The sequence below is a fragment of the Methanosarcina horonobensis HB-1 = JCM 15518 genome (assembly GCF_000970285.1).
GTDB lineage: Archaea > Halobacteriota > Methanosarcinia > Methanosarcinales > Methanosarcinaceae > Methanosarcina > Methanosarcina horonobensis.
Map to the genome: position 1 here is coordinate 4,090,630 of NZ_CP009516.1, position 115,343 is coordinate 4,205,972.

Consider the following 115,343-nt stretch of genomic DNA (forward strand, 5'->3'; position numbering starts at 1 on the left):
AAGCTTGGAAGAAAAGTTCAATATAGCGAGAATAAGGATATAGGTCAGAAGAATCGGAGCTCTTCTTTGATTCCGAAGCTGAGTTAGGGAAGCATAGCCCGGGTTCAAAAGTCGAATAGAGAACGCTGTTCTACACGCCCGATCTCCGAGCACTGGACTTTCTCTTCCTGAACCGTTCCTTTGCTTTTCTGTTGAGCGGAGACTTTTTCTTTTTCCTGCTTTTTCACTTCAGGCTTCTTAGCTTCAAAATCAAAAAGACCCTTTTGTTTTGAGTCAAAGTCAAGAGACGAAACATTGACCCCGAATACCTCCAGTATGCGCTCTACAGGAGGCAGGATCTGTTTCTTAACATAATAATCTACATCTATAGGCACGTTATGTTCCCTGACATAATCAGGGTCCTCGGCACGGTCTACAAAGAGACCTTTTCCTGCAACAATAACAAAAGGAATTCTTGTTCCTATAGAAGGCATGACACCTGTCCGTTTTTTCAGGTTTTCCGCAACTGTCAGATGAGGCTGCTTGTTTTTGTAGCTTTCCGTTTTCCGGGTAAGGGTCCGGGTAAGGACAAGTTTTTCAATAATGTCGGTATCTTTTCTCGGATCCAGGTTTCTGACATCGCTAACCACCTTCCGGACATGTTCTACAGCCCTGTCAACGTCACCCTCCTTAAGTACAAGTTCAAGAACACTATTAAGGGTGATCGAGGTCAGCTCGCACCAGTCCCTGCGTACGGTTTCCATGCCTTTGACCTTGATTTTATCTTCCCAGCCCGAGTTTCTGGGCTCAAAGAGCCAGAGAGCATACCGCTTCTTTGCAATGAGCACTGCACGTTTTGCAATAGCCTCAAACTCAAGTTCCATGGGGTCCGGAAGAGAAGCCGAAACAATTTTTGAAATCCGGTTCCCTATAAGGCTGACCTCTTCAAGGGAGAGGTCTCCTTGCGACCTGCAGTGTACAAAAACACTGTCCGTATCCCCGTAAGCAACTGAAAGTTCAACGATTCTGTACTGAGAGGAGAGCTCTCCTGCTTCATCAAGAAGTAAAGCTGCTGAGTCTCTGAGGACGATTTTTCCTATATCGCTGTTAATAAGATCCCGCGTATTAAGGATATTGCTTCTCCCAAAGCTTGTTACAGCGTTTGCAAGCGTCAGGCTGTAGAGTCTTGCCCTGGCATACCCCGAATAGCCATAAAAGCTATTCAGCAGAATTTTTATGGCGAGCTGGGTTGCATCAAGGACACGGTACTCGTTTTCATCCGAAGTCCGCCTCATTCTTTTCTTTGTCTCTCCCCTCTGGTTAAGAAGGTCTTCGAGAATGGAAGGCACAATTCCCCTGTAGACTTCAGGAGGCACGAATTCTCCTCCTGAAGGAGGCTTGATAGTTTCCCCACCAGGCCGGTCCCGTGTCACAACAGTTGTGTAACAGAGGTTATGAGCCATCATAATGGTCGGATAAAGGGACTTGTAGTCAAGGATCAGCACATTTTCAAGAAGCCCTTTCTTCGGCTCCAGAACCTCTCCGCCTTTCAGGTCCGAACTCATATCATACCTTTCTGCCGAAAGTTCGTCCCCTGGTTTTGGAAGAATTACCCTGTCTCTAAGCCCGAACTCCCTGAGGAGAAGGGTCTCGACCATGGAAGTCTGGCCACCATCAACGATTTCCTGGAGCAGGCTCCCGCTTACCTGGGCAAGGGCGATATATTTGTCAAGAAGCCTCAGATCAAGGATAAGCTCAAGTGCAAGCTCAGCATCCCTGCGCGCATAATCAACGAATTTAAGGAATTTCTTCCCTGAATCATTCCAGTGCTCTTCCATTTCCAACGGAGGAACATCAAGTTTCTCACGGTTCAGAAGCTCTTTTGAAACGGCTCTCAAGGTATATTGCTTCAGGCTGAAAGCTCTCCTTACAAGGGGGAGAGCATCAACAACTACCCTTCCTTTAACCTCCGTCCGCGTGATGAGGCCGAACCTCCTATAACCTATATGGCTGCCGTCCCTGCCAACAACGGGATTGATCACTTCCCCTTTTGCAGTCAGAGCTTTGACTCTGTCCGTAATATAAGGAATATCGAAGTCCTGGTGGTTATACCCTGCAACAATGTCAGGGTCATATTCGCAAAAAATCTCGAAAAAGCGGTTCAACATCTCAGTTTCATCTTTGCAGGGAAGGACATCACCGTTCATACCGTCAGCAGGTTTTGCCAGCAGAATAAGGGTCTTGTGACCTTTATACTCAGGCTCGAAAGAGAAACTGATCATGACTATAGGTGAGACATCCGGAGAAGGCATCCCCCCGTCAAGGGGAAGACACTCAATATCAAAAGAGAAGTATTTAAGAGGAGCAATGGTCAGGTTTTCGATCCTTTTTAGTTCAGAGCCCAGAATTGAAGCGTCACATGCAAACTTCTCACAGCGAGAGCTGCCCCCGGAACCTGCCTTTAAGTATCTTACAGGATCTACGGACTTTCCGTCTGCAGAAATCCAGACCATCCCTCCAAGGTCCCTGTCAATTAAAAAGCGGTTCCTGAAAAGAATATCACTTTCATAAACCTGCCAGTCACCTTCGGCCCTCAAAACATTCTGGATCTTCAGAACTTCGTCCCTTATCTCAGGCACATCCCTTGGCAGGCCGGTAGTAATCCTGAGCATCTCTATCTTTGTTTTCTGGTATCCTACAGGCTCGAACTTCTCGACGATTTCGACCTTTTTGACCTGCTCGAAGGTATCTTTTATAAGCCTGGCTACGGCGTGCAGGTCTCCTGAGGCCTTAAGATAAAAGTAAGGCTCAAAATCCGGGACAAAGCAGCATACACTTTTTCCGTCCGCTCCCCTGCCAAAGAGGCGGATGACAGGGCTACTGTCAACGATTTCGTAATCTGCATCCAAGATCTGAAAATCCATAGGCATGGTTTAAAGCTCAAGGTAGACATATAGCTTTTGTTGTATTTTTGAAAAATGGAGCCTTATTTTGAAAAAGCCAGCCAGACCTGAAAAACAGGTATCCTCAAGAAATTCAGACTGAAAAACCGCCTGAAGGCGGCATGATATCAAATGGGGCTGAAGCCCGAACGGCATTAACTATAGAATCTGCTTTTAAATTTTCAAGAGTCAGATAAGTGGCTCCAAGGGCTGCAGAGATTTGCCGTGCAAGCCCGAATTTTATCATACTGCTTTCCGTATCGATTACGGCAGATTGTATGCCTTCCTCCCTTAACCTGGAGGCAACTGTTTTTATTTCCTGAAGAGGAGATTCTCCGTTCATACTTACATTCGCCCTTCCGTCAGAGATCAGAACCATAAAAGGGCAGGTATCAGGATCACGCTGGAGTTCGGTTCTTATAACCTCATACCCTTTTACAAGGCCCCGGGAAAGAGGCGTTTTCCCTCCTGTGGGCATCTCCTGCAAATACTTCTGGGCCAGCTCGATACTGGATGTAGGAGGCAGCAACAGTTCCGCACTTTCTCCTTTAAAAGCGATAAGTCCGACTTTATCTCTTTTTTGGTAAGCGTCCATGAGCATTGAAAGGACCGCTCCTTTGGACGCAACCATACGCTGCCTAGCTCCCATGGAACCGCTTGCATCCACCACAAAGAGAACAAGGTTACCGATCTTTTTCTCCCTGATCTTTTTTCTGAAATCGGATTCGTGAATTATTATGGAATTTCCGTTCTTTTCCCGTGTAATCTGGTAGGGAGCAGCTGCCCTCAGGGTAGCATCAAAAGCCAGATCCGAGGTTTTTTCATGGGGAATTGTACTCTTTATATACCTGCCCTGTTTGGAGCTGGTAAAAGTTTTACTGCGCCTGCCTGAACCTTTTCGATCAGCTCTGAGAAACTCAGGTGTCAATTGTTTTATCTGATAGCTCTCTCCCGTAGCAAAAATAGTCTCCGAAGAGGAGTCCGGACGCTCATCTGTCTGGTTTTGTGAGCGCTCCGACTTCTGTTCTTCGGGTCTTTTATGCTGCTTCTCCTTATCTTCCTCGTGTTCCTTTTTCTGCTGTTCATGTTTATTTTTCTCTTTCTCTTTTTCTTTCTGTTTTTCCCTGTGATTTTCAATGCTTTCGTCCAGCTTATCCTGTTTATCGGAATGGGAATCAAACGGCTTCCTGCGCATGCGGTGAGAAAGCACCAGTTCTGCAGCTTCTTTTACATCCTCTTCAAAGACATCGGTCCTCCCGTTAAAAGCCGCAAGAGTGATTGAGGTTTTCATCATTGTGATGTCTGCCCTGTGCCCGTCAACTCCCAGATCAACACAGATCTGGCTGATTAGCTCAAGCATACTATCCGAAATCCTGACCTCAGGAAGTAACTGCTTTGCATTAAGGATCTGCCCGCAAAGCTCAGTCTCAGCAGCCTGCCAGTTTGCTACAAAAGTTTCAGGATTTGCCTCATAACTGAGCCTGTATTTTATAAGCTCCACCCTCCTGGATACATCACTGATTCCCTTTACATCTACACATAAACCGAAGCGGTCCAGTAATTGAGGTCTCAGTTCCCCTTCTTCAGGATTCATTGTGCCTACGAGTACAAAGTTCGCAGGATGGGAGTAAGAGATTCCCTCGCGTTCAATGGTATTTACTCCCATCGCCGCAGAATCAAGGAGCACGTCTACAAGATGGTCATCCAGAAGGTTGATTTCGTCCACATACAGGATGCCCCTGTGTGCCATTGCAAGCACACCCGGCTCAAAACGTTTTTCCCCTTTCTTGATGGCATGCTCGATATCAAGAGTCCCTACAACTCTATCTTCAGTAGCACTTACGGGCAGATCAACAACCCTCATTTTTACCCGGGAAACTCTCAGGTTTCCGGCTTTTAGATTATCAAGGCATTCCTCGCACAGTTCATTTCGGTTATCAGGATTGCACCTGAATTTGCAGCCTTCAACCACTTCGATTTCAGGCAGGAGATTGGCAAGAGCCCTGACTGCAGTTGATTTGGCAGTGCCTTTTTCGCCCCTGATAAGGACTCCTCCCAGTTTCGGGTTGATGAGATTTAAGACCAGGGCTTTTTTCATTCTCTCCTGCCCGACTATAGCAGTAAAAGGGTAGACAGCAGTGTTGTGGTTCCTCATGGTTTTGCCTCAGCGAGTTCAAACTCCTACCAGGTATTCTTCAACACTTATGGCAGGTATGGACCAGCTTGAAACGGATGGAAGGATGGACTCCACGTTTTCTACCTTATTCATGTAAGGATAGAAGGTCACGTAGAGATTCCCCGAAGTCTTCTTTTCAAACCGTCCAATCCAGATTTCTTCAGTTACATTGATGTCCGAACCGGACCAGACCTCATGCTTATTTTCAAGCCTGAGTTTTGGATAAGTCTCAACAACAGTGAGCTGTCCAAGTTTTTTTCCATAACCCAATTCAAGCGGGCTGTCAGAGAAATGCAGAAGATATTTCAGACTAACAGCAGAAAGCTCCCCTCCCTGCATGACGCTGTCGACATACACGGAAAAGAGGGGCACTTCAATACCATTTAATTCTTTTTTGTAGAGGAAAGTGTGAGTTCCCAGATCAGCCGATTTACCGGGAGAGATAATGCTTGAATAAACCGGAAGGTTGTTCCTGGAAAGAGTAAGGCAGGCATTATCCGAATCCAGATCGGTAACTTCCAGAGTATATCCTTCTTTCAGGTTATATTCTTCATCAGGATAGAGTATTTTATCATCCTCTTCCAGAAGGATATTCACAATTCCCTGATCAGTGCCAAAATACGCGTATTTTTTACCATCCCAACCTAACATGGAATATCCCTGATTGAACCATTCTTCTTGATAATCCATCATCTCCGGGTTTTTATATGCAATTTTAACAGGTAGGGATTCATAAACCAGGCCTCCTTCAGGGATCCAGTCGTTTCCGGCATCAAGGGACATCTCAAGGCTTTCGGTACTGAGGTCGTATTCAGGGTCATAGAAGAGCATACCAAAAGAATCAGCTGTCCAGTTGCAGGAATCAGGAGAGGAGTCAGAACGGTTTACAGTCAGGGAAGTTCCCCTGATTTTATACGATGTTATAGTATCCTTGGTCATGTTGTAAGAACACGCTCGATATACAGTATCAGCAACCCTTAAATCAATCAGGTCGTCAAGGATGGTGACATAATCTGCGAGATGCATCCTTACAGGTGCGCTATTTTTCAACTCGATACTCTTGTTTGTAACGGCAGTGACTTCGAACTTGCCGTACTCATCTCCTTTTTCGATCTTACGAGGTACATCCGAGTAATGGTTTACGCTTTTAAGGCGCACAATGGGATCCTTGCTGTCAAGAACCTTTTCCAGAGTTCCTTCCAGGATCACATATTCTGTACCGTCGACCTCTGTCGTGAAGTTAAACTTCGATCCTTCTTCTACGGTTTTCGTAGTAACGGATGTGGAATTTTTCTGGAGCTCAAGCAGGGCGTAGTTTCCGTTTATACCCTGAAGCACCAGTTTACAGCCGTTTCCGAGATCAAAATCATTCCCCCGTTGAAGATCACGGCTTCCGGAACTGATAAGGCTTTCACTGAGCATCCCGTCCTCAAGAACCTTGTATTTCTTCCCGAAAAAAGCAGTTGAACCGGAAGTGATTTTTGAAGTATAAATTGCGTCCCCCGTGTCAATAAAACCGTCTTCCGAAAAAGTAAGTTCAAGAGACTCATAGTATGTCCCGGAGGTGGTTGAATAATAAAATCCCGAACAGTTTTCTGCATTGAGAATATGATGATCTCCTTTTGCAATGCTTATAAGCTGACCTCGCTGTTCAATAGCACCTTCTACAGGAATGATAATACATAAAACTACAAGTAGGAAAAAAACTACATGCTTGATTTGTAAAATAACATGATTATCATCAATAGTACCCATAATAATTGCAACTTTAGTATTACTAATTAACTTTTTCGATTTTATATTCTGAAAATAAAAGTTGTCCATGAAAAAAATAAATTAAAGTTAAATCCAGATTAAACTTTTCATTTCTTTTCCGTTTGAAACATGGAAATTCATTGTAACCCATAGATAGTGAAAATCAGGAAGAACAGACTAGAAAAGTAATGTGAGACAAAAGTCAGGAGAATCTGGAATTCATTTTTTAGTAAATATAATTTTTAGAATTAGCCCTAATTAGTAATCATATATTTAAAAAAAGTATGACTATATTTGTAAAATTAAAGTTTATTTCGAAATATTTATTAACTCCAAGACATGGATATATTTTTTATGCCTTCAGGAAAAAGTGCTGTGATAGGATTTACATTTCTGCTCTTTGCAGTTCTGGCAATATTCTATTTTCAAACAGCATCAACTGAAAAGATAGTTTATGAGGAAAATTTTGAAGATAGTTCAGGGCTTGAAGGAGACTTCCTCAGATGCGAAGACAGCACACTTTACCTTGACACTCAAAATTCTGCACAGACTGCAGAAGGAGTATGGGATAAAAACGTAAGCCTGTCTCCAGGAAGGATTTCCTGGAACTGGAACGGGCAGGATACGGATAACTTCAGCCTCTGGTTAAAGGTCACATTCAGCGACCATAAGTCCATTTATTATGTTGCAGCAGGGAGCAGAAATCCACAGTCTGAAGGTGAGTTTTACCGGGACAGTGAAAGCCGGCGGCGATTTTCTCCTTCTATTGTAATAGCCGGGATTCCGATGGGTCTGGTTGAAAGAGATCTTACTGAAGACTATACCAGGTACTGCGGCCCCGTTGAAAATGTAAGGGTTGTAAAGTTGAGCGCAGGTTTTGGAGACAACAGTGTCCTGCAAAGGAACATTTTGAGAATATCAGACCTGAAGATTTACAGCCAAGCATGAATTAATCGAAAAAGCCTGAAAGCCAGAGGAACCCGAATATGAAAAAGAGCAATGTAGCATTGATACCTGTATTTACACTTATTACACTTATTTTTTTAGTATGTTCCGGATGTGTATCTTCCGATATAATATCTTCCGAGAGCGTATCTTCAGATAATGCTTCTTCTGATGAAGACGACGGAAGTGCAGGAGAGAGCTCAGGCAGTGAGCCGAATCAGGGAAACACGGCATCTTATGAAAAGTCTTCACCTTACCTTTATTGGGAGTATGAACTTGGAGATGTAGCTCCTGAAAACATAAGTGAAGGCAGGTCAAACGTTCAGGACTGCATAAAGTATACTGCTGACGGAAAATATGTAGCAGTAGGGACAGGAAAAAACCTGACTGTTCTTGACGTTACAGGTAAAAATGTGCTCTGGAAAAAAACTCTCAAAGGAAATATCTCAGACCTTTCTTTTTCAAAAGACGGGAAGTACCTTCTTGCAGGAGAGAGGAGCACTGACGGCTACATATATTCCATGGATGCCATCACGGGGGAAGAAATCAGCAGCTACAGGACAGCAGATGACCTGGGAACCGGCACGAACCCAAGAAATCAGCCCTGCATATACAGAATAACAACTGCTGATGACGCTGTATACATTGCAGCAGGAAGATACTGGAAAGATCCAGGGTATGGGCTGGCTTCGAGAGTTTACAGGTTCAGCCCTGACGGTACTCTATCCTGGAAACTCCCTGCGGCAGGAAATTATGACCTGAGTGTAAACTGGATTGATTCAAGCCAGGATGGAAAAAACGTGGTTTTTTCAACAGGGGACTGGACGAATTCCCTTGAAACCGGTGCAGTTATCTACTCCATTGACAAAAACGGAAATCTGCGCTGGAAATATGAAATCCCGCCTCTGAGACCTTATTTTGTATCTACAGCCATCTGGCACGGACTTGATATTTCAGACGACGGATCCATGATAACTGCCTATACAGGAGACGGAAGAAATTACCTGTTTTATGACTCCGAGATGAGAGGACCCGGAGACGGCAAATCCGAGTGGCACTTTGAGAAATATCAGTCCAACGTGACAGCTCCGGAAGAGCTTGAAGGGAGTGTCATCTATACTTACGGTGAAAACGCAAAAATCGCGACTGAAAGTGAAATATTCTATCTGACAGGAGCTACTCTTCCTGCATATTATCCCGGAAATGTCCCTATGGCCCATCCCCTTGAAAATTCTCTCGTATCGTGCGATGTGGAGACAGGAGAAACTTCCTGGACCTATAGCCTGGGAGGGCGCTGCACAGGGATTTTCTTCTCTCCGGATATGAGGTTCCTTGTCCTGCCGGTCGGAAAAGATACGTCATCAGGCAATACTCAGTTCCACGGAATCCATGCATTTGATTCCCGGAAGTCCGGGAACGGGAATTCAAAGCTGCTCTGGAAATTCAATACCGAAGGAGTTGTTGTGAATGCTGCGATTTCTTCAGACTGTACCGTAGCTGCAGTTGAAGTCCCTCTGAAGCTCAAAAGTGGAGATGTAACCGGAAAACACAGGTTAATAATTGTCAGGTGAGAGAATGAAATGGAAACCTTTGATAGTCCTGCTTATTGTAATTATAATGGCTTCCGGATGTGCTGAAAAAACCCAGGAGTCCGATAGCAATGCATCATTTCAGGATTCGGAATCCGGGATAGAGAGTTCGCAGAATACGCAGGAGACAGGTAACTCCGAAGGCAATTCCGGAGCAGGGAAGCTTATAGACTCGGTAGTCTTCTCAAGAACCGGAGCTCTGCTTACCCTGAAAAGTGAGGCAGAGATCTCGGAAATCAGGGTTTACTCAGACAATGAGCAGATAGCTTCTATGGAGATTGGAAAAACCGAAGACCAGGCCTTTGCATCTTTTGACTGGAGTCCTGAAACCCGGTACAGGTTTGAGGTAATAACAGGCTCAGGGATATCAAGCGAGATTGAAGTATATGCTCCGGGAAAACCTGCTCTGAAAGAGGAATATACCATAAAACTTGAGGACGTAACTCCAGGAGATATCGAAAAAACCTCAACAAATATAAAAGGAACAGCGAAATTTTCTCCGGATAGCAAATACCTTGCCGTCGGGACTCATGGAGGCTCTCTGAAACTTATAAAGCTTGCAACAGGAGAAAAGGTCTGGGAAAAGCAGCTCGTTAAAGGGATAGCCGATGCAAGAATCGCGGACATAGAGTTTTCGGAGGATGGAAAATACCTTATTGTGGGAGAAGAGAGCCCGGATGCTTTTCTCTATTGTTTTGACGTTAACGGCACTGAAATCTGGAAATCTGGAGCAGGGGAAGAGCTTGGTTCGGACCTGAAGTACATGCCTGCTATGAAAAAGATAAAACTTGATTCGGAAGGGAATATTTATGTCGCTGCCAGCAGGGCCTGCGGCTATATTGGTGAGAAATACAAGTACCTGGGACGGGTTTATTCCTTTGACTCCGAAGGCAATCTGCGCTGGAAATTCCCGGAATCCGAACTCATGGACTCGGGAGTTACATGGATTGATGCCACCCCTGATGGGAAATACGCTGTCTTTGGCACCACCTGTTTTACAGAGACAGATAAATGGAGAGAAGGCACTGTTCATGTCCTGAACGGAAATACGGGAGAAGAACACTGGAGATACCAGATCCAGCCGGTTAAACCGTTTTTTGACTACTCTGCAATATGGTACAGCACACAGATTACTCCTGACGGGGAAAAGCTAATAACAATGACAAGCGATGGCAGGGCATTTTTATTCAATAATTCCGAGATCATCGAAACCGGAACCCCGGAAATAGCATGGGAGCAGAACATCTCAACCCCGATAGTCGTAAGTGGAGTCCCTATTTACGGCAGTGCGAATTATGCTTACATTGTCAATGATACCCTGATCTTTTCGATAGGCAGTACCTTCTCCAAAGACAAGAATAAGGATGCTCCGTTTGAACACCCCAGTGGAAACAGCCTTTTTGCCTATGATTATGAAGGCAACCTACTCTGGAAATGGAAAATTGACGGCTATGCAGGAGAGTGTGCAAGAAACGACCGCTATCTTGTGATCCCGCTTGCTCAGAACCTGGTAACGGAGGACAGAAGCGTACACGGAGTATATGTCTTTGACGTATCAAAAAGCGGAGGTGCAAGTTCGAGGCTCATCCAGACTTACAATACGGAAGGGATCACAGTTTCTGCCGATATCTCGCCTGACGGCAGGTATATTGCAGCCCTCGAAGCTCCTGGAAGGCTTGAGGACGGGACCGTGCTCGGAGAATATAAAGTGCATGTTCTTACCTGAGGGGAAAGTATGAAAATTGTTTCAGTAACCTGGAATTCCTACATTCCCACCCTTCTCAGGGCAGCAGAGGAGCTTGGAATTGAGCTTGAGGCTTACTACTCAAAAATCCTGGAAGAAAGACCCGAAGAAGCTGAAAGCGTGCTCTCCGCGTGCGAGCATGCTGATGCTATTTTTCTCTACCATATAGCCAATCCTTTCTGGGAAGATTTTTATAAAAGGCTTGAACCTCTAAAAACAAGGATACCTGTAATCTGTGTAGGGAGCAACCCCTCAAGTTTCACTCTTTCTTCGGTAAAACTCGAGATCGCAGCCACCTGTTTTTCATACATGATCTATGGAGGGGAAGAAAACTTTGGCAGCATGCTCAGATACCTCTTAAAAGAGGTATTCGGGGCTGAAATAGAAGCAAAACCTCCGAAAAAAATACCCTGGGACGGGATCTATCACCCGGGTGCAGGAGAAATGTTCTCAAACCTTCAGGAGTACCTTAACTGGTACGGACCTCTGAAGGATAAAACCGTAGGGATGCTCATCTCAAGGACTTCCTGGGTAAACAATGAACTTGAGATTGAGAAAACTCTCATAAAACAATTTGAAAACTCAGGACTTTCTGTTATTCCTGTTTTTGCGTACTCTCTGAAAGATGAAGAGCTGGGAAGCAGGAGCATGGAGGAGGTCATGGAATCTTATTTTATAAAAGACGGCAGACCAGTTATAGACTGCCTTGTGAAACTCTCTCCTTTCTTTATTGCCAGCAGCAAGGCGAAAGAAAGAGATACTTCATGCGCAGCAAAGGGCATAGAAATATTGAAAAAACTTGATGTTCCTGTGTTCCAGCCCGTAATTTCACACTACATGACCGTTGAGCAGTGGCAGGAATCTAACGGGTTAAGCACTGAGATCGGCTGGAGTGTGGCTTTGCCCGAGTTTGAGGGCGGGATCGAGCCTATAATAATAGGTGCGGGCAAAGTGGAAGGAGACTACATGAGTCGTTTTCCTATCCAGGACCGCTGCTCAAAACTTGCATCAAGAGTTTTGAAATGGATAGAACTCAGGAAAAAACCGGTTAACCGGAGAAAAGTTGCATTTATCCTTCATAACAGGCCCTGTACAGGGGTTGAAGGTTCGGTAGGTGATGCTGCAAACCTTGATTCCCTTGAAAGTATGGCCAGAATCCTGAACCGAATGCATAAGGCAGGCTATGATGTCAATCCGCCCCTGAACGGAAAAGATCTTATTGAGACCATCCTTAGCAGAAAAGCAATTTCCGAATTCAGATGGACTCCCATAAACGAGATAGTAAAGAACGGGGGAGCTCTCGCTTTTGTGGAAAAAGAAGAATATGAGAAGTTTTTCAACACCCTGAGTCCGGGTGTAAGGCAGAGGATAATTGATAGCTGGGGTAACCCTCCCGGAGAAGAAGTCAATGGCATCCCTGCTGCAATGGTTTACGAAAACAGGATAGTTGTCACAGGGGTTCAGTATGAAAATGCTGTGGTCTGCGTACAGCCAAAGCGCGGATGTGCAGGTGCCAGGTGTGACGGAAAGGTCTGCAAGATCCTTCACGACCCTGATGTCCCTCCAACTCACCAGTACCTTGCGACCTACAGGTACCTTGAGAACACCTTTGGAGCCGACGTGCTCGTGCATGTAGGGACACACGGCAACCTTGAGTTCCTGCCCGGAAAAGGAGTGGGGCTTTCGGAGGACTGTTATCCTGACATAGGAATTGGAACGATTCCTCACCTTTATATTTACAATTCCGATAACCCTCCCGAAGGCACGATTGCCAAACGCCGGAGCCTTGCCTGCCTGATCGACCATATGCAGACAGTTATGACCGCAGGGGGGCTTTATGAAAATCTTGCAGAACTTGACAGGCTGCTCGGAGAATACGAGCAGGTAAAACACGATAAAGGCAGGACGCATGCTTTAAAGCACCTGATCCTTGATGAGATTAAAAAATCGAATCTTGACTCCGAGATTAAAGCCGACCACGAAACTCCTTTTGATGAAATTATAAAAAAAGCGCATGAAGCCCTTGGAATGATAAGGAACAGCCAGATCCATCACGGAATGCACATCTTCGGACAGCTTCCTGAAGGCGAGAAAAAAGTTGAGTTCATAAACTCCATTTTAAGGTATGATGACCGGGAAAGTGTGGGAAACAGGGTTTCCATCCGAAGGCTGATCGCAGAGCTTCTGGGGCTTGATCTTGACGAACTGCTCTCTGACCAGAGCCGTATTTCAGAGAATGGGAAATCTAACGGGCAGAGGCTTGAAGAAATTGATTCTCTTTCAAAAGACTTTATCAGGACATTCATAAATAATCAGGAAAAAGAGCCGCCCTCGATAATCAGAGAAATCTTTACAGGGCAGAACTTTACAGAACAAAATGTTACAGGACAGGGCATAAATCCTGTCATTTCTCAGGAAGCTGCTGCAATCTGTAAAAGAATTATCGACCTTGAGTCAAGAATTGATGCCTCTCTTGAGATTGAAGCTCTTTTGCATGGCTTTGAAGGAGGATACATCCCTGCCGGCCCTTCCGGGCTTATAATGCGCGGAAGAGAGGACGTACTGCCTACAGGCAGGAACTTTTATTCGCTTGACCCGAGGAGGGTTCCGACAAAAGCTGCATGGAGAGTTGGACAGCAACTTTCGGGGGTTTTGATTAACAAGCACCTTAGAGACGAGAACCGCTACCCTGAAAATGTTGGCTTTTACTGGATGGCAAATGATGTTATGTGGGCTGACGGAGAAGGCATGGCACAGATGATGAGCCTGCTCGGGGTCGAACCGGTCTGGCTCAGCAACGGGCATCTTAAAGGGTTCTCAATTATTCCGCTTAAAGAGTTGGGTAGGCCCAGAATTGATGTTACGGTCAGGGTTTCAGGAATCCTCAGGGACAATTTCCCTAACTGTCTGGAGGTTATAGACGAGGCTATCCAGGCTGTAGCCTCTCTTGACGAACCTGAGGAGATGAACTACCCGAAAAAGCACAGCCTTCGGATGATTGGAGAAGGAGCGAATTCGAGAGAATCTACTTTAAGGATTTTCTCAAGCAAACCCGGTACTTATTCGGCAGGAGTACAGCTTGCAGTTTATGCAAGTGCCTGGAAGGACGAAAAGGACCTGGCAGATATATTCCTTTACTGGAACGGTTATGCGTACGGAAAAGATGTAAAAGGCAAGGTAGCTCATACCCAGCTTGCTTCAAGCCTTAAAACAGTTGATGCTACTTTTAACAAAGTGGTCAGTGATGAGTACGACCTTCTGGGCTGCTGCTGTTACTTTGGGGTCCACGGAGGGCTTACCGCTGCTGCAAAGCAGGCTTCCGGAAAAGATGTAAGGGTTTATTTCGGAGACACAAGGGAACCCCAGCACGTTGAAGTCCGGGACATGGCTGACGAATTGCGCAGGGTAGTAAGGACCAGGCTCTTAAACCCGAAGTGGATCGAAGGTATGAAACAGCATGGGTATAAAGGTGCACAGGACATTTCGAAGAGAGTCGGAAGAGTCTACGGCTGGGAAGCTTCTACGCAGGAAGTGGACGACTGGATCTTTGATGATATAACAAAGACATTCGTGCTCGATGAAGAAATGCGCAGGTTCTTTGAAGAAAACAACCCCTATGCCCTTGAAGAGATGGCACGCCGGCTCCTTGAAGCGCAGTCAAGAGGCCTCTGGGACCCGGACCCTGAACTTCTGGAAGAACTGAAAAACTCCTACCTTGAAATAGAGAGCTGGATTGAGGAGCTGGCAGGAGAAGGAGAGTTTCAGGGAGGGGCTGTGGACATCGTGAGCTTTGAAGATGTCCCTGACTGGGATAAGAAGATGCAGGAAATCCGAAAAATCCTCAAGTGAGAAAGGTTGCGGAATGAAAAACACAGATTTGCTCCTTAAAGCTTTTCTCCTCCTTTTACTGGTACTTGCTTTACAGCCTGGAGCAGCCCGGGCACAGGAGGATTTTGAACCTGAAGAGATGACCGCATTCATGCTTCAGGTCCCACATGGCGTAGAAGGGAGCGGGCTTGCAGTCGGAGGCAGCAACCTTTCAGCATATGTTTTTTTTGAGAGCTATTATAACGGAAACATGAATGTAACACTGGAACTCGATTTACCTGAAGGCTTTATACCCCAGGATGCCTCTGTCCATTCATTTTCACTTCAGACCGAATATGAGGACTGGTACAGGCTGGTGGATATTTATATTCCCCAGAATCTGCCTTCCGGAACCTACAACATAACTGCAACTGCAGTTATTGATGTTGATGGAAGTAAGCATGCTATTGTGCGCAGAACCCATTTCAGGGTTGCTTCAAAAGAGGAAATCACAAACGAGATTACAATTTCCGGACTGATGATACCGTCAGATGAGGACGGATATGGTGACCCCAGTCATCCTTCCAATACTCTGATTATCAGGGAAACGTCGCCTGCTCTCAAAAAGCTGCTAAAGATCACGGATCTCAAGATCGATAGAGAAGAATTCACTTCAACCTTTATGGGAGTGGAAGTCACCAATAAAGGAGACAGTACAGTCCCTGTTGTAGTTACCTATAACATCCTTGATATCAAGACCGGAGAACCCGTAAAAGCCTTCAAGCCCACCATCATGGGAATGAACTCAGATACCTTCTGCTATGCCGCATTAACACTTCCTCCGGGCTCAAGTTCACTGGTAAGCCTTCCCCTCTATATATCCGATAATGCGATGGGAGGAGACTACCTGCTGAGGGTTGAGGTAAAACTCACGGGCAGTGACTGGGTTGCAGTAACAAGGGACCAGAAAATAACCGCGGTCTCGAGGAAATGGGGACCTATAATGATTACATTCGCTTCCACTTTACTCGGACTGACCGCAGTAAGCCTCTTTTTCTCAAGGTCAAAGGAGATAATGGACAGGTTTAAGACCCGCAACCTTGTGTTAATATCCCTTTTTGGCACCGTTTCTTTTGCAGCCATAAACCTGCCAATGACAATCCTGTGGGAGCTTTCCCATGCTATATTCGGACCTTTCAGCTTCCTGTTTACAGGGCTCTTTTATGAGATCCTTCTTTACATGCTCATTGCATCTCTTGTTGTCCTGATCCCAAAACCCGGAGTTGTAAGCCTTTTTATGATGGTCAGGTTCCTTCTTGGAGGTTTTATAACAGGAAGCTTTACTCCGATCACTTTTATAACATTGTCTCTTAGCGCTGTGGTTCTGGAGGTAATGATGTATGTTGCAGGCATAACCGGCAAAAGTCCAGATCCGGAAAACAGGTTCAAGGTGGGTATGGTCTGCGGAATTGCCGATATGATTGGCGGATACGTTTCTTTCAGTGTATGGATGGTGCTTTACAGGCTGTTTTACAGCAACTGGTACATAATGGCGAATATCCTGATCGACGGATTCCTCTACACTTTCATAGGCGCATGGTTTGGAATAAGCCTCGGAAACAGGCTGAAAAAGGTGGCAGAATAAAAGTGGATAACAGATTAAGGTTGGTGCAACGAGGCCGGGTAAGATGGTACAAGGAAGCAGAATAAGACGATACAATGAGGCGGAATAAGGTGGTACAATGAGGCAGAGTAAAGGCGGTACTGTGATAGAAATCAAAGACCTGTGGTACACCTATCCAGGGAGATCGGAACCGACCTTAAAAGGGGTCAACCTGAAAATAGAAGAGGGAGAATTTGTTCTCCTGACCGGACCTACGGGCTGCGGGAAGAGCACCTTACTGAAAACACTGAACGGCATAATTCCCCATGAGTCCGGAGGGATATTTTCAGGCAAAATAAAGATAGCAGGGATAGAGACCGGAGATTCAAACCAGACGGAGATTTCAAGGAGAGTCGGCCTTGTTTTTCAGAATCCTGATGACCAGATCTTTTCTACGACCGTTGAAGACGAGGTAGCCTTTGGGCCTGAAAACCTCTGTTTTGAGAGGCCAGAGATTGATAAAAAGGTAGAAGAAGCCCTCAAAATGGTAGGGATGTCCGGACACAGATTTGATTCCACAAATTCACTTTCAGGGGGACAGAAACAGAGAATCTGCATTGCAAGTATGCTTGCGATGATGCCCGAAGTCCTTGCCATGGACGAACCCGTAAGCCAGATGGATCCCGCAGGCACCAGGGAGATCCTGAACACTGTTAGAGAACTTAACAGGAAGCTGAAGATAACCATTCTGCTGGTTGAGCACAGGCTACATGAGCTTATGCCCTTTGCAGATAGGGTAGTCATAATGGACAGCGGAAAGATAATCTTTGACCAGCCCGCCTCAAAAGCTTTTGACCAGCTTGACGTCTTTCACAGGCTGGGTCTTCGGGTTCCCGAACCCATTGAACTCTGCCATACCCTGGGAATAAAGGCGAGTCCCTTCAGTGCAGAGGAAACATTTGCCGTGCTGAATACCGAAAACTTTAAAGAAAATACGAAAAGTTATCGAAAGTTTCCTGGCACGGAAGAAAAAGTCAATTCCTCAGGCTGCTCTATAGAAAATTCCGAACCTTTGATTTCGATCCGGAATTTATGGTCCGGCTATGATAAAAATAAGATGGTGCTTAGAGGCATAAATCTGGAAATCCGCAGGGGTGAAAGAGTTGCAGTTATGGGCACAAACGGGTCAGGCAAATCAACCCTGCTTCTGAACCTTGCAGCCATGTTTAAACCATACAAAGGAAGTGTGAAAATCTTTGGAGAGGACGTCAGGTCAAAAAACCCATACTCTTTTGCTGGCAGGATTGGGTTCGTATTCCAGAACCCTGACCTTATGCTTTTCTGCGATTCAGCTGAGGAGGAGGCAAGTTTTGGGCCTGTTCAGTTAAAATTTGAGGATATAGAAAAAAGAGTAAGAATTTCTCTTGAAGCCATGTCAATTTTCCATCTCAGGCAGGATCTTCCCCAGTCACTGAGCAGAGGGCAGAGATTAAGGACAGCTGTCGCTTCGGTACTCTCCATAGACCCTGAACTTATACTCCTTGATGAACCCACAACAGGACAGGATAGGGTGAATATAGAACAGATGATGGATTATTTTAAAAACAAAGGTTCAACGCTCGTATTCTGTACTCATGATATCGAAATTGCAATGCTCTATGCAACACGAATTCTTGTGATGAACGAAGGCCAGATTATAGCGGATGGAAAGGGAAGAGATGTGATAAAGAATATAGATATCCTCAGGAAAGCATCCCTCACCCAGCCTCCAGTTGTTGAAATTGCCAACTACCTTGGAGTTGATGCCTATTCGATTACGGAACTTGTAGAGACGCTGGCTCATAGAAGTCCTGAAGTAATAAAATGTTAAGCGGTAAAAAGCTAAAAAGTTGAGTGTGAAGCGATAATTGTTGAAGTGATGAACGCTGACCCGTAGAAACGCTGAAGTGATAGTATAATGTGGTACAGACGGCTGAAGTGATATTATGATAGGTGCCAGATCAATTGCAGAACCAACAATTAAAGACACGATCATTCACAGGATAGATCCCAGAGCAAAGATCCTGATCCTGATCTCGACTGCTTTTATAGCAGTTACCCTGGACAATCCTGAGACTATGTTTTTATTATTTCTGATCGTACTCTCCGGGTTTGCACTCGCAAGGATGCCTGCAATAAAGCTCAAAACCCTTGCTATTTTGCTCATACTTTTGATCTGGGGAACTATCTATTCTCAGGCTCTTTTTTACTCCCAGCTACCGAGGACCGTAATTTTTACCATAATCAGTCCTGATTTTCCGGTCCTTGGCTGGCTGACAAACGGAGGGTTATTCGTATATGAAGAAGGGCTCCGGCACGGTGCTATTCAGGGCTTGAGGTCGGCTTCGATTCTTTCCCTGGGACTTTTGATGTGCTGGACCACGGATTCAAGGGATATATTAAACGGCCTTGTAGGGCTCAGGGTCCCTTATAGCGTGGCTTTTATGGTGGTCACAGCAGTCAGGTTCCTTCCGATAATAATTACCGAAGTAGCTACTGTGATAACAGTCCAGAGGCTCAGGGGGTTTAACCCGAAAAGGTTTGGGTCAGGGATCATCAAAACCTCACTTAATATACTGACTCCGACCCTTTCAAATTGTGTAAGAAGGACCGGCACCCTTGCGGTTTCCATCCAGAGCCGGGCTTTTCGGGCAAATACTGAAAGGACATACCTAAAAAAACTGAAGTTTTCGGAATTTGATAAGGCAGTGGTTACGATCTGTGTTTTTGCTGCCATAAGTATTGTGATCATAAAGCTTCTTTACAACCTGTATACAAGTGGAATTTATTATACTTCAGGTTTAAGACCTGTTTATGCAATCGCCAGGGGATACCTGTGATAGAAATCAAAAAATTATCCAGATCTTTCGGGAACCTGCGTGCTGTTGACAACCTGGACCTTGATGTGGGAAACGAGATCTTTGGGCTTCTTGGTCCCAACGGGGCAGGCAAAAGTACAACTGTAATGATGCTTACGACCCTGCTAAGACCGAACAGCGGCACCGCAAAAGTCTGCGGATACGATATAGTAAAGGACTCAAAAAAGGTAAGGTCAAAGATAAGTTATGTCCCGCAGGACATGGCAGTGGACCGGAAGCTGACAGGCAGGGAAAATGTGCTGCTTTATGCAAAACTCTACGGGATCCCGAACAGAGATTCAAAGGTGGATGAAGTGATCGAGATGATGGGGCTTTCGGACCGTGAAGGCGATCTTGTAGCAAAGTACTCGGGAGGAATGAGAAGGCGCCTTGAACTTGCTCAGGCACTTGTACATGAGCCTGAGGTCCTTTTCCTTGACGAACCTACCCTTGGCCTGGATGTTAGCGGCAGAAAGAAGATCTGGGAACATATCAGGATGCTGAAAGCCGAAGGAATGACTATCTTCATGACCACCCATTACCTTGAAGAGGCAGAAAAGTACTGCAACAGAGTTGCCATTATTGATAAAGGCAGAATAGCAGCTGTCGGCTCTCCTGAAAACCTTGTAAGCTCAATCGGAGAAAATGCTTCCCTCAATGATGTTTTCCTTGAGAAAGTCAAAACCCCTGAAGAGCAGGCAGGGTTTAATTCAACTCAGTTTAGAAACCTTCTGAGGCGGAGATAATGAGAGCAGTATTCTATTATTTTGAAAGGGACCTTGTAAAATGGCTCAGAGGTAGAGTAACCGTTATCTCTTCGCTTGTAATGCCTGCAGCCTGGCTGGTATTTGTCGGGCTTGCCCTGCCCACAAAGTTTACAGATAATTATCTTGAGTTTATCACTCCAGGCATCCTTGTCATGACAACTCTCTTTTCCTCCTTGCAGGGCGGATCTCTTATGATTTTCGATAAAATACTGGGCTTTTTGAATAAGTTCCTCGCCATGCCCTCCCCGCGAGAAAGCATGCTGTACGGAAAAATCCTCTTTATCAGCGTAAGGGGCCTGCTGCAGGCAACCGTGATCCTCCTGATAGCCACGCTCCTTGGAGTAAGGGTATTGAACCCGATAAACATAATTCTGATATATTTTACATTGTTCCTGTTTTCAGTATTTTTCTCTGCCCTCTCAACTATGATAGGACTATACTTGAGTGACCACGATAGTTATTCGGCTGTAAACAGCATGATCAGCATGCCTCTGTTTTTCACGAGCAGTGCTCTTATGCCCTATGATGTTATGCCTTCCTGGTTGAGGATACTTGCAAGGCTCAACCCGGTCAGTTACGCAATAGACAGTGCAAGAATGCTGTTCGAAGGGGGGATACCTGTTAATGGGATCATCGGCCTCGCCATAGGAGCCGGAATTATGGTACTTCTCGGGACATATCAGTTCCGAAAGGCGGTTGTGTGAAAAAAGATTCGGACTCTCCAGAGTTATGATTCGAGACCACAGGAAACCGAAGGTTTTCTGGAAGTTGCACTGCAAGTGCAACAGCACGAAGTCATTTTGACAAAAGAGATGTCCGCAAAAAAGAGATATGAGAAATATTTGAGAAATATTTACTTAGAATAAATATAAGAAAAATAATCTAATTTTCATATATAAAAAGATTTAATTATATTAACAAAATGGTTTTAATTTTTACGCGCAGGTATTCAGAAAAATTCTTATTTGACTACGTATAGTAAAGATTATATTCACATACGTGGATTTTATAGATAGAAAGCACTGCGAACCAAATCTTCAATTTACCGGGTATGTTTAGGCTTTAAACACCGTTTTTGGGTAAAAGAATATTAAATTTTTCATATGTTTGCCCAATAGTTACAGGACAATACCCAGATATGAGATTTGAGGAAGGTACTAATATGAAGAAGTTGCTGGCTTTGATGCTACTCGTTTCAGTGATTTTTATATCTGGCTGTGCATCGACGATAAAGACAAGCTCACCAGTCAGTCCGGAAGATCTGGCCGTGAGCATAGAACCCCTAGTAATCAAGGAGTTTAATGAGCAGGATATTTCCGTAAATGTCTTGAATAACAACAGCACCCGGGCAATTGACTCGGTGTCTGTAAGTTCTTTTGATCCATTTACAATTGTGGGGCCAAGTTCACAGGTTAACATTCCTGCAGAAAGTAAGGCTGCTTTAAGTTTCAGGGTTATGGCTCCTTCGTTTGATAAGGTTGAAAATCCTTTGATGCTAACACTGTCATATGCTTCGGGTATCGATGAAGAAGAAAAACCCATAATCAGGACGAAGGTCGTGCCTGTACAGACAGTTATCCTGCCTGATGCAAAACTTCAGTTTGTCGGCTTTGCCGAAGGCATGGACAAGCTGCGTGCATCTCCCCCTGTTTCTACCTGGGAAGCTAAGAAAGGTGAGAATGTCACAGTGAAATTCTCTGTAAAGAATCATGGACAAACAACTATAGCCGGAGAGTCCATGTATGTGGTAGTAGATATGGAAAACAAGCTGATTGGGAACAACTCTACTGTTAATATCACCGAAGCGATGGCAAAAGGAGGAACTTCCTATACAAGAGGTACAGAGCTCCCTATTATGAAAGATGCTCCCAATGGAGAAACTAATGTGTATGTAAATCTGATGAAGGGAGATTACCTACTTGACTCGCAGACACTTGTACTTAAAGTAAAGCTATAATCCGGATCTGGTTCCCATGAGATTCAGGTTATGTATAAAACCTAAGAAATCTCCTCTTTTATTATTTAGTGGATTTTTAATCAGCATTTTGCTGGTTTTAATCCTCTCTTCCGGTTGTTTTGGAAGTTCAGAAGACATTTTCAGGGAATACGATGAGGTTTTCATTCAAAATATAGATGTAATGTCCACTCCTCAAGGAGAGAGCACCCTTCTGACAGTCACCCCTTATATCCGCAATGACCAGGACACTGACAGTTCTATGCTTTCTGTCAAAGTCAAAATTATTGAGGAGGAGACCCACCTGATAGCGGCAGAAAAAGATGTGGATATGGGTTATATCAAAGCTCAATCTCTTGCTTACAATACCGTGCCGTTGAGAGTTGTAAACCCCGGTAATTATGAAGTGGAGGTCCAACTTTTTCAGGAAGGCAAGCTTCTTGGTTCAATGAGCTCATTTGTTATCGTAAAGGTTAATTCGTCCGTTAATCAGCCGGCTGACATCCTGCTTACTGATATGAATCTTGTAATTACCCAGTTCACGGATAGAGATGCTAAAGCTGTGGTGGATATTTCTCCCGGAATTTATAATCAGGGGGGAGATTCCAAAGCTCTGACCATGGTAGTTACCGCAAAAACAGATGCGTACACCTCATATACCGAAAGCGATGAACTCGGGATTGTCAAAGGTCCAAGCCAGCTTAGAGGGCATGTGCGCTTTGTGCTCCCAAGAAGGGCAGAATATACAATTTCGGTTACTGTGGAAGAAAATGGTCGGGAAATTATCACTTCCGAAGTCACCGAGCCAATAAAAATGGACAAGATAGAGCGGAATGTTACCAAAAATTATCCACTTGTGGAAGAAGGCACACCTGTTGAATCTCCCATAGAAGAAAAAGCTTCCAGTTCCAAAGATTCAACTCCCGGTTTTAAGGGTCTGGTCACGTGTGTGGTTCTTTTGCTAGCTGCAGGTATTATAATAAACAGGGGCCTTGAAAGTAAAAAGGAAGGGAACGAGGAATTGCATGGTTGGAAAAGAAGATAATCCTTATATTGAGGAAAGAGACACAGATCGTCACTCTGTGGAAGTTCAAATGCCCGGAAAAGATAATAAACCGGAAAATAACGATGCGTCGGTCAAAAAACTCGTAAATGCAGTTGTGCTAATTGTTCTGTTAGCCCTTATTTTCATCGCCCTGTTTTCTTTTTTCTTCAATATGCAGGAGGCAATAATTGCTATCTTCCATCCGAAGTACCAGGCACTTATGCAGGCTCTCTTTAGCTTGCTAGTCCTGATTATAGGGATTTATATGATCAGGCTTCTCCTTCCAAATAAACATTAACTGTAACCCTTTAGAGGAGCTAAATCTCCCCTTTTTAGAGGGATCAGTAAAAATCCCTTTTTTAGATGAACCAATAACAATGCTTAGTGGAAGACAATGCTTAGTGGAAGACAATGCTTAGTGGAAGATCTTCCGAGATTACACCTGCATGAATCTTTATTCCTTTTCTCTTTTTCTTCTACTTCTTCCTTCTACATCTTTTCTTTCGACTAACCGTCAGACAAGCTGGCGGAGGTACTTTTATATTTATCTGTGGATTGAAACTCGGTTTCCCGGATCAGAAAACATTAAAAAATAGAAAAAAACCGGGTAAATATAGAATATAAAAGAAATAAAAAGGGACAGGACAGAAACCTTTAGGTTCAGACCTGTTTTATATTCATATTAATGGAAACTTCTGCAATATCAGCGCTGTATTCGGCTACTCTCCGCAGGCTCTCAAGAACCATGCTGAGTTCGATACTGCCTGCACCTTCAATATCCCTTGACTCAAGGGAAACGCCAAACTGAGAAACTTTTTTGGCTTCGACAACGATTTTGTTTATAGCCTGAAGGTCCTCTTCCTGCATGGAATCTATGGAGCTCTCAAATACTTTCCTGGAGAGATCAGCCATCTTGAAAATCGGGTCATCATTGCTGATTCCTGACTCCATTTTGAGGACATTCCTGGCGATCCTTACTGCATGGTCTCCTACGCGCTCGATGCTCTTGGTAATGAGCCTGTATCCAAGACATTCCCGCGGATGCCTGATTCCTATTTTTTCCGAGAGTTCGATGTCCTCGATTGAGGCTTTAAGCTGACGGACAGCTAAAAGATAGAAGCGGTCAACGTCGTCGTCTCTCTGAATGACATCTTCGGCGATTTCCACGTTATGATCCCGAAGGGAAGTCATGGAATCTTCAAGCATTGAGAGAACGAGTCCGTACATATTTTTAATCACACGGCCAAGAGGCAGGTCATTGTAATTCAGGAGACACTGGAAAACAAGCTCATTCCTGGATTCCTCCACAAGCTCAAGACCTATGAGTTTCTGGCGCACAGAATCTTTTATAAACTTTCGATCATAGGCGCTGAAACCTTTTTTTGTCGTAAGCCTGATTACGTCATAACCTACAAGGTAATGAGAAATAAGGATCCTTAAGTTGTTTTCCGCACTGTCGGAATGAAGATAATCTATAGTTGCCTTCAGGACAGAATGCTCTTTCGAAACCGCACTGGAGGAAACAAGCAGCGTTTTGTTAGGCATGGGTGTAAGAGTAAGTGTGTCCCCGGCCTCAAGCCCTATATCCCTGACCCATTTTATGGGGAGAGACACGATATAAGTAGAATTTCCTGTAAACTGGACTTTTCTTTTATCCTTGGTAATAAGTAAGCCCCCTGAAGAGAGAGTAATGAATATTACAAAATCTATATAGACGATATTGATATATAAAGGTATCCTGAAAGTAGCGGATCAAAAAAAATAACCTATAATTTTGTCGTCTAAGTATAGTCTATATGGTTGAAAAGAATCAGAGAAAAACATAGAATTGCTTAAAAAAGCAAAAAACAAAAATATATAAAAATATGCTTTTGTGGATTTTACCCGTAGTTATTTTTATATATTTTTATGAAATTGAAGTTTTCAGGAAGCCCCGAAGAGCCCCCTATTTTCTGTTGGCAGTATTGACCATATAAGAACCTGTAAACCTATTGCATCAAAGTAAAGAGTTTTTACAAAGCCCTTATTTATTTCCGATCTTCCGGTCTTCTTTTGTATAGAAACACAATAACCAGACAGGCTATAAACAGACAAACCGTCCAGAAAATTTTTCCGAGCTTAGAAATACTTTCAACTGCAGTTTCCTCACTTGCGGTCTGTGGTTTTACGGTATAATTTCCAGTGTTTTCTTCAACATATTCAGTCTCTTCTTCAAATTTAATCCTGGTTCCATTCCCTTTTACCGGAGTTTCGTTCACTTCATCGTTTTTAGCAGTGCCAGAAACGACGCGGGCTCTTCCAGTTCCACTTCCATGGCTGCTGTCACCAGGAACAATGAGCTGCACTTCTACACTGCTGGTCTTGTTTGAAAGCTCATTACAGCTTATAATTGCGGTATTATCGATATCTCCATCACCGCCTCCATTGCTGTCCATATCTTCATGGGTTACAGTATAATTTCCTGTGTAAGTCCAGTTTTCTCCGACTTCAAGAACCCCGTCACCAGTTTTTGACTCGGAAGGTCCTACCAAGGAAATCATAGGATCATTTACTGAAACTCCCGTAAGTTCGACGTTGCCTTCATTTATTACCAGGACCCCGTACCGAATGATATCTCCTGCATCGTTTACTGCATCATTTTCACCATTAACAACTTCAAGGACGGACTTGTAGATAGAACAGTTCGGATTCCGTTCGATATAGATTCCAGGACTAATATTGCCGCTTTCATTACCACTGTCATTAATGTACTGGATAGTACTGGAGTTCATCGGCTCCGTTTCATCGGAAATAAAAGTTACAGTGCTATTGAGGAAACCGTCACCTCCACCGTTATTGTTCAGGTCCTCCTGAGTCACAGTGTAGTTTCCAATGTAATACCAGGTTTCTCCGACAGAAAGAACCCCGTCACCATTCTGCACGCTCCGGAATATTTCTGCAGGTTGGAAAAGCAGGAAATTAGCCACGTCACCGTATGGCCCGGTAAAGTTGACCAGAGAATCACTGACGCTTATATTGGTAAGGTCAATGTTTCCGCTATTTGTCACATTAACCTGGAAACCGATAATGTCTCCTGCAGAACTTATATTGCCTGCAGGGCCGTTTCCAGCAATATCAACAACAATTTTCTTAATAGTACAAACAGGGTTCTTTTCTATAGGAACTGCAACACTGTCGTTTTCCGGATCAAGTTCAGTACAGTCAACTGTTGCTGTATTGTTGATGAAACCGTCCCCTCCGCCATTACTGTTCAGGTCGGCCTGAGTAACAGTATAATTACCGGTGTAAATCCAGCTCTCGCTTACTTCAAGAACCTCATCGGTATTCAGAGATTCTATAGGCCCTGTAAGATTGATAAGAGAATCACCTACGCTTACATTGGTAAGGTCAAGATTTCCGTCGTTTGTTACGTTAATCTGGAAGCTGATGACATCCCCGGCTTTTGTTACATTTGCCAAAGATCCATTACCTGAAACATCAGTAACGGTTTTATCAATCATGTAAGCAGAAGTCTGTACTATCGAAACCGCAACACTATCGTTTTGTGAACCCAGTTCATCACAATCAACAGTTGCCGTGTTGTTGATGAAACCGTCCCCTCCGCCATTACTATTCAGGTCGGCCTGAGTAACAGTGTAAGTTCCGGTGTAAGTCCAGTTCTCACCTACATTCAAAACGCCGACTTGAGAATTGTCACCGGAAGGACCTGTAAGGTTGACAAGAAGAGGATCACTGACACTTACATTTGTCAGGTCGATGTTTCCTGTATTGTTAACATCAATCCTGTAGCTGATGATATCTCCGGACTTGGTTATATTTGCCGAAGACCCTTTTCCGGCAACGTCCGTTACGGTTTTGTCAATAATGTAAGCTGGGCTTTGTTCTATAGGGACTGCAACACTATCGTTTTGTGAATCCAGTTCATCACAGTCAACAGCTGCCATATTATTGATATAGCCGTTTCCTCCATAATTGCTGTTCAGGTCAGACTGTGTAACAGTGTAATTACCGGTGTAAATCCAGTATTCTCCGACTTTTAAAATTCCATCAGTGGTCAGAGACTCTACAGGCCCTGTTAGGCTTATAAGAGGATCATCAACACTTAAGTTTGTAAGGTCAATGTTTCCATAATTTGTCACGTTAATCTGATAGCTGATTATATCTCCTGCAGATGTTGTATTTGCTTCAGGACCCCTGCCAGCAACATCTATAACAATCTTACTGACTCCGTAGGCAGGATTCTGTTCAATAAGCACTTCAGCACTGTCACTTTCCTGATCAAGTTCATTACAATCTACAATTGCTGTGTTGTTAATGAACCCGTCTCCTCCACCATTATCGTTCAGATCGGCCTGAGTAACAGTGTAAGTTCCGGTGTAAGTCCAGTTCTCGCCTACGTTTAAAATGCCAGTTTGAGAATTGTCACCAAAAGGACCTGTAAGGTTGACAAGAAGAGGATCACTGACACTTACATTTGTCAGGTCGATGTTTCCTGTATTGTTAACATCAATCTTGTAGCTGATGATATCTCCGGACTTTGTTACATTTGCCGAAGATCCGTTTCCGGCAACGTCCGTTACGGTTTTGTCAATAATGTAAGCTGGGCTTTGTTCTATATGGACTGCAACACTATCGTTTTGTGAATCCAGTTCATCACAGTTAACAGTTGCCGTATTGTTGATATAGCCGTTTCCTCCATAATTGCTGTTCAGGTCAGACTGTGTAACAGTGTAATTACCGGTGTAAATCCAGTATTCTCCGACTTTTAAAATTCCATCAGTGGCCAGAGACTCTACAGGCCCTGTAAGGCTTATAAGAGGATCATCAACACTTAAGTTTGTAAGGTCAATATTTCCATCATTTGTAACGTTAATCTGATAGCTGATTATATCTCCTGCAGATGTTGCATTTGCTTCAGGACCTCTGCCAGCAACATCTATAACAGTCTTACTGATTCCGTAGGCAGGATTCTGTTCAACAGGCACTTCAGCACTGTCACTTTCCTGATCAAGTTCATCACAGTCAACGGTTACTGTGTTGTTAATGAATCCGTCTCCTCCACCGTTACTGTTCAGATCAGACTGAGTAACAGTATAATTGCCAGTATAGGTCCAGTTCTCACCTACGTTTAAAATTCCGGTTTGAGAATTGTCACCGGATGGACCTGTAAGGCTGCCAAGCAGAGGATCACTAACGTTTATATTTGTCAGGTCAGTGTTTCCGGTGTTATTAACTTCAATCTGATAGCTGATAACATCTCCTGCGACAGTTACGTTGGCTGAAGATCCTTTTCCGGAAACATCTGTAACAGTTTTGTCAATGGTGTAAGCAGGATTATATTCTAAAACAATTATGTTGGCAAAAGTAGAGTTAGTACCGTTCCCATTGCCGGCTGTCAGATTTATAGTGTAGTTCCCAGCTATAGAATAAGTGTGCACCGGATTCTGATCGATTGAAGTATTTCCATCTCCAAAGTCCCAATTCCATTCGTCTGTGGTTTCAGAACTATCGTTGAACTGGACTGAGAGAGGGGCATAACCGCTTGTTACGTTGGTACTGAAATTAGCTACTGGAAACACCAGTTCTGGACCAATGAACTGCCCAAAGGCAATAGGAGAATTCCCTACGTTCACAGTAGCTGTAACAGTATTATTTGCTATGTCAATTACAGATACAGTGCCACTACCCATGTTGGCCACATATGCTTTTGTCCCATCCAGAGTGACTGAAACTCCAAAAGGAGAATTTCCTGCACCCACAGAAGCTACAACATTATTGCTTGCTGTGTCAATTACAGATACATTGCCGCTGCCCATGTTAGCCACATATACCTTTGTTCCGTCCGGACTGACTGCAACTCCTGCAGGACCCAGTTCTACATCCACAATGGCTGTAATAATGTTTGTTGCGGTATCGATTACAGAGACGGTGTTGCTGCTTTGGCTCGTTACATATGCCTTCCTTCCTGTTGGGCTAACTGTAATTCCAGTGGGTATGCCTCCTACAGACACATTAGCTATAACAGTATTATTTGCTGTGTCAATTACAGAGACATTTCCGTTTTCTTGCGTCACATATACCTTTGTTCCCGCAGGATTGACTGCAACTCCGGCAGGTATGCTTTCCAAATCCACACTTGCTGTAACAGTATCTGTAGCTGTATCAATCACAGAAACATTATTGCTACCCTGATTCGTCACATATACCTTTGTTCCATTCAAATTGGCTGCAACTCCAAAAGGAATGTTTCCTACAGGTACTGTGGCTACTACAGTGTTTGTTGCAATGCCAATTACAGACAGAGTGTGGCTTTGATCATTCACCACATATACCTTTCCATCCAGTGTGGCTGCAACTCCCCATGGATTGTTTTCTACATTCACAGTAGCTTTCACAGTATTATCCGTAGTGTCAATTATAGAAACAGTGTTACTGGCGGAATTCGAAATATACGCAACCGATTGATAAGCGACTGGTTGCTCTAAAACAGTTACGTCCGTAAACGCCGAACTCGTACCGTTTCCATTGCTTACTGTAAGATTTACGGCGTAACTACCTACTGAAGAGTAAATATGAGTCGGATTCTGTTCTGTTGAAGTGTTTCCATCTCCAAAATTCCAGTTCCATCCGGTTGTATTTCCAGAACTATCTGTAAACTGGACGGAGAGAGGAGCAAAACCACTGATCACATCACTGCTGAAGCTGGCAGCGGGATACACTGGCGGTTCTGAAACAGTTATTGTAGCAAACTTTGTATCCGTACCGTTTGCATTGCTTGCTGTAAGGTTAACAGTATAATTTCCTGCTGTAGAGAAGATGTGAGTTGGATTCTGATCTGTAGAATTGGAACTGTCGCCAAAGTTCCAGCCCCATTCAGTTGCATTCTCAGAACTGTCGTTGAACTGAACAGTCAGAGGAGCATAACCACTGCTCACGTTGCTGCTGAAGTTAGAGACAGGAAACACTTTAGTCGAAAACTTCTGGATGCGACAATTATTTTTATCAGCAACATAAACACTGCCAGAAGAGTCAACGGCAACGCCGGTCGGATATATAAAACTTCCGGTTGCGGTTCCAGAAGAACCCCAGGTAGTCAGGAAGGTGCCGTTACCATCAAACTTCTGAATACGATGATTATACAAATCGGTAACGTAAACATTACCAGAAGAGTCAACGGCAATACCGCGAGGATAATTAAAACTTCCGTTGACAGCTCCAGAAGAACCCCAGGTGGTCAGGAAAGCACCGTTACTATCAAACTTCTGAATGCGATGATTAAACGTATCAGCAACGTAAACATTGCTAGGAGAGTCAACGGCAATACTGTAGGGAGATATAAAACTTCCATAATCGGATCCAACAGAACCCCACGCGGTCAGGAAGATGCCGTTACTATCAAACTTCTGAATGCGATTATTTCCTGTATCAGCAACATAAACATTGCCAGAAGAGTCAACAGCAATACCCCTCGGATAATTAATATTTCCGTTGGCGGTTCCAGAAGAACCCCAGGTAATTATGAAGTTGCCACTGCTGTCAAACTTCTGAATGCGATTATTATCGGTATCGGCAACATAAACATTGCCAGAAGAGTCAACGGCAATATCGTGGGGAGAACTAAAACTTCCGTTGGCGGTTCCAGATGAACCCCAGGTAATTATGAAGTTACCACTGCTATCAAATTTCTGAATGCGATTATTATCGGTATCGGCAACATAAACATTGCCAGAAGAGTCGACGAAAACACCGGCAGGAAAATTAAATTGACCGTTACCGGTTCCAAAAGAACCCCATTTTTTCACGAAATGATAAGGAAGTACTGGTACTGAAACACTTATGTTGGCAAAGGTAGAGTTTGTACCATTTAGGTTGCTCGCAGTAAGGTTAACAGTGTAGTTTCCTGCAGCAGAATAAACATGCATTGGATTCTGCTCGGTTGAAGTATTTCCATCTCCAAAATCCCAGTTACAGCCAGTTGCATGTTCCGATAAATCCGTAAATTGAACTAATAGAGGAGCATATCCACTGGTCACGTTGCTACTGAAATTTGCAACAGGAAATACCGGGTCTATTTTAGCAAATTTCTGAACGCAATCATTATCCGAATCAGCAACATAAACACTACCTGAAGAGTCGACTGCAATACCTTGCGGATTCGAAAATTGTCCGTCGTCGCTTCCATAATAACCCCATGTTGTTATGAACATACCGCTACTGTCAAATTTCTGAATGCGGGTATTAGAGGTATCAACAACATAGACATTATTTAATGAGTCAAAGGCAATGCCCGTAGGAACATTAAATTCTCCTTCGCCGTTTCCAGAAGAACCCCATGTGTATAGAAATATACCATTACTGCCAAACATTTGAATGCGATTATTGCCCGTATCGGCAACATAAGCAGTACCTAAAGAGTCGATTGCAATACCCTGTGGATTAGAAAATTCTCCATTACCGGTTCCAGAAGAACCCCATGTAGATATGAATCCACCACTACTGTCAAACCTCTGAATGCGATTATTTCCTGTATCAGCAACATAAATATCGCCTAAAAAAGGGTCGACTGCAATACCTTGAGGATTAGAAAATTCCCCATCGCCTGTCCCGGAAGAACCCCACTGGGTTACAAAATTGCCATAATCATCAAACTTCTGGATCCGATTATTTTGTGTATCAACAACGTATATATTACCTGAAGAGTCAACCGCAACACCATCTGGATAACTAAATTGTCCGTCGTCGCTTCCTTCGGAACCCCATGAGACCAGGTATCCGCCATCGCTGTCGAATTTTTGAATGCGATGGTTTTCTGTATCAGCAACATAAACATTACCTGAAAAGTCTACAGCAACACCTCGTGGAGAATTAAATAGAGTTATGTCGCTTCCAGGAAAACCCCACTTAGTCACAAGTTGATAATCTTCTGCATGTGTAACAGAAGCGCTCATCAATACAAGAAAAAATATAATCGAACATAAAAACAATTTACTGGAGATGTTAACACGCTGGTATTTCATATTTAAACACTCCTTGTTTGTTTGAATACATTATTGTTTTTCATTCCAAACCCTCTACATAATTTGAAAATTATTCTTGCTATTTTCGTCAGAATTAAGATTTTTTAAAATTTTGCCTTAAATATTCATTTAATTACAATTGTTTCTGTGTTAAAAATTAGTAACTATTAGTAACTATTATATGGATTTTGACAAATACCCGAATTTAGATATTTATGAAAATTCGAGAGTGTGCTAACTGATTAACTGAAGTACTTTTTGTATTTAATGAGAACCGACTTTAACAATATAATACATAAGAAATAAAACAATAAATACTTTACTATATTAAAATATTAAATAAGAAAGAATAGATAGTAATTTGATACGTTTACTCGCCACTAATTTTAGATTCAAGATTTATAATTCTCATAATTAACCACGAGCCTGCGATTTTAATTTAAAGCGTTATCAAGGATGAGACAAAAACGAGGATCACCTTTATGATCGTGTCTCAGGAAGTTCAGGTGAAAAGTAATTTGAGAATTTTATGAATTCGAATAAAAACGAAAAAAACAAAAGAAATGCAAAGAGAAGCTAGTAAAGAATAAATAAAAAAATAAAAAAAATAAAAAAATAAATAAGCTAGTATTCACATTTTATTCTGGAGAATTCAATTTTTTGAACACATGTATTTTCTGAGCCTTCAAGAGAAAAGTCTCAGGACATCAGCATAAAAATAAAAAAATAGACTTTAGTATTTTTGCAGGCATGGCCCTTCCTCAATATTATAGTAGCTCAAAACCAGTCGTTTATGTAGAAATTTATCCCCTGTACCCTGAACATAAAGATAGTTTATAGCCTTTATTCACGGAGACAGGCAATCCACGAAATAAAAATAAAGGGATTGGATCGATGAGAAAGTTCAATATAAATCTGGAATCGCTTATAAACAGCAGCCCCATAGTCATTTTTTTGTGCAAGTCAACTGAGAACTGGCCTGTTGAACTTATCACGGAAAATATCCAGCAGTTCGGGTATACAGTTAAAGATTTAATCTCCGGAAAGATCCGTTATCTTGATATTGTTCATCCTGATGATATCGAAAGGATAAGATCGGAGGTTGCCGGATGTCTGGAGAAAGAGTGCACCGAACTGACACAGGAGTACAGAATTTATACAGCCTCAGGAGAAACACGCTGGGTTGAGGTAAAGATCCGAATCCGGAAAGATGAAGACGGAAAAGTTAGCCACTATCAGGGTACTCTCTATGATGCTACCCAGCGTAAAAAAGCCGAAGAATCGATGCAAAAAGCTCTGAAAAAGAAGAATGAATTAAAAAATGTAATTAACAGCAGTCCTGTATTCGTATTTTTGTGCAGGCCGGAAGAAGGCTGGCCTGTCGAATTTGTTTCCGAAAACATTACAAAGCTTGGTTACACCCCGGAAGATTTTACTTCAAGGGAAATGCTGTACACAGATCTTATCCATCCCGGAGATAGGGAGAGAATTCGCTCTGAGGTCGAAAAGTTTTCCAGAGAAGGCTATACCGAATGTACCTAGGAATATCGGGTCCTTACGAAATCAGGGAAGATAAGATATATCGATGACAGGACCCTTATCAGAAGGAACAAAGAAGGAAAAATCACTTACTACCAGGGCATAATTGTTGACATAACCGAGCGCAAGCTGGCAGAAGAAATGGTTAAGGGGCAGAATATGGTGCTCGGTAAGCTGGCCTCTGGAGCCCCACTCGAAGAAGTGCTCCTCCCTCTTATTCGGAGTATGGAAAAGATCAGACCTGAATCCATATGCTCGGTAATGCTTCTTGACCGTGAAAAAAAGCATCTCTTTTACTGCGTTGCTCCGGAACTTCCTGAATTTTACAGACAGAAAACTGACAGGATCAAGGTCGGTTTTGGAGCAGCTTCTTTCGGGACCGCAGCCTGCTTGAAAAAAAGGGTAACTGTAGACAATGTAATGGAACATCCTTACTGGACAGAATACAGGGAACTTGCAGCTGAGGCCGGGCTGAAAGCCTGCTGGTCAGAACCCATAATCTCGTCCTCCGGAGAGGTCCTTGGAGTAATTTCCATGCACTACAGCGAGACACGCAGGCCGGATAAAGAGGATCTTGACTTTATGAAAACAAATGCCCAGCTGGCAGCTATTGCAATAGAACATAAACTGGCAGAAGAGACCCTCCGGGAATCCGAACATAAGTTCAGGACCATTTTCAATAACATCAATGACCAGCTGTACATCCGCGAGCCTGAAGGACAGAGTTACATGGACGTAAACCAGGCAGTGGTAAAAAGGCTCGGGTATGATAAGGAAGAGATCCTGAAAATGGAAGCAGAGGAGATTATTCCTGCCGAGTACTGGGCATCGGTCCGGGAAAACCTCAAGAAAATCCAGAGAGAAGGGTCAAGGGTTTACGAAGCCGGAGCGGTATGCAAGGATGGCACTGTTGTCCCTCTCGAAGTAAGCGCCAGGATAATCGATTATGAAGGCAAGAAAACGATCCTCTCGGTTGCCAGGGACATAACGGAACGCAAAAAGGCAGAAGCTGCCCAGAAACTTAACGAAGCCCGGCTCGAAGCCCTGGTAAAACTTAACCAGATGACAGGAGCCTCACTAAAAGAAATAACGGACTTTGCACGGGAAGAGGCAGTCAGGCTTACGGGCAGCAAGCTAGGATATCTTGCTTTCATGGACGCTTACGAAACCTCCCTGATCATGCACTCCTGGTCAAAGAGTGCGATGGAAGAATGTGCAATTGAAGACAAACGCTTCATTTATCCCGTAAAAACTACAGGGCTCTGGGGAGAAGCAGTCCGACAGCGTAAGCCCATAATTACAAACGATTACACAGTCCCTAGCTCCCTGAAAAAAGGATACCCGAAAAACCATGTGCACCTTACCCGCCATATGAACGTGCCTGTATTTGACGGAGACAGGATAGTTGCTGTTGCAGGCGTGGGAAACAAGGATGAGCCCTATGATGAATCGGACTTGCGCCAGCTGACCCTTCTAATGCAGGGCATGTGGCAGCTTATCCAGAGAAAGCAACTTGAAGATGCGCTTAAAGCTTACTCTGAAGACCTTTCTAAAGCCAACGATGAACTCAGGTCCCTGAACAGGATAAAAGCGGAATTTATGGCTGAAAGCCTGCCCCAGATAAAAGTAGATTATAGCGACCTCATGGACTTCGACACCTTTGAGACTATAGAAGACCAGCAGCAGAAAGCTATAGATTCCGTAATCAATAGTTCGGAGCGACTGAGGCAGATGGTGGATTCCCTGCTCTACCTGAGCCTTGAACAGGCAGGGAAGATCGAATACTCTTTTACCGAAGTGGAGATAAAAAAGATACTTTCGGACGTTTACCTTAACCTGGTCCTCCTGATCGATGAAAAAGAACTGAAGGTCGAAAAAGAACTGCCTGCAAACCTGCCTCCCATCCGTGGCGACAAGCAGAAGTTGACAGACCTGTTCACAACTCTCATGGGCAATGCTATCAAGTTCACGCCCCATGGTGGTAAGCTGGAAGTAAAAGCTTCGGAGGAAGAAGATAACATCCATATAACCGTAAAAGACAGCGGAACAGGTATCCATAAAAGGCTGGTTCCTCACCTTTTCCACAGGATCTATCAGGTTGACGATTCTTTGACCCGCAGGTACCAGGGGCTTGAATCAGGATTTTACATATGTAAAAACATTGTCAATGCCCATGAAGGGGAGATCTGGGTAGAGAGTGAGGAAGGTTCGGGAACTATCATGCATGTAAGGCTTCAGAAAAAGAAGTCTGAAACCCGAAGAGAGAATTGAACAGAGTCTTGTACAGAGTCTTGACAGAACCTTAACTAAAAAATTGGAGCGGCTGGAGATTTACGATGAAACTGGAAATGCTGGGCACTCTTTTCCTCTCGGACAAAAGGAAAGACCTTCTTTTGCTACTGATGGAAGAGCCCCGAAATATTGACGATATAAAAAATATACTTAATGTAACATCAAGTGCAATCATGACCCAGATCAAGATCCTAATAAGCCAGGGGCTTATTATCCATGAAGATGACCTTTACAAGCTCTCAGATATCGGGAAGGTGGTTGTTAAGAAAATGGTACCTCTTCTGAACACCCTTGGAGTGTTTTCGGATAATATGGACTACTGGGAAAACCATAATATCAGTGCAATCCCTGCTCATCTCCTGGACCGGATAGATGATCTCGGGCAATGCGAATTCATCGAACCCGACCTTGACAGGATGTATGAAATCCCCCAGAGAATTGAAGAAAAACTGGTACAGTCAACCCGTGTTATGGAAGTTTCTTCTTATTTTAATCCTGCTTATCCCTCTACCTATGTAGAGCTTGTGAAGAAAGGAACTGAAATATCTTTGATAATTACAAAGCCGGTCTTTGAAAGGCTGAAAAGAGAGTACAGCACATCCCTCAGGGAGTATCTGGAAAGAGACAACGCAAAAATCTGTGTCTGCGACTGCCCTGTAAAGGTAGCGTCAAGCGTAGTAACAGACCGTTTTCTGGCTCTTTCCCTCTTCTATAGAAACGGGATATACCACAACCATGCAATGATGAGTATGGAGAAAACAGCCCTGAAATGGGGAGAAGACCTTTTTTTGCATTACATGAAAAACTCAAAGGAAATAAAGGAAATCGAATGAGGAAGAACTGAAATCTGAGGAAATTAAACTCTGCAGGTCTCAGGAAATACAGCATTCCATAACTTAACCAAACGGGTCGACAGAGAGAATCTCCAGCCTTTTCTTTTTTCAATCCACTATTTTCGAGAGAGTTTAATCAGAAATCTTCTGACCTGTGTGACAATATTAGCTATACCGAACCTTTCTTGTCACGCTCGACGAAGGAGAGCGGTCTCGCAAATAAATAAAAAGAAGAAAAAGAAAATACGCAAATAAAAACTTGCGTTTGCTTTTAACATTATTACAATATATTCAAGCTTCTCCTTTTGACTTCTTTCTTCCTTTTCGGAAGGGCCGCCAGATAAGCTGGCGGAGGTACCCTATGAACAGGAATTAACTGCGGTTTCCAGGGTAAGAAAAAGTGTTCTTCGGAAAAGGAAGATAGTTCTGTATTCAATTTTTCCTAGTGCTTCGATTTCAAAATATGTCCATAAACCCTAGCTATAAATTCACTATCGATCAATTAATTCTTACTACAAATATGGATCAATTTTTGAATCAATGCACTCGATCAATATCCTACTTCTCTCCAACAAGCGCAGTGATCTGAACGCCGCCCTCACTTTTGAGGTAACGATTCAGCGTATACCCGTGCGTCAATCGCTTCCAGCACTGCCACTTCTGCTTCGTCAATTGCCATCATGGCAAAATCGATGGAAGCCACGGCATATGCCTCCGCATCATCCGCCCGTCTTGTTGCTTGTTTTGCTTCCATAGCCTCTTTTTCGGTTTCAATTTTGTTCTTGATTTGCTGAACCCTCTGATGAAAATCTTCCTGGAGTTCTTGCCAATTCATAGCCGTCGCTTCCTGGCGCTTTTTGACGTCAGCTTTGAACGATTCCTGCCTTGCTTTAGCATCTGCTTTTGATTTCTGGATTGAGACTTCTACCTTTTCCTTGGATGCTTGTTCGGCGGCCGCGACTTTCTTTTCTACATCCGCCACATGGTCCACGAGCTCTTGCAAATCATCGGATAGCTTTTTCATGATTCACTCCTCTATTCTTTGTTCTTTGCATGCAACTTATTTTCAATAATAGACGAACTACGTGTATTAACTTAGCATTCTTTTATAAAAACGATATTATAAAAATTCTAGGGAAACATAGTTAAGAAGAGGAATTAGGTTGTTTGAGTTGTGAAATATGAAAAAAATTGTAGACGGGTTTCAAGGCGTAATTATTCCAGGATCAAATATCCTTTGATTATGGATCAATTTTTTGAATCGATGCACTAGTAATAACATGAGTTCACCTGCTGCTATTTTTCTTGCATGACAGAAAAGCCGGCTTCATCCCTGTATTGCAAGGAGGAAAAAACAAAAGATAAAGAAACCCTTCAGCTTCTTTTTCATTCATAGCATACATGATTTTGAGTTTTTTGACCACCCATTCTCTCTCGGGGAGATCTTCTGGCCTGTACTTTGCAAGGGAATCTTCGTTCCAGAACGAAAAGGTTGAATCTCCGTTATTAGAAAAAGAGATCGAAAACCAGGAGGAGTTTGAATAGTAAAGGTACATGGAGTTTACCCGATAATCAGAACCAAGTCTCGGGTCAAGCCCTTCGATAACTCCGAGTTGCACTCCTCCTGGCCCGTCGTTTATACTATAATCATATCCAGCTCCTTTTGCAGTGGAAATAGCACGAGTGTAATATTCAGAGGAACCTAGGTTAACCCCGTTTGAATAGTAAAATGCTTGGTCGTAACAGGTTAGCATAAAAATGAAGCCACCAAACAATATTAGTGGAGTTAGCACAAGAAAGGTAAGAATTAGCAGTTTTTTCCTGTTTTTAGTCATTGACTCACTCCGGCTCAGAACGTCCCAACTTCCCCTTCTTCTCCAACGAAAAACACCATACCAAGACCTGGAGAAGAGGATTTTCCTTCTTCGGAAACGAAGACTTCAATGTCGTATGTTCCAGGACCGGGAACGGCCATCTGTACTGACTGATAAAGCATAGACCTTCCTTTTATGCAGTCAAGTTCTACATTTTTTGTTGCTACCTCACGAGAGGAGGTCGGCTCAATGGAGTCACTCTCTTCTAACTTAAATCGGATCAGAAGGACCGAACTATCCTCCTTGCCTGCATTTATAATACAGGCGGTTACATTCAGGACATTTTCCGTTACTCCGCTAACAGGTGTCGAATTTCCTTCAGATAAAGGCCTTACCTTAATATTTTCAACAGAGACAGAGGAGAATTCCCCCTCTTCGGAAGCCACACAGCCGCTAAAAGCGCTTAAACCCCAGCACATGAAGATTAGAAACAAGGACACTTTCATGTATTTATTCAAAAAAGTTCCTCCTTAAAAAGTAGATTTGACTCTTAATAAAAAGAAGTTCCTTTACTTTTACTTTCCTAATTTTGCAATTACTTTAGAGAAGTTGAGAGAGAAGCTCATATTTTAAAGGAAAGCTCAAAATTCAAGAGAGTTCACTATTTTTCAATAACTGTTTTTCATATATCCTGGCTGATCGGGTTCCATTCTTTATTTGTAAGACCCACTATTCAATCAAAGGCTTTGATCAGATGAAAGCCCCTGATCAAATGAGAGCAACAAACAAGATTATGAAGGTTAACAAAATCGAGAAATACTGCTGAATCAGGGGAATTTATAAAATCAGGAGAATTAGCAAAATTAAGCATCAGGAGAGATGTTAACTGCGTTAATCAAATCTCTGCGTTTATGTTATATGTTTTGCAGATAATGTAGGATTGGAAGTTAACAGTCACACAAGGTTTACCGAGCAATAAGCCTTAATTGAGCTACTTACTGTTAACCAGGAAATACCTGTAAAAATGGAGGAGCGTTTTTTATGGCAGCAGACATTTTTAACCAATTAGCGGAAGCTGTCGTCGACGGAGACGACGACCTTGCAGAAGAACTGGCACAAAAAGCACTTGACGAAGGCGTTGACCCCTACGACGCAATCGTTAACGGGCTGGCAAGAGGAATGGCAATTGTCAGTGACCAGTATGAAAAAGGAGAAGCTTTTGTACCTCACCTGCTCCTGGCTTCAGGTGCAATGTATGCAGGCATGGACATTCTTTCCCCTGAAATGATAAAAGAAGGGGAATCCATGCAGGCTGTGGGCGTTATAGGAACAATCGAAGGAGACGTTCACGACATCGGAAAAAACCTTGTAAAGACTATGCTCAGTGCAAACGGGTTCGAAATGATCGATCTTGGTGCTGATGTACCTATCGAAAAATTTGTCGAAACCGCAAAAGAGCACAGAGCCGACCTTATTTCCATGAGTGCACTGATGACAACAACCATGACCAATATGGAAAAGGTCGTTGAGATCCTTCAGGAAGAAGGCGTCCGTGACTCCATGAAAATTATGATTGGAGGAGCTCCTGTTTCCGAAGAATATGCCGCAGGAATCGGGGCAGACTCAACCCATCCTGATGCGATGCACGCAAGCGCATGGGCATCCGAAGCTGTAAAGGAACTTGAACCCAAAGCTACAAGGTGGAGTGAAGAGAGAATCAACCTTGGAAAAATCAAGTACAGGGAGATCCTTGCAAAGAAGACTGTTTCCGGTAAAGTGGACATCGGGCTTGAAACTGCTAACAAGATTAAGGAAGAGTTCGAAAGCATTGGCGTAAAGAGCAAGGAGGAAATGACCCACTTCGACAGGACAGTATCTGCCATGTCCGATAAAAAAGTCGACCGTCTGCCTGTCTATCCTCTTGCATGCGGTGTCCTCAGGAAATTTGCCGGGGTCAACTACAGGGATTATGCCACAAAAGCAGGAGCATTCACAGAGAGCGCTTTCCTTGGCTGCAAGTATCTGGATCTTGACATGTTTGTAGGGCTTGCCGACCTTTCAGCTACGTCCGCAGACTTCGGATGCAAGATCAAATATCCCGAAGATGATACACCGTCCTCTGAAGGACATATCAAGGACTATGAGAAGATCGAGGTCCCTGAGCTTAAGGAAGGCACCCGCGGCTATGAACTGGTCATGGCTTCAAAGATGGCAAAGGAGAAAATCAACAAGGAACTTAACACTCCTTTTGTAGGCTTCCATGAAGGGCCATTGTTAACCCTCACCCAGCTCATGGGTGCAGACCGCGTGCTCATGGATATGAAGACCCAGCCTGATGTTGTCCTTGAAGCTGTCCAGAAGTGTACCGATTACATCTGCCAGCTTTCCGAGCTCTTCTTCAATGAAGGTGCCTGTGATGCACTCTGTATTGATAACCTCTGGTCCAACAACGTTATCATGAGCGAGCAGGACTACTGGAAGTTCGACGGAAAGTTCGTGTACGACCAGCAGATTCCCATATTTAAGCAATATAACCAGCCGTATATCATCCACAACTGTGCTGATGCCGTACACTTTGAGACCCAGATCAGGAAGTTCGGCACCTCCCTCTACAGTTACGCCTACTATGAGAAGTCCAGAGACAAGGGATCCCAGAACTACGCAGACCTCATCCCCAAGTATGGAGACATATGCTGCATGATGGGAGAAGTTAACCCTGTTGAGTTCATGGACGGATCAGCAGCCGGTGTGCAGAAGGTAAAGGACGACACAAGGAACCTGCTCGAAAATGTGCTGCCTGTGCTCAAGGAGAACGGTCTCCAGTCCAAGTATGTCCTGTCTTCTGGCTGTGAAATCCCGCCAGGCGGCCCGCTGACAACCGTGCAGGCAATGGTGAACACCGTAAAGGAACTTGGTCCGGAACTCCAGAAGAAAATAATGGGGTAAACTCCCCCTGAGGAGAGATTAACTCTCCCCATTTCGATTTAAGAAAGACCTCCGTTTAAAACGAAGAATACTAAACAATATTATAAAAATAAAAGAAGGAGTAAAAAGGTTGGATCAACCATAGAGGCACCAAAAAACTGAAAAGGCGGATTTAAGACCTTCTGTCCTTTCCGTCCTTTTTTATTATAGACATAAAGTAAAACTGCAAATCCTTTTTTAAAAAAGGTTTTTACCTTTTAAATAGAGGCTGCAGAGGAGGAACTTAATGTATCTTGGACTGGGAGTTGATACGGGAGGGACATATACCGATGCTGCTATCATGGATATGTCAAATGGAGAAGTAATCGAGTCAAATAAAGCACTTACAACTTATCCTGACCTTATTAGAGGAATAAAGAATTCGATTGAAGGACTGGACCCTGGATGCCTGAAAAAGATAAAATTCGTCTCTGTCTCTACAACCCTTGCTACCAATACCACTCTTGAGGGCAAGGGCTACCCTGCAGGGCTGATCCTTATAGGACATACGATTCCCAAAAAACTTGCCAGCCGCTATGTGATATCAATCGGAGGAGGGCATGATTCTGACGGGAACGAAACTGCTCCTCTTGAAGGCCTGGAAACGGTAAGAGAGTTTGTCAGGCAGGTAAAGAATAAGGTAGCTGCATTTGCAGTTTCCGGATACTTCGGAGTCAGAAACCCTGAACATGAACTCAGGGTCAAGGAAGTAGTTCAAGAAATGACGGACATGCCGGTTGTCTGCGGGCATGAACTTTCCATGAGTCTTGGGGCTTACGAAAGGGCTGTGACAGCTCTCCTGAACGCCGAACTGATCCCGGTAAGCAAGCAGTTTATCAAATCCGTCCAGGCAGTAATGGAAGAAAAGGAAATAAAAGCAACCCTGATGATGATGAAGTGCGACGGATCTCTTGTTCGCATAGAAGAGGCCCTGCAAAAACCCGTAGAATCAATCTTTTCCGGACCTGCAGCAAGCCTTGTGGGGGCTGCACATCTTACCGGGCTTGACACCTGTGCAACCGTGGATGTAGGAGGCACAAGTACCGATATTGCCATGGTTTCCGGAGGTGTTCCGGAGATAAGTGATTCCGGAGCAAGAGTGGGGGGCTGGAAAACAATGGTAAAAGCGATCAGGATGGAGACTTCAGCCCTCGGTGGAGACAGCCTGGTCTGGATCAGAAGAAAGCCATTTCTGGGTCCGGCAAGAGTGATTCCCCTCTGCCTTGCAGCCTCAGAGTTTCCGGGACTTTTAAAGAAACTGGAGAAAAGTGATCTTCCTAACGAACGTATAATGGACGAGATCATACAGCCAACTTCTTTTTTTGTAAGGAACGGAGGAGATTCTTTCGAACTTCTCAGCGGTGATCTCGAAGAAGATGAGAAGATGATTCTTGAATGTCTGGGAACTGAGCCTCTTTCAATATCCGAGCTCTCTGAAAAGACAGGCAAACACCCGCTACTGTTTGCAGGAAATCTGAAAGACCTCATCAGGAAAAGGCATGTAAGCCAGATAGGGTTTACCCCAACCGATGCCCTTCACGTGCTTGGAGAATATGTAAGATGGGACGGAAGAGCTTCCTTTACAGGAGCAAAAATCCTTGGAAAAACCCTCAAACAGGGAGCAGAGGATTTTTCAGCCAGGATTAAAGCTGAAGTCGTAAGAAAACTTACTCTTGAACTGATTTCTTTCTTTGCGGAAGACCTGAAAAAAGAGGACATTGAAAAGCTTCTGGCAAAAGAAAATGTCCTGAGATTCCACGTAAATGTCCCTGTAGTGCTGGTAGGCGCACCTGTAAGGGCATATCTGAAAGAACTGAACAGGGCTGTGGACGCAGACATAAGGATTCCTGCTTTCCACGAGGTAGGAAATGCAGTGGGTGCCCTTGCAGGAAAAGTTGTCCACAGGACAGAGATCCTTATCCGCCCTTCAGCAGCAGGGAACGCAGAATATTCCGTATTCTCAAGGCTTGGAAAAGAAGTTTTTGAGGATTACGGAGAAGCTCTGGACTACGGGCTTAAGCTGAGCCACAGGTTGATTTCGGAGTACATGGACGGATACGGGCTTGAAATGGACAATGTGAAATTTGACCTTAAACAGAACGATGTGGGAAGCAGAGGAAAAGCCCCTCTGGAAACCCGCCTGATCGGAGTCGGAATAGGGACGACCGGGAAACTGGCGTAAGGCAGAATATAAAAGCATACATCAAAACTACAGGCTTCAGCAGGTCATAACAGCAGAAACAAAACACAGGAGCCACAGCAAATGAGGAAAAAACATGGCAAGCGAATTAAAAGTACCGGGCAGCACGAGCCTTGAAAGCCAGGACGGAATGGCAAAACTGGCACGGACAATAAGAGACAAGATTCTCATTGATGAGCCGGTAAAAGAAGAAGGGCTGATCGACCAGCTTGAAAGGGCATCCATAGAGATTGACGAGCTGCTTGGCTCATCCCTGGGACCGAAAGGGATGAACAAGATAATAGTAAACCCGGTGGGGGATATTTTCGTTACGAGCGACGGCAAAGTCATCTTAAAAGAAATGGATGTGCTTCACCCGCTCGTGACTTCCCTTAAAAAGCTTGCCGAATCAATGGACAAAGCATGCGGGGATGGAACAAAAACTGCCGTGATTTTTGCAAGCAATCTCATAAAAAACGCTGTCAAACTGATAAGGGCAGGAGTGCATCCGACAATCGTTATCGAAGGATACGAACTTGCCATGCAAAAAGCCTACGAGATGTTGCAGTACAGCATAAAGCAGGCATCTGAAGAGGATGTACGCACTACTATAATGTGCTCTGCAACAGGAAAGGGGATTGAAAGGAATCAGGCAGAAGCCGTAACTGATATTGTCCTGAAAGTTATCAACCACCTCAACGAAAAACAGGCCGGAAGGCTCGACCTGAACAGGAACATCAAAGTCCTCAAAAAGAAAGGCGGACCTGAAATCGTTGCAGTGGAAGGCCTGATTATGGATGAAAATCCTGCAAGGGTTGACATGCCAGCCGAATTTGAAAACCCTAAGGTTTTGATTACGAACTATGACCTCAAGATTAAAAGCGGATACTTAAACCCACAGCATAACCTCAAAATGGACTCCGTGAAGACTGCACTCCTTTTTGAAGAAAAGAAAAAGCAGATGTGTGCGAAAATTGCCAGAAAAATAATTGATTCGGGAGCAAATGTGCTCTTTTCCGAGGGAGATATTGATCCCTATATTGAAACTCTGCTGAGGGACAATAATATTCTGGCTTTCAAGAAGCTGAAAACGAAAGACCTCGAAAAGCTTGCGGAAGCAACAGACACTACACTGATGAGCCCGAAAGATGAGATTCACCCCTGCGATCTCGGAAAAGCAGACAGCATAAGAGTAGAAAAGAAAAACGGAGAAAATTTTGTTTTCGTTACCGTGAAAGAAAAGGCAATAGCTACTATCCTGATCTGGGAACCTGTGAAATATGGGCTTGATAAGGTCGAAGAGGCTGTTGACGATGCACTCAATAATGCGGCTTTCCTCCTGAAAAACAGAGGAATAGTAAACGGGGGAGGGGCAATTGAGTTTGAACTTGCGCATATGGTAAGGCTCTTTGCATCGACACAGACAGGAAAAAGACAGATGGCAGTTCAGGCGTATGCAGAGGCTCTCGAAAAAATCCCAACTATTCTTGCAAGAAATATGGGGATGAACTCGATTGATGCAATGGCGCAGATGAGAAACTCATATGCAAAAGGGGTAGAGGCAAGGATAGACCTTTCAGGAAAGGTAACGGACAAAGGAAAGAAAGTTTACGATTCGGCAACAGTAAAAACGCTGGCAATTATCGCAGGAACTGAGACGGCAAGGAATGTGTTAAGGATAGATGAAATTGTTCCAAAGAAGTAAGCCGGAAAAACGGCTGGAGTGTAAGTAAACCATGAGTGTAAATAAACCTGAGTGTAAATAAACCAGATTAAAATGGACCGTAGTATAATCCTGGTAATGCCATCCTGAGTAATGCCTGAAAAACGATATTTTTCAACTCTCTTTCAAATTTTTATTTCCTCTTTTTAATTTCGGAAAGAGATGCCAGAAAGGCTGGCAGAGGAACTTCATGATATCTTAGTCAAAAGTTGCCTCAAAGATCAAGGAAATATTTCTTAAGCTGCGGCTGGCTACAATCCTGTGTGGTTCAGGGGAAGAAAAAGTAAAAATAACTTTTAGGGATCTGAGATAGTATTGGTGGGTTGGCCGTAGCAACCGTAGATTTGAGATAACCAAACCTACGAATTTAGCTTAAAATGCCGCATATGTACATTAATTAATATAATTAGTTCACAGATATTTTAAATGAAAAATATAAAAGTGATTCTGCGCGTAATAGTTCTCAGGAGAAAAAAGCTGTAAAGACTTCACTTAATAAAAAGAATGTTAATGGCAGATTTTAATGGCAGATCGAGACCTAAGAGACTGTTTCCTGAATACACTGCATGGAAAAGCTGTGGATAAGGTGCCTGTTCTTTCTGTGACCCAGACAGGGACCGTTGAACTGATGAAAAAGAGCGGAGCAGCCTGGCCAGAAGCTCATTTTGACGCTGAAAAAATGGCAGACCTCGCCCTTTCAGCTCATACTATAGCAGGCCTTGAAGCCGTTCGCTACCCTTTCTGTCTCACTGTCCTATCTGAAGCTTTGGGCTGCAGGGTTAACCCGGGCAGATAGGATATTCAGCCGTCACCAGGGTCCAACCCTTTTGCAGAGAGAACGGAAGAGCTCGAACTTCCCCAGGATTTTGCGGAGAGAGGAAGGGTTCCTCTTATTGCTGATGTGACCTCCATCCTTAGGGAAAAGGCAGGCGAAGAAGTCCCCCTTATAGCAGGTATGGAGGGCCCGGCATCTCTTGCTTCAAGGTTGCTTGGTACTTACAATTTTCTTACCTGGATAATCAGAAGGCCCGAGACCGTAAGGGAATGCCTCAAAGTTACAGGGTCGATCTGTTCCGAATATGCAGGAATCCTGTCCGATGCCGGGGCAGATGCGGTCTGCATTGTAGACGGAATAGCAGGACCGGATATGCTTGACCCCAGACAATTTGACTCCCTCATAAAACCAAAGTACGAAAGGTTCTGCAGGTCAGGAAAAGGAATAAAGCTAATACATGTCTGCGGAAACTCAACTCCTATCCTTGAAATTCTTTCGAAATGCGGTTTTCAGGGGATCAGTATCGAAGAAAAGGTAACTGACCTGCGGGCTGCAAAAAAGCTTGTCGGAAGAAAAACAAGCTTAATAGGAAACCTTTCCTCTTCAGGAATCATTCTCAACGGGACCTGTGAAGAGATAAAAGAAGAAGCGCAGAAGTGCCTTAGAGATGGAATCGATATACTTGCTCCGGGGTGCGGAATTGCGCCGAAGACCCCTACAAGAAACATAAAGGCCCTTGTTGAAGCGAGAGATGAGTATTATCACCTGAATTACGCCTCTGGAGGACACGGTCCTTTTCGCTTTGCTCAAGAAGACTAATTTAAAGCTGGTAAAGTAAAAAAACAAGGAAAAAGACCTTGCAGATAAAAAAACAAAAAAAGAAACCCAGAGAGTAAAAGCAAAGGAGAAATATAGGTAAATTAACTGGAAAAACTCTTAAAAATGGATAAAACAGAACTATTCTTCTTGAAAAATATCTTTTTAATATCCTTCGTTTTGGTCATAACGATTCTCTTTGAATGAAATTACTTCTAATTTTTTACTTCTAATTTTTCTTTTGGTGTTTTAATTTTAACTTATTTCCTTTATTTTCCATTGTTCGCCAGATATAGCCATAGACATGGATTCGCAATCAGTCATTCATGACGAGTGTTGTATATAATTAATAGTTGCATTTTTTTGAATTAATCTTTCTCTATTCCCCTGTAACTTGCCAATAATATACGATGCATATACAAAAGAAAAAATATTTTAGAGCAGTATTTAATTAGCAAAATATTAAAGAAGTACTTTGTAGATATTACTTGATAAAAACGGATATTAGCTGAACAGAAATTTCTCGGATTTATCTGGGATACTTATCCCGGCAGATAAGAAATGTTCAATCAGTTAAAGGAAAAGAACTGAAATGAGATGGCAAAACCTTAGCATGACCTTCTGGATATTCCTGGGCTCATCTCTGGCGTCCTCTCCGGTCTATTCTTTGGTGACCTCTTATCGGTCTTGACGCCTCTCAGTCAGGCCTTCATCAAAATATGGCAAATAACTATCATCCCTTCAGTGACAATATCGCTTGTACTGGGTATAGGCAGCCTGAACCATTCCAACTCCAGAGGTTTGTTATTCAAGGCAGGCCAGGTTTTGTTAATGTTTTGGACAATTGGAATAGCGATCTTTTTTTCATTTCAGTTTGCTTTTCCCGTTCTAGAAGCTGCTTCTTTCTTCAGTACTCAGGATCTGATCAGTCCAGAAACCTTAGATTTCATAGACATATTCATCCCTTACAATCCTTTTCATTCCCTATCCGAAGGCTTTCTGCCTGCTATTGTACTCTTTTGCTTGTGTTTGGGTTTATCCCTTATGGGAGATGAAGAGAGCAAACCACTCATGAATTTACTGAGCATCCTCCAGGCAGCTCTTAACCGAATTACCGGCTTTCTGGCCAAGACCTTTCCCATAGGAGTCTTCGTCATAATGGCTCAGACAATGGGCACTATCACTTTTGAGGGATTATTGGAACTTCAGGTATTTTTGATATATTTAGCTTTCCTGGCTGCTCTGGTGATCTTTGGTGTCTTACCACTGCTTGTCTCCTGTTTCACTACTTTCCGTTACAGGGACATCATCTCCGCATCGTCCAGGGCAGTAATTCTTGGATTTTCAAGCGGCACAGAGTTCATAACTCTGACACTGATCAATGACGGCGTCAAAAAGCTCTTTTGGGACTCACTGGATAATAGAGAAATTAAGGACGAGATAGAGTCATACAGTAGAGTTCTGGTCCCGGTGGGATACACTTTTCCCTTGCTGGGATCTTTTGTCCCTTTTTTGTTCATCCTCTTTGTAGCCTGACTCTATCAAACTCTCCTGGATCTGCCCGAACAGCTGAAGCTTGCAGCGGTTGGAATTCCCAGCTTCTTCGGCTCGTCAAAGATCTCAGTTGAGTGGCTCCTGGATTTGATGCACCTTCCTGCGGACTCATTCAACCTTTACATCAGCACGGGCATACTGCGCCAGAGCTTTGTCGCAGCGATGGCTAGCATGTCGATTTTCTCATTTACTGCTCTATCAGCGCAGCTTTGATCTCTGGACATTATAAGTTGCAATGGAAGAAAGCTATTTTTTCATTATTGCTAGTAATTTTTGTCCTGGTCGTCCTTCTTGCAGGACTAAATTCTGGCTTTGCCCACTTCCTTGCAAACACCTATCACGGAAGCGATACAATATCCAGCATTGAGCTTCCCAGAAACGCCCAGGGAGTGAGACAGGATGAAATGGTTAGCACTAAGGTCTATCTCAGCTGGAATGATTCTCTACTTGCTGCCTCAGACAACCAGTCTCAAGGAGATACCATACAGAACATAAAAAATAGAGGAGCTCTGCGAGTGGGGTACAATCTGGGATTTCTTTGATCAGGATAAAGCAGATGTTCTTTTTATAACCGCCGAAGAGGGCTATACTATGACTCTAGTACATCCCTTCTACGACGTAGCTATATTTGAGCCCAATGGTTCCTATAAGGTGCTGTACGCTTATCCCGTGTCAAAGAACAGTAGTGGAAATTTCCTCCTGCTTTTAAATTACTGGATAAAGATGGAAAGGGATTATGGGGAACTTGACAGAAAATATAACTACTGGATACTGAGAAAGAACCCAGAAGAGAGTGAACCTCGATGGTCCGTGGTAAGAAATGTTCTTTACTGGGTCAATTGATGTCAGTAAAAAAACTAATTAATGCATAATAGAATCATTGATTGTGGTTGCACATTTCTTTTTCTCTCACTCTTTCTTATCCCAATCATTTTTGATGTTTTTATCCTGGCTGTTTTTTAGATCACAGAGCAGCTATTTTAGATCCATTAGCAGCTAAACTCCATAATCCCTACCTTTAACCTCCAACCACTTCCTGCTGTTGCTGCTGTAAACTTGTCAGCTAAAAACGCCTAACCTATAACGCATGAATCAAGACTCTAATTTAAAATTCTCGAAATCTATATAAAGTAGCAGAATAAAATAAATTAAGGAGTTATACATGCCATTAATAACATGGACAGATTCATTCAGCGTGAAAGTGGTAGAAATCGATACCCAGCACAAAAAGCTCGTAGAGATCATAAACAGGCTATACGACGCAATGAAAGTAGGAAAAAGTAAAGATGTGATGGGAGAAATACTAAACAATCTGATATCATACACAGCAACCCACTTTAAAACAGAAGAAAAGTACTTTGATTTATACAGCTACCCTGAAAAAGAAACTCACAAAGCCGAACATGAAAAATTCGTCGAAACAGTGACAAAATTCAAGGAAAACTTTGACTCAGGAAATGCAATAATATCAATAGAAGTCATGAATTTTCTGAAAGACTGGCTGACAAACCACATCAACGGAACAGACAAGAAATATACGAAATGCTTCAACGACCATGGCCTAAAATAATCCCAAATCATTCCTATTGATTACAGGTTAAATGTTTCATTCCTTCTTCTCTTACTCTTTTTATTTTCAATCCTTTGAGTTCTCAATTAAATAATTTCCACTGCCTGAATTGTCATAAGCCCTTTTCCTATAATTTCTCGCAATTATGGAATAAGAGATCTGATTTTTTCTTTATCGCCAACCGCTTCTACAACACTGGAAGTTCATTGCTCAAAATTAGATTATAGAATGCTATTCCGAATTAAACAATAATGAAAACAGGCGCGGCAGATTGGAAGACCGCACTTGAATGATTAATTCATCAGGATAGACCAACTTATGGTATTACAGTAATAGTTAGCGAATCATTTGTTCTTATCACTGTCATAGAATACAATTTTAACTTTTTCTTCTGTGATCAATCCTTGATTAATTACTTCATCTAATTTTGGTCTGATCCTATCGATATTCTCTTCAAGATCAGCAACTTCGATAAGTATTGGCATGTCAGTTGATAAACGCAGTATAGAAGTTGTATGAATTCGGCTATGTTTTCCAAAGCCAGCAATGCCCCTAAAAACAGTAGCTCCGGCTACACCTTCAGTTTTTAGCATTTCGACAATGTGCATATATAACGGCTTACCTTTGAAATGATCAGATTCCCCTATGAATATCCTCAATAATATGGCTGTAGACTCTTTTTTCATGCAATTTTCCTCACAACCCATCATTTGATCCGTTTTCATTTCATTCCTCCTAACAGGTAAGAGCTAACACTTAGAGCTACAATCTTACCTAAATATACAGCCAGCATGGAAAATAATACTGTCGATACCACATTTATCGTCATAAATGTTAATTTTGAGTCATCAAGTAATCGGAATGACTCATAACCGAACGTTGATAGAGTTGTAAAAGCTCCCAGAATGCCTATTGTAAGAAATATTCTGGTTTGACCACTAAAGAATCCCTGATATTCAGAAAGATACATTATTAAGCCCAAAAAGAAGCTGCCAATAGTGTTTATAGCTAGAGTCCCTACTGGAAAATTAACAAAATTGTTCTGTATCCATCCACCTAAGGTAAATCTCAGGATAGCACCTATAAAGCCGCCTATACCGACTAACAAAATAGTATACACATTAAAACCTCAACTGTTATGTAGAAGTCATCAGCGTAAGCGGTTTAGACTATAAAGTCCAGGCGGACCTCATCACCTATAGGATAGCGTTTGCCGACATTAAATAAATAGATTACGAAAAAACCAATGAGGATCACGCAGTTAAAAAACAAATGCATATTATGAAAGAAATTACAAGGCCAACAATATAAGTTTAATTTCTTTGGTTTTATGAAAGTCATTTGTTAAATCAGCCATTATTAAACAACATATAAGAATACGGCACTTATTGTTTCTGTCATATCTTTACATCCAGTAAATTTTCAAGAAATATGACATTTTTCACGATGCTTGGCTCCCTCAATATTATCATAGCTTCTGTAAAATCGATACCCCTCAAAAATCAATGCCCCCTCAAAAATCAATGCCTTCACTCAAATCAGGACCCTTTACGATAAGCTGCGAATTATGTTATATAGATTTAAGCCTAAAATTTAGTTAAAAAAGACTGAAAAACAGTGAAGAGCTGCGCAGCCTATTTCACTGCCTGAAGTTAACCCGGTATACGTATCCTGAGTATACAGTATCCTGATGTGGACAGGATAGAAAGGATATGAAAGGATATGAAAGGATATTTTTTTCTTAATTTCAACGACTGCTGCAAGTGGAGTATAAAAATGTACGGGATTGCACTTGACCTGGGTACCAGCGGCTTTAGAGCGCAGCTTATAGACCTGGAAACAAAAAAAGTTGTAAAAACTGCCATGACGATGAGGCACCCCCTGCCAGGGGGCAACGTGATCGACCACCTGGACTTCGCACTGGAAGTAGGAGAAGATATTGCAAACAACATCATACTGGATGCGGTATGTAAGATTATTGAAACCTTCGAGATTGATCCTGCCTGCATCCGGAAACTGGTCGTATGCGGAAACCCTATCCAGCTTTCGCTCTTCCAGAACTCGGAGATAAGAGACCTTGCTTTTGCCGGAAAGAATATGCAGAGAAGGCTTGGAGTCGAGAATGTGGATAGGAGTGCAAGAGTATTTCCGGCATCCGAACTTTTCAGGGGAGTCCTGGATCTGCCGAACTGCGAAATAACCGTGCCTCCGGCTATCGCCCATGAGATCGGAGCCGATGCCCTGGCGATGATGATCGAAACTGATTTCCTGAACCAGAAAGAAGTCTCCATTGTCACTGATTACGGTACTAACGCGGAAATGGCGATAAAAGCAGGAGACAGGATTATCACGGGCAGTGCTGCTGCAGGACCTGCAATAGAGGGGCAGGGTATAAGCTGCGGAATGATTGCAAGCCCGGGCGCGATTTCAGATGTAAACATTGAAAAGGATAGTAATGGAAATGACTGCTGGCGGCTTACAGTCCTGAATGAAAAGATGGAAGGAAGACCCGGAGATCTGATAAAACCCATTAACGGCGAAACTGTAGAAAAAGGAGAAATAGAGGCAGTGGGAATTACCGGAACCGGAGTGATTGCAGTTATTGCTCTTGCAATGGAGACAGGGCTTATGCAACAGCCTCCGAAACTGCCCAACGGGAGGCTGATCCTTGGCAGCGGGATAGAGATTACAGACGGGGATATTGCCGAAGCCGGAAAAGCTATAGGAGCAATCAGGGCAGCTCAGCTTACACTCCTGCTTGAAGCGGGAGTCCCTTTCGAAGAACTCGAAAATGTTTACATGTCAGGAGCTTCAGGGACGTATGTTGACTGCAGAAAGGCCAGAAAAATAGGTTCCTGCCCTGATTTTTCAAAGAAGGCTGTCCAGTTTGGAAACACTTCCATCGCTCTTGCACGCGAACTTATTCTGGACCCATCCAGGCTTGAGGAAATAATCGCTCTTGCAGGTACTATAAAAGCAGACCACCTGATGATGGCTACTAGCGAGACCTTCAAGAACATTTACACATGTGAGCTTTCTTACTGGACAGAAGGTATGAGTATGAAGCTCTACAAGAAGTTTTTCAAAATGTATAAGTACCCTTCTCTCCCGGAACCCGTAGAGAATGCAGTAATGGAAAAAAGAGCTGCCAGAGATATCGAGGAAACAGGAAACGTTCCTGTAGAAATTGTGGAAGATGTCGGGATCACCATAGAGGTCCCTCTGGAAAGCTGCCTCCAGTGCCAGCGCTGCAATGAAGAATGCCCGGAAAATGCACTTGTGACCATTGAGAAAAACGGAAGCTACTTTGCAAGCTGCAGGACTCAGGACTGCCTCGGGACAAGTTGCAGACGCTGTGTCCGTGCGTGCCCGATAAAAGCAATAGACTTCAAAAACATTGCTACTCTTGGTGTAAACGGACTTCAGAGAAGTGGGATAACCGGCGGGGTTTACTGAAGGAAGTCCTTAAAAATTATCTAAATCGAAGGGACTTCAAAATGACAAAAATAAACTTATCTTCCCGCATCTGCGGTATAAGCCACACGGTTAAAGGAAGGGTTGAAGGAGACAAAATAATCATAGAGATTGATACTCCCTGTGAGAAGTTCAGAGAGCTCTCCTGCCTTGAAATTCCGGTTCAGAGATTGCCGGATAACGAGATAAATCTCGTAAAAGAAATGGAAAAACAGATGAACCATTCCCTTGAGTGCACAAGGGAATGTGCCATGGATTGTACCGGCCAGTGCCTTATTCCTTCTGCCGTATTCGATGTCTGCCTTATAGAGAAAGAGCTGACAGAAGAAGAGCTTGTAAAAACGTCTTATATGGAAGTCACTGAGTATACCGCCTCAGAGTACCAAGATTATTGAGTAGAGATTTTCTTAGGGTTTTTTATACTTTCCTTGTTTTTTATTCCCAAAGATTTATTATGTAAGGGATTCCCCAGCTTCTATCTTACGCATGTAATTCTTTTTGAACTCAAGGTACTTTAGGGTAAGTTCTCCCACCTGCTGCTGGCTCAGGATGTTTCGAGATTTCTCAAATATCTGACCTTCTTCATCCTGTACGTGATGAGTTATAACTTCTTTTAGCTCATTGAGTCTGGCAGTCCAATTCTCACTCTTCTTACCCATACCCTCGAGTTCGTACATCAGAGCTCTTTCTTCATTATGTTCTATATAGGCTTTACGAGCAATGTCACGTGACTCTTCTTTTTCCTCAAGAAGAGGATAGTAAAGTTTCTCTTCCCCTTCCATGTGGAGATCAATCTCAGCTTTTATCCTAAAGAGAATTTCTTTTGAGCCGCTGCTCATAGCTTCTTCAAACATACTAAGTACATGCTTATGTTCCTGGCTCAAAACATCATAAATTGTTTCCATAATTTCTCCCCCAGTTTGAGACCTAAAAAAGATACTGAGTTTGAGACCTAAAAAGATACTGAACAACTGAAAAAAAGAATAAAAAAAGCCGGTTAAATAACCAGATAGAAACCAAATCTGGTACCGGTGATCTCCTTTTCTTTGCTTTTTAGTATTTAAGGCATAGGATGCTGTTGTTTAAAACTCTTAGAGAAATCAAGGTACTGCTGAGCTATCTGTTGTGCTTTGTCATCGCTCAGGGCTCTCTGAGCCTCAGGGAATACTTTGTTTTCTTCTTCTTCTACGTGGTGAGTTACACTTTCATTCAATTCCTTGATCTTGGAAGTCCAGTTAGGACTGCCGGCATCCATACTTTCCAGTTCAGAAGATATTGATTTTATTTCATTATGTTCTTCGTAGGCATGACTGACAAGTTCACGTAATTCTGATTTCTCCTCAAGTATCGGATAGAAGAGTTTCTCCTCTCCCAGTAAATGAGGCTCGGTTTTAGCTTTTATTTTAAAAAAGGTCTCCTTTGAGCCATCGCGCATTGCTTGTTGTATAAGATCAGCTACTTGCTTGTGTTCTGCTTTTAGAATATCATAAATTGTTTCCATAATTTCCCCCCTCTTATTAGAGGTATAACAGAGGTTATTCGGTCAAGTGTATAAATAGGTAACCGGTACCCCCAAATTATAAAAACAGTAGCGGTAGAAAGGAATTACTAATTTCTTTTTATGGATACCGGTTTAAAGATAAAAACAAATATAAAGAATGTTTATATATTTCCTGAAGATATCCATATATCCCTTTTACAATCTGGAGATAAACTCCCATTTTCCAGCCAGACAGTCTCACCTGTTTTATAGCATGAGTAACAACCTGAACTCTCAACCTTTTCACCTGTTTTGTGAAAGTTTAATCCCTTTATCATATCTTCGGAAATTGCAGGCAAACCATGTTTTCGTTTTCCAGCGGAAGCTTAAAAACACTCACGTTTCTACCTCTTTCAAGGAAAACAGTCTTGATTTTCCCCAAACTTCTTATGTTCGGGTTTCTCAATAGAAGGAAAACTTCATCCTGCATAGGTATATGCCTTCCTATTTCCTTCGAATTCAGAATTCCGTTACTTATTATTTTTATGGATTTACCCTGAATCACGTTCTTGTACCTGGGAGATTGTTTATCAAAATTGTCTGTACCCTGTAAATACAGGTCTTCAACAGGAGTTAAGATTGCACCTGTGCTTCATTCATATCTGCCGTATTTTTCTGCTGCATCCATCATTGCCATCACCTTTATAGGCGCTGCATTGACAGGGAATTCGCAGCCCGGAGAAAGAACAAATCCATATGGAGAATTGATCCCTTCTTCAATATTCTGCCTGCAGATTTCCACAACTTCTTCGTATGAACTGGTAAGGAAGAGCGGAGGGTTGATATTTCCACATATAACGTCGTGGTCACCAAACATTTTGATCTGATCTTTGATAGGTGTTTCCGGCCCGAAGAGCCAGAAATACTTTCCTGACCAGTTCAATTCTTCTCTTAACCTTGCATAGTATGGTAGGTTCAGATTCTGATCAGCACAGGGGTGCATGAGCAGGGCACCTATCCCCAGTTCCTTTGCATGGACATGAACCTTTTTCATGTACGGGTATGCAAACTCCTCAAACATCTGCGGAGGAATCATGTTGTTCGATTCTGATGGTCCTCCATCAAAAGGCAACAGGCTTTCTGAACCGTATTTATCTACAAAATAATCCAGAGCGTTGATAAACATATCACTTACCTTGTCAAGTAAGAAGTGGACAGCTTTTGGATCCATAATAAGCCATGTTAAAAACTCAGAAGTATCCGCAACGACCGAAGCTGCAGTAAAATTGCTGCCTATCTGTACAGTTACCGGCATCCCAAGTTCAAAGCATCTGGTTGCAACTCTATCTGCAATTTTATACGCACCGGGCAATTCTTTTTCAAAATCGGGGACTTCAAGCTTTTCAATATCTTCTATGGTATTCACAGGATGCTTTTTCACAAAAGGTGCACCCTGTCCCTTTCCGTAAGGAAAGCCGATCTCTCCTCCAAATTCCCATGCTCCGCACGATGCATACCCGTACATTGGAGTCTGTTCATAACCGTGAAGCCGCATGGACGCAAACTGCGCTTCAAAACATTTGTCCCCGTCCGCATAAAAATCTCCAAGAGATATACCCGTAATTTTTGCAGAATACCCCTCTATAAACGGGATTACCGGTATACGATCAGGCTTTTGCCCTGACATAAGAGCTGCCATACGCTCTGATGATGTCATTCTGGCTACCATTGAAACTATTCCTCCACTATTTATATTTCTTTTAAATATGTAACTTAGAACATAAATATATACCGAAAAGTTATAATTTAAACAAAAATTATCGTATAACGAATGAGAAGTTTACAGGAAATAACCAAAAACAGAGAAAGATCTAAAGAAATCGAAATTCTAAAAAAACAGGGATAAAAGAAATTAGTTTTAAAAGAAATCAGTTTTAAAAGAAATAAGTGAAAAATAAGTAAAAATTAGGTGCCCGGAGCGTGACTCGAACACGCGACCTCCAGATATCTCAGGAGATTAAAGACGCCTCATATAAAGTCCCTATGAGTCTGGCGCCCCAACCGACTAGGCTATCCGGGCTTGCAACACACAAATGTATTAACATATATTAAAGGGTAACGATCGGAAGAGGGTAAAAATGGTATTTTCACTACTTTTGGTGCTGGAGATGCGACGCCATAATATAAACTGCTACTCCGCAAAATAGAATACTCCGTAAAATAGAAGAAATAAACCTGAAAGTTCTCAGAGCGCATGGGGAGGGTCAGTTATCACGTTATGTTAGAGGCAACATAATATGGTAATATATATCAAAAGGAAACTATTGGATATAGTCAGTATAGCAGATAATTATATAATTATGAAGTAATATAATATAAGCTTTCAGATCGATTTTTAAAAACAGGGAAAGCTGAAAAGTGAATCAAGCGAGAGTTTAAAAATTTATTTCCAGTCTATAGGCTGAAAACATACATAAATCTGAATAAATATATATAATTCATATAATTATAATGATTGATCGAAATAAATTCTCAATCAAAGGAGAATCCGGAAGGTTACATTTTTCATACCGGCAAATCTCTCCGGGACTTAAACGTCAGCAGAGGACTTGATTTTGATCACATTTCAAAAATTTGCTTTAACAATTTAACTCTAACAGTATAGCTTACTAAAAGCTAATCCCGCGAAGTTAACTCCCAAATTGAAATCTTTAATTTCCTCATTAATCCAAATATTAAAATTTACTGGACAGTGGCTGACCTTGCACCAGCAGTCAGTTCTAGCAAGATGTTGAGATCGCCAGGTCAAAAAGGCTGTCAGAAAACAGAGAATTCGGGATTAATTCTTCAAAAAGTGATCCAACTCATTCAGCTTATTGAAATACCTGGACTAAACTCCAGATGAGGAATTTCCATGAAAATAAAAGCAAACCTCATATCCGGAAGGACCGCCGACCAGGGCGCACATCTGGAAGCAAAAACACATAAAGGTTATTTTGATGCCTGTGCTTACTGTGAACTGAACTCCGCAGATCTTGAGAGGCTGGGAGCCTCCGAAGGGGACAGCCTGAAAGTTACCACCGAGTTTGGGGAAGTGGTGGTATTTGCAAAGGCAAACGAAGGAAACCCTGAAGGTCTTGCCTTTATCCCTATGGGACCCTGGGCAAACGCAGTATTGAGCCCTGACACACACGGCTGCGGAATGCCGGGATTCAAAGGTGTTCCTGCTGAAATCGAAGTCACGGACGAAAAGCCCCTGGAAATGAAGGCGCTCATGAGGAAGTACCTGGAAGACTAAATTTCAGATTTTCCTGAAACAATAAACTCAAATTTTCATCAGATCCGGAGAAACAAAAAATTCGGAGGATAAAAGTATGCCAGTAATTAAAGACGCAGTATGTTCCCTCTGCGGGTCCCTCTGCGACGATATCACAGTCACTGTTGAAGATAATAAGATTACAAAAATAGAAAACGCCTGCATTCTCGGGCAAAGCAAGTTTGTCGGCATGTTCAAGCATGACAGGATAGAAACCCCGATGATCAGAAAAGACGGGGAGCTTGTGCCTGTACCCTATGAAGAGGCAATCGAAGCCGCCGCAAAAATCCTGGTAAATTCCAGAAGGACACTTTCCTACGGCTGGTGCTCTACCTCATGTGAAGCGGTCAGCGGAGCAATTCAGCTTGCAGAAGAAACAGGTTCAGTCATAGATTCTACAGCAAACGTCTGCCATGGGCCTACAGCCCTTGCAGCCCAGGAGAAAGGAGCACCTTCAGCCACTCTTGGAGAGATAAAGAACAGGGCAGATGTAATCATTTTTTGGGGGTGCAACCCTGTGCATGCCCATCCCAGGCATATGGTCCGCTACTCGAGCTTCTCAAAAGGTCTTTTTACCGAGAAAGGGCGGAAAGGCAGAAAAATGATAGTTGTCGATGTTAGAAAAACTGACACTGCAAAATTGGCTGACAGCTACATAGAGATTGAACAGGGATCAGATCTGCTCCTGGTTACAGCTCTTCGTTCAATTGTAAACGGACACGAAGACGTTATTCCGGAAACAATTGCAGGCGTTCCTAAAGCAGAAGTTCTTGAGCTTGCGGAAACCTTGAAGAATGCAAAATTTGTCTGTATTTTCTTCGGTATGGGAGTCACCCAATCCCGTTCTAAATATAAGAACGGAGATGCCATGTCCTCTCTCATTTCAGATCTTAACCAGCACACCAAAGCCGTAATGATCGGAATGCGCGGGCACTATAATGTTACCGGTTTCGGACAGGTAGCGACATGGGAGACCGGTTTCCCCATGGCAATTGACTTCTCGAAAGGATATCCCTATTACAACCCAGGAGAAACCGGAGCAAATGACCTGCTTGTGCGTGGGGAGCCAGATGCTGCAATTATAGCTGCAGCTGATCCAGGGGCTCATTTCCCGCAAAAAGCTATCAGGCACCTTGCAAAGATTCCTGTAATCCAGATTGACCCGTATGCCAACCCGACAACCGAAATTGCAGACGTGGTGATCCCATCGGCAATAGTGGGAATCGAAGCGGAAGGTACGGCTTACCGTATGGATGCAATCTCCCTCCGCATGAAGAAATTGATCGAATCCAAGTTTAAGACCGATGAAGAAATCGTAAAAGACCTGACTGCAAAGGTCAGGGAATTGAAGAGAGGTGCATAAGATGTCGGAAATCCTGATTAAAAACGCCAGCGTTTGTGACCCGACGCAGGGCATTAACTGCGAGACCATGGACATCTGCATCAGAGACGGCAAGATCGTGGACAGTGTCTCTGGAAATGCAAAGGTTATCGATGCAGAAGGCAAGCTCACCATGGCAGGAGGCTTTGACGGGCATACCCACAGCGCAGGTAAAATTAACGTGGGCCGCTTCATGAACCCCAATGATGCAAGGAAAACCCTTGTACCAGGACTTTCGGGTCAGGTTGCCCGTACCGAAAAGACAAGAGCCCAGGTAGGGTATAATACTCCCAACACTTACGCAATTGGATACAGGTATGCAAAACTGGGGTACACAACTATCTGTGAGGCTGCAATTCCCCTGCTTGCTGCAAGGCACACCCATGAAGAATTCAAAGAAATCCCTATCCTTGACAAAATGGGGCTGTCTCTCTTCGGAAGTAACTGGCAGGTCATGGAATATATCCGTGACAAGGAACCAGAAAAACTTGCAGCATACATTGCCTGGGGCCTGAGAGCCTCAAGAGGCTATGGAGTAAAGATTGTAAACCCCGGAGGCGGAGAAGCCTGGGGCTGGGGAAGAAACGTAAGCGGACTTTATGACCCCGTGCCTAACTTTGATGTAACTCCTGCGGAAATCCTCATGGGACTCGCAGAGGCTAATGAACGCCTGCAGCTTCCGCACTCCGTGCATGTGCACTGCAACAATCTCGGAAAGCCCGGAAACTATGCAACTACCATAGAGACCATGAAACTTTTTGAGAAAATTAAGCCGAGCAGGGACAGACAGGCTCTCCACGTAACTCACGTGCAGTTCAATGCATATGCAGGGACTTCCTGGAGGGACTTCGAAACCGGAGCTCCAATGGTTGCAGACTACGTGAACGGGGCAAACCACCTGACTTTCGACCTTGGACAGGTTATCTTCGGACCTGCTGTGACCATGACTGCAGACGGGCCTGTTGAGTATGCAAACGCAAGAATGCTGCATGAGAAGTGGAGCAACCAGGACATTGAACTGGAAGATGCTTCCGGAGTCGTGCCCCTGTTCTATTCGCCAAAGAGCTTCGTAAATGCAGTCCAGTGGGCAATCGGGCTTGAACTCGCCCTGCTTGTAAAGGACCCCTGGAAAGTTATGTTTACAACTGACAGCCCTAACGGCGGCTCTTTCGTAAACTATCCTGAAGCCTTTACCTACCTTATGAGTGCTAAGAGAAGAGCAGAAGTAATTTCAGGCTTTTCCAAGATGGCTCTTGACAGGATGGTACTGCCCGGAATTGACAGGGAACTGGACTTCTATGAGCTTGCTGTCATGACAAGGAGCACACAGTCAAAGATGTACAGCAGGCCGGAGAAAGGGAACCTTAAAGTGGGTTCTGATGCTGATATTGCAATATATGACATCCTTCCAGGTCAGATTGACCCCTCGACTGAGTACGTGAAGGTTAAGGAAGCTTTCTCAGGTGCAGCATACACCTTGAAGAGCGGAGAAATCGTTGTAAAAGATGGAGAAATCGAAGAGACCCCGAAAGGAAAGACTTACTGGGTGAACGCGAAGGTTCCTGAAAGCATCGATACTGCAATGCAGAAAGATATAGACCGCAAATTCAGGAAGTACTACACCGTGAGCAAATCCAATTACATGGTTGAGGACTCATACCTCCAGAAGCCTGTTGAGATCGGCACTGAGGGGGTTTTCTAAATGCAGGTCGTAAAACTTTCCCTCAAAAAAGCAAACAAAATCCCTATAGAAGCCGACAATATAAACCCTGATAACTTTGCCGGCAAAACCGCAGAAGAGATAAAAACAATTCCTCTCTGGTACGGAAACGGACAGTGCCCTCTTGGAGACTTCTTTACCGTTGAGGTTGAAGGCAGCGACTCCGTAGAAAACGTAAAAATAGTTTTCGAGGGTGATGTCTCCAGAGTAAAGCGCATAGGCCAGAACATGAGTGCAGGAGAAATCGAGATCAACGGCAACGTGGATATGCACTGTGGCTTTGGAATGAAGGGCGGAAAAATCGTAATCAACGGAGATGCTGACAGCTGGCTAGGCTGCGAGATGACAGGCGGGGAAATTATTCTCAACGGAAATGCTTCTTATTATGTAGGAGCAGGCTACCGCGGAGAGGCCTGCGGCATGAAAGGAGGAAAGATTACAATCAACGGCAATGCCAAGGACTACCTCGGAGAGCACATGTGCGGAGGGGAAATCCTTGTGAAAGGCAATGTTGGACTCCTTCCTGCAATCTCAAACAATGGCGGAAAAATAGTCATTGAAGGCAAAGCAACCATGCCTGCAAATGAGATGAAGAACGGAACGGTTATTATCAAAGGTGAAGTGTTCGACCTGCTTCCCTCCTATAAAGAAGAAGGGACAGAAGAGGTTGAAGGCGTCACATACCGTAAGTTCACAGGTGACGTTAATGCAGGCGGAAAAGGCGTGTTGCTTGTAAAATGAACGACCTGAGTAAGAAATATAAAATGTAACCGAAGCTCCTCGAATAATATTCAGGGAGTATGATTGAATAAAAGTGACGGATAAGAAATAGAAAAACAGATCCTATCAACTCTTTCTTATCCGTTTGCTATCCGTTTGCTCTTTCTTTTTTACCGTTTTGATTTTGTTTATTATCTATGGTCTTAATTTTTATCTTTTTTTCAGTTACAATAGGCCAATTCAAATACAGATCAATTTATAAACAGAGCTTGGTCCTACACATACCCTTGTCTCTCAGGACACAGAAAGCAGAAAAAGGAAAAAAGAAAAGAAAAAGGAAAAATCAGGTAACTGAAAGAAATCAGTATCCTGTTGCTTCTGCCAGCTGCTTTACCAGGGTATCATCAGTGGTACTTCCGGAGACTACAAGCACATAATTTTCGTTGCTCCAGACATATGAGTACCTTGGTACGTCAGCCCCTCCGGTTCTTATATATTCCGTAATTCTTACAGCAGAGTGCCCGTTAAAGGACTCCTCAACAAAGCGAGAACCGGACTGCAGTGGCTTGAAAGAAGCCCTGTATGTGGAGATAAAACTATTTGCATCCTCGGCATCTTCAAACTCGATTGCATCGATGTAGAGATCAGTAGTTTCACTGGCATTTGTATATTTATAGAGCCCTTCGGATCCTCCAAGGATTCCTGAGACATTTTCAGCTTTATAATCACTTTTAATCTCATCTATGGAGAGCGGAAGAGTACCAACATATTCAAAGCCCGCAGGAAGGGTTTCAATTGTGCTTACTCCGGCTGCATCTTCATCAGAAATTGCTTTTGTTTCCGGATTGTCCGAATCTGTCCCGTTAACTGCAGGAGTGTTATCCACGCAGCCTGAAAACGCGATCATCAAAACCGCAAACACAGATATTAAAGCTATACTTTTTTTCATAAAACTTCACCTTGATCTTAATCCTGAAAAACCACGCGGTTTATAGAATAAGGATTTCAGATTTAAAAGAATCGCCAGAACTAAGAAATCAGCAAATAAAAAGTTATCTGCAAAGAAGAAACCAAAAAAGAATTTAAAAGAGAGAAGGGTAGGAAAACCCTTCACTCAGAAAATTTAGTTGTTCCTCCTGACGAGGTAGACAACTGCAAGAAGTCCGACAAGACCAAGGACAACTCCGAAGCCAGGAGTGGTGTTGTCTGTTGGTTCGGTCTCTACGGGTTCAGTTTCTCCCGGGGTTGGGGTTACTCCCTCGGTTGGGGTTACTCCCTCGGTTGGAGTTACTTCTTCGGTACCATTGGTCGTATTATTGGTTGGTACCTCATCATCATCAGGCGGGGTTACCGTTTCGTTTCCGACAGTTACCTCAATGTACGGGTAGTACCTGAGCTGGCTGGCGTCAGCGACCTTGAAGTACATACCTTCGCCGATTGCGACCTTTTTATCCCTGGTGAGACTGATGGTGTCTTCATTTTTAATTTCAAGGTAGTCATCACCGATGGAAACATCGTCGAGGTCACCAAATTCGTCGTCAGAGTCAATGGTCCTTGCGTTTGCGTAGTCAATGAGCCAGAGACCCTCGATCTGGGCAATGCTGTCGACTGCACCCTGGAAGACCTGGTTGACATGGACTCTGAGGACAACGACATCGTCTTCGTCCTGGATGTCATCAAGTTCGACTTCCCAGGTGTTGTTTGAACCGCTAACGACTGAGATGATTTCGTCGTCTATGAATTCTCCGTCCTTGCTGAACTCGAGCCAGACTTTCTCACCGTCAACGTCAACCTGCTTGGCTTCGATAGTGTAGCCCTCGCCGAGATCGAGCTGTTCACCGGTTCTGATGGTGTACTTGTCATCGCTGTCAAGGATCAGCTTTGCGAGCTTGTCAGGGGTGGTTCCTGTGATTGGGATATATTTCTCTGCAAAGAGACCCATAACAGGGTACTTGCCAAAGGGCTCGTAGTCAAAGTCGACTTCCTGGATAGTGCTTCTGTAAATGAGACTGTTCTTATCAATCTTCCTGTCAGTAATCGAAGTGATAGTAAGGTTTTCTGTCTGGACATTATCTTTGAGGTCATAGAAGAAAGCTGCGAAAGAGGTTGCGTTCCAGCTGGCTGGGCCTGTAGCGACCTTTCCCCTTACTTCATAGGTGCCTGGTTCTGTATACTCCTTCATGACATAGAACCTGAGAGCACTGCTGTCAGCTGTCTTGAAGAACAGACCCTGACCTATTTCGATTTCTTTATCCCTGGAGAGGGTGATGGTGTCTTCATTTTTGATTTCAAGGTAGTCATCACCGATGGAAACATCGTCGAGCTTACCGAACTCGTCGTCTGAGTCGATGGTCATTGCGTTTGCGTAGTCAATGAGCCAGAGACCCTCGATCTGGGCAATGCTGTCGACTGCACCCTGGAAGACCTGGTTGACATGGACTCTGAGGACAACGACATCGTCTTCGTCCTGGATGTCATCAAGTTCGACTTCCCAGGTGTTGGATGAAGTGTTGGAGGTGCTGACTGAGATGATTTCGTCATCTATGAATTCTCCGTCCTTGCTGAACTCGAGCCAGACTTTCTCACCGTCAACGTCAACCTGCTTGGCTTCGATAGTGTAGCCCTCGCCGAGATCGAGCTGTTCACCGGTTCTGATGGTGTACTTGTCATCGCTGTCAAGGATCAGCTTTGCGAGCTTGTCAGCACTGGTAGGTTTGAGAGGAATATATTTCTCTGCAAAGAAACCGATCATGCTGTAATTGCCCCATGGCTCATACTCGAAGTCAATTTCATTGATTTCTGTACGGTATGTAAGAGCTTTTTCTCCAATAACGTTATTGTTGGCGCCCGTTCCACCAGATGCAATGGTAAGGGTTTCGGTTGTTACGTTATCGTCAAGGTCATAGTAGAATGCTGCAAAATTAGTTGCATCCATTGAAATTAAACCACCCTCAGCATCAACAATTCCTGAGATGGTAGTACCATTGTACACTGGACCACGGATCTCAACGACATTTGCTGCACTTGCGGCGGAAGCAAATACAGTAAGAATCATGAGGGCAGCCAGTGATAATGCTGCAAATCTCTTCATTTTATTGTTTCCTCCATGTTTGTTAAGATATATCGTATGTAAGAAGAAGTGTCGGGATCGAACACTTAAAGGGTTTCACCATTCTTCACCAAATCAGACTTGTCCATTTCGTCTATTGCCGAAGAGGATTTCATTCCCTCCTTATCCCTCTAAATTGGATTACAAGTGTTCTATAAAATAATTGCATTATTAAATCTTTTGTGGTCTATTTCCTGGGAATTAAAGAAGAAAAGCGCAAAACAACGATACAAATGACGGTAAATGTCGAAAGAACTCGGCCAGAATATTCGTCAAAGGTTAACATAGGAGATTAAGTAGAAACACTTATAAAACACTATGGAAAAAAGATAATACGTTTAATGTGTATAGCTGAATAATTTGAAACAATACTGATTTTAAAAAACCATTCTGTAAAAACGCTCTGATTCGGTGTTACCAATTTTGAAATATTCTTTCAATCACCAAAATATTCTACATTTCGTATGTAAAAGATTCTTTTTAATTATAACCCAGAGTAGAACCTGAATTCTTCGACAACCAGCCCGTATTTTTATTAGATATAAAAGGCATATTAAAGAAAAAAATGGCCTTGGAATCTCTATGCTGGCTTTCTTTTACCATGCCCTGTTACTGAACACACCACCCAGCGGGAAAAGTATCAACCTAAAGTATCAACCTATAAATTGATCTGATAAAAGGCCGGCAAATAACGTGGGCAAGCTGTAGATAAACATCTGAAACAATTCACGTACTTTCCGCACGTACTTCCATTAATTTTATAATAATAAAAGTCGAAGATTGTCCATTTTGCACGATGTACAGTATAATATATAGCCTATTAGAAATTGACGATATAATAAGAGAAATATAAAATAAGAAAAATATATAAAAGAGCAGGATGAAAAGTACCTGAAGAAAAGACGCCATGAAGATATGGCGCTCTGGAATTCATATACAGAAGCCTGTATAAAACTATATTTATACCTGAACAATGCAACATAGGATAAAAAACAACACGGGGTATCAGTTTTGGAATGCCAAGATATTATTGAAAATGTCCTCTGCAGGATAAAAGCCATGAAAGGCGTGGAAGATACATACATTTTAAGTGAAGAAGATAAGGAAAAAATATTTGAGCTCGAGAAAAAAGCCGAAGGGGCAGTTTTGATGGGCATGGGAGTAGGAGATAACAGGGGAATCAAGGAAGTTCTCAAACGCCAGTTAATCATAGCCTTTACAACCAATATGGATTATGTATGGCCTGAAGGACCCAACGTGATTCTCATGCAATACGGGGAAAAAGTGGGTGAGGATATTTATGACCCTGAAAAACTCGAAGAGTGTAAAATGTGCAAGGACATGATGGTGATGGGAAATTTCGTAATTTATAGAAGCGCAGTACCAAAGCCAAAGGATGCAAAAAAGGAGCCTATTACCGTTGTTCTTCCTCCTCAAAAATGTAAAGATTTAGAAGAAATGGGCGGGCTAGCCAATGTCGTACTGGCTTCTCCTTCCACTCCTACCGATGAGTATATCAGGTCTGTGATGGGTCTTAAACCCGCAGTGGGTCAGGGAACTTTTATCATAGGATTTGATATCTGCTGATCAAAATCAGGTAAACGGATTTCAGGTAAACGGAATTTGGACTCACCTGAGTACCCGGAAAATCTTAACACTAAAACAGTTGTGATACAGGTCGACAGGTTCAATTGATCGGTTGACTATGTTCCAATCGATCAATTGACTATATTATACTGTAATTGGTACAGGCACCTGATACAAGTGTTAAAGACTAAACTAGCGGTCACCAATGTAAAAAAGACAGAAATTATTTTTAAGATTCAGTAGCAGGTTTACCAAAACTGGTTAATAGGAAAGATCAAAAGAAGGAATTCGAAGTGTGCGAATCTGGGAGTCATGTAACTTAATCATCAGTCTAAAAGACGAATTTCCAATTACAACTGCTGCCGAAAGAAAGAGCCGGGAACATGACCAGAAAAGACGGAATTTAAAATGAAAGAAGCTGAGTATAACAGGGCCTGCAGGAGTATCCTTGAAAAGGTACTTGCCGGCGAAACAAAAGACGAAGACCAGTTGAACAGAGTAAAAAAAGATGTGAGTAAGCAAAATCATCTTTCCAGCCTGCCAAGAAACGGAGATATAATTATGCAGGGTACACCTGAGGAGCAGGCTGTAATAAAAGAATTCCTCAGGCGAAAACCCGTAAGGACAATTTCAGGAGTCGCAGTAATTGCTGTAATGACTTCTCCTGCCCCATGCCCTCACGGAGTCTGCCTTCCCTGTCCCGGCGGCCCCAATTCGGCATTTAAATCCCCTCAGAGCTACATGGGAAGAGAACCCGCAGCAATGAGAGCTATTCAACATGAGTTTGACCCTTACTCCCAGGTCCAGTCCAGGCTTTCCCAGTTAAAGGAAATAGGCCATGATGTGGAGAAAGTGGAACTGATAATTATGGGAGGCACTTTTTCCGCACGCAGCCTTGACTATCAGGAATGGTTCAGCAAACGCTGTCTGGAAGCAATGAACGATTTCACAGGCACGGAATGGAGGAACAGAGCCTGGAAGATCGGAAAAATCTCTCCGTATATTCCTCTTGAAGAGGTTCAGAAAGCCAACGAAACAGCTGATATCCGCAACGTGGGAATAACCTTCGAGACACGGCCAGATTGGGCAAAAGAGGAGCATGTAGACGAATTCCTCAGGCTGGGCGGGACAAAGGTCGAGCTTGGAGTCCAGAGTGTTTATGATTTTGTTTTAGCCAGGATGCAGAGAGGACACGGAGTTGCGGAAATTGTCAGAGCTAATCGGGTTTTAAGGGACAGTGCATTTAAAGTAGGTTTCCACATGATGCCTCACCTTCCCGGAGCAGATTCCGAACTCGACCTGAGAGGATTTAAAAAACTCTTTGAAGACCCTCGTTTCAGGCCGGATTACCTCAAAATTTATCCTACTCTTGTGACTGAAGGTACACCTCTGTACAGAATGTGGGAAGCCGGAGAATATCACGCACTTTCAGACGAAGAGGCTGCAGAGCTTGTTGCGGACATAAAGGCTGTCCTGCCCAAATGGGTAAGACTCCAGCGCATCCAGAGAGATATTCCTGCCCATCAAATTTATGCAGGCGTCAGAAAAAGTAATCTCAGGCAGCTTGCAGAGGAAAAACTCAGGGAAAAAGGAGGAAAGTGCCGCTGCATACGCTGCAGAGAGGTTGGACATAACAGCCTGAAAGGGAGAAGGATAAGCGAAAAAGATATCGAGCTAACTACGGAAACTTACGAGGCCTGTGACGGTAAAGAGCACTTTATCGCATTTGAAGACCTTTCGGCAGATGTCCTTATAGGTTTTACACGTTTGCGTTTCCCGGCTGCTCCTCACCGCCAGGAACTGCAGAACTCTGCCCTTATAAGAGAACTGCATGTTTACGGCTCGATGGTGCCTGTAGGAAAAGGAGCAAAGCAGAAGGAATGGCAGCACCGCGGGTATGGAAAGGAACTCATTGAGCGCGCTGAAGAAATTGCATCAGAGTCCGGCTACGAAAAACTTGCAATAATCAGCGGAATAGGTGCCAGGGAATACTACCGAAAACTCGGGTACAGTCTTGACGGAGTATACATGTCAAAACCTATGAGGGACTAATGACTAACTAAAAACGACTATTTCCTATTAAAATCTTAAATTAAGTTTTCTAGCCTAATACTTATGAACCATTTTGGGCTCGGAATTCCATTCAGAATTAGCCGCACTCTTAAAAAATCGCTTAAAACTGTTCTTGAGAGACTTTGATATCTATTTTTATCTAATACATTGTAATGATACTGGCAGGAATATCATCTCAAAAACCTGCAGTTTGTCCTCAGTTTTACATTAAAGAGTCGTTCTCATTGACTATTTTCTAACTTCATTTCTCCATTATTTCCGGGCTTATTTTAAAACTAAATTTCTACGAGTTTATAAGAATTTAATTGATTAAAAGCATATTTTTTGAGAATTGTTTTTTGTTTTGGATTTTGAAGGTTAAAAAGATGTGAACACAAAAATATGAAAACTAAATTTTCAAAGATATGTAAAGAGATTAGAACGATAAAAAAGAGTGACATAAAAATACTGCATATTGGTTTTGTTGTTAGGTCCAAAAAGCCAGTTTTAGGTATAAACACTTTAGAGAAAGAAAAAGCTAGATCGTAATAAACAGGACAATAGAGAATTGTCAGTAGAGTTATATTATAACTTCATTTTTATACTAATAAATTTTATTTTAGGAATATAATATCTTCCAGATATAAACAATGTAAAAATATAAATAGTACTGTGTAAATAAAGTAAGTCAACAGAATAATGGCGTTGAATTATAAGTTAAAAGTTTTACATCAATACGTTAAATCAGGCAGAAACAGAAAAGTCTTCACTGCCTAGAATCCAACTTGGATATTAATTTGGGGATTTTAAGGGGAAATTATGTAAAATTTGAAATTATATTGGATATACGTGACTTTAGATTCTTAATATTCAACTAAATAAATAAAAAGTAATTATAATAATAATTCTTTAACGAAAATCCCTATCCAGGGAGTTTAAATTAACGTGTTTCATAAAAAGATTTACAGAAAAATGTTAAATAGAATGGTATATTATCGTATACTCTCCTTCAGTAACAGTACAAACCGATTAATCCAATATGAAAAATAGAAAAATTATAAAATTGATTTTAGAAAAATATTCTTTGAAGATCAAAAAGCAGATTGTTGGTCATTTAAAGACTAAGTATCAATATAAATCGTGAGTTTTGATTAATAAAGCTAAAGTCAATGAAACAGTCACTAACAAATTTAGCTTTACGAACAAATTAAGATTAAAATAAAAGCCTAAAAACATTCATAAAAAAATAAATATCATGAGTCATTAACATAAGAAAAAACGTAATATATTAGACTCAAAACTTGCTTAGGCTCACAGTTTTAAAGGCAAAAAACTTTAATTAAACCCTAAAAATCTAAAAAACCCTAAGAAACCCTAAATTAAACCCTAAAACAAACTCTAAAAAACCTGGAAAGAACGGTGATAAAAATGAAAATTAGAGTTGTAAGCTCAAAAGAAGAAATTGACACTTTAAAACTCAATGAGGAAATTGTCCATCTCGCATTCAGACCATCTAACAAGGACATTTTCAAGCTCATTCTGAAGTGTCCAGAGGTGAAAGCGATCCACATCCCGAGCTCATACAAGAGAACGATTTCCAGTTCTGCACAGATGTATCTTTCTATGCAGAACATTGCTCTGCTTGAAGGTGATGTGTGGGGACACAGAAAAGACATTAACGAATATTCCGAAGTATCCGAGCATGTGTTTGATCGCATAAAGGAACTGAAAGATGAAGGGCTTTCCGATGAAGACACCATCGAAAGACTTGTAAGGGAAACAAGACTCAGCCCTGACTTTGTGACCTTTATCATATCAAACTAAAGTGGATTTTTAAATTTAAAACGGATTCTCGAATTAGCCGGTCAAAGTCATGATCGGCATTCATTTTTTCTGCAGAATCTCTGCTTAAACTTTTTTATATCTCAAGTGTATGTACTGAAATAAACTTCGTAAGTATTAATCTATTCAGAAATATTTATTAGAAAAGATGTTCTAGAAACTGATGAATTTAAGAATGCCAGTTATCAGTAGGTTTATAGAGGAAAATATCTTCAGAAGCCTCATACAGGAGCTTTTATTCTCTCTGCCTCAGACTGCTTATCCGAATGTTATTTAGGCTTATCTGCCTTAATTTATCATATATCAATCAGTTGTATCCTTTACCTGCGCTCTTACTCTTCCCATAGGCTTACTCTTAGACCGTATTCCGTACCACCTGATATTAACACTTATGATCCAAAAAACATAAATGAGTCAAGAGAATAAACCTGCTTATAGTTCTTATAATTTAACTAAAAAATAGAGTAAATAGAGAAAAATAGGAGAATGGATCTAGTGACCGAATTCGAACGTGTGCTTGTAAACTCTTTTAACTCATATATTGAAGAAAAAGGCATAAGAGCCATCTCCTACCGGCTTAAGCAACACAGGTTTACCGCTCAGTTCCTTGACGTGCTTGTAGATTCTCTTGACCCTGACCTTTATCTCGGGATAGAATGCAAAAGTATCTCCGTGGATAAAGGAGCAACTGCGCTTTATTTTTCCCAACATTTTACTGTAGATAAAAAGGGTGTCCACCAGATAGATAGGATTTCAGATTACCTTAATAAATCTGGAAGAAGAGGATTCCTGGCAGTGGAACTTCGCCTCGGGATGGGACACGGTAGGGAAGCATATATGGTTCCCTGGGAAGAACTGGAGAAGAATTATCATACAGAAAGTCTCAAGCTCACAGTACAGGAGATCCGAAATTTTCCGGAAATAAAAAGGGACGGAAAAGATTACATAATAAACCCGAAAGAATGGGGAAGTAAAAACCACTGGGAAAAAGACAGTTAAACTGAAGCTTGCAGAGAATCTCGGAGAAACTAATGACTGAAATAATAAAAACATTCAGAAAAGAAGCAGGCAGATGTGCCGAAGAGATCAAGAAACACAGATCTGTACAAGTAGTATCTCATATTGATGCAGACGGACTGACTTCTGCAGGGATTATCTGCACAGCTCTTGAAAGGGGAAATTTTGAATATACAACCCGCTTTGTAAAGCAACTCGACGAAAAAGCCCTTGACACCATTGCAGATGAGAACCATGAACTTGTGGTCTTTACGGATCTCGGAAGCGGAATGTGCGAACATATAAAATCCCGCGGGATTAATGCCGTAATCTCGGATCATCACCAGCCTCAGGGAACTCTGGAGTTCCATCTCAATCCTCATCTTTTTGGGGCAAACGGTTCTTACGAACTTAGCGGTTCGGGAAGCACTTATCTTCTTGCTTCTGCCCTTGGAAAAAACCGAGACCTCTCCTCGCTTGCCATAGTAGGCGCTATCGGAGACATGCAGCACCTTAAAATGGGACAGCTTGTAGGGATTAACAGGGAAATTCTGGAGGAAGGTGTAAAGGGAGGGAACCTCGAGTTCAAAAAAGATCTGACCCTGTTTGGAAAGCAGACACGTCCTATTTATAAACTTCTTCAATATTCATCCGACCCTTACCTTCCAGGACTTACCGGAGACGAAGAAGCTTGCATAAATTTTCTTCACTCCCTGAATATTCGCTTCAGCCAGGATGAACGCTGGAGGCGCTGGATAGATCTTGAAATGTCGGATAAGCAGAAAATTATCTCAGGACTTTTCCAGTACTGCCTTAAATCGGGGATACCCTCATACAGAATTGAGCGCCTGATAGGTGAGGTGTATGTTCTTCTCAATGAAAGAGAAGGAACGGAAATGAGAGACGCCTCGGAGTTCTCCACTCTTCTCAATGCTACTGCCAGGTATGATCATGCCGATATAGGGCTTTCAGTCTGCATGGGGGACAGGGAAAATGCCTACGAAGACGCCAGAAAGCTGCTTGCCGAACACAGGCAGAACCTTGTTAACGGGCTTATGTATGTAAAAGAGAATGGGGTTATTCAGCTCGAAAACATCCAGTACTTTGATGCAGGTTCACAGATAAAGGAGACCATTGTGGGAATAATTGCAGGCATGAGTTCCACGATAGTTGAAAACCGAAACCTTCCGATTATTGCCTTTGCAAAAACAGATGGCGGGGTTAAGGTCTCAGCAAGAGGGACACAGGACCTCATCCGCAGAGGGGTAAACCTATCTGAAGCAATGTCAACTGTTTCTGCAGAAGTCGGAGGCGCAGGCGGCGGACATGATATTGCTGCTGGGGCAACTATCCCTGAAAATGCAAAAGAAGAGTTTGCTCGAAAACTTGATTTTTTCATAGGGGAACAGCTTCGACGAAAAGCGAATTCAGGATAAGGGGATGCTCCGAAAAATCGAATTCCGCAAATCGAATTCCACAAAAAGCAATTCGATCATGGTATAGCTTTGTAACAAAGCTGGAATATAAATTATCGTGGTTCTATCATAGTTATTTGACGTCTGCTGAACGCAGGGAAGAGCCTGGAGACTTGCTCTCTAAAGAGAAGGATGAACTAGGAAGCCCGTCACTTCAGTGGCGAGTAGTTCACGGGCTTCACCAGATCTTTCTATATTAAGGTTTTAGGCCAAATTTCTCAGACAAGATCTTCAATCCGGCTCATTTCCTTAAAGGAAATTAACCTCGACATTGCACTTGTGTCTATGGGGATTCCATACTCCTGCACAACAGCCATCGGATTTGTTCCTCCAATGACAACTATTCCGAGATGGTCTCTCTCAATAGGGACGTCCAGAACCCTTGTATTCGGTTCTCCCACTTCCAGAATTCCGCTGAAGCCTGCGTCCAGAAGATCGGAAAGGTTGCTCTCAATCTCGTCTCTTGCAACCATGGGAGCTTCCCTCAGATTTGCAAGAACCTTACCGGAACCTGTTCTGAGCATTTCAGATACTGAAGTAATCCCCTGAGACATCAGGATTTCAAGGGGATCTACAGTTGTACTCACATATGTAAGCACGTCAGTGAAGCGTACAGGAATTCCATTCCGTATCTGGACAACCCCACCAAGCTTCGGATTTACGGGAATTCCTGCTTTTAGCAGTACACCGTCAATAGTTATGCTGCATACGGTCCCGATTCCTACCTTTCCCTTCTCAATGGTCATGTTTCCTATTGATTCCCCTTCGGAAATTACTTTCACATATGGGGTCACGGAAAGTCCGCTTGAGATGACCATCTTGAAGATGCCGAGTACATCGTCCAGATCTTTTTTATCTATAAGCGAGAGATTAAGAATGACGTCTCCATCCATTTTCTTTGGATTAAATGTGGTTCTGTACATGAGATCTCGGATTCTGGATGATGTAAATTGAACACGGTATCCATTTTTTTGCATTTCAACCCTCCAGTAATTGAAAGTATTTGTACCTATTATAAGTTGTGTATTATTGTGAAGAAAAATATCCTTTCGGCCGATAGTAACCCTCTGCCTGTAAGCCTTTGCCTTCAAAAATCATAAAAGAAAAAGGTAAAATTAAAGTTTCTTAGAGGAGTCTTCGGGAAGAGATATTAGAATATGAAGTGTTAGAATATGAAGTCCTTATCCGTTATAAAAGTTCGGAGCCTTTTTAGAGCACTCCTGATAAGAAACTCATAAAGTCCTGCGGAGCAGTCAGGAATCTTAGCCTGTCCGCACTGTGTATGAGTTCATACATATTTTCTCTGGAGTCAAGCCCGAATTCATCAGAGCTTAGAGGTGTAACGTAGCGAATGGACGGAATTTCTCTGTAAAGAGGATTTTTGGCAAAACCGTCTTTAAGAAGGAAATAGGCAGCTCCGGAAAGCCTTTTTACAGGCTCATAGACAGAAGAAAAATCCCTGCAAACCCAGTTTGCCATCTCAAGAGTCTTTTCCGAGGCATTTATTGTTACATGTCCATATCCGGGCGGGACAAGTACCACATCTCCTTTTTCAGCTTTGATAACTGCAACATCCAGAACAATGTCCTCTTCTCCAGGCTCTACCTTTTGCAGCAGGTAGGTGGCAGAACCTTCAAGCACCTGGTAAACTTCAGGATAGGATACATCTGTTCCCGGAACCTGCGGGTGGTAGTGGCCCACGGTTTTAGTGTATTCAGACCCTAGCATTCCGGGAGGGATTCTTGTGATGTCATATCTGAGGTAGTGGGATTTAATGATCTCAAGATCAGAGTCACTTTTGGCAAGGTCCCTGAACATGTAATACATATCTCTATTTATCTCATCTGTCTTTTCAAACCATTCTCTATCAAACACCACATCTTCCATATCATGGAGTTTTCTTACATCTGCCACAGTGACTTTGTCCCCGAACTTCAGTGTTACTTCCATTGAATTCCCCTTTCTTTTAAGTATGCGGATAATCATCGATATCATACAGAGCCTGTTCAACTACACACATGATTCTGCCATAAAAGCTAACAGAAACCAGTAAGCCAAAATCCAGAACAGCAATATAGATTCAGTTATTAACCGACACAATATATACCTGTTACTGACATTTCTACTTTTTGGCGAAACCCTTAAAGGAAAACCACACGTTTTACGTCTTCAGAGCCTTTTCAACCATTTTAGAATAAGTAAGTTCAATAATGGATTTCAGGTTTACTATATCCTCTCTGTTGTATTTAACAAGCAGGGCAAGAGCTTCCTCATCTCCTTTTTCATACTTCTTCCAGAGCCGAACCGCATCAAATCCATTCATGCCATCCGTATCCTCGCTTCTGCAAATTCCGAGCAATTTTTCGATGTTTTTGAGGCCTCCTCCATATCCTATACGTCTTAAAGGATACATCAGATCTATATGGAGCTGCTTGAACTCTATTTCGGGAAATTCGGATTTTATGAAAGGGACATCAAAACGAGCTCCGTTAAAGGAAACAAGGAGCCTGTATTTTGAAAACTCCTCTATGATATCTTCAAGATTGATTCCCCTTACATACGTTTTGGTCTCATTCCCATTATAGATTCCAACAACAGTTATCTTATCCCTGCACGGGGAAAGTCCTGTGGTTTCGATATCAAAGAAAGCGACAGAGTCAGAAAATAGAGAATAGGCCCTCCAGTGTTCTGCAGAAGGGAGGCGTTGTGAAAAAAAGAAGCAATCTTTTGCGGCCAGATGTCTGGAAGATATCTTTATTCCTTCACATATTCTGGCTCTCTTGCTCGAAGGAATTGAAATCCTGCCTTCCATTTCAAGGAATTCGTCCCAGGTACGTATACCTGAGGCCCAGATTTTCTGTTCAAGCGCTTTTCCTACGCCCGGAATGTGAATATAAGTGTTCTTCAGCATTTTTCCCCTGAACCATTGGACGTGATCTTTAATAAAAATACTGCATAAGGGCTGAAAGTGATATAGAACACATATAGTTATTTCAAGTGGCTATAAATCCAGAGTTAAAATACGGGAACAGAGAAATAGTTAGCTAAAAAGCTGTAAATCCAGGTCAATTATTTTTACATATTTTTAAGAGCCAGATCTGTCTTATAAAATCACTCATAGTTCATGCCAACAAGATTAATATATTTAACTATTAATAATATGAGGTACTCTTTATCTCTGTGGGGGCAGAATATAAAAAGGGCTTATAGAATTTAACTTAATAAGATGGGGTAAAAAACAAGTTAAGAGTTCTAGAATGCCAAAAAAATAAATATTAAGATATAGTTACCACCAGACCTATTAGAAAAGAATCGATTTTTAGAGGCAGGATTTAAGGAATTCCTGCAGATAAATTTTGATACAGGTGTGCAAGTAATGGCTAAAATTTCCGTAATTGGTGCAGGAAATGTAGGTGCGACCACAGTCCAGCGGCTGGCCGAACTGGAAATTGGCGAAGTTGTCATGACAGATATCGTGGAAGGCCTACCACAGGGAAAAGCTCTCGACCTTATGCAGGCAGGAGCAATTAATGGTTATGATACCAGGGTAACAGGTACTAACGACTATGCGGATATTGCAGGCTCGGACCTGATAATTATTACAGCAGGGATTGCCAGAAAGCCCGGAATGACCAGGGAAGATCTTATCAAAACCAATTCAAAAATAATAGGAGATGTAGCAAGAAATATTGCGAAATATGCTCCGAACTCTATTGTTATGAATGTCACAAATCCGCTTGACATTATAACATATGTAGCTATGAAGGCAACTGGCTTTGAGCCAAAAAGGGTCTTCGGAATGAGTGGAGTTCTTGATGCCGGTCGTTTTGCAAGCTTCATAGCAGAGGAACTGAAGTGTTCGAAAAAGGATGTTGAGGCAATGGTCATAGGAGGTCATGGAGATCTTATGGTACCGCTTCCCCAGTATACCACAGTCTCGGGAATTCCACTTCCGGAACTGCTTCCGGACAGGACAATTGACAGGCTTGTTGAAAGAACGGTAAACGGAGGAGCCGAAATAGTGGAACTTCTCAAGCAGGGAAGTGCTTTTTATGCACCTTCCTCAGCTATTGTGCGCATGGCAGAAGCCGTGATAAAGGATTCGAAGCGGATAATTCCTGCATCTGCATATCTTGAAGGGCAGTACGGGCAGGAAGGGATTTACTTCGGAGTACCGGTAAAACTGGGAGCAGCTGGAATAGAAGAAATTATTGAACTTAAACTTGAAAAAAGCCAGTTCGAGATACTCAGAAAGTCCTCAGAAACCATCCGGAGAGGAATTTCACAGCTGGGTTTATAAAAAAAGAGCCTGAAGAAACGCAGACAAATCAGAGATTAAAGGCAAGTACTAATAAAAAACAGGCTTCTGTTAACTGGCTGATCTCAAAACTCAACGGAAAAAATTCTTTTTTTCTGGCTGATTAGAGTAAATCTGGAAAATATGTTTTTTGTCGACAGGAGAGCTCGGTAAAACTGTAAGATATATAAGTATGTTTTTCATATAAGGTAGAGGAAGAAATTTAAATAAATTTAGGATGCATAGATAACTTAAAGTAATTAGCATAGCAGGGATATAATGCGCGCAGAACTCACATCACTCTTTGGCCTAAACATATACACAAATAATGGTGTTTATGTAGGGAAGTTGCAGGACCTTGTAATTGATGTAGAGGAACAGAAAGTAACAGGGCTTGCTGTTTCTGATATAAACAGGGAGCTTTTTGACCTTAGCAGCAGAGGTATCATCATTCCCTACCGGTGGGTTATAACCGCAGCAGATATTATTATAATTAGAGACGTAATCCAGAGATACAAAAAGAGAAAAGAAGACTGAACGGTCTTTTGAAAAAGTATATGAAAAACCGAGAAATCTATGCTGAAATGCGCTGTATCCCGCCAGTGGTCTTGCGCGCTGACGGCAGGAATTTCAAAAATACACTTTCAGGCCTGGGTTTTGAAAAACCATACGATGAAACCTTCGCCAGAGCTATGGCGGATACCGCTGAACTCTTCATGAGAAAAAGCGGTTTAAGCCCTCTTTTTGCCTATACTTTTTCAGATGAGATCAGTTTTCTGTTCACAGACCTTCCTTTTGACGGCAGGGTGGAAAAAATCGATTCTGTCGTGGCAAGCTTTCTTGGAAGCGCTCTTACAATAAGATTGCGGCTTGAAACCCCCATAGCCTTTGACTCCAGACTGGTGGCTCTTCAGAAAGAGGAAGTCCCTGAATATTTTCACTGGAGGCAACTGGAAGCCTGGCGCAACTTTGTCGTATCATGGGGGTATTATGCCCTCAGAAACGCAGGTGTTGAGAAGGATGAAGCTGCAAAGCGTCTGAAAGGAAAAAAAGAATGGGAAATCCATGAGATGCTTTTTGAGAAAGGAATAAATCTTGCGGCACTTCCTGCCTGGCAAAGAAGAGGAATTATAATCTCTAAAAAAGAACATGAAATCTCAGGTTTTAATCCGATATCTGGCAAAGAAGTAGAGTCTCTGCGAAGAAAAATAACTCAGAACTGGGAAATTCCAAAATTCAAATCCGAAGAAGGAATAGCGTTTTTAGAGAAACTTATTAATAGAAACTGAGTTTTTCAGAGTAAGAAATAAAAGGAATGTAGATGCAATGGACAGACTTGAGCTTATAAAAAGAAATGTTCAGGAAATTGTAACCGAAGAAGAACTGGAAGGACTCCTTAATAAAAAAGAAGCTCCCCGTGCTTATGTAGGATACGAGCCAAGCGGAAAAATCCACATGGGGCATGTCCTTACCGTAAACAAGTTAATTGATTTGCAAAAAGCAGGGTTCAAGATTACTGTCCTGCTTGCAGATGTACACGCTTATCTTAACAAAAAAGGAACTCTGGAAGAAGTCAGGAAGATTGCAGACTACAACAGACGTTGCTTTATTGCTCTCGGGCTTGATGAAGAACTAACCGATTTCATTTACGGTTCAGATTTCCAGCTGGGAGCCGAATATATGTTAAACGTACTCAAACTCTCAAGAGCAGTAACTCTTAACAGGGCAAAGAGGAGTATGGACGAAGTCGGGCGCGCAATGGATGACCCTACGGTTTCTCAGATGGTTTACCCCCTGATGCAGTCTATTGACATTGCCATGCTTGAAGTGGATGTGGCAGTTGGAGGGATTGACCAGAGAAAGATCCATATGCTTGCCCGCGAAAACTTAAAGAGCCTCGGATTTGAAACTCCAATCTGTATTCACACTCCTATCCTCCTCGGGCTTGACGGAACCAAGATGGCTTCTTCAAAGGACAATTATATTTCAGTAGATGATACGGAAGAGGAGATCTACAGGAAGTTCAAGAAAGCTTTCTGCAAGATGGGGGATGTGGAAGAAAACCCGATTCTCGCTCTTTTCCGTTATCACATCTTCCCAAGATACGAGACCATCATTATTGAAAGACCTGAGAAATTCGGTGGAAACCTTACCTACAACAGTTATGCTGAGATGGAAAGCGACTTTATAGAAGAAAAGGTCCACCCAATGGATCTCAAAAACTCAGCTGCAAAATATATAAATGAAATTCTGGACCCTGTTCGGAAAGTTCTTCTTTAAATTCAGGAAGGGTAAAGCCCTTCCAAAAATCATAGGAATTCTGGGGTAAAGGCATATTCTTGAGGGGAGAGGGGAGCACTATTAAATAATGCATTAAGATCCTGGATAAAATGTTATATAGCTATACTGCATAGAATATTTGGAGAGTTAGTTCAGAATTCCAGGGTGCTTTTTATGAAATATATTTACCAGGACTCTACGGAACTGCCTGTACAGAGGGATTTCATTGAGGATCTGAAGGCATTCATAGATATAACTGCTCGAGTAATTCCTCTGGAGAATTCTATCATAGAACTAAAGTGTAAACACAAAGAAGAGCTCCATAAATTGAACAATAGAATTATGGGAATGAACCTTTTTGAGGAAAAACTCAGCATACTGACCAAGAAATTAGCAGATGATATAGGTACTGAGGATTTAACATCCTGTATTGACGCAATTCTGGTCACGTGCAGCGAAAATCTCGGGCGAAAGCGTGAGATTCTCGAAATCGAGTCCGGAAAAATTAAAAGCGGAGCCGCTCAGGAGTACCAGAAAATTGAGATCAAGGTCCTTGAGGTTCTCACCCCTTTTTTAATCTCGGGAATATACGGAGCAGAAAAGAGATTTGAGCTTTCCAGCAATACAAACGGAATTTCAGGAGTAATGGAAGGTTCGATTTCAGGTATGCAGTATTACTACAGACTCTGGTTTACAGAAGAGCTTCTGACAGTAGAGAAACTCATTGGTAGCCTGAGCCTGCCGGGCTGGACAAAAACAGGAATTTTGCGTAAAGAAGAGAAAATAAAAATGCAGGATCTCTCCGAATTTCTCGTAAGCTCCCTTGAATATGACAGCGAGAAAAATATCCGTCTTATTCTTGAAAATAAAAAAGCGAATAGGAAGTTCAGAATAGAAGGCGGAGGGCTCAATTACTTTGTATACGAAGACGACAGAGAAATTACTGCGGACAAAGAACTTGGAGCTTTCATCGACATGACGGCTCTCGTTAAAATTCCGGAGAAAGTTCAGAACTACCTCAGGGCAAATATCCGGACTTATACCCTGTCAAAAGTTCTGCTTGACGAAGAGGATGCGGTTTCCACAAACCAGATTTTCGACTGCCTGAAAGTGATTGCTGAGCAGTACGGCGTGATCGTTCATGAGTGTCTGGCAAAAGGGCATAATAAAGAGGAAATTACCATCAAAATAGAAGAGGCCGACGGAACAAGAACCGAAAAGTATATCTCAAAGTCTGAAATGTACACCCGACTTTCTGATGTCGGCAGCGAAGGTGTTGAAATTGCCGAAATACTCGGCGTAGACAGCAGAGCTCAGATTAAAGACAGCAAATACCTGATTGTCTAATTTATTTAAATTACTTTTCAGGTTATCTTTTTTTCAGGTTACCTTTTAGATTTTTACTTCTTATATCAACGCGATATGTTTCTTTACTAAATTTTTATATTCATCGTTTTTGAGCCTTTTTTCTTTTTCTCTATTGTCCGTAAGGCTACGTAAGGTCATCTGTTCTGCAGAACAACTTTTTACTTGATATGTAAGATAGTGAGGAAAACTCACCAATAAGGAGAAAACATTTGTAGAGTTCGCTTTCCGATAAGTAAAGTTTGGGGGAAAGGAATTGAGAGTGTAGAGCCTTAAATACAGGGCAGGAGAAGTAATATATCATACAAAGTAACCCTCGTGCAAGTATAAACCTTTTGCAGATGGAGTTTACTGAAATTATCCGAGAAGAAATTAAAAACGTAATTTCGATGATTTACAGCTACCTGTTAATAAACTACTGATGTACCAGACATTTCCTTTATAGACATGTGGGGCGGAGGCTGCTTAAAATGAAAGGAAATTTTTTCCACTCTTTGGTTTACGTGTTGATAATAACGTTTATAATTTCTGGAACTGCTCCTGTTATGGTTGCTGCAGATGAGGGTATACCTTCCGAAGGTGACGGAAATTCAACTACATTACTGCCTGACCTGATAATTAATGATCTTTCCTGGAGTCCGGCTAATCCAGAAACCGGAGAACAGGTAACTATCACAGCAACGGTAAAAAACCAGGGAGATGCAGCTTCAGGATCAACAAATATAGTTTTTTACAGTAACGGAAACAATATAGGGCAAAGCTCAGTCCCTGAATTAGAAGCCGGAAACAGTGAAAAAGTAGATATCTCATGGAGCTCGGAAACTGAAGATACGGTGGAGATAAGTGCAAAGGTAGACGAAGCAAACTCAGTGGAAGAAAAAGATGAGAATAATAACGTCATAATTTCGGGCTCTATAACTTTCAAAAAAACAAAACTTCCAGACCTGATAATAAACAGTCTTGAACACTCTGCATATCCCACACCAGGAGACTTTCAGAGGATATATATAAGTATTAAGAACCAGGGAAGCGAGGCTTCACAAGAAACAAAACTATTGCTCTATATTGAGGGGGCTCCTGTCAGTGATTGGAATGTGCCCAGATTGTCTCAGGGAGAGAGCAGCTATTTTTCATATGATAGGATTACATTACCTGGAGATTCTGTAGAAATAAAAGCCGTGGTTGATAAAGACAATTTGATCAGAGAGAGTGATGAAGAGAATAATGAAAAAACAATTACCATGACAGTAGCAAGAGAGTTCCTTCCCGATCTCATAATCGAAGACCTTGTACCCGAATCAACTGAGGCTGAGAAAGGAAAAACTCTGAACCTTACCCTGAAAGTAAAGAACCAGGGAACAGCTTCCTCGGAAGAAGTTCTGGCAGAATACTATATTAACGGAACTGTCCAGCCTGATAAGATTCGCATTCCGGCTCTTTCAGAAAGAACAGGATCAAACATTACATTCTCTCTAACGCCGGATAGAGAAGGACAGATGGAAGTAAAAGTGATTATTCCCTCTGGAACATTCGTTCCTGAAAGTAATGAAGAGAACAATGTATTCACGAAAATCATAAATGTAAAAGTTATACGCCCGGACCTTGTAATAGAGTCACTTTTTTTAAACCCGGAAGTCCCAAAAATAAACGATAACATTACTTTCACAGTGTCAATAAAGAACAAAGGGCTCAAAGACTCGGCAAGCAGCGAGCTAAATTACTATATCAACGGGACCAACGTAACTCACAGCGGTAAAGTGTCAGTGCCAGCGATTAATATCGGAGAAACCACAAAAGGTACATTCTACTGGACTCCCGAAGAAGAAGGAAGCTTGATTATGCATCTGGTAGCAGATGCAGGAAATGCTATACTTGAAGACGACGAAACAAATAATAAATTAATTAAAACTGTTAGTATCTCCAAACAAACCACTTCCAGCAGTGGAGGGGGTTCAGGTTCCACTTCCAGCAGCACCAGCAGTAGCAGCATGGGGAGTGGTGTGTCCAAAGAGCCGGCCAGAAATGTAGAGGTTAAAGAGCTTGCTACAAGGAACATTATTAGTGGATACCATATAAAGTATGATTTCGCTAAAAATGTTACATGCGTCACATACATAGAGTTTGACTCAACGAAGACCTTTAAGAAAACGACAGCTACCGTAGAAGTTCTCAAGGAAAAATCCACTTTCGTTCAAAATAACCCTCCTGGGAGGGTATATAAGCAAATAAACATATGGGTAGGAAATAAAGGAGCAGGGCTTTCGGATTCCCATAAGAACGCTTATACAGGGTTCAAAGTCGACAAGGAATGGATAAAAAACAACAGTGTTAACGAATCCAATATAGCCCTTCTCTGGTACGATAATAAATGGGAGCCTCTGAGAACCGAAAAAACAGGAGAAGATGATAACTACGTTTATTTCAGGGCAAAAACATCCGGCTATTCTTGCTTTGCAATAAGTGAGTATACAGGAGAAAAGGGAACTGTAGAGGAATCCGGAGATGAAACGGGAATACAGGAAACCCTGAGAAGCTGGGATGGCGAAGGGAAAGCAATCCTGAGCAGCAGTGCAGAAAGAGAAGAAGGCATGGAAAAAAAGCCAATGGAGGCAGCTAAAACACTTATTGCGTTTTCTCTGCCGTTATTTGCATTCCTTGTAGGATATGCCGTGTTGAAGAAAAAGATCTGAAAAAGATTTTTTCTTTAACCCTATTTTTTTGTTACAAATCTTTAGTTTTTGACATCAAGTCTTTTCAGACAGCTTTTCTTGAAGCCAGAAGAGCTCCAATTACAGAGCCGATAATGCCTGTTATAGCAGTATGGGCTACAATGATGATTGTTATTACGAAAGCAGAGGCTACTACAAATCCCCCAAGAACAGGAGCTTCACGCAACACGGCTCCGAGTACCCCTCCAAGAAGAAAGCCTGGGATTATCATAAAAATCGTCATCAAGACTCCTGACTTGAGACCTCCTTCAAAGCCTCCATCTGCATAATAACCAGCCAGCAAGCCCCCAAGAAGAGGAGCTATTGCATTTACGGCAGGAATAAAGTAAAAAATCAAAGTACAGACCATACCTATTAGTGCACCAGTTATGGTTCTACCCATTATTTATACCCCCATATTAAAGCAAGTTGAACAAGAAATTAATATAATTCGATTTAATAATTGATTAAATATATAGTTGAGCCCTTGTGAATTACTTCCGAAAAGAAACAATTTTATTTTCAGATCCATGCACTTTTTCTCCAAACTTTAAAACTGAGCTTGCATAATCATTCTTAAGCTTGAGCCCGAGAAGAGAGGCGGCAAGAATAACAGAAACACTATTTGCAGCAATTATTGCAGGGTCGTTTATCTGAATTCCATGAACCAGCCAGAGGGCCATGCCAGATGTTGAGCAAAACAGCATGAGAAGAGATACATCCTTTGTTGATTTCGTTTTCAGAGCTTTAATGAGCTGAGGGGCAAAAGCTATGGTTGTTAGGGCACCCGCAATGTAACCGATCATATAAATTCACTCTCGAGAGTTTTAATTTGGCGCTGAGAAAAAGGCATCTTAGGGGGACTCTAGAATAATTATAATATAGTTAAGATCAGGATAGTAGTTAAACTTAGTGAAGAAACAGAATCCTGATATAAGTGAGCACCCTAAACCTTTATGGGGATACATTATGACAGAAAGTTGCCTTTTCTGCAAGATAATATCAGGAGAGATTCCTTCAGAGAGAGTATACGAAGACGATGCTGTTTATGCATTTCTTGACATTTACCCGGCAAGTGAAGGACATACGCTTGTGGCTCCCAGAAAGCACTTCAGCAAATTCACGGATATGGGCGCAGAGGATGTTGCCGTGCTCTTTGAAGCTGCAAGAAAAGTTACTGCTGCAGTTGAGAAAGCGTTTTCAGCAGAAGGATCTAATGTTGGAATCAATAACGGGGAGGTAGCTGGGCAGGAAGTCCCCCATGTACATGTGCATGTTATTCCAAGGAAAAAAGGGGACGGAGGAAGGGGAATAAAATCAATCGTATGGACAGAACCTGATAGGACCAATCTGAAAGAAGTTGCAGAAAAAATAAGAAAAAACCTGTGAGTGAAAAAACCTTGAGAAAAAATTCTACAGGCAAGAGGCATGGGATCAGCCGGATAGAAAAGAGGCAACTCCAGGATAACATTTTTAATACGAAACGATAATATATTTTTTGGAATATAGTGAACTTAAGGGAAGAAGGCATAATTATTTTGGAAATATTCCATTTCTCTTATTTCGGGGGTAAGAACAGTGGCAGAGCTGGAAATAGATGTTAGAGGGCAGACCTGCCCGGTCCCGCTGGTAGAGTGCAGAAAAGCGTTCAAAAAAGCCTCTCCAGGAGACCTTGTGATTGTAAAAGGTACGCATCCGGCATCAAAAAAAGAAATTCCCATGGCATGCGAGGCAATGGGGCTTAAAGTGCTGGAGATCAAAGACAAAGAAGAAGGGAAAGAGTGGGAAATAAAGATCCGGAGGTAAAAACCGGAAAAGGAGTGGAAATGGAGGAAAAGGCAGTCATTATCCTGCACAGTGGGGACATGGATAAAGTATACAGCGCACTTATAATTGCAAACGGAGCTCTGGCAATGGGTATGGAAGCCTCAATATACTTCACTTTCTGGGGGCTTATGAGGCTTAAAAAAGGAGAGCTCGAAAAAGGACCGCTTTCTAAAATGAACATGATGGGCGCCGGCAGGAAGATGGTCAAACAGAGGATGGAAAAAGCCCATGTTGCACCGCTTGAAAAGCTGATGAGCGATTTTAAAGAGCTTGGAGGAAAAATAATAGCCTGCGAAATGACCATGGAAATAATGGGTATAGACAAAGAAGAAATTCGAACGGAATGGGTAGATGAATGGGGAGCTGTAGGTTCGTATATCCATGAAGCAAGGGATGCAACTATAACTCTTTTTATCTGATTCTGCGAGAGTTAGAAATTAAATCCAGCGCAATGATTCGAATTTCTTTTAAAATTTTGTTTTTCACCTGGAAACCCATCATGTTTATTCCGACTAAAGGTTACTGGAGATTTAATTAAAGAGAATGAAAATTTGATTATGGGAATTAGAACTTTATCATATAATCTGAGGAGGGGAAAAAATATTTGAAAATATGATTTATCTTGACAATGCTGCATGCACACGGCTGGACGAGAGAGTGCTTGAAGCAATGACGCCCTACTTTTTTGATACTTATGCGGTAGCGACATCTGAGTTTGGCTATTCTATGGGCATTGATGCAAAAGAAGGGCTTGAGAACTCAAGGGAAGGTATAGCTTCACGGCTTGGTGCGGGTTCCGAAGAAATAATCTTTACTTCAGGGGATACGGAATCAAACAATATGGCACTTAAAGGAGTTGCCTGGGCTCTTAAAGAAAAGAAAGGAAAGCATATCATCGTCTCACAGATAGAAGATTTTCCTGTATTAAATACGGCAAAAGCCCTTCAGAAACAGGGCTTTGAAGCGACTTTTCTGGACGTTGACGGAGAAGGGTTTGCGGACCTTGAAGGGCTCAGGAAGTCCATTACAAAGGAAACTGTCCTTGTCTCGATCCAGCATGCCAATCAGGAAATAGGAACTGCCCAGGATCTGAAGGCTATTTCTGAAATCTGTAAAGAAAAAGATGTGCTGTTGCATACAGATGCTACCCACAGTTTTACCCGGCTTCCCCTCAATGTGAAAGAACTGCCTGTTGACCTTGTGACAGTATCCGCCCACACAATTCACGGCCCCAGGGGAATAGGTGCGCTCTATATCCGGAAAGGCACTCCCATAACCAAATTCATGGACGGAGGTTTTCAGGAGTCCAACATGAGGGCAGGAATTGAAAATATACCGGGAGCTGTCGGGTTTGCAACGGCTGTAGAGCTCGTTACTGAAGATGAGACCAGACAGCTTGAAGCTATGAGGAACAGGGTAATTGACAGAGCCCTTTCCGAAATTCCGGATGTTACGTTAAACGGGAGCCGGGAGAAACGTCTGCCTCAGAATGCAAACCTGACTTTCCATTATGTGGAAGGGGAATCCGTAACCCTGCATATGGACATGCGAGGGTTTGCAGTGAGCACGGGTTCAGCCTGTTTTAGCCGTTCCCTTGAAGCCAGCCACGTTATACGAGGAATCGGAGGCGATCACGAAAGAGCTCACGGCTCTGTACGCTTCACTTTCGGACGCTATAACCAGATGGAAGATGCGGATGCGGCAATTGATGCCATGAGTGAGGTTGTGGCAAGGCTCAGGGAAATTAGCCCGCTTGCAAGGAAATAATTGAACGGAAGGGAAAAGAGAGCGCGGAGAAAAGGCAACAGAAGAAGTAAGAAAAGAAGGAGAGAGCAGGAATGAAAATAGAAAAGAAAAGTGAGATGAAGTTTCCTTATAGCGAAAAAGTTCTGGAGCATTTCAGAAACCCGCATAACGTAGGAAAGATAGAGAACCCTGATGGAAAGGGCCTGGAAGGAAGTCCGGCATGCGGGGATATGGTTGCCGTATATATTAAGGTCGAACCTGAGACAAAGGTTATTGAGGATGTAAAATTCGAATCTTACGGCTGCGCGTCAAATATTGCTACCGGGTCTGTGATCACGGACCTTGCAAAGGGAAAAACCCTGGATGAAGCAAAGAAGATAACCTGGAAACAGGCTTCTGAAGAACTGGGTGGGCTTCCTCCGATTAAAGCTCACTGCTCCGTGCTTGCGGTTGAGGGTCTGCGTGCCGCTATCCGGGACTATGAGGAAAAGCACGGGCTTGTGACTGAGAAAGAACCTACAACGGAAGAAGTCGTCCAGCAGAGGCTAAAGCATGTCATGAACCCGTTAACAGGGCTTGATGTTATCCGTACGAACCTTATTCTTAAAACAAGTGTTGAAGCAGGAGTTGTCAGGGTAGTGGTTGACCTGCCTGCTGACCACCAGTTTGCTCCGGCAATAAAAGAGGACATAATGGAAAAACTGGGATCTTTGTGGGATGTGGAAAGAGTAGACGTGGTGTTTACAGCCTGAACTCATCTGGACGCGGGGGGAAACATGAAGAAAATCGGAGTTTTAAGCGTATTATGTATCCTTGTATTATCAACAATTGTAGTTTCTGGATATGCCGAAGAAGATTTCCGGACACTGTTTGAAGCTCAGACAGAAAATCAATCCTTATCGGAAACATTCACAGGAGAAAGTAAAGCCCTTGGGGATGGAATAGCTTATTCCTGGGCAACCCTTGATGCAGAAGGGAATCCTTCCGCAATAGGGGTGAATTTCACAGAACTTTCCCTCTATGGTCTGCCTGAAGGAGAACTTACGGAATACATCCTTCCCTTACCTGAGGAAGCCTCAGCTGCTGCTTATGACCATATAGGAATTGACTGGAACCCAAAAGGACATGAGCCTCAGGGAATCTATGACCGCCCGCACTTTGATGTCCACTTTTACATGATAGGTCAGAAAGAGAGAGACAAAATTACGGCAACTGAAGAGGATATGGCAAACCTGTCAAAAGATCCTGAACCCGAATATGTTCCGGAAGGATATGTCTCAACTCCCGGAGGAATCCCCAGGATGGGAGCACACTGGATTGACCCGACTTCCCCCGAATTCAACGAGCAGCCTTTCGAAGAGACCTTTATCTACGGCTTTTATGATGGAGAAATGGTATTTGTCGAACCAATGGTTACCATAGATTTTCTTAAAACAAAACCCGAGCTTACAAAACAGCTCAAGTTACCGAAGTGTTATCCGACAGAAGCTTATTACCCTACCAGTTATTCTATAAGATACGCCGAAAATACTGAAGAATATACAGTCTCCCTTGAAGGAATGACTCTCAGGTAAAACCTACCGGGGAGAAGAAGGAAATGTGATCAGGAGTGATTACAGAGAAATTCCTCTTCTCACAACTTTTTTCCAGAAAAAAGCAAGAAAAATCAAAAAAATCTGCTGGCTTCAACTCGGGTAAACACTCAAGATACGCTTTTGTTTTCCCTTTCTTTTCTCCAGATTTTCAGGCACACAGTGACAGCACTCACCTGAGGCTGTAACGGGATCGACGTGGATGGTGGTCCCGGAAAGATAGGAGAAATTCTCCAGAAGCTTTTCTCTTACGGCATTGGCAATTTCATGCCCCTCTTCCACAGAGAGAGAAGGATCAACAGAAGCATTAATCTCTGCATGAAGTCTGTGCCCGATCCAGCGTACTCTGATGTCTGTAACTTCGCAAATGCCCTCAACACTCTCAGCAATATCTTTTACCTTATCAAGGACTTCAGGCTCGACTCCGTCAAGCAGGCGGGTAAACACGAGTTTGCTCGAGTCAAGTACTATTTTGAGGATGGCAATTGTTATTAACATTCCAATAAGGGGGTCAAGAATCGGATACCCTGACCAGACACCTATTGCCCCTATGAGGACTGCAAGGCTGGTAAAACCGTCAATCCTCGCATGGTATCCGTCAGCAATGAGGGCTGCACTACCTATTTCCTTTCCGACTTTCATGCGGAACTCTGCAACAACCTCGTTTCCGATGCAGCCTATAATTGCGGCAAGAGCTACGGCCTGCAAATGCCCTACAGGTCTGGGATCCAAGAAGCGGGTTAAGGACTCGTATCCTGCAACTGCTGCGCTGAAAAGGATAAGAAGAATGATGATTACCCCTGCAAGGTCTTCTACCCTGCCGTACCCGTACGAAAAGCGTTTGCTGGGCTTTCTTCTTGCCAGAGAAAAGGCGATTGCAAGGGGAATTGCTGTTGATGCGTCTCCGAAGTTGTGGATAGTATCGGCAAGAAGGGCAACACTGCCCGAAAGATAAACAATGAAAATTTGCAGAATGGCTGTGACCATCAGTCCTATAAATGACCATTTAACAGCCCAGAGCCCTTTATTGGTTGTGGTTATTGAGGGATCGACCCTCCCGTGTGTATGGCTGTGACCGTGGGAATGTTTATGCGGATGTACATGCGAATGAATATGGGAGAGCTTATGAGAGAGAGAATGAGGAGAAAGATAGGAGTTGAAAAGCCCATCATGATTATGACTTTGCTCACAGGACTCTTCAGAAGCACTCTTTTTATCATGCAGGTGACTGATAGAATTCTCTCTGGACATTTATTTCCCCTCATTTTGATTCAGTTCTCAATATTAAACTTGGCAGTGGCTTTATAAATAGGTATTTATCTTTAAAAAAGAATTTATTATGCATCCAATCATACCTTTTTTTGGGAAAATAGCATAAAAAGGAGCTCTTTTATTTACGTCTTTCATTTCCGGTGCATTGCAAAATAAGAAAGAATTGAGTATTTATTACTCAGAGAGATAACATGCCTTATACGTTGGATAAATACATGATAACGATGTTGATTATTCCGCAAATAGCTGTTTTTTTGAAGTTTCAGCTTTTTAGATCAAGATATCGCGTATGATTTTTAAATAAATTTTTTATTTTTGATTTTACTGATTGGCATATGCAGGCACAAAAGTATTAATTCTTCAAAAAATTGTTTTAAAAATGATAACAAAAAATTATGGATTTACGTCATCATATGAGCAAATAAGAAAAAGAGAGTTTGAAAAAGGAAAAGCAAAGATACACTAAAGGAAGGAGACAAAGTTGCTTTCAAGGGGGATCTGGTCTTGAAAAAAAAGGAGTTTACTCCTTCCTAACTCAAAAGGCGACATATAACACAAATTGCATTGTTATTTGCCCTGACAGGACTCTCAAATCAGAGACTTTGTCACTAAAAAGCTTATCAGCAGGACTCATTAAGGACTCATTATCTTGATAACTAAGAGCTATTACCCAAATCCTTACCCTTACGTAGTTTTCGAGTTCTAATTAAAATGGATAGAAATCAATCCCCTATCCTGCAAGCGAACAGATATGCAAAATCAGCTGGCGCTTATCCCGGGACTGTGCAGCCCGGGAGATGTCCGGCAGGATAGAAAGAGGACAATTCATAAAAACGAGAGGTGAAACAGGGAGGAACAGGATGATTAACGCTAAAACAATAGCTAGAGAACCAGAGATTATATGGAATCTCGACATTAACAAAGATGGAAAGTCTTACCAGGAAAATTACATGCTTTTATTCCCCAGGTATGTCAGTGCCATCGATGAAGAGTGAAATTTTCACTCTTAAAAAGAACTCAAAAGAAAACAACCCAGTTTTCAATATTCAACTCAAGTATCGCTCGGGAGAAGGCTCTCTCGGGCAAACCTCCATTCCATATATCCTGCAATAACGGAAACAGACATGTCAGAAACAGACTTACATTTCACGAGAAACTGAGCTATTTAACCTTTTTTGTCAGGACAACTTGACCATTACTTAGTCCTAATCCGTTACAGTTTAATCCTTTTTCGAGTTTAGAGCAGTTTAATGATTTTTTAATTTAGAACAACTTAGCCTTTCGGACTCAAATGATTTAACCCTCTCCTATTCTCTTCCTGTCCGCATAATAATAAAATAAACAATTATATCAAAATTGAGAACATAAAATAGTACCATTGCAGGTCAAGAGGAAATTAGTAAGAAAGAAGTGGATGAAATGAATAAGGAAGCTACTGATGGCGAAGAAATAGAGCACGGCGTGGAAAAAGAGATCCTTAACGAGCAGCAGCCTCAATGGGAGAGAGTATTTTCGAACAATTGCTCGAGGTTCGGAGACGAACCAAGTTATCCTGCCAGAAAAGCTACAGCCCTTTTCGAAAAAGAAGGAAAAAAGAAAATTCTGGAACTTGGAGGGGGGCAGGGTAGGGATACCTGCTATTTTGCCAGCAGGGGTTTTTCAGTCCATTCGCTTGAGTACACTGAAAGCGGGTCAAGAGCGATAAAAGAAAAAGCCGAAAGTATGGGCCTTTTAGCTTCGGTAACTGCTCTCAGGCACGATGTGAGAAATCCTCTACCGTTTGAAGATGAAAGTTTTGATGCTTGCTATTCTCACATGCTCTACTGTATGGCTCTAACCACCGATGAACTGGAGTTCCTCTGCAGTGAAATCAGAAGAGTGCTCAAACCAGGCGGGTTAAATGTCTATACGGTCAGACACACAGGGGATGCCCATTACGGGACGGGAGTACACAGGGGAGAGGATATGTATGAAATCGCGGGAGGCTTTATAGTGCATTTTTTCAGCAAAGAAAAAATAGAGCACCTTGCAAAAGGATACGAGGGTTTCGAAATCGAAGAGTTTGAGGAAGGAGAGCTCCCGAGGAAACTGTACATGGTAACCATGAGGAAATGATAGCAGATCGAAAAAAGAGGAAAAGAAAAAAGCAGGAAAAAGAAGTAGAAAAACAGGAGAGATATATTATTAAAAAAGAGAGAAGAGAAACACTTACAAGAGAAACACTCTTCTCAAAAAAGCTCAGGCAAGAACGAAGAGAGAAGAAACATTTCTCTCAAAAAAGTTCAGGCCGGAACCTGTTCCTTCTTCTCCCTATCCCAGTGCCTGTGTTTTGCAATTGCGGCAGTAAAGGATTCGTTGAAGGAGCTGCTGCCTCCCTCTTTTTTGATGGTCACTACGCCTTTATCGGACACGACCTGGTCAGATGATTCCTGTCCTGCAAGTTTTATACCGGGGAGGTTTGCAGCTTTGAGCAGCTTAACCCCTTCACCGCTTGCTCCCACTGGCTTGCAGTGCTTGAATGCTTCATTAACGAAGTGGATTGCATCTCCCTGCATCTTCAGAGTCTCTATGCTTTCTTTTCCGCCCGGAACGTATACGGCATCATATAATACCGATGCTGTAGTGCGATAATTTTTGTCAACTTCAATTTCTTCGCCTTTTGAGCTCTTTAGCATACCCTGGTATTTCGAAATGATGTGGACATTTGCTCCACCAGCCTTTAAAGCCTGCATCACCTGACTCAGATCTTTGTGATCATATCCCTCCGCAGCAAGGATGGCGATTTTCCTGGTTTTGATAGTATTCTTAACCGTATGTTCACTGCGTTCCTGGCTAAGATTTGGTGACTCTTTAGTTACCGGAGACCCTCCTTTTTGTGCCGGAGCCGGGACACCCACCCCTTTTGCGATTTCTATTGCAAGATCACCATCGACATTGTTAAATACATCGACGACTGCCTGCCTGATTTTCTTATCTTTGACTTTTCCTACTTCAAAATGGAAAGCCTCTATGATATGCTCTTTTTCAGGTTTTGACATGCTGTTCCAGAATAATTTTGCCTGGCTGTAAAAGTCTTTGAACTTCTCGCTACGAGCACGGATTTTTTTGCCTTCCACTTTTTCCATATAATGGACGTATCCGTCTTCCTCTGCAGAAGCTGGACGTGGCAGGTTTTCCCCTACTGAATTAGGGAAATAACTGGTTTTGCCTTTGTTTATTGTTGTTCGGTTATATCCTTCCCTCTGATTATTGGCTATCGGTGCCAGCGGCCGGTTGATTGGGATTTCGTGGAAATTAGGCCCCCCAAGACGGATTAGCTGGGTGTCGAGGTATGAGAAAAGGCGTCCCTGAAGAAGAGGGTCATTGGAGAAATCTATCCCTGGAACCACGTTCGCAGGGCAGAATGCAACCTGCTCGGTCTCAGCAAAGAAGTTGTCAGGATTGCGGTTAAGGGTCAGTTTCCCTATCCATTTAACAGGCACATCTTCTTCCGGCCAAACCTTTGTAGGGTCAAGAATATCAAAATCAAATTTAAACTCGTCCTCTTCCTCGAGAATCTGCACTCCGAACTCATATTCAGGATAGTCGCCCATCTCAATTGCTTCCCAGAGGTCACGGCGATTAAAATCAGGATCTTTTCCTGCTATCTTCTGAGTTTCATCCCAAACAAGAGAATGAATTCCGAGTAGGGGTTTCCAGTGGAACTTTACAAATCTGCCCTTGCCTTCCGCATTAACGAAACGGAAAGTATTAACCCCAAAACCCTGCATCATCCGGTAACTCCGGGGAAGTGCACGGTCCGAAAGAACCCACATGATCATATGTGCAGTTTCCGGATGGCAAGCCACAAAGTCCCAGAATGTATCATGTGCTGCAGAGGCCTGAGGAATCTGATTGTCCTGTTCGGGTTTAATCGCGTGAACAACGTCCGGAAACTTAATGGCGTCCTGAATGAAGAAGATTGGGATATTGTTGCCGACAAGATCATAATTCCCATCCTCAGTATAGAATTTAACTGCAAAACCCCGGACGTCCCTGACTGTATCTGCCGAACCTCTGAACCCCACGACAGTAGAAAACCGCACGAAAATCGGCGTCTTTTTATTTGGATCCTGCAGGAATTTGGCACCTGTATATTCCGTCATGGGTTCGTAGACCTGAAAGAAACCATGTGCTCCTGATCCACGGGCGTGAACGACCCTTTCAGGGATTCTCTCATGGTCAAAATGGGTTAATTTCTCTCTGAAGTGAAAGTCCTCAAGAAGGGTGGGCCCTCTCTCTCCTGCTTTGAGTGAGATATCAGTATCACTTACCCTGACACCCTGATTCGTGGTCAGAAATTCACTTTCCGGATCTTCCCTGACCGTTTCTAATTGCTCGTCTTTGCTTTTTTCATTAACCATCCTCTTTCTATCCATAGTATAGTCACCTTTCCATTCTTTTAGGTCAGTTTATTTTCAATGTTAGGCCCTTAAGGGTTAAAAATTCGACAACCCTGGACCACATATGCTATACAGATTCCGATGGAAGCGAAGGCGAGTAGTATAGCTCAATGTAAGTAGTAACTATGTTTGAAATTACCCTATTCGATATAGGGTCGGAAAATTCAGGATTCGGTAATTTATAAACTCTAAACCCTGATCAAGCGCCCAAACTTGAAAGTCAGTTTACAACCTACATTTGAGTACATTTCTATATACCCAACTCCCCATCTCTAAAACGTTTTGTTATTATATGAATTTTTTTATAAATATTCTAATTTATTTGGAGAGAAAAAGAATTCTGGCAGGAGTGAGAAATAGGTAAGCAGAAGGATAGAGAAAAGAAAGATAGAAAAATTTCATTACTGAGAACTTCCATTTCGAGTTGTACAATTTTTGCATTTTTTTCGTATTTCAGAAAGATATGAAATATTGACCAGTAAGAGTTAATACAACACCGAACCCAGGAAAAAAGGAGAATAAAACACATGACCGAATATGTTCACGATTATTCCGAGAGATAAAAGTAGTGAAACATTAGAGAGAATAAATATTAGAGAGAATAAATCGGCCTGGCATTCTTTTTGTAATATGCAAAAAGCTCTTCTCCCCATTTTAGAGCTTCTGGTTCAAAACTTACAATATAGTGGCGGTCAACCCTGCAATGTTTATCAAGCAGGGAAAGCGCAAAGATTTTATCAGTAACTATCAACATCATGGGCTTATTTTCCCCCTCAGACACGAAAAAATGTGAGTTTTCGCAGTCCAAAAAAAGCTGAATTTCTTTTTTATACTCCGGAAGGTCCAGCTTAAGAACGGAAATATCACTAAAAACTGCATCTGATTTCGGGAGGCACTCGGCCTGAATATTCTCAAAAACCGATTCGGTCATGATAATTGTAACGTCAATTTTCTTTTCAATAAACTCCAGACAGGCCACATGGTAAGCTGGATGGACAGCTGAAACAAATACCATGATGCGTGAAGAAGCAAGCATACATTTTACAATGTCTTCCTGAACTTTAAATATGTGAGAGAGGTCCGGTTTGAGGACCTTACACTGACCGAGTTCTCCAATTCTGGTAAGAAGATGAAAAGGAATGGAACTCAAATCATGTTCGGACCAGAAGTCTCTGTTATCCTCATATATCTTCAGGGTGTTTAGCAAAAATTGCATATTTGTTGCTATTACTGTCCCCATTTCAGAGAGAGAATATACTCCATCTGTCTGGATAACCATACCCAGCTCAATAAGCTTTTTGATCTGTGGAATCATTGACTTCCAGGGGAAATCAAAGGCATCTTTGATCTCGTCACTGCTTTTAGGGCCTTCTTCTTTCAACAGCAGAAGGAGGTTCTTTCTTTTTTCAGAAAGGAAAATTGCATCAAGCAACGAAGAACTGGTACCAGAAGCTTGGCTCATGAGTTTGTCTCGCTTAGAATCTATTTTTAGAATCTATTATAACAAAATTATAAGTTAACTGGAAAGCCCTCAAGATACTCAGATAAATACCGTTTTTTGAACCTCATAACAACATAGGAAGATTCCAAAGAGTGTTGCCATATCCAAAGCCATTAGAATATTCCAATTGCAGAGTAAAAATCATTATCGTTTTGGCTATATATGAGTAAGAATTATATAAACTCGATAGATAGAACCACCATTCTATTGTCGTTTCGATTGGGTGAATGCTAAGATGTGGTAGATATGCTGTGGTTTTCTTCAAGAGCTGTCGAGAAACCTAATACTCTCCCAAGTACGCTGTTGATGAAAGAAGTCTCATCATCAACGCATTTCTAGAAGCTCTGAGGTAAAACCTACAGCTAAATACGAAACTGATTTTTAAGAAAACCTTTCAAAGTAAGCTAATCTTTTTGAAGCCTGAGACTGCCCTATCCGTCCTATCCGTATTAGCCATATCTGAAACTATAACCGATCTGAAACAAGTCTCAAAGGGTAGACAGAGATTCGATGATCGGCTTTGACCTCTCCTTATAATACACGAAAAGTTCTTCTCCCCATTCTAGAGCCGCAGGCTCGAAGCTGATAAGAAATTTGGTTGTTAATCTTCCTTTTTTGTCCAGAAGAGATAACAAAAAAATCCTGTCAGTAACAATCATTGACATCGGTTTTAAGTCACCTTCGTAGACCAGAAAATTGGAAGCTTTACTGTTCAGAATATGCTTTATTTCCTGCTTGTATTCGATAAGGGCTCTATTAAGGATTGAATTGTTCGTTTTTATAAATGGAAGATCGAAAGTACATTCTGTCTGAAGAATTTCAAGAATGGGTTTCGTAACAATTGCCGTAGCTTCAATGCCCTTTTCCAGATATTCAAAATAAAGAAAAGGAGAAGATGGATGGAATACCGAAACAAAAGACATAATACGCTTCGAGTCCACCAGATTCTTTGTGATCTCTTCCGGAATCAGAAAAATATTTGAAAGGTCTCTTTCCAGAATATTAACGTGTCCCAGCTCTCCGACCCTTGCAAGCAGATGGAGAGGAATAGAACTCAGGTCATGATCATACCAGAAATCAAGGTTTTCTTCGTATATAGAAAGCGTATTCAGAAGAACCTGAACCTTCTCGGCAATTACTGAACCCATATCGGAGAGAACGTACAGCTCACCTTCCTCAAGCACAAGACCCCAATCGATTAATTTTCTTATCTGTGGGGTAATCGATTTCCAGGGAAAATCAAACATGTCCTTAATTTCTTCACCGCTTTTAGGCCCCTCTTCTTTCAGGAGCAAGAGAAGGTTCTTTCTTTTTTCAGACAGAAAAATAGTATCCAGAAGCGATGGTCTGGTTTCTACCCGGATATGTGCTTTTGATTTCATCTCGTCCCAATAATACTTGAAGGGATTATATAAAGTCACTGAAAAAGTCTTCTCCTCTGGAAAAGTGCCAAAAGATCTGACTTTTCAACACTGCTTAAGGCAGCTCAAAATGGCCAGTGCTTTTTGCTTTTTCCATGGGCATTTGCCAGGCAAGACAATCCGAACCATTCCTGCAATGAAGAGAAAAAACAATACCGTTTTGGCTATATTAAACATAGGACAAAACGTAAGATGGTATCCCAAAAAAGAGCTGGATAAAAAACTGTGAAAACCTGGAGGTTTTAAGACGAAAAACTATAATAAAACCATTATTTTTGCCCTTCTATTAGTGACAATTCTTTTCATGTCAACGGGTATGGCAGCGGCAAAAGAGACAAAACTGGTTGTAAAAAGTGCTGATACCTCTGCTAATATGGTAGTTATTTACAGCACATTTGCACCCGAGACAATCGAGATAAACACCGGAGAGGAGGTAACCTGGTTCAACTTCAAGAAACCGAAAACCCCAATGGTGCTGGTAAGTGAAGACGGGTTGTGGGAAGAAACGACCCTGTACTATGGGAAAGCCTTTTCATATACTTTTGAAGAGCCAGGCACCTATGTATTTACCCTCAAAGATAACCCGGAAATAAAGGGAACTGTAATGGTATATGCCTCAGAGCTACAGGAAAAGGATCTGGAAACTCCCAGCAAAATCGCTACTGCAGAAACGACAAGGGCTACGGCAGAAGCATCTTCAGCTTCGAATTCAGGGAAAAACAATAAAGAAAATGTCCAGAATGAAGAAAAAATGTTAATTTACTCAACGATGTTTTCTCCCGAAACCATAGAGATAGAAAAAGGAGATACGATTACCTGGATAAACCTCAAAAGACCAAAAGGACCCTCAGTGCTTGTAAGTAATAATGGGCTGTGGGAAGATGCAACCCTGTACTACGGAAAAACCTTTTCGTATACGTTTGAAGAAGCAGGTACTTATACATTCAGTCTGGAAGCCATGCCGGAAACAAAATCTACGGTTATAGTACGTAAAAAGTAATCTCATAGTAGTCTCGTAATATTATAAAAAAATCAAAAATAATCTCGTAATATAAAAACGAAAAAACAGCCTCATGATACAGTAAGTAAGAAATAACCTCGTAATCGATAAAAAGAAAAACAGACAGAAGTTTGTGTTGCAGAATAAAGATCAAGAAAAACAAATCTACGAAAAATGGTTAAACTTTGAAGAAAGTTTGCTGCCGACCCAACAGAACTCTTTAAACCAGATTTGATCTACCCTGAAGACAAAATTACAGAAGTTTAAAGGATTATGGGAAAAACGGACATCATTTCCCAAATAGTCTAACAACTTCTTTTAACATTTCCCTGATAGGAGTTTTCTGAGGGCACTTTTCTTCACACTGCCCGCATTCCGTACAATTTGATGCCTGACCTTCCAGGCCGCTGTACAGAGCTTTTTCTCCTTCTGCATTATCAAACATTTCGGCATTGTTCAGGAATTTGAAATTCTCAGGAATGTTCACCCCTGATGGGCAGGGCATGCAGTACCGGCAGCCGGTACAGTTAACTCTTGTTTTTGACCTGTAGATTTCTTTTACACGCGAAATGAGTTTTCTTTCCTCCACGGTCAGTGAATCAGGAAAGCCTTCAGCTGCAAGTTTGACGTTGTCCTCTACCTGCTTTATATCTGACATTCCGCTAAGAACTACACTTATTTCCGGGTAGTCCCACAGATATCGCAGACTCCACTCAACAGGACTCCTCTGCGTACCGGCAGAATCCCAGATTTCCTGAACTTCAGGTGGGACATTTGAGACAAGATAGCCACCCCGCATAGGCTCCATAATAACAACTCCAAGACCCTTTGAAGCTGCATGCAGCAGATCCTCTTTTCCTGCCTGGAAATTTTCATCCATGAAATTGTACTGGATCTGACACAGAGTCCATGGATAGGAATCAATTACTTCTTTAAATAAGTCAAAGTTGTCGTGGAAAGAGAAGCCTGTATATTTTATTTTCCCTTCCTTAAGCGCAGAATCAAGGAAATCAAGAACATCGTGTTTTTTGACAATGTTCCAGAAGTCCCTGTTTAGAGCATGAAGGAGATAAAAATCAATGTAATTGGTTTTGAGCCTTTCAAGCTGTTCGTTCAAATATCGGTCCATATCCTCTCTGCTCGTAACCAGCCAGCTTGGGAGTTTGGTTGCAAGATAGACCTTTTCGCGATAGCCGTTCTCAAGCGCCTTCCCAAGAACGGTTTCGCTCATGCCTCCATGGTAAGGATAGGCCGTGTCAATGTAATTAACACCTGAATCGATGGCATAACGGATCATCTGTATAGCTTTTTCCTTATCAATCCTGGTATCGTCTCCCCCTATTACAGGAAACCGCATGGTACCAAAACCCAGTATTGAAACTTCCCCTTCCGTCCTACCAAGTCTTCTGTATAACATACACTTTCGTCCCCCTCAACAAAAAATACTGGAAAACACACTGAATTAGTCCCTTACTACCCTTTTATCACGATAGAAGATAACACTTTGCGTAGACTGAATGCCGTATGAGAGCAAACAGGGATTCGAAAAAGAAACAGTCCCTGCGTAAAGAGAGATTCCTGAAAAATGAGAGAATCCATGGTCGGAAAACGTATTTGAAACTCAAAACATAAGAAAAAACAGTGATAATAGATATTATATAAAAAGAGCCTAATTTAGAATGGGAAATGGATGGGGAAAACGAAATATATTTCTCTCGAATCTCGAGTCTGGGACATATGGAAAGTAATTTAGGGATATCAAAACTTAAGATGCTGCTTTTTCAGTCTGGAAAACTGCTTGAGTAATGTCAGTTCAGACTACGGATGTCATCTAATAAAGAAAAGACCCAAAATCGGGGTAGTTCAACTATTGGAAAAAGTGTAATTTGCGGCAATTCCGCACTGAGTCTCTACGAAGGTGTATTATTGAGCCTGGTTACCTTGAAAAAAGCCACTGCGGGCCTCTTGATACTTACGGTAATATTTCTGGTCCGCACTCACTGGACAGAGATTGTACCTTTGCTGGAAGAAAGCTGGAAAATCCTCAGCGAAACACGGATTATTTATGTTATTCTAGCGTTCTCAGTTTATCTGCTGAGTGTGTACTTCTTTGCAGTCCGCTGGCAGCAGGTTCTCTCTTCTATTGGCTATAATCTTAGAGCAAAAAGTCTTTTTCCAATTCTTTTCGGATCAATATTCGTAAATAACCTCACTCCGGCAAACAGGACAGGAGGCGAGACCCTGCGAATACTCTGGGTAAAAAAACAATTTGGAGTAAGCTATACTAACGCTTTCATAACAATCCTTTTCGAAAGGGTGGTTGAAATAGTTCCTATCACGTTGCTCTTAATTTATGTGCTGTATGCATTTCCCTCATTAAAAGGCAAACTCTTACCTCTGACAAACCATCCAATGCCAAACTCAATATTTCTGTTGCTCTTAGTCTTCGCGATAACAGGAACAGTAATATGGTATCTCAAAGAAAAATTTGCTCCCCTTCTCAAGGAGATACAACAAAATTGGAAACAGCTTAACAAATCCTTTACCTCTGTTCTCCTGCTATCTTGCTCAGTCTGGATTCTTGATATAATACGTCTCAAGTTGATCGCTTTAGCCCTTAATCTCCCTCTCTCTATGTATATTATTACAGCAGTCTCAATACTGTACCTATTTCTCGGACTTCTACCAGTAACTCCGGGGGGGCTTGGAATAGTTGAAGGAGGTCTCATCTCTTTGCTTCTATTTTTTGGGTTACCCTTTACTTCCGCAGGAAGCTTCGTTTTTCTGGAGCGTTTCATCTCCTATGGGCTAAGTAGCCTTATAGGATTTCTATATCTGTTTTATTACGGTGGGTTTAAGATATGGGAAGATACAAAATTGCATTGATTAGTGACTGGTATTTTCCGAAACTGGGAGGAATCGAGTATTCTATGCATGCTCTTGCTAAAACCCTGAGCATGCATGGTCACGAGGTAAATGTTATTACGAGGAGCTATCCGGAAGTCCCCGAATACAGTATGAGGGACGGAGTTCCGGTAATAAGGATTAAAGGTAAACCATTACCAGGACAGCAACGTTTACTCATGCCAAGTGCATACAAAAGACTCTATACCCTTTTAAAAGAAAGTAATTATGATATTATTAACTGTCACGGACTGGATTCTCCTATTGGCATGTCTGCCCTTGTTTCAGCTAGAAAACTCGGAATTCCTGTAGTAGTTACTAATCACTCCCTTGTAGGACATACCCTGAATAGCTCTCTTTTGTATCTTGCAGGCAAACTGTTTCTAAAAAATGCTGATGCTGTAATTGCCGTCAGTTCAGCAGTTGAAAAAGATTCAGAAGTAATGACTACAAAACCTATTTACCGGATATTTAATGGAGTTGACTCTGAGAATATAACTGCCGGGGTTATCTCTCCTTTTAATATGGAAGGAAAACTTATAATCATAACCGTAGCACGCATGACAAAGAAAAAAGGCGTGAAAAAGATTGTAGATCTTGCTCCTTCCCTTCTGGCAAAAAATGAAAACCTGCTATTTGTAATGATAGGAGACGGTCCTCTCAGGAAACGCCTGGAAAAAAAAGTAGAAGAAACCGGATTATCCAGTAATTTTTATTTTACAGGGGAAATTTCCCGAAGGGAGGTATTTGGATATTTGGACCAGGCAGATATCTTTGCCCTTCCTTCCAGTGATGAGGCCTTTGGGATTTCGATTCTGGAAGCAATTTCAAAAAAGGTCCCTGTTGTGGCAATGAATCATAGCGGGGTTTCAGATATTATCAAAAATGGTGTAAACGGCTACCTGGCAGATAACCTTGCAGAATTTTCGTTCTACCTTCAAACTCTGATTGAAAGCCCAGCCCTACGAACCTCGTTTGCCAGGGAAGCGAGCAAGGAGCTTTCAATTTACGATTGGAACAGAATATATGAACAGACAAACCAGGTATATGCAAAGGTCATTTATGAAAAACATCACAATAACAATTGATGTGGAAGAAGACTGTCCACCCATGCTTACGAGTACCAGAGGCATAGAAGAAGGCCTGCCAAAACTGCTGGATCTTTTCAAAAAAGAAAGAATAAAGGCTACCTTTTTCGTGACGGGAGAGATGGCAGAGAAGTATCCAGATCTCATCCGCCGTATTCCGGAAGAGGGACATGAGCTGGGCTGTCACGGATATACCCACGCCCGTTTTGACCGCATGAGAGAAGAAGAAGCAAAGATTTCCCTGAAGCAGGCAGGATATGTGCTCAGGCAGTTTGAAAAGCGGGTGGTTTCCTTCAGGGCTCCAAACCTTCAGTTCCCTGAAAGTTATCTCGAACTCCTGGAAGAAGAGGGCTTTCGGTATGACTCTTCCCTTGCGGCTTACAAGCCTCCATTTTCTCGAAAAACAAAGATAGAAGGCAAAATAATCAGGATTCCGACAACGATTACCTCCTCTTTTCTGAGATTATCCCCGGATATTTTTCTCCCATTTCTCAGGCATATAACAGCTCCTGTAATTTTTGTCCATCCATGGGAATTTGTGGACATGTCCGGAATGCCTGTACGTCTGGACTGCAAGTTCAATACCGGAGAAAAAGCTCTTGAGAACCTTAAGGTTCTGATACATGCTTCTAAAGCTGAAAACTGTCTTTTTTTAACTCTGGAAGAAAGAGCATCCTTCTAAAAATTATGAGCTGGATTAGGAGAAATGGTTTCAAAAGATTTTGAACTAATACTTAAATACAAAAAATATCATAATACGCTTATTGACTTAACACTGTGAACATGCAGTACACAGTAAAAAAGGAGCCACAGAAATGAGAATGCTGGAAGAATTTTTCCCTGAATTCACCCAGAAGCTGGACGAGATTGACCAGCTCTATGCCGAAAAAAGGATGATTGACGAAAAGACCTACCAGTTCATTTGCTTCGCCCTCTCGATTAAAGCCAGATCAAAACCATGTGTCCTGAAACATTTCAAGGGTGCCCTCGAAGCAGGAGCTACGGTCAAAGAACTTTCATATATCTTTGCCCTGGTCATGAGGGAAGCCGCAGGTGCAGACGACTGCTGGACTCATGACGTAATCGGAGATTGGAAAGAGATCCTGAAAGGAAACATTTCCTGCAGCTGTCAAAAATAAAAGCTTGATTCTTTTTTACTACTTTTCCTTTTTTCATGCATTCTACAAAAGCAGTTCAAAATTCCTCTTAAAAGTCCGTCAGCCTGAGCTGCTTTGGGTTTGAATATTTTATTTCCAGAGGTTTCATGTAGTCGGCTGAAAGATTGTATTTCTCCATGAGATTCCTGAGTACCCCGTAAAGTTCAGCTTTATAAGCTCTGTCAGCCCCGCCTTTTGCATACAATTTATTATAAGGACCCAGAAGTTCGGGAAAACTGCATGCAAGAAAATTGAAAAAATGCTTTCTGGTTTCGCCCCTGAGATAAAGCAAGCTCGGAAGAGCGTAATCTACTTCACATTCGGCTGCACTGGAAAGAATTTGTTCGATGTTTTCAGGGCTGTCGGTAAGAAAAGGAAGAATTGGCATCATATGGAGCCCGGTAGTAGCTGCTGTATCTTTGAAAGCTTGAAGAACTGAAAAACGTTTTTCGGGAGAAGAAGCAACGGGTTCCAGCAGAGAACTCAGTTTTTCATCCATAGTTGTAACCGTGACCGCAACGTTTACGTGCGTCAGTTCAGCAAGTTCTTCAAGCATGTCGTAATCCCTGAGGATAAGATCGGATTTTGTGGATATGGTGATCGGGCTTTCGTATTCAATCATTACCGACAGGACTTTGCGCATCAAGCCATATTTTTCCTCAGCTGGCTGGTAACTGTCACATACCCCGCCTATGTTAATTACCTCTTTTTTCCAGGAACGGGCTCCAAGCTGTTTTTCAAGGGCTTCTGCGATATTTGTCTTTACATATATTTTTCGGAAAAAATCAGAGTCTTTTTTCCCTGCACAGGAAATTTTCTCTTCTTTTTCCAGATAGCTGTGGGAATACATTGCATAACAGTAATTGCAGCCGTGTTCACATCCTCTATAAATATTCAGATCCCATTGGAACGGCAGTGCAAGCCTGCTTGTTTCCTTTATTTTATTAAGGGCTTTTTTAGCCTGGATTTCTTCAAACATCCTGGGATAAGATAAGGTTGAAAGCTATAAGAAACTTGATGAAAACGGACTTTACGGCACGAAGCCTATTCTGAAAAATTCAGAGTCATGTTGCAGCTTTCAAGGATAGCTTTAACTTCCGAATTGGAGACTCCATCTTCGAATTAAATTTGCATACCACCTACCTTAAGCTCATCACTAACAGATGTTTTCTTATCAACTGGTATTTTAAAAGGTAGTCCCGCAAGCATTACGAGAATTAGAAAAACAATAAAAACAGCAATTTTCCCGTTAATTTTACTTATATCAACCACCAACAAAAAGATAAGGAGCTAAACCTCTTCACATGTGTGGATAGCTTCGACACATCAGGTTTCCATACTTCATATCAGATCCGACAGTCAATTGACTATTGGTACCAGCAAGTCGATTATCAGAGCTCTGCATTACTTCTTTCTGAGTTTCCAACATCCATACAGGCAGGCTAGACTTCCCAATAATCCGAAGCCTGGAGTAGAGTTATTTTTGCTCGATTCATTTTCATTTGAGCTATTATCACTGCCAGATTCGGAATTATTCTTTTTTGAATTATTGAGTTCGATAGTGTTTATTTCTTCAGACGGTGATAAGTTAGTTTTTTCAATTCCTGTATCTTCAGTTGCATTATATGGTGATGATATCACTTTTGTACTGGTGTTTAGTTTGTTACTTAGTTTTTTCATATTCTCTTCAGTAATTGGCGCACTGATATCAATTCCGATATCATTTATTTCTTGTTCGAATTTTTTAGTAAACTGTTCACTCTTTTGCCAGTCTTTCAAATTCTCATCTATTTTATCCTTTGATACCTGTTCATACATCGACCAGACCCCAAGTTCGGTTTCAGTCGCAGGTTTGTCTTGCACCTCTTCAAGTGTGTGCGCATCTACAAATATTCGATGTTCAACTCCAGTAGTCTTATCTTTTACTATGGTCATTGCCCCTACGCTAGGATAGTCATATACAACCATATTTGTTGATACGATTTTTCCAGTTGGGTATTTTGCTTTGGCGATTTCTATTGACTTCTCTATGGCTTCAGCCACGTTATAGGGTTTAGGATTAATTTCGAGGAGTCGGAGTGCACTTCCCAGCGTTTTATTAGCACCAATATCGATTCTACTTATCAGAGTACTTTCTTTATATACTGAAAATTCATAATATAATTTTTGACCGTTTATATCATAAAGCTCCAATGGTTTGGAATCAATATACGTTCCTTCCCATTTTTCATAATCACTTTCAGCTGCTATAAACATCGTCATGCGTGTATTTGCGTGTTTAAAAGCTTCCTCAGCAGTTACAGAATAATTATCCTCTTTCTGTGCACTTGCTGCCGGTATCAACGCCATACCAACCAGCATTACCAAAAGAATTATCCCTATTGTAATTTTATTACATTTCATATTTTTCTCCTGTGTATTTTTACCCGGGAGGCAGAATCAGGTGAGCTTAAATAAAAGCAAACCTAACTTAATTGGGCCTCTTAGACCATAATTTATGGAGTTCGGGCGGTACCTGGAAAACACTATCGAATTTCATAAATTCCTCTTTGTTTATTCTTTGTAAATTTTGTGTTCAAGTTTCTAACAATGCGATTTTTATACAAATTTCGAGCCTGTAATTATTCCTTAACCTTCCTTGATCTTTGATTGTTGGATGATTTGGCGAGAAAGACTTATATATAGTATATTGCTCCAATTCATATTCAAATTTGAATATATAAAAGAAGATATGCAATTCTGCAATGCTTTATCCTATAAGATTTATATCTCGACGTATGAAAAAATACAGTAAGCATCATTGTTTAAAATTACACTTAAAATATACTTAACGGCTTAATACTACTATTTTTCAGTTCAAGTCCGTAAGTTCGATCCCAATTATGGAATTAAACTTAATTTCCAGACAGATTCTTACATTCAATAAGATAGCGGTAAAAATATGCTGCAACTTTAAGAGATTTATATTCAGTCTAGAGAACATGTCTTTGACTCAAAACATATATTCTATTTAACATGTATTCGATCCAAAAAGCAGGTTCGATTCAAAAAAACACTTAGTTTCTTACAACTTGATAAATACCTATTTTCTAGTATTTTAGGGGAAAAAATTTGTTATTTAAGATAATAAATAAGTTAAGAATTTACATATTCTTTTTAAATGTGAGGAGGGTGAACATATTAATTCGGACATAAATGCCCTGTTTTCACCGCCTCCAACACTTAGTGGATATATGTACGGAGCACAGGAAGCACAGGAAGCCCGAAACTCAAACAGGCTTTTAGCCATAAGACTCGAGACAAACACATCATGTAACCTTCACTGCCGTTACTGTTATGCACAGAGCGGAGAGGATTCCGTAAAAATAGCTGACTTCAATGCCCTCAAACGCATAATATCCGAAGCAAAAGAACTGGGTATCAAATCTGTGGTTGTGATAGGGGGAGGAGAGCCTACCCTCTACCCGAACTTTAGAGAATTGATTGCCTACATTGATTCTCTCGGGATTGTCCCGATGATTTTTTCAAACACTGTTTTGATGACAGAAGAACTTGCAGAATTCCTGTACGGACATAACGCTTCCGTTATGGGAAAACTTGACTCTCTCAAGCCTGAGGTCCAGGACTATCTGGCAGGAAGGGAAGGGGCCTTTGAGGATATTAAAACCGGGCTAGAAAATCTGATAAAAGCCGGCTTTTCAAACCCTGCAGAGCCTGGAAAACTCCGCCTTGGGATTTCTTTTGTGAGCAATAAAATGAACCTGGAAGAAATTGAAGAGATCTGGCACTTCTGCAGGCAAAACAATATCTTTCCCAATATGGAAATTCTCACTCCGACAGGCAGGGCAAATGACGAACTTGAAGATAAATTGCTCACAGCTGATGAAATAAAAAAGTACAAATTAAGACTGCTGGATATAGACCGAAAATACTACGGGTACGACTGGCTTCCTTACACCCCGATTACTGCAAGCGGCTGTCTTCAGCATCTTTACAGCCTGTACATCAATATAGAAGGAAACGTCCGGCCCTGTGCGCCTACAAAACTGGATGAACATCCTGCACTCAGGATTAACGGGGGATACCCCTATAATGTAAACAGAATGAGCCTTAAGGAGATTTACAACTCCGAACTTTTCACATACGTCAGGAATATCGACAGAGTACTGGAAGGCAGGTGCGGGAACTGTGAGAATATAGGGGAATGTATAGGCTGCCGCGGATATGCTTACAGTGTAGGCATAAACAATGGGATTGACCCACTCAAAGCCCTGAGGATGGAGTGCCAGCAGTGCTTCAAATAAGACAGAAGACAGGGTAACCGAGTTAAAAACAAAAATGACAATTGGAAAAAATATCGGAAAAAGCAGAAAAACAGACAGAAAGTGAAAGTCGAATTTAAGAGAAATCATAATTTATAAGATCTTAAAGTGATAAAATAATACAGGATAATGCATCACAATAATAAAAAGGATAAATTAAGTTACAAAAGCAGAACTTGTAGAGCAAAACGGGACTGAAACCAAAAAATGTTCATTCAACTCTGCGGGTAAGGAGGCTTTTGTGTAGAACTCAGAAGGTGGGAAGTTGGAGAGTACAGGAAAGGTAAAACGGGGGCAGGCTTCGGAGAACGAAGAAAAAATTATAGCTTCCACAGAGAACAGTATGGAAGAAAAGATGTGTGAAAGCCTGAAAAGCCATAAATTGCCTGATTATCTCCTGTACACGGGAGTAGGAGGAGCAAAAAACTGGCTGAAACTGGATGGGTCCGGGACATTTCCTGTAGCCAGAAGACTTAAAGACTTTCTTGAAGAAAATATTGCCTCAGTCGTCAGATTCATCCCTGCTGGTATGAGCCTTGTAAGCGTTGGAGTAGGGAGCGGGGAGAAAGAGCGAATTCTTCTAGAAGAACTGATAAAGAAAAACCTTGCTGAGAGACCTGCTTCCGAAAAGGTGCCTATAATCTATTATCCTGTTGATATAAACAGTCAGCTTGTAGATCTTGCCCTTGAAAAAGCAAGGGACCTGCCTGTGGAAAAGAAAGGCATAGTTGGCTTTATCGAAGATATGCCACTCCTTAAAGAACACTGGCGCCTTCCTGTCCTGTTCTCTATTCTGGGAAATACCTTTTGTAATTATGAGCCTGAGTTCATACTCAAGCTCGTCTACGAAAACCTTGAACAGGGAGACCTTTTTTTCTTTGATGCCAGTCTTCTCCCTGAACCCGGACCAGGAGAGGATGCACAATCAGTAAGAAAGTCTGTACTTGGTACGTATGCATCAAGAGAGAATGCCCTTTTCAACATGTATCCTCTGCTTCAGTACGGAATGGCTCCAGAAGATTTCGATTTTGAATTATTGCTCTCACATGTGGACTCAAGGATAGGAGCCCTGTGCAGGACACGAAAGAGCCTGAATATCCTGAAGGATACCGAGATCACAATAGGCTCCGAAACCGTAAGTTTCAGGGAAGGAGATGTCATTCGCATGGGTTTTACTTATAAATACACATACGATCAGATAACTGCTCTTCTGGATATTAATAGATTTGATATTCTGAGAGCTTTTCTGAGCAAAGATGGGGAGAATGCAATATTCCTTGCAAAAAAACGTACCTGAAAAAACTGCAGATAAGGTAAGGGGTTTTTCAAGAGAGAACCGGAAATTTTTCAAGAAAAAAAGGAATTTTCGGATAGGGAGGCTTTAAATGGGGGATTCGAGCATGGGCTGCCAGATCGAAAATCTGAATGAAGTGAAAAAAACAGGATCAAGTATCGCTTATGGCTGTGACGAACTGGGGAAGCTTAAAAGCGTACTTATGCACACTCCGGGAGACGAACTCCTTCTGGTCAATGAGTCAAATTATGAGCACTGGCTCTACGATAAAGTTCCTGAGATTTCAGGATACATAAAAGAGCACATGAGGTATCAGGAACTGCTGGAATCAAACGGGGTAAGAGTCTATGAGCTTGCAGATCATGTGGAAGAAAATAAAGACCTTATAACAAGGCTGCCAAATCTGACCTTCCTGCACGACACTGCTGTTATTTCAAAAAAAGGAGCAATGCTTTCAAAAATGCGCCCGCCTGCAAGGGAAAATGAAGAGGTTGTCGTAAAGGAAGCCCTGAACAAGCTGGGAATTCCAATACTCAATGAATTCAATGGAAGCGAAGGATTTTTCGAAGGCTGTCTCCTTCTCTCAAAAGATACCGTTTTTGTTGCAGATACGGAACGGCATACCTATCCTTTTATCCTGGAATTTATTTCAAATATCCTGAGCGAATTTGATGAAATTATTTACGCCCGCATTCCAAAAACCAGACGCTATATGCATCCCGATACCATATTCAACAGGATAAGAGAGGACCTTGCTCTTGCTTATCTTCCTGCTTTTGAAGAATCCCGTCTGTATACGGAAGGCTCCAGAGAAAGAATCGATTTTGAAGGGTTCATGCGGGAAAAAGGAGTGGAGATCATTCCTGTCTCGGACTCGGAGCAAAGCCGCCTGGCCTGTTCTTTTGTCCCCCTGGATAGTGGAACTATCTTTCATTATGATATTGCACTTAATACGGAAACAAAAAGAAGGCTTGCACAGGAAGGTGTTGAGATTATTCCTTTCCACCCTGAAGCCCTGCTTGCAGGAGGGGGAAGCCTGCGTTGCCATACATTGAGGCTCTGCAGAAGGAAACACTGAGCTTTTGAGGCTAGAGGAAAGAATCGAGAATAATCGAGCAGGAACAGAGCACAAGTGAAACATGAAAAAGGAAAAGTGCAAACAAACTCGCTTTCTGGGTTTTTTCTTTTCACCTGATAAAAGTATTCAAGAATACATGACGAAAGCATTGTGAGAAAAACATACAGAGAATTTGGATAAGGTAAAGTAAACATAAAAATTCCTGTTAACGCTGAGAGCAATAGAAACACTGCAAGAGCAAAATCGGGTGAAATCCTTCCCGAAGGAAGCGGGCGGTCTTTGAAAGGTCTCCAGTAGCCTGTAAGGGAACCCTCAACATCAAGCCTATCTCTTTTCCGGTCAACGTAATCGTTAAGTACAAGTCCGCCTTCGAACCCGAAAAGTCCGATCAAAACTGCCTTGAATGTTATTTCCTTAGAAAATTCGCCGTAGTTAGCAAAAGCAAGGGCAAGCCCTGAGTAAAAAAGCAAAATCCAGACAAGAAAAAAATGGGCTCTGGTCATGTCTATCAAAGTCTTAACAGTCTCTTTTACCCCTTCAGTCTTCGTTCCCTCAAAAGGAAAAGAAAAAGAGCGGGAGAGAAATACAGCTCAAAGAACAGCCTGGGCTAAAAAAGCTGCCAGTTTAAAACAGCTCATCCTTAAAAAAGCCGCGCCTTGCAGCTCTGTTTCAGATGTTCCAATTCTGCCTTTCAGGTTCAATAAATCAGGCTCAATTACAGGCTCAATAAATGAAGTCAAGAATAATCGAGACCGCATAGATTACCAGAGTTCCGTGGTAAATGGGCAGTATCTTCAAACCTGCATCATGACTTTGCTTTTTCCAGAGATAAACGTTTGAACCTGCAAGAAGTACAAAACCTGCGAAAAAGCCGTAGGGGGCAATAGTTCCAAGCTCCCTGAGGAAGAAAATAGCTGTAAAGAAATGAAGGAGAGTAAAACCTGTGATCCAGTAAATAGCCCCTTTTGCGCCGTAAAGGACAGCTATCGATTTCATTCCTCTTGCCCGGTCATTTTCCAGGTCAATAAAGTCATTCAAGCCCAGGTGCGCCATCGTCCAGGGATAGAAGAAAAACATGTAGAGCAGCATTGTCATGTCAGGCTGCCCGTAGCAGAGGTAACCTGCTGCAGGAAAAAGAGTGAAATCCGTTCTTCCAAGAAGCTGGGCGATAGGGAACTTCTGGTCTCTTTTCTTTACCTGATAAAAAGCCTCAATGCCGTAAGAGTACAGCATTATTGCAAAAACGTAAAGAGAATTTGGATAGGGAAGTGTAAATATCAGGGCAGAAGTAACTCCTGCTAACAGGATAAACAGCCAGAAAGCCTTTTTTGAAGAAATTTTTCCCGAAGGAATGGGTCTCTCTTTAAAAGGTCTCCAGTACTTTGTAAGGGTGTTTTCTACATCAAGCCTGTCTCTGTTTCTGTCCACATAGTCATTGAGCACGAAACCGGCTTCGAATCCCAGCAGGCCTATCAGCGCAGCTTTAATGATTAATGTCCAGGAAAAACCGCCGTAATTTGCAAAAGCAAGAACAAGCCCTGAGCAAAAAATAAGGGGCCAGGCAGGAAGAAAGTGAGCGCGAGTTAGGTCGATATAGGCTTTCAGGGTTTCTTTCATTTTTTAGCCTCGGGAAAATAAGTGTAAAAGGGCACCATAAAACATAAACATTTTTGCGTTATTGAACATAATTTTTTATACCAAAATAAAAGAATGAACATAAAATTTTGGATATTGATTTAACTTTTAAATTTTATAACGTTTTATGATCTCATCCTAAAACTCAAAATCGTGTTGCCCCATATCGAATATTGAATAGTCAATCAAGTTTCTGATCGTGAAAAGAGTTCTGAACTCTTATAAATGTAAATCAAATTTACGATAGTTCACGTAGATTCAATATATTTACTCCAGAGCTCTAATAAAATTTAATTTTCTACTTTTCCGGGTAGTTTCTATCCTCACCGCAGGCTACAGGGTGTTAGACTAAAAGAAAGCAACAACTATTGACAGCATTTTAAGAAAATTATATATACTTTCAATTTAATTTATCTCTAGTAAAATACTTTGAGAGATGACCCTTATGTCTGACACACGAAATTTTGTTTTACGAGATGTAGATGGTAACGAGCATGGAGTTTTCACTGGAAAACAGCCTCGACAAGCTGCTCTAAAAGCTGCGAACCGGGGCAAAGGAACCAAGTCAAAACCGGACACTATCCGATTGAGGGAACGCGGGACAAAGAAAGTGCATGTTTTCAAGGCATGGAAGCAACTTGTCGCAGCTCCAAAAAACAAGCCTGAATGGATGCCGGAGAAAATTAGCAAACCCTTTGTCAAGAAAGAAAAAATAGAAACAATCGAATAAAACGTATTTTTCCATAAGTACCTCGAAATTCTAGGTTCTTTCATTTGTTTCGATGTCAAAAAGAATTAGCTTGAATATCTTTAACTTTTAGGACCTACGCGTTTGAGATAAAAAATCAAATTGCGGGCGGCCACCTCACCCTAAAGGTGGAGTATGCTTCGGGCCGCCCGCCCGGTTATTCTGGTACTTAGAAATCGTCAACTTCCTCCCTTTGCCCTGATTTCTTTGATTTATATGATTAGGCTCTTTTTTCGGTTTTTTCTGTGACTCCTTATTTACAAAGGAATGGTGATTTTAAATTGAATCGAAAACAAAAAGCCAGCGAGGGTTCACTTCATCCCTGACCTGAAGGTCAGGGTATTCGTGACTCTTTGCGCTCCTTAGTAATAAAATATGAATTTGCAAAGTAGAGATTGAGCTTGGATAGAGAAACCTGGAAATTAATCAGACTGACTCTAATCTCTCTATGTTGGTTCTTAAGGAAAATAGTGACAAAAAGGTACCTTAAAGGAGCTTTTAAGGAACTGTAGAGTCAGTACCTGGCAAAAACTGAGACCTTTTTAGCATTTCTCGCGAGAGATGGGTATTTAATAAACTTCCAATGTTTGTCTTCATTTATTTTTCTAAGTAAGCTGAGATACCATGTGCACCCAAGTAGAACCAAGGTATAAACGAGTATAAGATTAAAAAGTCAGGAGCTCATCCTGAGGGAACAAAAGAAAAGTTATAATGATCTTCCTGAGAGCAATAAGGAAAAAACACTGATGTCGTTGAGGCTCTATCCCGAAGATCTGTGTTAATAAAACATTTATGTAAAAACTGATATCTTAGAAGGCTTCAGTGCTAATAATTCTTTAAATGTGCGATTTTATCCGATTGTTTTGTTATTCGTTGATTATGACAGAAAAATAGAAGAACCACTCTGGCACGGAGATTTATAAAAAAATATGTTCTCCCAGGTTTTACAGGAAATATGAACGGATAATAGTCAATTAAAAAATAGAAAAAATGTAGCCTTAAAAGGCTACGCATGTTGTTAGTCAGAACAAACTGCTTATTTTTTTGTGACGTTAACGTCTTCTTCGACAGCATCAGCGTCTTCTTCGGCAGCATCAGCGTCTTCTTCGACAACGTCAGCGTCTTCTTCTTCGACAACATCAGCGTCTTCTTCGACAACATCAGCGTCTTCTTCGACAACATCAGCGTCTTCTTCGACAACGTCAGCGTCTTCTTCGACAACATCAGCATCAGCAGCAAGTTCTTCAGCTGGAGCTTCTTCAGCAACTTCTTCACCAGTAACGGCGGCTCCTTCTTCAGCTACGGGGGCATCTACAGGCGCTTCTTCGGTAGCTCCTTCATCTGTCTTTTCAGCACAGCCGGCTGCAAAGACAACAGTAGCAATTACAAGGAGCATTGCCATGATCTTTAACATTTTTTTCATTAATTTTACCTCTAAAAGTTCTCTTCCTTTTTTACACCCATCTCATACAAATTCATGAGACTTTTATATGAGATATTTATGCATGACCAGCCAATTAGATTAAAACCTTTCGATTTGGTAAAAAAATAAGAGAACGAAGGGGTTACAATTACTCCAACAAATCGTCATTTATAAGATAATATACTAAGATATTCGGATTATACATGCTCATTTTCGAAATTGAAGGAAGATTATGTTCTTAAATAGTCTAATGAGAAGGAATAGAAGCAGGATTTGAAAGGCGGCGAGTCAAAGCTCAACAGAAGATTACTTAAAGATATTACAGTGTTGTCCTGTCGCGCGACTGTAAAACTTTAAAGCCTTAAGTACAAAAGTAATTAAGCAAGAAATATTGAGGACAAGACCCTGAATAACTACAAAACCCTGAAAAGCTCTGGAAAGGCTCAAAAAGAATTCAAAAACTCTATATTTATCGGGTATGCCAGGCACGTAAAAAATGAAACAGAAGCAAAAGCTTTCATAAATGAAATAAAAAGGCTGCATGAAGATGCAAACCATAATGTTTCAGCTTATCTTGTAAGAGAAGAGGGTTCCTCTGCCCTCAGATATGATGATGACGGAGAGCCTGCGGGTAGTTCCGGAAAGCCTGTTTTCAAGGTTATCGAGTCAAAAGGGCTCTTTAATGTAGTTGTAGTTGTGACCCGGTACTTTGGAGGCATAAAACTTGGTTTTGGGGGACTCTCCAGGGCTTATAGAGAGACAGCAGTTTCAGCTATCGAAGAGGCAGGTATTGTCGAGGTCTTTGAAGAGAT

At 42.1% G+C, this 115,343-nt stretch carries 87 protein-coding genes, 1 tRNA gene, 2 pseudogenes and 1 riboswitch (1 of these 91 running past the window's edge); of the genes and pseudogenes, 58 read left to right on the forward strand and 32 right to left on the reverse strand.

The window, feature by feature from the left end; genetic code table 11:
- Positions 1–104: 104 nt before the first annotated feature.
- From MSHOH_RS17865 to MSHOH_RS17875, 3 genes are all read right to left on the reverse strand, one after another.
- A complete protein-coding gene (locus tag MSHOH_RS17865; protein ID WP_048141716.1) occupies positions 105–2,909 on the reverse strand; it encodes a DNA-directed DNA polymerase in 2,805 nt (934 codons plus the stop codon).
- A gap of 106 nt (positions 2,910–3,015) precedes the next feature.
- The gene (locus MSHOH_RS17870; protein WP_048141718.1) at positions 3,016–5,076 is read right to left on the reverse strand and encodes a putative cobaltochelatase; all 2,061 of its coding nucleotides are present in this window, start codon (positions 5,074–5,076) and stop codon (positions 3,016–3,018) included.
- 18 nt (positions 5,077–5,094) lie between these two features.
- Complete coding sequence (locus MSHOH_RS17875; protein ID WP_048143615.1) at positions 5,095–6,852, reverse strand: S-layer protein domain-containing protein; 1,758 nt, start codon at positions 6,850–6,852, stop codon at positions 5,095–5,097.
- 354 nt (positions 6,853–7,206) lie between these two features.
- Here MSHOH_RS17875 and MSHOH_RS17880 point away from each other — a divergent pair, with 354 nt between their 5' ends.
- From MSHOH_RS17880 to MSHOH_RS17935, 12 genes are all read left to right on the forward strand, one after another.
- On the forward strand, positions 7,207–7,800 hold the full coding sequence (locus tag MSHOH_RS17880; RefSeq protein WP_048141720.1) for a hypothetical protein: 594 nt from the start codon (positions 7,207–7,209) through the stop codon (positions 7,798–7,800).
- A 38-nt stretch (positions 7,801–7,838) separates the two neighbouring features.
- The gene (locus tag MSHOH_RS17885) at positions 7,839–9,368 is read left to right on the forward strand and encodes a PQQ-binding-like beta-propeller repeat protein (RefSeq protein ID WP_048141721.1); all 1,530 of its coding nucleotides are present in this window, start codon (positions 7,839–7,841) and stop codon (positions 9,366–9,368) included.
- A gap of 4 nt (positions 9,369–9,372) precedes the next feature.
- Positions 9,373–11,112 carry a WD40 repeat domain-containing protein gene (locus MSHOH_RS17890; RefSeq protein WP_048141723.1) on the forward strand — a complete coding sequence of 580 codons (1,740 nt, stop codon included), beginning with the start codon at positions 9,373–9,375 and terminating at the stop codon, positions 11,110–11,112.
- Between the two features lie 9 nt (positions 11,113–11,121).
- Entirely contained in the window at positions 11,122–14,979 is a 3,858-nt protein-coding gene (gene cobN / locus MSHOH_RS17895) for a cobaltochelatase subunit CobN (protein WP_048141724.1), read from the forward strand.
- Between the two features lie 13 nt (positions 14,980–14,992).
- Positions 14,993–16,582 carry a hypothetical protein gene (locus MSHOH_RS17900; protein ID WP_048143616.1) on the forward strand — a complete coding sequence of 530 codons (1,590 nt, stop codon included), beginning with the start codon at positions 14,993–14,995 and terminating at the stop codon, positions 16,580–16,582.
- A gap of 97 nt (positions 16,583–16,679) precedes the next feature.
- The gene (locus MSHOH_RS17905) at positions 16,680–18,410 is read left to right on the forward strand and encodes an ABC transporter ATP-binding protein (protein ID WP_048141726.1); all 1,731 of its coding nucleotides are present in this window, start codon (positions 16,680–16,682) and stop codon (positions 18,408–18,410) included.
- Between the two features lie 115 nt (positions 18,411–18,525).
- Positions 18,526–19,419 (forward strand): energy-coupling factor transporter transmembrane component T family protein, encoded by an 894-nt coding sequence (locus MSHOH_RS17910; RefSeq protein ID WP_048141728.1) that lies wholly within the window; start codon positions 18,526–18,528, stop codon positions 19,417–19,419.
- Positions 19,416–20,183, forward strand: a complete 768-nt coding sequence (locus tag MSHOH_RS17915; protein ID WP_048141730.1) for an ABC transporter ATP-binding protein — start codon at positions 19,416–19,418, stop codon at positions 20,181–20,183. The genes MSHOH_RS17910 and MSHOH_RS17915 overlap by 4 nt, the downstream gene beginning before the upstream one ends.
- Positions 20,183–20,908 (forward strand): ABC transporter permease, encoded by a 726-nt coding sequence (locus MSHOH_RS17920; protein WP_048141732.1) that lies wholly within the window; start codon positions 20,183–20,185, stop codon positions 20,906–20,908. The genes MSHOH_RS17915 and MSHOH_RS17920 overlap by 1 nt, the downstream gene beginning before the upstream one ends.
- Before the next feature lie 458 nt (positions 20,909–21,366).
- A complete protein-coding gene (locus tag MSHOH_RS17925; protein ID WP_048143617.1) occupies positions 21,367–22,161 on the forward strand; it encodes a COG1361 family protein in 795 nt (264 codons plus the stop codon).
- An 88-nt stretch (positions 22,162–22,249) separates the two neighbouring features.
- A complete protein-coding gene (locus tag MSHOH_RS17930) occupies positions 22,250–23,203 on the forward strand; it encodes a DUF7490 domain-containing protein (RefSeq protein ID WP_048141734.1) in 954 nt (317 codons plus the stop codon).
- Complete coding sequence (locus MSHOH_RS17935; protein WP_048141736.1) at positions 23,184–23,501, forward strand: hypothetical protein; 318 nt, start codon at positions 23,184–23,186, stop codon at positions 23,499–23,501. The genes MSHOH_RS17930 and MSHOH_RS17935 overlap by 20 nt, the downstream gene beginning before the upstream one ends.
- A gap of 362 nt (positions 23,502–23,863) precedes the next feature.
- Here the strand turns inward: MSHOH_RS17935 and MSHOH_RS17940 are convergent, their stop codons facing one another.
- Together MSHOH_RS17940 and MSHOH_RS25405 are read right to left on the reverse strand one after the other, a co-directional pair.
- Positions 23,864–24,868, reverse strand: coding sequence for a phosphate signaling complex PhoU family protein (locus MSHOH_RS17940; protein WP_082089410.1), 1,005 nt, complete (start codon positions 24,866–24,868; stop codon positions 23,864–23,866).
- A gap of 362 nt (positions 24,869–25,230) precedes the next feature.
- Positions 25,231–32,151 (reverse strand): DUF7507 domain-containing protein, encoded by a 6,921-nt coding sequence (locus MSHOH_RS25405; RefSeq protein WP_162197656.1) that lies wholly within the window; start codon positions 32,149–32,151, stop codon positions 25,231–25,233.
- A gap of 963 nt (positions 32,152–33,114) precedes the next feature.
- Between MSHOH_RS25405 and MSHOH_RS23190 the strand changes: the two genes are divergently transcribed.
- The 3 genes from MSHOH_RS23190 (at position 33,115) to MSHOH_RS17960 (ending at position 36,884) form a co-directional block, all read left to right on the forward strand.
- Positions 33,115–33,762: a PAS domain-containing protein gene (locus MSHOH_RS23190; protein ID WP_082089411.1), complete on the forward strand. Its 648-nt coding sequence runs from the start codon at positions 33,115–33,117 to the stop codon at positions 33,760–33,762.
- Between the two features lie 156 nt (positions 33,763–33,918).
- Positions 33,919–36,030, forward strand: a complete 2,112-nt coding sequence (locus MSHOH_RS17955) for a sensor histidine kinase (RefSeq protein ID WP_239451048.1) — start codon at positions 33,919–33,921, stop codon at positions 36,028–36,030.
- A 65-nt stretch (positions 36,031–36,095) separates the two neighbouring features.
- Positions 36,096–36,884, forward strand: a complete 789-nt coding sequence (locus MSHOH_RS17960; RefSeq protein ID WP_048141740.1) for a helix-turn-helix transcriptional regulator — start codon at positions 36,096–36,098, stop codon at positions 36,882–36,884.
- A 598-nt stretch (positions 36,885–37,482) separates the two neighbouring features.
- Here MSHOH_RS17960 and MSHOH_RS22370 read toward each other — a convergent pair.
- From MSHOH_RS22370 to MSHOH_RS17975, 3 genes are all read right to left on the reverse strand, one after another.
- Positions 37,483–37,908: a hypothetical protein gene (locus MSHOH_RS22370; RefSeq protein WP_052730919.1), complete on the reverse strand. Its 426-nt coding sequence runs from the start codon at positions 37,906–37,908 to the stop codon at positions 37,483–37,485.
- Positions 37,909–38,170: 262 nt separating this feature from the next.
- On the reverse strand, positions 38,171–38,719 hold the full coding sequence (locus MSHOH_RS17970) for an adenine nucleotide alpha hydrolase family protein (RefSeq protein ID WP_162197657.1): 549 nt from the start codon (positions 38,717–38,719) through the stop codon (positions 38,171–38,173).
- A gap of 14 nt (positions 38,720–38,733) precedes the next feature.
- The gene (locus tag MSHOH_RS17975; protein ID WP_158024235.1) at positions 38,734–39,216 is read right to left on the reverse strand and encodes a hypothetical protein; all 483 of its coding nucleotides are present in this window, start codon (positions 39,214–39,216) and stop codon (positions 38,734–38,736) included.
- A gap of 523 nt (positions 39,217–39,739) precedes the next feature.
- Between MSHOH_RS17975 and MSHOH_RS17980 the strand changes: the two genes are divergently transcribed.
- The 8 genes and pseudogenes from MSHOH_RS17980 to MSHOH_RS18015 all read left to right on the forward strand — a co-directional run bounded on the left by MSHOH_RS17980 (position 39,740) and on the right by MSHOH_RS18015 (position 50,279).
- Positions 39,740–41,644: a methyltransferase cognate corrinoid protein gene (locus tag MSHOH_RS17980; protein ID WP_048141746.1), complete on the forward strand. Its 1,905-nt coding sequence runs from the start codon at positions 39,740–39,742 to the stop codon at positions 41,642–41,644.
- A 265-nt stretch (positions 41,645–41,909) separates the two neighbouring features.
- On the forward strand, positions 41,910–43,844 hold the full coding sequence (locus MSHOH_RS17985; protein ID WP_048141748.1) for a hydantoinase/oxoprolinase family protein: 1,935 nt from the start codon (positions 41,910–41,912) through the stop codon (positions 43,842–43,844).
- A gap of 94 nt (positions 43,845–43,938) precedes the next feature.
- The gene (locus tag MSHOH_RS17990) at positions 43,939–45,546 is read left to right on the forward strand and encodes a TCP-1/cpn60 chaperonin family protein (protein ID WP_048141750.1); all 1,608 of its coding nucleotides are present in this window, start codon (positions 43,939–43,941) and stop codon (positions 45,544–45,546) included.
- A 541-nt stretch (positions 45,547–46,087) separates the two neighbouring features.
- A pseudogene (mtaA, locus tag MSHOH_RS17995) lies at positions 46,088–47,158 on the forward strand (methylcobamide:CoM methyltransferase MtaA).
- 684 nt (positions 47,159–47,842) lie between these two features.
- Positions 47,843–48,691: a cation:dicarboxylate symporter family transporter gene (locus tag MSHOH_RS18000; protein ID WP_239451049.1), complete on the forward strand. Its 849-nt coding sequence runs from the start codon at positions 47,843–47,845 to the stop codon at positions 48,689–48,691.
- A 278-nt stretch (positions 48,692–48,969) separates the two neighbouring features.
- Positions 48,970–49,251, forward strand: coding sequence for a hypothetical protein (locus MSHOH_RS18005; protein WP_162197658.1), 282 nt, complete (start codon positions 48,970–48,972; stop codon positions 49,249–49,251).
- A gap of 49 nt (positions 49,252–49,300) precedes the next feature.
- A complete protein-coding gene (locus MSHOH_RS18010) occupies positions 49,301–49,552 on the forward strand; it encodes a hypothetical protein (RefSeq protein WP_048141756.1) in 252 nt (83 codons plus the stop codon).
- Between the two features lie 319 nt (positions 49,553–49,871).
- Entirely contained in the window at positions 49,872–50,279 is a 408-nt protein-coding gene (locus MSHOH_RS18015) for a bacteriohemerythrin (protein ID WP_048141758.1), read from the forward strand.
- Positions 50,280–50,623: 344 nt separating this feature from the next.
- Here the strand turns inward: MSHOH_RS18015 and MSHOH_RS18020 are convergent, their stop codons facing one another.
- Together MSHOH_RS18020 and crcB are read right to left on the reverse strand one after the other, a co-directional pair.
- The gene (locus MSHOH_RS18020) at positions 50,624–51,004 is read right to left on the reverse strand and encodes a DUF190 domain-containing protein (RefSeq protein ID WP_204245350.1); all 381 of its coding nucleotides are present in this window, start codon (positions 51,002–51,004) and stop codon (positions 50,624–50,626) included.
- The gene (crcB, locus tag MSHOH_RS18025) at positions 51,001–51,399 is read right to left on the reverse strand and encodes a fluoride efflux transporter CrcB (protein WP_048141760.1); all 399 of its coding nucleotides are present in this window, start codon (positions 51,397–51,399) and stop codon (positions 51,001–51,003) included. Before crcB ends, MSHOH_RS18020 begins: the two co-directional genes overlap by 4 nt.
- A 14-nt stretch (positions 51,400–51,413) precedes the next feature.
- Positions 51,414–51,485, reverse strand: a riboswitch (Fluoride riboswitch).
- 570 nt (positions 51,486–52,055) lie between these two features.
- Here crcB and MSHOH_RS18030 point away from each other — a divergent pair.
- Entirely contained in the window at positions 52,056–53,735 is a 1,680-nt protein-coding gene (locus MSHOH_RS18030) for a methylamine methyltransferase corrinoid protein reductive activase (protein ID WP_048143622.1), read from the forward strand.
- Between the two features lie 41 nt (positions 53,736–53,776).
- Positions 53,777–54,148 (forward strand): DUF6951 family protein, encoded by a 372-nt coding sequence (locus tag MSHOH_RS18035; protein WP_048141762.1) that lies wholly within the window; start codon positions 53,777–53,779, stop codon positions 54,146–54,148.
- Between the two features lie 57 nt (positions 54,149–54,205).
- On the opposite strand, the gene MSHOH_RS18040 is transcribed toward MSHOH_RS18035, so the two are convergent.
- From MSHOH_RS18040 to MSHOH_RS18060, 5 genes are all read right to left on the reverse strand, one after another.
- Positions 54,206–54,658 carry a hemerythrin domain-containing protein gene (locus tag MSHOH_RS18040; RefSeq protein ID WP_048141764.1) on the reverse strand — a complete coding sequence of 151 codons (453 nt, stop codon included), beginning with the start codon at positions 54,656–54,658 and terminating at the stop codon, positions 54,206–54,208.
- Positions 54,659–54,813: 155 nt separating this feature from the next.
- The gene (locus MSHOH_RS18045) at positions 54,814–55,254 is read right to left on the reverse strand and encodes a hemerythrin domain-containing protein (protein ID WP_048141766.1); all 441 of its coding nucleotides are present in this window, start codon (positions 55,252–55,254) and stop codon (positions 54,814–54,816) included.
- A 313-nt stretch (positions 55,255–55,567) separates the two neighbouring features.
- Positions 55,568–55,873 carry a YetF domain-containing protein gene (locus MSHOH_RS26100; RefSeq protein ID WP_394297773.1) on the reverse strand — a complete coding sequence of 102 codons (306 nt, stop codon included), beginning with the start codon at positions 55,871–55,873 and terminating at the stop codon, positions 55,568–55,570.
- Positions 55,874–55,885: 12 nt separating this feature from the next.
- Complete coding sequence (locus MSHOH_RS18055; protein WP_048141770.1) at positions 55,886–56,962, reverse strand: uroporphyrinogen decarboxylase family protein; 1,077 nt, start codon at positions 56,960–56,962, stop codon at positions 55,886–55,888.
- A 241-nt stretch (positions 56,963–57,203) separates the two neighbouring features.
- Positions 57,204–57,313 (reverse strand) — tRNA-Met (locus MSHOH_RS18060).
- An 834-nt stretch (positions 57,314–58,147) separates the two neighbouring features.
- On the opposite strand from MSHOH_RS18060, the gene MSHOH_RS18065 reads away from it, so the two are divergent.
- The 4 genes from MSHOH_RS18065 to MSHOH_RS18080 all read left to right on the forward strand — a co-directional run bounded on the left by MSHOH_RS18065 (position 58,148) and on the right by MSHOH_RS18080 (position 62,391).
- Positions 58,148–58,531: a molybdopterin dinucleotide binding domain-containing protein gene (locus MSHOH_RS18065; RefSeq protein ID WP_048141772.1), complete on the forward strand. Its 384-nt coding sequence runs from the start codon at positions 58,148–58,150 to the stop codon at positions 58,529–58,531.
- 76 nt (positions 58,532–58,607) lie between these two features.
- On the forward strand, positions 58,608–59,912 hold the full coding sequence (locus MSHOH_RS18070) for a formylmethanofuran dehydrogenase subunit B (RefSeq protein ID WP_048141773.1): 1,305 nt from the start codon (positions 58,608–58,610) through the stop codon (positions 59,910–59,912).
- 1 nt (position 59,913) lies between these two features.
- On the forward strand, positions 59,914–61,632 hold the full coding sequence (locus MSHOH_RS18075; protein WP_048141775.1) for a formylmethanofuran dehydrogenase subunit A: 1,719 nt from the start codon (positions 59,914–59,916) through the stop codon (positions 61,630–61,632).
- Positions 61,633–62,391, forward strand: a complete 759-nt coding sequence (locus tag MSHOH_RS18080; RefSeq protein WP_048141777.1) for a formylmethanofuran dehydrogenase subunit C — start codon at positions 61,633–61,635, stop codon at positions 62,389–62,391. It begins immediately after the preceding gene.
- 340 nt (positions 62,392–62,731) lie between these two features.
- Here MSHOH_RS18080 and MSHOH_RS18085 read toward each other — a convergent pair whose 3' ends face one another.
- Together MSHOH_RS18085 and MSHOH_RS18090 are read right to left on the reverse strand one after the other, a co-directional pair.
- Positions 62,732–63,319, reverse strand: a complete 588-nt coding sequence (locus MSHOH_RS18085) for a hypothetical protein (RefSeq protein WP_048141779.1) — start codon at positions 63,317–63,319, stop codon at positions 62,732–62,734.
- 174 nt (positions 63,320–63,493) lie between these two features.
- Complete coding sequence (locus MSHOH_RS18090) at positions 63,494–65,461, reverse strand: S-layer protein domain-containing protein (protein ID WP_048141781.1); 1,968 nt, start codon at positions 65,459–65,461, stop codon at positions 63,494–63,496.
- Between the two features lie 1,029 nt (positions 65,462–66,490).
- Between MSHOH_RS18090 and MSHOH_RS18095 the strand changes: the two genes are divergently transcribed.
- From MSHOH_RS18095 to MSHOH_RS18115, 5 genes are all read left to right on the forward strand, one after another.
- Entirely contained in the window at positions 66,491–67,066 is a 576-nt protein-coding gene (locus tag MSHOH_RS18095) for a hypothetical protein (RefSeq protein ID WP_048141782.1), read from the forward strand.
- Between the two features lie 408 nt (positions 67,067–67,474).
- Positions 67,475–69,118, forward strand: a complete 1,644-nt coding sequence (locus MSHOH_RS18100) for a tRNA uridine(34) 5-carboxymethylaminomethyl modification radical SAM/GNAT enzyme Elp3 (RefSeq protein ID WP_048141784.1) — start codon at positions 67,475–67,477, stop codon at positions 69,116–69,118.
- Positions 69,119–70,546: 1,428 nt separating this feature from the next.
- Positions 70,547–70,942, forward strand: a complete 396-nt coding sequence (locus tag MSHOH_RS18105; protein ID WP_048143623.1) for a DUF1699 family protein — start codon at positions 70,547–70,549, stop codon at positions 70,940–70,942.
- Between the two features lie 513 nt (positions 70,943–71,455).
- Complete coding sequence (locus MSHOH_RS18110; protein ID WP_048143624.1) at positions 71,456–71,959, forward strand: hypothetical protein; 504 nt, start codon at positions 71,456–71,458, stop codon at positions 71,957–71,959.
- A gap of 32 nt (positions 71,960–71,991) precedes the next feature.
- Positions 71,992–73,392 (forward strand): DHHA1 domain-containing protein, encoded by a 1,401-nt coding sequence (locus tag MSHOH_RS18115; protein WP_048141786.1) that lies wholly within the window; start codon positions 71,992–71,994, stop codon positions 73,390–73,392.
- A 257-nt stretch (positions 73,393–73,649) separates the two neighbouring features.
- Here the strand turns inward: MSHOH_RS18115 and nrpRII are convergent, their stop codons facing one another.
- From nrpRII to MSHOH_RS18130, 3 genes are all read right to left on the reverse strand, one after another.
- Positions 73,650–74,408 (reverse strand): global nitrogen regulator NrpRII, encoded by a 759-nt coding sequence (nrpRII, locus tag MSHOH_RS18120; RefSeq protein ID WP_048143625.1) that lies wholly within the window; start codon positions 74,406–74,408, stop codon positions 73,650–73,652.
- A gap of 232 nt (positions 74,409–74,640) precedes the next feature.
- Entirely contained in the window at positions 74,641–75,381 is a 741-nt protein-coding gene (locus tag MSHOH_RS18125; protein ID WP_048143626.1) for a glucose-6-phosphate isomerase family protein, read from the reverse strand.
- Between the two features lie 211 nt (positions 75,382–75,592).
- Positions 75,593–76,342 (reverse strand): ribonuclease H-like domain-containing protein, encoded by a 750-nt coding sequence (locus MSHOH_RS18130; protein WP_048141788.1) that lies wholly within the window; start codon positions 76,340–76,342, stop codon positions 75,593–75,595.
- Between the two features lie 465 nt (positions 76,343–76,807).
- On the opposite strand from MSHOH_RS18130, the gene mdh reads away from it, so the two are divergent.
- The 6 genes from mdh (at position 76,808) to MSHOH_RS18160 (ending at position 84,063) form a co-directional block, all read left to right on the forward strand.
- The gene (mdh, locus tag MSHOH_RS18135) at positions 76,808–77,731 is read left to right on the forward strand and encodes a malate dehydrogenase (RefSeq protein WP_048141790.1); all 924 of its coding nucleotides are present in this window, start codon (positions 76,808–76,810) and stop codon (positions 77,729–77,731) included.
- Between the two features lie 276 nt (positions 77,732–78,007).
- On the forward strand, positions 78,008–78,265 hold the full coding sequence (locus tag MSHOH_RS18140; protein ID WP_048129484.1) for a PRC-barrel domain-containing protein: 258 nt from the start codon (positions 78,008–78,010) through the stop codon (positions 78,263–78,265).
- 20 nt (positions 78,266–78,285) lie between these two features.
- Positions 78,286–79,017 (forward strand): tRNA(His) guanylyltransferase Thg1 family protein, encoded by a 732-nt coding sequence (locus MSHOH_RS18145; protein WP_048141792.1) that lies wholly within the window; start codon positions 78,286–78,288, stop codon positions 79,015–79,017.
- Between the two features lie 37 nt (positions 79,018–79,054).
- Positions 79,055–80,008, forward strand: coding sequence for a tyrosine--tRNA ligase (locus tag MSHOH_RS18150; RefSeq protein WP_048141794.1), 954 nt, complete (start codon positions 79,055–79,057; stop codon positions 80,006–80,008).
- A gap of 174 nt (positions 80,009–80,182) precedes the next feature.
- Complete coding sequence (locus MSHOH_RS18155) at positions 80,183–81,355, forward strand: hypothetical protein (protein ID WP_048141796.1); 1,173 nt, start codon at positions 80,183–80,185, stop codon at positions 81,353–81,355.
- Positions 81,356–81,843: 488 nt separating this feature from the next.
- Positions 81,844–84,063 carry a CARDB domain-containing protein gene (locus MSHOH_RS18160; protein ID WP_082089414.1) on the forward strand — a complete coding sequence of 740 codons (2,220 nt, stop codon included), beginning with the start codon at positions 81,844–81,846 and terminating at the stop codon, positions 84,061–84,063.
- A 64-nt stretch (positions 84,064–84,127) separates the two neighbouring features.
- Here the strand turns inward: MSHOH_RS18160 and MSHOH_RS18165 are convergent, their stop codons facing one another.
- Both MSHOH_RS18165 and MSHOH_RS18170 read right to left on the reverse strand, forming a co-directional pair.
- Positions 84,128–84,484, reverse strand: coding sequence for a DUF5518 domain-containing protein (locus tag MSHOH_RS18165; protein WP_048141800.1), 357 nt, complete (start codon positions 84,482–84,484; stop codon positions 84,128–84,130).
- Between the two features lie 91 nt (positions 84,485–84,575).
- Complete coding sequence (locus tag MSHOH_RS18170; protein WP_048141802.1) at positions 84,576–84,887, reverse strand: SemiSWEET family sugar transporter; 312 nt, start codon at positions 84,885–84,887, stop codon at positions 84,576–84,578.
- 163 nt (positions 84,888–85,050) lie between these two features.
- Here MSHOH_RS18170 and MSHOH_RS18175 point away from each other — a divergent pair, with 163 nt between their 5' ends.
- From MSHOH_RS18175 to MSHOH_RS18200, 6 genes are all read left to right on the forward strand, one after another.
- Positions 85,051–85,470 carry an HIT family protein gene (locus MSHOH_RS18175; protein ID WP_048141804.1) on the forward strand — a complete coding sequence of 140 codons (420 nt, stop codon included), beginning with the start codon at positions 85,051–85,053 and terminating at the stop codon, positions 85,468–85,470.
- Between the two features lie 189 nt (positions 85,471–85,659).
- On the forward strand, positions 85,660–85,887 hold the full coding sequence (locus MSHOH_RS18180; protein ID WP_048141805.1) for a sulfurtransferase TusA family protein: 228 nt from the start codon (positions 85,660–85,662) through the stop codon (positions 85,885–85,887).
- A 20-nt stretch (positions 85,888–85,907) separates the two neighbouring features.
- Positions 85,908–86,327, forward strand: coding sequence for a DsrE/DsrF/DrsH-like family protein (locus tag MSHOH_RS18185; RefSeq protein ID WP_048143627.1), 420 nt, complete (start codon positions 85,908–85,910; stop codon positions 86,325–86,327).
- A 193-nt stretch (positions 86,328–86,520) separates the two neighbouring features.
- Positions 86,521–87,675 carry a cysteine desulfurase family protein gene (locus MSHOH_RS18190; RefSeq protein WP_048141807.1) on the forward strand — a complete coding sequence of 385 codons (1,155 nt, stop codon included), beginning with the start codon at positions 86,521–86,523 and terminating at the stop codon, positions 87,673–87,675.
- A 71-nt stretch (positions 87,676–87,746) separates the two neighbouring features.
- Positions 87,747–88,406 carry an iron-sulfur cluster assembly scaffold protein gene (locus MSHOH_RS18195; protein WP_048141809.1) on the forward strand — a complete coding sequence of 220 codons (660 nt, stop codon included), beginning with the start codon at positions 87,747–87,749 and terminating at the stop codon, positions 88,404–88,406.
- A 24-nt stretch (positions 88,407–88,430) separates the two neighbouring features.
- Entirely contained in the window at positions 88,431–89,228 is a 798-nt protein-coding gene (locus tag MSHOH_RS18200) for a DUF5602 domain-containing protein (protein ID WP_082089415.1), read from the forward strand.
- 111 nt (positions 89,229–89,339) lie between these two features.
- Here MSHOH_RS18200 and MSHOH_RS18205 read toward each other — a convergent pair whose 3' ends face one another.
- Positions 89,340–90,497: a cation diffusion facilitator family transporter gene (locus MSHOH_RS18205; protein ID WP_048141810.1), complete on the reverse strand. Its 1,158-nt coding sequence runs from the start codon at positions 90,495–90,497 to the stop codon at positions 89,340–89,342.
- Positions 90,498–91,315: 818 nt separating this feature from the next.
- Here MSHOH_RS18205 and MSHOH_RS18210 point away from each other — a divergent pair.
- Complete coding sequence (locus MSHOH_RS18210) at positions 91,316–91,513, forward strand: hypothetical protein (protein ID WP_048141811.1); 198 nt, start codon at positions 91,316–91,318, stop codon at positions 91,511–91,513.
- A 424-nt stretch (positions 91,514–91,937) separates the two neighbouring features.
- The gene (locus MSHOH_RS18215) at positions 91,938–92,633 is read left to right on the forward strand and encodes a class I SAM-dependent methyltransferase (protein ID WP_048141812.1); all 696 of its coding nucleotides are present in this window, start codon (positions 91,938–91,940) and stop codon (positions 92,631–92,633) included.
- Positions 92,634–92,800: 167 nt separating this feature from the next.
- Here the strand turns inward: MSHOH_RS18215 and MSHOH_RS18220 are convergent, their stop codons facing one another.
- The 3 genes from MSHOH_RS18220 to MSHOH_RS18230 all read right to left on the reverse strand — a co-directional run bounded on the left by MSHOH_RS18220 (position 92,801) and on the right by MSHOH_RS18230 (position 97,843).
- Positions 92,801–94,936, reverse strand: a complete 2,136-nt coding sequence (locus MSHOH_RS18220) for a catalase (protein ID WP_048141813.1) — start codon at positions 94,934–94,936, stop codon at positions 92,801–92,803.
- A gap of 616 nt (positions 94,937–95,552) precedes the next feature.
- Positions 95,553–96,422: a helix-turn-helix transcriptional regulator gene (locus tag MSHOH_RS18225; protein ID WP_048141815.1), complete on the reverse strand. Its 870-nt coding sequence runs from the start codon at positions 96,420–96,422 to the stop codon at positions 95,553–95,555.
- A gap of 527 nt (positions 96,423–96,949) precedes the next feature.
- Complete coding sequence (locus MSHOH_RS18230; protein ID WP_048141817.1) at positions 96,950–97,843, reverse strand: helix-turn-helix transcriptional regulator; 894 nt, start codon at positions 97,841–97,843, stop codon at positions 96,950–96,952.
- Between the two features lie 328 nt (positions 97,844–98,171).
- On the opposite strand from MSHOH_RS18230, the gene MSHOH_RS22375 reads away from it, so the two are divergent.
- The gene (locus MSHOH_RS22375) at positions 98,172–98,882 is read left to right on the forward strand and encodes a cupredoxin domain-containing protein (protein WP_239451050.1); all 711 of its coding nucleotides are present in this window, start codon (positions 98,172–98,174) and stop codon (positions 98,880–98,882) included.
- A gap of 289 nt (positions 98,883–99,171) precedes the next feature.
- On the opposite strand, the gene MSHOH_RS18245 is transcribed toward MSHOH_RS22375, so the two are convergent.
- Positions 99,172–100,299, reverse strand: coding sequence for an aldo/keto reductase (locus MSHOH_RS18245; RefSeq protein ID WP_048141821.1), 1,128 nt, complete (start codon positions 100,297–100,299; stop codon positions 99,172–99,174).
- 407 nt (positions 100,300–100,706) lie between these two features.
- Between MSHOH_RS18245 and MSHOH_RS18250 the strand changes: the two genes are divergently transcribed.
- From MSHOH_RS18250 to MSHOH_RS18265, 4 genes are all read left to right on the forward strand, one after another.
- Positions 100,707–101,768: a lysylphosphatidylglycerol synthase transmembrane domain-containing protein gene (locus tag MSHOH_RS18250; protein WP_082089417.1), complete on the forward strand. Its 1,062-nt coding sequence runs from the start codon at positions 100,707–100,709 to the stop codon at positions 101,766–101,768.
- Positions 101,744–102,874, forward strand: a complete 1,131-nt coding sequence (locus tag MSHOH_RS18255; RefSeq protein ID WP_048141824.1) for a glycosyltransferase family 4 protein — start codon at positions 101,744–101,746, stop codon at positions 102,872–102,874. Before MSHOH_RS18250 ends, MSHOH_RS18255 begins: the two co-directional genes overlap by 25 nt.
- Positions 102,849–103,556, forward strand: coding sequence for a polysaccharide deacetylase family protein (locus tag MSHOH_RS18260; RefSeq protein ID WP_048141826.1), 708 nt, complete (start codon positions 102,849–102,851; stop codon positions 103,554–103,556). The genes MSHOH_RS18255 and MSHOH_RS18260 overlap by 26 nt, the downstream gene beginning before the upstream one ends.
- A gap of 133 nt (positions 103,557–103,689) precedes the next feature.
- Complete coding sequence (locus tag MSHOH_RS18265) at positions 103,690–104,013, forward strand: carboxymuconolactone decarboxylase family protein (RefSeq protein WP_048141828.1); 324 nt, start codon at positions 103,690–103,692, stop codon at positions 104,011–104,013.
- A gap of 67 nt (positions 104,014–104,080) precedes the next feature.
- On the opposite strand, the gene MSHOH_RS18270 is transcribed toward MSHOH_RS18265, so the two are convergent.
- Positions 104,081–105,010 (reverse strand): SPL family radical SAM protein, encoded by a 930-nt coding sequence (locus MSHOH_RS18270; protein WP_048141830.1) that lies wholly within the window; start codon positions 105,008–105,010, stop codon positions 104,081–104,083.
- A 425-nt stretch (positions 105,011–105,435) separates the two neighbouring features.
- Positions 105,436–106,434 (reverse strand): hypothetical protein, encoded by a 999-nt coding sequence (locus MSHOH_RS18280; protein ID WP_158024236.1) that lies wholly within the window; start codon positions 106,432–106,434, stop codon positions 105,436–105,438.
- An 830-nt stretch (positions 106,435–107,264) separates the two neighbouring features.
- On the opposite strand from MSHOH_RS18280, the gene MSHOH_RS18285 reads away from it, so the two are divergent.
- The 3 genes from MSHOH_RS18285 (at position 107,265) to MSHOH_RS18295 (ending at position 110,725) form a co-directional block, all read left to right on the forward strand.
- A complete protein-coding gene (locus MSHOH_RS18285) occupies positions 107,265–108,335 on the forward strand; it encodes a radical SAM protein (RefSeq protein WP_239451051.1) in 1,071 nt (356 codons plus the stop codon).
- Between the two features lie 283 nt (positions 108,336–108,618).
- Positions 108,619–109,650 carry an L-histidine N(alpha)-methyltransferase gene (locus MSHOH_RS18290; protein WP_048141833.1) on the forward strand — a complete coding sequence of 344 codons (1,032 nt, stop codon included), beginning with the start codon at positions 108,619–108,621 and terminating at the stop codon, positions 109,648–109,650.
- An 88-nt stretch (positions 109,651–109,738) separates the two neighbouring features.
- Positions 109,739–110,725: a dimethylarginine dimethylaminohydrolase family protein gene (locus MSHOH_RS18295; RefSeq protein WP_239451052.1), complete on the forward strand. Its 987-nt coding sequence runs from the start codon at positions 109,739–109,741 to the stop codon at positions 110,723–110,725.
- Positions 110,726–110,778: 53 nt separating this feature from the next.
- Here the strand turns inward: MSHOH_RS18295 and MSHOH_RS23195 are convergent.
- Positions 110,779–111,228, reverse strand: a pseudogene (locus MSHOH_RS23195) (UbiA family prenyltransferase); the annotation flags it as partial.
- A 220-nt stretch (positions 111,229–111,448) separates the two neighbouring features.
- Complete coding sequence (locus MSHOH_RS18300) at positions 111,449–112,342, reverse strand: prenyltransferase (RefSeq protein WP_048141834.1); 894 nt, start codon at positions 112,340–112,342, stop codon at positions 111,449–111,451.
- 463 nt (positions 112,343–112,805) lie between these two features.
- Here MSHOH_RS18300 and MSHOH_RS18305 point away from each other — a divergent pair, with 463 nt between their 5' ends.
- Positions 112,806–113,090, forward strand: coding sequence for a non-histone chromosomal MC1 family protein (locus tag MSHOH_RS18305; protein ID WP_048141836.1), 285 nt, complete (start codon positions 112,806–112,808; stop codon positions 113,088–113,090).
- A 1,054-nt stretch (positions 113,091–114,144) separates the two neighbouring features.
- On the opposite strand, the gene MSHOH_RS22380 is transcribed toward MSHOH_RS18305, so the two are convergent.
- Complete coding sequence (locus MSHOH_RS22380; protein WP_052730922.1) at positions 114,145–114,531, reverse strand: hypothetical protein; 387 nt, start codon at positions 114,529–114,531, stop codon at positions 114,145–114,147.
- A gap of 465 nt (positions 114,532–114,996) precedes the next feature.
- Between MSHOH_RS22380 and MSHOH_RS18315 the strand changes: the two genes are divergently transcribed.
- Positions 114,997–115,343 carry the 5' portion of an IMPACT family protein gene (locus MSHOH_RS18315; protein ID WP_275425594.1) on the forward strand. 196 nt of this gene lie beyond the right edge of the window, so the window shows 347 of its 543 coding nt (coding positions 1–347); the start codon lies at positions 114,997–114,999; the stop codon falls past the right edge of the window.

Excerpts from the sequence above, each read along its gene's own strand:
- MSHOH_RS17865 (WP_048141716.1), bottom strand. The coding sequence starts at position 2,909 with ATGCCTATGGATTTTCAGATCTTGGATGCAGATTACGAAATCGTTGAC.
- MSHOH_RS17870 (WP_048141718.1), bottom strand. The coding sequence starts at position 5,076 with ATGAGGAACCACAACACTGCTGTCTACCCTTTTACTGCTATAGTCGGG.
- MSHOH_RS17875 (WP_048143615.1), bottom strand. The coding sequence starts at position 6,852 with ATGGGTACTATTGATGATAATCATGTTATTTTACAAATCAAGCATGTA.
- MSHOH_RS17880 (WP_048141720.1), top strand. The coding sequence starts at position 7,207 with ATGCCTTCAGGAAAAAGTGCTGTGATAGGATTTACATTTCTGCTCTTT.
- MSHOH_RS17885 (WP_048141721.1), top strand. The coding sequence starts at position 7,839 with ATGAAAAAGAGCAATGTAGCATTGATACCTGTATTTACACTTATTACA.
- MSHOH_RS17890 (WP_048141723.1), top strand. The coding sequence starts at position 9,373 with ATGAAATGGAAACCTTTGATAGTCCTGCTTATTGTAATTATAATGGCT.
- cobN (WP_048141724.1), top strand. The coding sequence starts at position 11,122 with ATGAAAATTGTTTCAGTAACCTGGAATTCCTACATTCCCACCCTTCTC.
- MSHOH_RS17900 (WP_048143616.1), top strand. The coding sequence starts at position 14,993 with ATGAAAAACACAGATTTGCTCCTTAAAGCTTTTCTCCTCCTTTTACTG.
- MSHOH_RS17905 (WP_048141726.1), top strand. The coding sequence starts at position 16,680 with ATGAGGCAGAGTAAAGGCGGTACTGTGATAGAAATCAAAGACCTGTGG.
- MSHOH_RS17910 (WP_048141728.1), top strand. The coding sequence starts at position 18,526 with ATGATAGGTGCCAGATCAATTGCAGAACCAACAATTAAAGACACGATC.
- MSHOH_RS17920 (WP_048141732.1), top strand. The coding sequence starts at position 20,183 with ATGAGAGCAGTATTCTATTATTTTGAAAGGGACCTTGTAAAATGGCTC.
- MSHOH_RS17925 (WP_048143617.1), top strand. The coding sequence starts at position 21,367 with ATGAAGAAGTTGCTGGCTTTGATGCTACTCGTTTCAGTGATTTTTATA.
- MSHOH_RS17935 (WP_048141736.1), top strand. The coding sequence starts at position 23,184 with ATGGTTGGAAAAGAAGATAATCCTTATATTGAGGAAAGAGACACAGAT.
- MSHOH_RS25405 (WP_162197656.1), bottom strand. The coding sequence starts at position 32,151 with ATGAGCGCTTCTGTTACACATGCAGAAGATTATCAACTTGTGACTAAG.
- MSHOH_RS23190 (WP_082089411.1), top strand. The coding sequence starts at position 33,115 with ATGAGAAAGTTCAATATAAATCTGGAATCGCTTATAAACAGCAGCCCC.
- MSHOH_RS17955 (WP_239451048.1), top strand. The coding sequence starts at position 33,919 with ATGGTGCTCGGTAAGCTGGCCTCTGGAGCCCCACTCGAAGAAGTGCTC.
- MSHOH_RS17960 (WP_048141740.1), top strand. The coding sequence starts at position 36,096 with ATGAAACTGGAAATGCTGGGCACTCTTTTCCTCTCGGACAAAAGGAAA.
- MSHOH_RS22370 (WP_052730919.1), bottom strand. The coding sequence starts at position 37,908 with ATGAAAAAGCTATCCGATGATTTGCAAGAGCTCGTGGACCATGTGGCG.
- MSHOH_RS17970 (WP_162197657.1), bottom strand. The coding sequence starts at position 38,719 with ATGACTAAAAACAGGAAAAAACTGCTAATTCTTACCTTTCTTGTGCTA.
- MSHOH_RS17980 (WP_048141746.1), top strand. The coding sequence starts at position 39,740 with ATGGCAGCAGACATTTTTAACCAATTAGCGGAAGCTGTCGTCGACGGA.
- MSHOH_RS17985 (WP_048141748.1), top strand. The coding sequence starts at position 41,910 with ATGTATCTTGGACTGGGAGTTGATACGGGAGGGACATATACCGATGCT.
- MSHOH_RS17990 (WP_048141750.1), top strand. The coding sequence starts at position 43,939 with ATGGCAAGCGAATTAAAAGTACCGGGCAGCACGAGCCTTGAAAGCCAG.
- MSHOH_RS18010 (WP_048141756.1), top strand. The coding sequence starts at position 49,301 with ATGACTCTAGTACATCCCTTCTACGACGTAGCTATATTTGAGCCCAAT.
- MSHOH_RS18015 (WP_048141758.1), top strand. The coding sequence starts at position 49,872 with ATGCCATTAATAACATGGACAGATTCATTCAGCGTGAAAGTGGTAGAA.
- MSHOH_RS18020 (WP_204245350.1), bottom strand. The coding sequence starts at position 51,004 with ATGAAAACGGATCAAATGATGGGTTGTGAGGAAAATTGCATGAAAAAA.
- MSHOH_RS18030 (WP_048143622.1), top strand. The coding sequence starts at position 52,056 with ATGTACGGGATTGCACTTGACCTGGGTACCAGCGGCTTTAGAGCGCAG.
- MSHOH_RS18035 (WP_048141762.1), top strand. The coding sequence starts at position 53,777 with ATGACAAAAATAAACTTATCTTCCCGCATCTGCGGTATAAGCCACACG.
- MSHOH_RS18040 (WP_048141764.1), bottom strand. The coding sequence starts at position 54,658 with ATGGAAACAATTTATGATGTTTTGAGCCAGGAACATAAGCATGTACTT.
- MSHOH_RS18045 (WP_048141766.1), bottom strand. The coding sequence starts at position 55,254 with ATGGAAACAATTTATGATATTCTAAAAGCAGAACACAAGCAAGTAGCT.
- MSHOH_RS18055 (WP_048141770.1), bottom strand. The coding sequence starts at position 56,962 with ATGGTAGCCAGAATGACATCATCAGAGCGTATGGCAGCTCTTATGTCA.
- MSHOH_RS18065 (WP_048141772.1), top strand. The coding sequence starts at position 58,148 with ATGAAAATAAAAGCAAACCTCATATCCGGAAGGACCGCCGACCAGGGC.
- MSHOH_RS18070 (WP_048141773.1), top strand. The coding sequence starts at position 58,608 with ATGCCAGTAATTAAAGACGCAGTATGTTCCCTCTGCGGGTCCCTCTGC.
- MSHOH_RS18075 (WP_048141775.1), top strand. The coding sequence starts at position 59,914 with ATGTCGGAAATCCTGATTAAAAACGCCAGCGTTTGTGACCCGACGCAG.
- MSHOH_RS18080 (WP_048141777.1), top strand. The coding sequence starts at position 61,633 with ATGCAGGTCGTAAAACTTTCCCTCAAAAAAGCAAACAAAATCCCTATA.
- MSHOH_RS18085 (WP_048141779.1), bottom strand. The coding sequence starts at position 63,319 with ATGAAAAAAAGTATAGCTTTAATATCTGTGTTTGCGGTTTTGATGATC.
- MSHOH_RS18090 (WP_048141781.1), bottom strand. The coding sequence starts at position 65,461 with ATGAAGAGATTTGCAGCATTATCACTGGCTGCCCTCATGATTCTTACT.
- MSHOH_RS18100 (WP_048141784.1), top strand. The coding sequence starts at position 67,475 with ATGAAAGAAGCTGAGTATAACAGGGCCTGCAGGAGTATCCTTGAAAAG.
- MSHOH_RS18105 (WP_048143623.1), top strand. The coding sequence starts at position 70,547 with ATGAAAATTAGAGTTGTAAGCTCAAAAGAAGAAATTGACACTTTAAAA.
- MSHOH_RS18115 (WP_048141786.1), top strand. The coding sequence starts at position 71,992 with ATGACTGAAATAATAAAAACATTCAGAAAAGAAGCAGGCAGATGTGCC.
- nrpRII (WP_048143625.1), bottom strand. The coding sequence starts at position 74,408 with ATGCAAAAAAATGGATACCGTGTTCAATTTACATCATCCAGAATCCGA.
- MSHOH_RS18125 (WP_048143626.1), bottom strand. The coding sequence starts at position 75,381 with ATGGAAGTAACACTGAAGTTCGGGGACAAAGTCACTGTGGCAGATGTA.
- MSHOH_RS18130 (WP_048141788.1), bottom strand. The coding sequence starts at position 76,342 with ATGCTGAAGAACACTTATATTCACATTCCGGGCGTAGGAAAAGCGCTT.
- mdh (WP_048141790.1), top strand. The coding sequence starts at position 76,808 with ATGGCTAAAATTTCCGTAATTGGTGCAGGAAATGTAGGTGCGACCACA.
- MSHOH_RS18140 (WP_048129484.1), top strand. The coding sequence starts at position 78,008 with ATGCGCGCAGAACTCACATCACTCTTTGGCCTAAACATATACACAAAT.
- MSHOH_RS18145 (WP_048141792.1), top strand. The coding sequence starts at position 78,286 with ATGAAAAACCGAGAAATCTATGCTGAAATGCGCTGTATCCCGCCAGTG.
- MSHOH_RS18150 (WP_048141794.1), top strand. The coding sequence starts at position 79,055 with ATGGACAGACTTGAGCTTATAAAAAGAAATGTTCAGGAAATTGTAACC.
- MSHOH_RS18155 (WP_048141796.1), top strand. The coding sequence starts at position 80,183 with ATGAAATATATTTACCAGGACTCTACGGAACTGCCTGTACAGAGGGAT.
- MSHOH_RS18160 (WP_082089414.1), top strand. The coding sequence starts at position 81,844 with ATGAAAGGAAATTTTTTCCACTCTTTGGTTTACGTGTTGATAATAACG.
- MSHOH_RS18165 (WP_048141800.1), bottom strand. The coding sequence starts at position 84,484 with ATGGGTAGAACCATAACTGGTGCACTAATAGGTATGGTCTGTACTTTG.
- MSHOH_RS18170 (WP_048141802.1), bottom strand. The coding sequence starts at position 84,887 with ATGATCGGTTACATTGCGGGTGCCCTAACAACCATAGCTTTTGCCCCT.
- MSHOH_RS18175 (WP_048141804.1), top strand. The coding sequence starts at position 85,051 with ATGACAGAAAGTTGCCTTTTCTGCAAGATAATATCAGGAGAGATTCCT.
- MSHOH_RS18185 (WP_048143627.1), top strand. The coding sequence starts at position 85,908 with ATGGAGGAAAAGGCAGTCATTATCCTGCACAGTGGGGACATGGATAAA.
- MSHOH_RS18190 (WP_048141807.1), top strand. The coding sequence starts at position 86,521 with ATGATTTATCTTGACAATGCTGCATGCACACGGCTGGACGAGAGAGTG.
- MSHOH_RS18195 (WP_048141809.1), top strand. The coding sequence starts at position 87,747 with ATGAAAATAGAAAAGAAAAGTGAGATGAAGTTTCCTTATAGCGAAAAA.
- MSHOH_RS18200 (WP_082089415.1), top strand. The coding sequence starts at position 88,431 with ATGAAGAAAATCGGAGTTTTAAGCGTATTATGTATCCTTGTATTATCA.
- MSHOH_RS18205 (WP_048141810.1), bottom strand. The coding sequence starts at position 90,497 with ATGTCCAGAGAGAATTCTATCAGTCACCTGCATGATAAAAAGAGTGCT.
- MSHOH_RS18210 (WP_048141811.1), top strand. The coding sequence starts at position 91,316 with ATGTCCGGCAGGATAGAAAGAGGACAATTCATAAAAACGAGAGGTGAA.
- MSHOH_RS18215 (WP_048141812.1), top strand. The coding sequence starts at position 91,938 with ATGAATAAGGAAGCTACTGATGGCGAAGAAATAGAGCACGGCGTGGAA.
- MSHOH_RS18220 (WP_048141813.1), bottom strand. The coding sequence starts at position 94,936 with ATGGATAGAAAGAGGATGGTTAATGAAAAAAGCAAAGACGAGCAATTA.
- MSHOH_RS18225 (WP_048141815.1), bottom strand. The coding sequence starts at position 96,422 with ATGAGCCAAGCTTCTGGTACCAGTTCTTCGTTGCTTGATGCAATTTTC.
- MSHOH_RS18230 (WP_048141817.1), bottom strand. The coding sequence starts at position 97,843 with ATGAAATCAAAAGCACATATCCGGGTAGAAACCAGACCATCGCTTCTG.
- MSHOH_RS18245 (WP_048141821.1), bottom strand. The coding sequence starts at position 100,299 with ATGTTATACAGAAGACTTGGTAGGACGGAAGGGGAAGTTTCAATACTG.
- MSHOH_RS18250 (WP_082089417.1), top strand. The coding sequence starts at position 100,707 with ATGTCATCTAATAAAGAAAAGACCCAAAATCGGGGTAGTTCAACTATT.
- MSHOH_RS18255 (WP_048141824.1), top strand. The coding sequence starts at position 101,744 with ATGGGAAGATACAAAATTGCATTGATTAGTGACTGGTATTTTCCGAAA.
- MSHOH_RS18260 (WP_048141826.1), top strand. The coding sequence starts at position 102,849 with ATGAAAAACATCACAATAACAATTGATGTGGAAGAAGACTGTCCACCC.
- MSHOH_RS18265 (WP_048141828.1), top strand. The coding sequence starts at position 103,690 with ATGAGAATGCTGGAAGAATTTTTCCCTGAATTCACCCAGAAGCTGGAC.
- MSHOH_RS18270 (WP_048141830.1), bottom strand. The coding sequence starts at position 105,010 with ATGTTTGAAGAAATCCAGGCTAAAAAAGCCCTTAATAAAATAAAGGAA.
- MSHOH_RS18280 (WP_158024236.1), bottom strand. The coding sequence starts at position 106,434 with ATGAAATGTAATAAAATTACAATAGGGATAATTCTTTTGGTAATGCTG.
- MSHOH_RS18285 (WP_239451051.1), top strand. The coding sequence starts at position 107,265 with ATGTACGGAGCACAGGAAGCACAGGAAGCCCGAAACTCAAACAGGCTT.
- MSHOH_RS18295 (WP_239451052.1), top strand. The coding sequence starts at position 109,739 with ATGGGGGATTCGAGCATGGGCTGCCAGATCGAAAATCTGAATGAAGTG.
- MSHOH_RS18300 (WP_048141834.1), bottom strand. The coding sequence starts at position 112,342 with ATGAAAGAAACCCTGAAAGCCTATATCGACCTAACTCGCGCTCACTTT.
- MSHOH_RS18305 (WP_048141836.1), top strand. The coding sequence starts at position 112,806 with ATGTCTGACACACGAAATTTTGTTTTACGAGATGTAGATGGTAACGAG.
- MSHOH_RS22380 (WP_052730922.1), bottom strand. The coding sequence starts at position 114,531 with ATGAAAAAAATGTTAAAGATCATGGCAATGCTCCTTGTAATTGCTACT.